Origin of the sequence: Aliidongia dinghuensis, assembly GCF_014643535.1 — a bacterium.
GTDB classification, from domain to species: Bacteria; Pseudomonadota; Alphaproteobacteria; order ATCC43930; family CGMCC-115725; genus Aliidongia; species Aliidongia dinghuensis.
Genome location: NZ_BMJQ01000017.1, coordinates 55,159 through 162,786 on the forward strand (window position 1 = coordinate 55,159; position 107,628 = coordinate 162,786).

Annotated in this window: 97 protein-coding genes and 5 tRNA genes (1 of these 102 only partly in view); 50 read left to right on the plus strand and 52 right to left on the minus strand. The window is 66.1% G+C overall.

Features of this window, described 5'->3' with window-relative positions; translation table 11 throughout:
- The 17 genes from nuoE to IEY58_RS27050 all read right to left on the minus strand — a co-directional run.
- Window positions 1–18 carry the 5' end (the start) of an NADH-quinone oxidoreductase subunit NuoE gene (gene nuoE, locus IEY58_RS26970; RefSeq protein WP_189051270.1) on the minus strand. It extends 615 nt beyond the left edge of the window, so the window shows 18 of its 633 coding nt (coding positions 1–18); its start codon is at window positions 16–18; its stop codon lies off the left edge, out of view.
- Window positions 15–1,184, minus strand: a complete 1,170-nt coding sequence (locus IEY58_RS26975; protein WP_189051362.1) for an NADH-quinone oxidoreductase subunit D — start codon at window positions 1,182–1,184, stop codon at window positions 15–17. The genes nuoE and IEY58_RS26975 overlap by 4 nt, the downstream gene beginning before the upstream one ends.
- Before the next feature lie 83 nt (window positions 1,185–1,267).
- Window positions 1,268–1,900, minus strand: a complete 633-nt coding sequence (locus IEY58_RS26980; RefSeq protein ID WP_189051271.1) for an NADH-quinone oxidoreductase subunit C — start codon at window positions 1,898–1,900, stop codon at window positions 1,268–1,270.
- A 34-nt stretch (window positions 1,901–1,934) separates the two neighbouring features.
- The gene (locus IEY58_RS26985; RefSeq protein ID WP_456057533.1) at window positions 1,935–2,498 is read right to left on the minus strand and encodes a NuoB/complex I 20 kDa subunit family protein; all 564 of its coding nucleotides are present in this window, start codon (window positions 2,496–2,498) and stop codon (window positions 1,935–1,937) included.
- Window positions 2,498–2,869: an NADH-quinone oxidoreductase subunit A gene (locus tag IEY58_RS26990; protein ID WP_189051273.1), complete on the minus strand. Its 372-nt coding sequence runs from the start codon at window positions 2,867–2,869 to the stop codon at window positions 2,498–2,500. The genes IEY58_RS26985 and IEY58_RS26990 overlap by 1 nt, the downstream gene beginning before the upstream one ends.
- Before the next feature lie 228 nt (window positions 2,870–3,097).
- Window positions 3,098–3,174: transfer RNA gene (locus tag IEY58_RS26995), tRNA-Asp, on the minus strand.
- 333 nt (window positions 3,175–3,507) lie between these two features.
- Window positions 3,508–3,798, minus strand: a complete 291-nt coding sequence (locus tag IEY58_RS27000) for a hypothetical protein (RefSeq protein WP_189051274.1) — start codon at window positions 3,796–3,798, stop codon at window positions 3,508–3,510.
- 150 nt (window positions 3,799–3,948) lie between these two features.
- Window positions 3,949–4,023, minus strand: a tRNA-Val gene (locus tag IEY58_RS27005).
- A gap of 131 nt (window positions 4,024–4,154) precedes the next feature.
- The gene (locus IEY58_RS27010) at window positions 4,155–4,460 is read right to left on the minus strand and encodes an HU family DNA-binding protein (RefSeq protein WP_268237599.1); all 306 of its coding nucleotides are present in this window, start codon (window positions 4,458–4,460) and stop codon (window positions 4,155–4,157) included.
- 165 nt (window positions 4,461–4,625) lie between these two features.
- Window positions 4,626–7,040 carry an endopeptidase La gene (lon, locus tag IEY58_RS27015; protein ID WP_189051276.1) on the minus strand — a complete coding sequence of 805 codons (2,415 nt, stop codon included), beginning with the start codon at window positions 7,038–7,040 and terminating at the stop codon, window positions 4,626–4,628.
- Between the two features lie 173 nt (window positions 7,041–7,213).
- Complete coding sequence (gene clpX / locus IEY58_RS27020) at window positions 7,214–8,491, minus strand: ATP-dependent Clp protease ATP-binding subunit ClpX (protein ID WP_189051277.1); 1,278 nt, start codon at window positions 8,489–8,491, stop codon at window positions 7,214–7,216.
- Between the two features lie 214 nt (window positions 8,492–8,705).
- The gene (gene clpP, locus IEY58_RS27025) at window positions 8,706–9,350 is read right to left on the minus strand and encodes an ATP-dependent Clp endopeptidase proteolytic subunit ClpP (protein ID WP_189051278.1); all 645 of its coding nucleotides are present in this window, start codon (window positions 9,348–9,350) and stop codon (window positions 8,706–8,708) included.
- 150 nt (window positions 9,351–9,500) lie between these two features.
- The gene (gene tig, locus IEY58_RS27030; RefSeq protein ID WP_189051279.1) at window positions 9,501–10,859 is read right to left on the minus strand and encodes a trigger factor; all 1,359 of its coding nucleotides are present in this window, start codon (window positions 10,857–10,859) and stop codon (window positions 9,501–9,503) included.
- Between the two features lie 84 nt (window positions 10,860–10,943).
- Window positions 10,944–11,028: transfer RNA gene (locus IEY58_RS27035), tRNA-Leu, on the minus strand.
- Between the two features lie 110 nt (window positions 11,029–11,138).
- A complete protein-coding gene (locus IEY58_RS27040) occupies window positions 11,139–13,499 on the minus strand; it encodes a 1-deoxy-D-xylulose-5-phosphate synthase N-terminal domain-containing protein (RefSeq protein ID WP_189051280.1) in 2,361 nt (786 codons plus the stop codon).
- Between the two features lie 95 nt (window positions 13,500–13,594).
- Window positions 13,595–15,061, minus strand: a complete 1,467-nt coding sequence (locus tag IEY58_RS27045) for an NAD(P)H-hydrate dehydratase (protein ID WP_189051281.1) — start codon at window positions 15,059–15,061, stop codon at window positions 13,595–13,597.
- Window positions 15,062–15,080: 19 nt separating this feature from the next.
- The gene (locus IEY58_RS27050; RefSeq protein WP_189051282.1) at window positions 15,081–15,848 is read right to left on the minus strand and encodes an HpcH/HpaI aldolase family protein; all 768 of its coding nucleotides are present in this window, start codon (window positions 15,846–15,848) and stop codon (window positions 15,081–15,083) included.
- Between the two features lie 234 nt (window positions 15,849–16,082).
- Here IEY58_RS27050 and IEY58_RS27055 point away from each other — a divergent pair, with 234 nt between their 5' ends.
- A complete protein-coding gene (locus tag IEY58_RS27055; RefSeq protein WP_189051283.1) occupies window positions 16,083–17,195 on the plus strand; it encodes an acyltransferase family protein in 1,113 nt (370 codons plus the stop codon).
- A gap of 90 nt (window positions 17,196–17,285) precedes the next feature.
- Here IEY58_RS27055 and IEY58_RS27060 read toward each other — a convergent pair.
- Window positions 17,286–17,362, minus strand: a tRNA-His gene (locus IEY58_RS27060).
- 173 nt (window positions 17,363–17,535) lie between these two features.
- Between IEY58_RS27060 and IEY58_RS27065 the strand changes: the two genes are divergently transcribed.
- The 5 genes from IEY58_RS27065 (at window position 17,536) to IEY58_RS27085 (ending at window position 24,631) form a co-directional block, all read left to right on the plus strand.
- A complete protein-coding gene (locus tag IEY58_RS27065; RefSeq protein WP_189051284.1) occupies window positions 17,536–18,726 on the plus strand; it encodes a pyridoxal phosphate-dependent aminotransferase in 1,191 nt (396 codons plus the stop codon).
- 77 nt (window positions 18,727–18,803) lie between these two features.
- Window positions 18,804–19,142: a P-II family nitrogen regulator gene (locus IEY58_RS27070; RefSeq protein ID WP_189051285.1), complete on the plus strand. Its 339-nt coding sequence runs from the start codon at window positions 18,804–18,806 to the stop codon at window positions 19,140–19,142.
- 148 nt (window positions 19,143–19,290) lie between these two features.
- Window positions 19,291–20,700, plus strand: coding sequence for a type I glutamate--ammonia ligase (glnA, locus tag IEY58_RS27075; protein ID WP_189051286.1), 1,410 nt, complete (start codon window positions 19,291–19,293; stop codon window positions 20,698–20,700).
- Between the two features lie 306 nt (window positions 20,701–21,006).
- Entirely contained in the window at window positions 21,007–21,399 is a 393-nt protein-coding gene (locus IEY58_RS27080; protein WP_189051287.1) for a nuclear transport factor 2 family protein, read from the plus strand.
- A 187-nt stretch (window positions 21,400–21,586) separates the two neighbouring features.
- On the plus strand, window positions 21,587–24,631 hold the full coding sequence (locus tag IEY58_RS27085) for an adenylate/guanylate cyclase domain-containing protein (protein WP_189051288.1): 3,045 nt from the start codon (window positions 21,587–21,589) through the stop codon (window positions 24,629–24,631).
- Window positions 24,632–24,980: 349 nt separating this feature from the next.
- On the opposite strand, the gene IEY58_RS27090 is transcribed toward IEY58_RS27085, so the two are convergent.
- The gene (locus tag IEY58_RS27090) at window positions 24,981–25,160 is read right to left on the minus strand and encodes a hypothetical protein (protein WP_189051289.1); all 180 of its coding nucleotides are present in this window, start codon (window positions 25,158–25,160) and stop codon (window positions 24,981–24,983) included.
- A 366-nt stretch (window positions 25,161–25,526) separates the two neighbouring features.
- Here IEY58_RS27090 and IEY58_RS27095 point away from each other — a divergent pair, with 366 nt between their 5' ends.
- The gene (locus IEY58_RS27095) at window positions 25,527–25,985 is read left to right on the plus strand and encodes a septal ring lytic transglycosylase RlpA family protein (protein ID WP_229743975.1); all 459 of its coding nucleotides are present in this window, start codon (window positions 25,527–25,529) and stop codon (window positions 25,983–25,985) included.
- Window positions 25,986–25,995: 10 nt separating this feature from the next.
- On the opposite strand, the gene IEY58_RS27100 is transcribed toward IEY58_RS27095, so the two are convergent.
- Window positions 25,996–26,430: an acyl-CoA thioesterase gene (locus IEY58_RS27100; RefSeq protein WP_189051290.1), complete on the minus strand. Its 435-nt coding sequence runs from the start codon at window positions 26,428–26,430 to the stop codon at window positions 25,996–25,998.
- A gap of 74 nt (window positions 26,431–26,504) precedes the next feature.
- On the opposite strand from IEY58_RS27100, the gene parE reads away from it, so the two are divergent.
- Window positions 26,505–28,454, plus strand: coding sequence for a DNA topoisomerase IV subunit B (parE, locus tag IEY58_RS27105; RefSeq protein WP_189051291.1), 1,950 nt, complete (start codon window positions 26,505–26,507; stop codon window positions 28,452–28,454).
- Between the two features lie 11 nt (window positions 28,455–28,465).
- The gene (locus IEY58_RS27110; RefSeq protein WP_189051292.1) at window positions 28,466–29,080 is read left to right on the plus strand and encodes an HAD-IA family hydrolase; all 615 of its coding nucleotides are present in this window, start codon (window positions 28,466–28,468) and stop codon (window positions 29,078–29,080) included.
- Window positions 29,081–29,101: 21 nt separating this feature from the next.
- Here the strand turns inward: IEY58_RS27110 and IEY58_RS27115 are convergent, their stop codons facing one another.
- Window positions 29,102–29,584 (minus strand): hypothetical protein, encoded by a 483-nt coding sequence (locus tag IEY58_RS27115; RefSeq protein ID WP_189051293.1) that lies wholly within the window; start codon window positions 29,582–29,584, stop codon window positions 29,102–29,104.
- A 169-nt stretch (window positions 29,585–29,753) separates the two neighbouring features.
- On the opposite strand from IEY58_RS27115, the gene IEY58_RS27120 reads away from it, so the two are divergent.
- Window positions 29,754–31,418 carry a Na/Pi cotransporter family protein gene (locus IEY58_RS27120; protein ID WP_189051294.1) on the plus strand — a complete coding sequence of 555 codons (1,665 nt, stop codon included), beginning with the start codon at window positions 29,754–29,756 and terminating at the stop codon, window positions 31,416–31,418.
- Here the strand turns inward: IEY58_RS27120 and IEY58_RS27125 are convergent.
- Complete coding sequence (locus IEY58_RS27125) at window positions 31,415–32,680, minus strand: multidrug effflux MFS transporter (RefSeq protein ID WP_229743976.1); 1,266 nt, start codon at window positions 32,678–32,680, stop codon at window positions 31,415–31,417. The two genes, IEY58_RS27120 and IEY58_RS27125, sit on opposite strands and share 4 nt — an antisense overlap.
- Window positions 32,680–33,378: an alpha/beta fold hydrolase gene (locus IEY58_RS27130; RefSeq protein ID WP_189051295.1), complete on the minus strand. Its 699-nt coding sequence runs from the start codon at window positions 33,376–33,378 to the stop codon at window positions 32,680–32,682. Before IEY58_RS27130 ends, IEY58_RS27125 begins: the two co-directional genes overlap by 1 nt.
- 229 nt (window positions 33,379–33,607) lie before the next feature.
- Here IEY58_RS27130 and IEY58_RS27135 point away from each other — a divergent pair, with 229 nt between their 5' ends.
- The 13 genes from IEY58_RS27135 (at window position 33,608) to IEY58_RS27195 (ending at window position 47,461) form a co-directional block, all read left to right on the plus strand.
- Window positions 33,608–35,161, plus strand: a complete 1,554-nt coding sequence (locus IEY58_RS27135; RefSeq protein WP_308422454.1) for a DEAD/DEAH box helicase — start codon at window positions 33,608–33,610, stop codon at window positions 35,159–35,161.
- Window positions 35,162–35,205: 44 nt separating this feature from the next.
- Complete coding sequence (locus tag IEY58_RS27140; protein WP_189051297.1) at window positions 35,206–35,463, plus strand: Lrp/AsnC ligand binding domain-containing protein; 258 nt, start codon at window positions 35,206–35,208, stop codon at window positions 35,461–35,463.
- Between the two features lie 139 nt (window positions 35,464–35,602).
- A complete protein-coding gene (gene aroA / locus IEY58_RS27145; RefSeq protein ID WP_229743977.1) occupies window positions 35,603–36,868 on the plus strand; it encodes a 3-phosphoshikimate 1-carboxyvinyltransferase in 1,266 nt (421 codons plus the stop codon).
- Window positions 36,869–37,054: 186 nt separating this feature from the next.
- Window positions 37,055–38,317: an ABC transporter substrate-binding protein gene (locus tag IEY58_RS27150; protein WP_189051298.1), complete on the plus strand. Its 1,263-nt coding sequence runs from the start codon at window positions 37,055–37,057 to the stop codon at window positions 38,315–38,317.
- Window positions 38,318–38,468: 151 nt separating this feature from the next.
- On the plus strand, window positions 38,469–39,836 hold the full coding sequence (locus IEY58_RS27155) for a pyridoxal-phosphate dependent enzyme (protein ID WP_189051299.1): 1,368 nt from the start codon (window positions 38,469–38,471) through the stop codon (window positions 39,834–39,836).
- A 133-nt stretch (window positions 39,837–39,969) separates the two neighbouring features.
- The gene (locus tag IEY58_RS27160) at window positions 39,970–41,139 is read left to right on the plus strand and encodes a trans-sulfuration enzyme family protein (RefSeq protein WP_189051300.1); all 1,170 of its coding nucleotides are present in this window, start codon (window positions 39,970–39,972) and stop codon (window positions 41,137–41,139) included.
- 128 nt (window positions 41,140–41,267) lie between these two features.
- Window positions 41,268–42,494 (plus strand): flagellar motor protein MotB, encoded by a 1,227-nt coding sequence (locus tag IEY58_RS27165; protein WP_189051301.1) that lies wholly within the window; start codon window positions 41,268–41,270, stop codon window positions 42,492–42,494.
- 8 nt (window positions 42,495–42,502) lie between these two features.
- Window positions 42,503–42,925, plus strand: a complete 423-nt coding sequence (locus tag IEY58_RS27170) for an RDD family protein (protein ID WP_189051302.1) — start codon at window positions 42,503–42,505, stop codon at window positions 42,923–42,925.
- A gap of 149 nt (window positions 42,926–43,074) precedes the next feature.
- Window positions 43,075–44,511 (plus strand): circularly permuted type 2 ATP-grasp protein, encoded by a 1,437-nt coding sequence (locus tag IEY58_RS27175; protein ID WP_189051303.1) that lies wholly within the window; start codon window positions 43,075–43,077, stop codon window positions 44,509–44,511.
- Window positions 44,504–45,493: an alpha-E domain-containing protein gene (locus tag IEY58_RS27180; protein WP_189051304.1), complete on the plus strand. Its 990-nt coding sequence runs from the start codon at window positions 44,504–44,506 to the stop codon at window positions 45,491–45,493. Before IEY58_RS27175 ends, IEY58_RS27180 begins: the two co-directional genes overlap by 8 nt.
- A 9-nt stretch (window positions 45,494–45,502) precedes the next feature.
- Window positions 45,503–46,228, plus strand: coding sequence for an arginyltransferase (locus tag IEY58_RS27185; RefSeq protein WP_189051305.1), 726 nt, complete (start codon window positions 45,503–45,505; stop codon window positions 46,226–46,228).
- Between the two features lie 76 nt (window positions 46,229–46,304).
- Window positions 46,305–47,069 carry a glucose 1-dehydrogenase gene (locus IEY58_RS27190; RefSeq protein ID WP_189051306.1) on the plus strand — a complete coding sequence of 255 codons (765 nt, stop codon included), beginning with the start codon at window positions 46,305–46,307 and terminating at the stop codon, window positions 47,067–47,069.
- Complete coding sequence (locus IEY58_RS27195; protein WP_189051307.1) at window positions 47,069–47,461, plus strand: VOC family protein; 393 nt, start codon at window positions 47,069–47,071, stop codon at window positions 47,459–47,461. The genes IEY58_RS27190 and IEY58_RS27195 overlap by 1 nt, the downstream gene beginning before the upstream one ends.
- 38 nt (window positions 47,462–47,499) lie before the next feature.
- Here the strand turns inward: IEY58_RS27195 and IEY58_RS27200 are convergent, their stop codons facing one another.
- The gene (locus IEY58_RS27200) at window positions 47,500–48,600 is read right to left on the minus strand and encodes a branched-chain amino acid ABC transporter substrate-binding protein (RefSeq protein WP_189051308.1); all 1,101 of its coding nucleotides are present in this window, start codon (window positions 48,598–48,600) and stop codon (window positions 47,500–47,502) included.
- A gap of 81 nt (window positions 48,601–48,681) precedes the next feature.
- On the opposite strand from IEY58_RS27200, the gene IEY58_RS27205 reads away from it, so the two are divergent.
- Window positions 48,682–49,311: a CGNR zinc finger domain-containing protein gene (locus tag IEY58_RS27205; protein WP_189051309.1), complete on the plus strand. Its 630-nt coding sequence runs from the start codon at window positions 48,682–48,684 to the stop codon at window positions 49,309–49,311.
- Window positions 49,312–49,632: 321 nt separating this feature from the next.
- A complete protein-coding gene (locus tag IEY58_RS27210) occupies window positions 49,633–51,306 on the plus strand; it encodes a BBE domain-containing protein (protein ID WP_189051310.1) in 1,674 nt (557 codons plus the stop codon).
- Between the two features lie 55 nt (window positions 51,307–51,361).
- On the opposite strand, the gene IEY58_RS27215 is transcribed toward IEY58_RS27210, so the two are convergent.
- On the minus strand, window positions 51,362–52,600 hold the full coding sequence (locus IEY58_RS27215) for a lactonase family protein (RefSeq protein WP_229743978.1): 1,239 nt from the start codon (window positions 52,598–52,600) through the stop codon (window positions 51,362–51,364).
- A gap of 286 nt (window positions 52,601–52,886) precedes the next feature.
- On the opposite strand from IEY58_RS27215, the gene IEY58_RS27220 reads away from it, so the two are divergent.
- Both IEY58_RS27220 and IEY58_RS27225 read left to right on the plus strand, forming a co-directional pair.
- On the plus strand, window positions 52,887–53,549 hold the full coding sequence (locus tag IEY58_RS27220; RefSeq protein WP_189051311.1) for a 2OG-Fe(II) oxygenase family protein: 663 nt from the start codon (window positions 52,887–52,889) through the stop codon (window positions 53,547–53,549).
- Between the two features lie 13 nt (window positions 53,550–53,562).
- The gene (locus tag IEY58_RS27225) at window positions 53,563–54,003 is read left to right on the plus strand and encodes a bleomycin resistance protein (RefSeq protein WP_189051312.1); all 441 of its coding nucleotides are present in this window, start codon (window positions 53,563–53,565) and stop codon (window positions 54,001–54,003) included.
- 515 nt (window positions 54,004–54,518) lie between these two features.
- On the opposite strand, the gene parC is transcribed toward IEY58_RS27225, so the two are convergent.
- The 11 genes from parC to folK form a co-directional block, all read right to left on the minus strand.
- Window positions 54,519–56,744, minus strand: coding sequence for a DNA topoisomerase IV subunit A (parC, locus tag IEY58_RS27230; protein WP_189051313.1), 2,226 nt, complete (start codon window positions 56,742–56,744; stop codon window positions 54,519–54,521).
- A gap of 219 nt (window positions 56,745–56,963) precedes the next feature.
- Window positions 56,964–57,773 carry a DNA repair protein RecO gene (gene recO, locus IEY58_RS27235; RefSeq protein ID WP_189051314.1) on the minus strand — a complete coding sequence of 270 codons (810 nt, stop codon included), beginning with the start codon at window positions 57,771–57,773 and terminating at the stop codon, window positions 56,964–56,966.
- A gap of 7 nt (window positions 57,774–57,780) precedes the next feature.
- Window positions 57,781–58,683 (minus strand): GTPase Era, encoded by a 903-nt coding sequence (era, locus tag IEY58_RS27240; RefSeq protein WP_189051315.1) that lies wholly within the window; start codon window positions 58,681–58,683, stop codon window positions 57,781–57,783.
- Entirely contained in the window at window positions 58,680–59,423 is a 744-nt protein-coding gene (gene rnc / locus IEY58_RS27245; RefSeq protein ID WP_189051316.1) for a ribonuclease III, read from the minus strand. The genes era and rnc overlap by 4 nt, the downstream gene beginning before the upstream one ends.
- Window positions 59,420–60,130, minus strand: a complete 711-nt coding sequence (gene lepB / locus IEY58_RS27250) for a signal peptidase I (protein ID WP_229743979.1) — start codon at window positions 60,128–60,130, stop codon at window positions 59,420–59,422. Before lepB (IEY58_RS27250) ends, rnc begins: the two co-directional genes overlap by 4 nt.
- A 72-nt stretch (window positions 60,131–60,202) precedes the next feature.
- Entirely contained in the window at window positions 60,203–60,976 is a 774-nt protein-coding gene (gene lepB / locus IEY58_RS27255) for a signal peptidase I (RefSeq protein ID WP_189051318.1), read from the minus strand.
- Window positions 60,977–61,057: 81 nt separating this feature from the next.
- Window positions 61,058–61,462: a holo-ACP synthase gene (acpS, locus tag IEY58_RS27260; RefSeq protein ID WP_189051367.1), complete on the minus strand. Its 405-nt coding sequence runs from the start codon at window positions 61,460–61,462 to the stop codon at window positions 61,058–61,060.
- Window positions 61,462–62,217 carry a pyridoxine 5'-phosphate synthase gene (locus tag IEY58_RS27265; protein ID WP_189051319.1) on the minus strand — a complete coding sequence of 252 codons (756 nt, stop codon included), beginning with the start codon at window positions 62,215–62,217 and terminating at the stop codon, window positions 61,462–61,464. Before IEY58_RS27265 ends, acpS begins: the two co-directional genes overlap by 1 nt.
- A 40-nt stretch (window positions 62,218–62,257) precedes the next feature.
- Window positions 62,258–64,393 (minus strand): RelA/SpoT family protein, encoded by a 2,136-nt coding sequence (locus tag IEY58_RS27270; RefSeq protein ID WP_189051320.1) that lies wholly within the window; start codon window positions 64,391–64,393, stop codon window positions 62,258–62,260.
- Between the two features lie 163 nt (window positions 64,394–64,556).
- The gene (rpoZ, locus tag IEY58_RS34830; protein ID WP_189051321.1) at window positions 64,557–64,976 is read right to left on the minus strand and encodes a DNA-directed RNA polymerase subunit omega; all 420 of its coding nucleotides are present in this window, start codon (window positions 64,974–64,976) and stop codon (window positions 64,557–64,559) included.
- Window positions 64,977–65,138: 162 nt separating this feature from the next.
- Entirely contained in the window at window positions 65,139–65,717 is a 579-nt protein-coding gene (gene folK, locus IEY58_RS27280; RefSeq protein ID WP_308422455.1) for a 2-amino-4-hydroxy-6-hydroxymethyldihydropteridine diphosphokinase, read from the minus strand.
- 124 nt (window positions 65,718–65,841) lie between these two features.
- Between folK and IEY58_RS27285 the strand changes: the two genes are divergently transcribed.
- The 3 genes from IEY58_RS27285 (at window position 65,842) to IEY58_RS27295 (ending at window position 67,682) form a co-directional block, all read left to right on the plus strand.
- Window positions 65,842–66,429, plus strand: coding sequence for a LabA-like NYN domain-containing protein (locus IEY58_RS27285; protein ID WP_189051322.1), 588 nt, complete (start codon window positions 65,842–65,844; stop codon window positions 66,427–66,429).
- Between the two features lie 27 nt (window positions 66,430–66,456).
- Window positions 66,457–67,101: a uracil-DNA glycosylase gene (locus tag IEY58_RS27290; protein WP_189051323.1), complete on the plus strand. Its 645-nt coding sequence runs from the start codon at window positions 66,457–66,459 to the stop codon at window positions 67,099–67,101.
- An 86-nt stretch (window positions 67,102–67,187) separates the two neighbouring features.
- Window positions 67,188–67,682, plus strand: coding sequence for a hypothetical protein (locus IEY58_RS27295; protein ID WP_229743980.1), 495 nt, complete (start codon window positions 67,188–67,190; stop codon window positions 67,680–67,682).
- A 58-nt stretch (window positions 67,683–67,740) separates the two neighbouring features.
- On the opposite strand, the gene IEY58_RS27300 is transcribed toward IEY58_RS27295, so the two are convergent.
- Entirely contained in the window at window positions 67,741–68,382 is a 642-nt protein-coding gene (locus tag IEY58_RS27300; protein WP_189051324.1) for a glutathione S-transferase family protein, read from the minus strand.
- A 249-nt stretch (window positions 68,383–68,631) separates the two neighbouring features.
- Here IEY58_RS27300 and IEY58_RS27305 point away from each other — a divergent pair, with 249 nt between their 5' ends.
- Complete coding sequence (locus IEY58_RS27305) at window positions 68,632–68,913, plus strand: hypothetical protein (RefSeq protein WP_189051325.1); 282 nt, start codon at window positions 68,632–68,634, stop codon at window positions 68,911–68,913.
- Window positions 68,914–68,944: 31 nt separating this feature from the next.
- On the opposite strand, the gene urtE is transcribed toward IEY58_RS27305, so the two are convergent.
- The 7 genes from urtE to IEY58_RS27340 all read right to left on the minus strand — a co-directional run bounded on the left by urtE (window position 68,945) and on the right by IEY58_RS27340 (window position 79,081).
- The gene (urtE, locus tag IEY58_RS27310; protein ID WP_189051326.1) at window positions 68,945–69,637 is read right to left on the minus strand and encodes an urea ABC transporter ATP-binding subunit UrtE; all 693 of its coding nucleotides are present in this window, start codon (window positions 69,635–69,637) and stop codon (window positions 68,945–68,947) included.
- A 4-nt stretch (window positions 69,638–69,641) separates the two neighbouring features.
- Complete coding sequence (gene urtD / locus IEY58_RS27315; RefSeq protein ID WP_189051327.1) at window positions 69,642–70,394, minus strand: urea ABC transporter ATP-binding protein UrtD; 753 nt, start codon at window positions 70,392–70,394, stop codon at window positions 69,642–69,644.
- A complete protein-coding gene (gene urtC / locus IEY58_RS27320) occupies window positions 70,387–71,514 on the minus strand; it encodes an urea ABC transporter permease subunit UrtC (RefSeq protein ID WP_189051328.1) in 1,128 nt (375 codons plus the stop codon). Before urtC ends, urtD begins: the two co-directional genes overlap by 8 nt.
- A gap of 4 nt (window positions 71,515–71,518) precedes the next feature.
- Window positions 71,519–73,129: an urea ABC transporter permease subunit UrtB gene (gene urtB, locus IEY58_RS27325; protein ID WP_189051329.1), complete on the minus strand. Its 1,611-nt coding sequence runs from the start codon at window positions 73,127–73,129 to the stop codon at window positions 71,519–71,521.
- Window positions 73,130–73,222: 93 nt separating this feature from the next.
- Complete coding sequence (gene urtA / locus IEY58_RS27330) at window positions 73,223–74,518, minus strand: urea ABC transporter substrate-binding protein (RefSeq protein ID WP_189051330.1); 1,296 nt, start codon at window positions 74,516–74,518, stop codon at window positions 73,223–73,225.
- 275 nt (window positions 74,519–74,793) lie between these two features.
- On the minus strand, window positions 74,794–75,705 hold the full coding sequence (locus IEY58_RS27335) for a response regulator transcription factor (protein ID WP_189051331.1): 912 nt from the start codon (window positions 75,703–75,705) through the stop codon (window positions 74,794–74,796).
- On the minus strand, window positions 75,698–79,081 hold the full coding sequence (locus tag IEY58_RS27340) for a hybrid sensor histidine kinase/response regulator (RefSeq protein WP_189051332.1): 3,384 nt from the start codon (window positions 79,079–79,081) through the stop codon (window positions 75,698–75,700). Before IEY58_RS27340 ends, IEY58_RS27335 begins: the two co-directional genes overlap by 8 nt.
- 249 nt (window positions 79,082–79,330) lie before the next feature.
- Between IEY58_RS27340 and IEY58_RS27345 the strand changes: the two genes are divergently transcribed.
- The 5 genes from IEY58_RS27345 (at window position 79,331) to IEY58_RS27365 (ending at window position 82,504) form a co-directional block, all read left to right on the plus strand.
- Window positions 79,331–80,107 (plus strand): fumarylacetoacetate hydrolase family protein, encoded by a 777-nt coding sequence (locus tag IEY58_RS27345; protein ID WP_189051333.1) that lies wholly within the window; start codon window positions 79,331–79,333, stop codon window positions 80,105–80,107.
- On the plus strand, window positions 80,094–81,167 hold the full coding sequence (locus IEY58_RS27350; RefSeq protein WP_189051334.1) for an Ldh family oxidoreductase: 1,074 nt from the start codon (window positions 80,094–80,096) through the stop codon (window positions 81,165–81,167). Before IEY58_RS27345 ends, IEY58_RS27350 begins: the two co-directional genes overlap by 14 nt.
- Window positions 81,168–81,255: 88 nt before the next feature.
- Window positions 81,256–81,331: transfer RNA gene (locus tag IEY58_RS27355), tRNA-Lys, on the plus strand.
- A 284-nt stretch (window positions 81,332–81,615) separates the two neighbouring features.
- On the plus strand, window positions 81,616–81,963 hold the full coding sequence (locus tag IEY58_RS27360; protein ID WP_189051335.1) for a hypothetical protein: 348 nt from the start codon (window positions 81,616–81,618) through the stop codon (window positions 81,961–81,963).
- Window positions 81,964–82,225: 262 nt separating this feature from the next.
- Window positions 82,226–82,504, plus strand: a complete 279-nt coding sequence (locus tag IEY58_RS27365) for a hypothetical protein (protein WP_189051336.1) — start codon at window positions 82,226–82,228, stop codon at window positions 82,502–82,504.
- A 17-nt stretch (window positions 82,505–82,521) separates the two neighbouring features.
- Here the strand turns inward: IEY58_RS27365 and coaD are convergent, their stop codons facing one another.
- A complete protein-coding gene (coaD, locus tag IEY58_RS27370; RefSeq protein ID WP_189051337.1) occupies window positions 82,522–83,067 on the minus strand; it encodes a pantetheine-phosphate adenylyltransferase in 546 nt (181 codons plus the stop codon).
- Between the two features lie 44 nt (window positions 83,068–83,111).
- Window positions 83,112–85,907, minus strand: a complete 2,796-nt coding sequence (gyrA, locus tag IEY58_RS27375; protein ID WP_189051338.1) for a DNA gyrase subunit A — start codon at window positions 85,905–85,907, stop codon at window positions 83,112–83,114.
- A gap of 230 nt (window positions 85,908–86,137) precedes the next feature.
- On the opposite strand from gyrA, the gene IEY58_RS27380 reads away from it, so the two are divergent.
- Both IEY58_RS27380 and IEY58_RS27385 read left to right on the plus strand, forming a co-directional pair.
- Window positions 86,138–88,477 (plus strand): hybrid sensor histidine kinase/response regulator, encoded by a 2,340-nt coding sequence (locus IEY58_RS27380; protein WP_189051339.1) that lies wholly within the window; start codon window positions 86,138–86,140, stop codon window positions 88,475–88,477.
- 8 nt (window positions 88,478–88,485) lie between these two features.
- Window positions 88,486–88,851: a hypothetical protein gene (locus IEY58_RS27385; RefSeq protein WP_189051340.1), complete on the plus strand. Its 366-nt coding sequence runs from the start codon at window positions 88,486–88,488 to the stop codon at window positions 88,849–88,851.
- Here IEY58_RS27385 and IEY58_RS27390 read toward each other — a convergent pair.
- Entirely contained in the window at window positions 88,841–90,214 is a 1,374-nt protein-coding gene (locus IEY58_RS27390) for an MFS transporter (RefSeq protein ID WP_189051341.1), read from the minus strand. The two genes, IEY58_RS27385 and IEY58_RS27390, sit on opposite strands and share 11 nt — an antisense overlap.
- A 132-nt stretch (window positions 90,215–90,346) precedes the next feature.
- Here IEY58_RS27390 and IEY58_RS27395 point away from each other — a divergent pair, with 132 nt between their 5' ends.
- Window positions 90,347–91,081, plus strand: a complete 735-nt coding sequence (locus tag IEY58_RS27395) for an ArsR/SmtB family transcription factor (RefSeq protein ID WP_189051342.1) — start codon at window positions 90,347–90,349, stop codon at window positions 91,079–91,081.
- A 15-nt stretch (window positions 91,082–91,096) separates the two neighbouring features.
- Here the strand turns inward: IEY58_RS27395 and IEY58_RS27400 are convergent, their stop codons facing one another.
- On the minus strand, window positions 91,097–91,885 hold the full coding sequence (locus tag IEY58_RS27400) for a helix-turn-helix transcriptional regulator (RefSeq protein WP_189051343.1): 789 nt from the start codon (window positions 91,883–91,885) through the stop codon (window positions 91,097–91,099).
- A 143-nt stretch (window positions 91,886–92,028) separates the two neighbouring features.
- Here IEY58_RS27400 and IEY58_RS27405 point away from each other — a divergent pair, with 143 nt between their 5' ends.
- From IEY58_RS27405 to fahA, 6 genes are all read left to right on the plus strand, one after another.
- Window positions 92,029–93,642 (plus strand): FAD-dependent monooxygenase, encoded by a 1,614-nt coding sequence (locus IEY58_RS27405; protein ID WP_268237597.1) that lies wholly within the window; start codon window positions 92,029–92,031, stop codon window positions 93,640–93,642.
- A complete protein-coding gene (locus IEY58_RS27410; protein WP_189051345.1) occupies window positions 93,630–93,851 on the plus strand; it encodes a DUF2783 domain-containing protein in 222 nt (73 codons plus the stop codon). The genes IEY58_RS27405 and IEY58_RS27410 overlap by 13 nt, the downstream gene beginning before the upstream one ends.
- Before the next feature lie 4 nt (window positions 93,852–93,855).
- Window positions 93,856–94,806, plus strand: a complete 951-nt coding sequence (locus IEY58_RS27415) for an MBL fold metallo-hydrolase (RefSeq protein WP_189051346.1) — start codon at window positions 93,856–93,858, stop codon at window positions 94,804–94,806.
- Between the two features lie 29 nt (window positions 94,807–94,835).
- Window positions 94,836–96,035 carry an ABC transporter substrate-binding protein gene (locus IEY58_RS27420; RefSeq protein ID WP_189051347.1) on the plus strand — a complete coding sequence of 400 codons (1,200 nt, stop codon included), beginning with the start codon at window positions 94,836–94,838 and terminating at the stop codon, window positions 96,033–96,035.
- Between the two features lie 68 nt (window positions 96,036–96,103).
- Window positions 96,104–97,399, plus strand: coding sequence for a homogentisate 1,2-dioxygenase (gene hmgA / locus IEY58_RS27425; protein ID WP_189051348.1), 1,296 nt, complete (start codon window positions 96,104–96,106; stop codon window positions 97,397–97,399).
- A gap of 10 nt (window positions 97,400–97,409) precedes the next feature.
- Window positions 97,410–98,729 (plus strand): fumarylacetoacetase, encoded by a 1,320-nt coding sequence (gene fahA / locus IEY58_RS27430; protein WP_189051349.1) that lies wholly within the window; start codon window positions 97,410–97,412, stop codon window positions 98,727–98,729.
- A gap of 35 nt (window positions 98,730–98,764) precedes the next feature.
- Here the strand turns inward: fahA and IEY58_RS27435 are convergent, their stop codons facing one another.
- Complete coding sequence (locus IEY58_RS27435) at window positions 98,765–99,295, minus strand: sensor histidine kinase (RefSeq protein WP_189051350.1); 531 nt, start codon at window positions 99,293–99,295, stop codon at window positions 98,765–98,767.
- Here IEY58_RS27435 and IEY58_RS27440 point away from each other — a divergent pair.
- From IEY58_RS27440 to mmsB, 4 genes are all read left to right on the plus strand, one after another.
- Window positions 99,294–99,554, plus strand: coding sequence for a hypothetical protein (locus tag IEY58_RS27440; protein ID WP_189051351.1), 261 nt, complete (start codon window positions 99,294–99,296; stop codon window positions 99,552–99,554). The genes IEY58_RS27435 and IEY58_RS27440 overlap by 2 nt on opposite strands.
- A 506-nt stretch (window positions 99,555–100,060) precedes the next feature.
- Entirely contained in the window at window positions 100,061–101,125 is a 1,065-nt protein-coding gene (chvE, locus tag IEY58_RS27445; protein ID WP_189051352.1) for a multiple monosaccharide ABC transporter substrate-binding protein, read from the plus strand.
- Window positions 101,126–101,201: 76 nt separating this feature from the next.
- The gene (mmsA, locus tag IEY58_RS27450; protein ID WP_189051353.1) at window positions 101,202–102,764 is read left to right on the plus strand and encodes a multiple monosaccharide ABC transporter ATP-binding protein; all 1,563 of its coding nucleotides are present in this window, start codon (window positions 101,202–101,204) and stop codon (window positions 102,762–102,764) included.
- On the plus strand, window positions 102,761–103,969 hold the full coding sequence (mmsB, locus tag IEY58_RS27455) for a multiple monosaccharide ABC transporter permease (RefSeq protein WP_189051354.1): 1,209 nt from the start codon (window positions 102,761–102,763) through the stop codon (window positions 103,967–103,969). Before mmsA ends, mmsB begins: the two co-directional genes overlap by 4 nt.
- Before the next feature lie 387 nt (window positions 103,970–104,356).
- On the opposite strand, the gene IEY58_RS27460 is transcribed toward mmsB, so the two are convergent.
- A complete protein-coding gene (locus tag IEY58_RS27460; protein WP_189051355.1) occupies window positions 104,357–105,259 on the minus strand; it encodes a hypothetical protein in 903 nt (300 codons plus the stop codon).
- A gap of 532 nt (window positions 105,260–105,791) precedes the next feature.
- Between IEY58_RS27460 and IEY58_RS27465 the strand changes: the two genes are divergently transcribed.
- Window positions 105,792–106,322, plus strand: coding sequence for a hypothetical protein (locus tag IEY58_RS27465; protein ID WP_189051356.1), 531 nt, complete (start codon window positions 105,792–105,794; stop codon window positions 106,320–106,322).
- Window positions 106,323–106,344: 22 nt separating this feature from the next.
- Here IEY58_RS27465 and IEY58_RS27470 read toward each other — a convergent pair whose 3' ends face one another.
- Window positions 106,345–106,677: a hypothetical protein gene (locus IEY58_RS27470; protein WP_189051357.1), complete on the minus strand. Its 333-nt coding sequence runs from the start codon at window positions 106,675–106,677 to the stop codon at window positions 106,345–106,347.
- A gap of 491 nt (window positions 106,678–107,168) precedes the next feature.
- On the minus strand, window positions 107,169–107,628 hold a 460-nt coding region (locus IEY58_RS27475; protein WP_229743981.1), incomplete at its 5' end, for a helix-turn-helix transcriptional regulator.

Here is a 107,628-nt window from a genome sequence, read left to right on the forward strand (position 1 = left end):
GTCGTGCTCTCCGCTCATCGATCGATCTCGCCAAACACGATGTCCATGGAACCGATGATCGCGACCACGTCGGCCAGCATGTGGCCCTTGCCCATGAAGTCGGCCGCCTGGAGGAAGGCGAACCCGGGCGCGCGGATCTTGCAGCGATACGGCTTGTTGCTGCCGTCGGACACGACATAGACGCCGAACTCGCCCTTGGGCGCTTCGACGGCCGTGTAGGTCTCGCCGGCCGGCACATGATAGCCCTCGGTATAGAGCTTGAAGTGATGGATGAGGGCCTCCATCGACTTCTTCATCTCGGCGCGCGGCGGCGGCGCCACCTTGCGGTCGTTCACCATGTGCGGGCCCGACGGCATCTTCTCGATCGCCTGGCGCATGATCTTGACCGACTGGCGCATCTCCTCCATGCGGACGAGATAGCGCGACCAGCAGTCGCCGTTCTTGCCGACCGGGATGTCGAAATCCATCTCGGCATAGGCATCGTACGGCTGCGACTTGCGCAGGTCCCACGGGATGCCCGAACCGCGCAGCATCGGGCCGGACAGGCCCCAGTCGTAGGCATCCTCGGGCGAGATGATGCCGATGTCGACCGTGCGCTGCTTGAAGATGCGGTTCTCGGTCAGCAGGTTCTCAAGATCGTCGACGCGCTTCGGGAAGGCGTCGCAGAACCCCAGGATCTCGTCGGTGAGGCCGGGCGGCAGGTCCTGATGCACGCCGCCGGGGCGGAAATAATTGGCATGGAGCCGGGCGCCGCAGACGCGCTCGTAGAACTCCATCAGCCGCTCGCGGTCCTCGAAGCCCCAAAGCAGCGGCGTCACGGCACCAACGTCGATCGCGAAGGTCGTGACGTTCAAGAGGTGGTTGGCGATGCGCGAGATCTCGGCGAACAGCACGCGGATGTACTGCGCCCGCTCGGGCACGTCGATGCCCATCAGCTTCTCGGTCGCGAGCGCGAAGGCGTGCTCCTGCGACATCGGCGCCACGTAGTCAAGCCGGTCGAAATAGGGCAAGGCCTGCATGTAGGTCTTGTATTCGATCAGCTTTTCGGTGCCGCGATGCAGCAGGCCGATATGCGGGTCGCAGCGCTCGACCGTCTCGCCGTCCAGTTCCAGCACCAGGCGCAGCACACCGTGCGCCGCCGGATGCTGCGGGCCGAAGTTCAGGTTGTAGTTCTTGATGTCCATCGCCGCCGGCGCATTGGTCAAGGCGCCGGATGCGGTCGCAGCGTCGAAGGCTGTGCCCGCGGCTTTCAGGGTCGTTTCGCTCATCAGCTCTTGCTCCCCGCGTCGGCCTCGGGTGCCGGCCGGAACTTCTCATCGCCCGGCAGCAGGTGGTTCATGCCCTCCCACGGCGACAGGAAGTCGAAACTGCGGAATTCCTGTTTCAGTTTGACGGGCTCGTAGACGACACGCTTCTGATCTTCGTCGTAGCGCACCTCGACGAAGCCCGTGAGCGGGAAGTCCTTGCGGAGCGGGTGCCCTTCGAAACCGTAGTCAGTCAGGATGCGGCGCAGGTCCGGATTGTCGGCGAAGAAGATGCCGTACATGTCCCAGGCCTCCCGCTCGAACCAGCCGGCGGTGCTGTAGACGCCGACCACGCTCGGCACCGGCGTCGCCTCGTCGGCCGAGACCTTCACGCGGATGCGGCGGTTATGCTTCAGGCTCAAGAGGTTGTAGACGACCTCGAACCGCTCCGGCCGCTCCGGATAATCGACACCGCACAGGTCGACCAGCACCTTGAACAGGCAGCGCGGGTCGTCGCGCAGGAAAGTGAGCGCCGGCACGATCGCCGTGCGCGGCACCCACAGGATGAGCTCGTCCCGGATGACCTCGACCTTGAGGCAATTCTGGTCGAGAGCCGTGGCCACGGTGGAGCCGAACTCCGTGAGCGCTTGGGTCATAATCCCTCTTGGGTCGCCTGGCGTAACGCGGAAATCAGCGTGCGAAGACGCTCGTACGCTTGATCTTCTTCTGGAGCTGCAGGATGCCGTAGACCAGCGCCTCGGCAGTCGGCGGGCAGCCCGGCACGTAGATGTCGACCGGCACGATCCGATCGCAGCCGCGCACAACCGAATAGGAGTAGTGATAATAACCGCCGCCGTTCGCGCAAGAACCCATCGAAATGACCCAGCGGGGCTCGGCCATCTGGTCGTAGACCTTGCGGAGCGCCGGCGCCATCTTGTTGGTGAGCGTGCCGGCAACGATCATCACGTCGGACTGGCGCGGGCTCGGCCGCGGCACGACGCCGAACCGGTCGAGATCGTAACGGCTCGCGTAGCTGTGCATCATCTCGACGGCGCAGCAAGCAAGCCCGAAGGTCATCGGCCAGAGCGAGCCGGTCCGCGCCCAGTTGACCAGCGCGTCGAGCGAGGCCACGACGAAGCCCTTGTTCGTGATCTCGTCGGTCACCGAGCGCAGGAGCTGGTCCTGAGTGGCGCCGGGCGGGATCGGCACCAGGCCTGACGGGGACGCGGGTGCGACCGGTTGGGACGATCCGATCATTCCCATTCGAGAGCTCCCTTCTTCCACTCATAGATAAAGCCGATGGTCAGCACCGCCAGGAACAGCACCATCGACCAGAAGCCGAACATGCCGATATCCCCGAGCGTCACCGCCCAGGGGAACAGGAAGGCGACCTCGAGGTCGAAGATGATGAACAGGATCGCGACGAGATAGAAGCGCACGTCGAACTTGGAGCGCGCATCGTCGAAAGGCTCGAAGCCGCATTCATAGGGCGAGAGCTTCTCGCTGTCCGGATTCTGCTTGCCGATCACGAAGGACAGGCCGACGGCGGCAATGCCCATGAAGATCGCGACGCCGAGGAAAATCAGGATCGGCAGATATTCTCGCAGCAGGCTGAGCGATGACATGATCGGTCTCTCGGTCCTGTCGGGCTGGAGGCGGCGCACGACCTGAGCCGAAATTGCCAGGCGGCGAACGCACTCACCGGATTGCCTCGAAAATTCGAAGCCCGGCGCAACGGATGATCAAACTAGGTATAAGGAGTACAAACTGAAAAGAAAAGCGGCCATCCCGACCGGGAGCCGGCTATCCGCCGCGGGGCGCAACGATGAGCGCCTTCGATGCTCGGGACGGAATGGCGGGAGTGGCGGGGCTCGAACCCGTGACCTCCGGCGTGACAGGCCGGCGCTCTAACCAACTGAGCTACACCCCCGCGAACCGAGGGCCGCTTAGTACCCCCGCCCCGCCCCCGAGGTCAAGCGTGTTACAGCGGTCTTTTCGCGCCGCGGTGCGCATTGCTGGGCTGCAACATCGCCGGGCGATTTTGTCGGCCTGCTGGTATAGGCGCGGATGCGTCGCAAGACTGCGCGGCTTTTCTGGGGATGACGCGAATCGCCCGATGCAAATCAAAGACTTACCGGCCGGCTCTGACCCTGCCGGACATTCCGGCGCCCGCTTCGCACGCCCATGCGGTCAAAACACGAAAGGCCGCCTGCAGATCCCTCTACAGAGCGGCCTTACGTCGCTTTTTGATGAAGGCGCCGTTTCAGCGCAGCAGCGACAGGATCGCCTGGTTCTGCTTGGCGCTCACCGACAGGCTGGCCGTGCCGATGCTCTGGCGCAGCCCGACAGAGGTGCTGACGGCATCCTTGTCGTTCAGCGTCGCGCCGGAGAAGGCGGCCGACGTCACTTGTGCTGCGGGGCTGAGGCTGACCTGGTCCGTCGGCGTATCGGGCGTCGTGCTGGTGTTCGGCTGCGTCGTCGTGCGCGCCGCCGTGCCGGTCGTATCCGTGACCGTCGGCTGCCGTTGGGCAGAATTCAATGCGATGTCGCTCATCATGCCGTCCATTTTCGAAAGGCGCAGCTTTAACTGCCAGATGGCGTAGCTTTAAGCTCGGCAACGACAATACCACCCGGATCGCGAAGGTGCCACCGAGGATCCGTGAAGCGGGTATGCCGTTCCGGCAAGGAAAGATCTTTGCGGGATTGGTGGGCGATGACGGATTCGAACCGCCGACCCTCTCGGTGTAAGCGAGACGCTCTACCGCTGAGCTAATCGCCCGATATCGGGCCTTCCCGAGCGGCCGGCGCGGCGACCTTTCCAACCAGCTCGTCGACCGAGCCGCGTCGGGCGGTTTCGCCGCGTCAGACCGAAGAGGCCGCCGGCGACGGCGGCCTCGAACGCAAAACCAATTAGTTCAGCGCATCCTTGAGCGTCTTGCCGGCCTTGAACTTGGCCTGCTTGGACGCGGCGATCTTGATCTTCTCGCCGGTGCGCGGGTTGCGCCCCTCGGAAGCCTCACGCGCCGCAACACTGAACGTGCCGAAGCCGACCAGGCGAACCTCGTCCCCCTTCTTCAGCGCAGCTTCGATGCTGTCGAAGACCGCATCCACGGCCTTCGCCGCCTCGGACTTCTTAAGCTCGGTAGCGGTAGCAACCGCGTCGACGAGTTCGTTCTTGTTCACGCTACCCCCTCCAACGACACAAAGTAGAACCAGGAAAATTACCCGTTCGAATGAACCGGGAGCTTAGATCGCGGCTCATTTGACAGTCAATCGCCGAACGCCCGAAAAAGCGAGCTATTCTGCGAAAAATCGGCTGTTTTTGATGAAAGAGGGCCCGGATGTCGCCATCCGGGCCCCGATGCAGGTTCCGCGCCGTGCTTAGTGGGTCACAACGCCCGGGCGATCGTCCGATTCGGCGGCGGGCGCCACCGGTTCAACCGCAGGCGACTCGGCGTCGCTCCATTCGATCGGCACGAGCGGCTTGGTCAGCGCCTTGGCCAGGAGCTCGTCGACGTGCGCCACGGGGATGAGCTCCAACCCCTTCTTCACGTTGTCCGGGATCTCCGCCAGGTCCTTCTCGTTGTCCTTCGGGATGAACACGGTCCGGATACCGCCGCGCAGAGCCGCGAGCAGCTTCTCCTTGAGGCCGCCGATCGGGAACACCCGGCCGCGGAGCGTGATCTCGCCGGTCATGGCGACATCGCGGCGGACCGGAATGCCGGTCATGACCGAGACGATCGCCGTCACCATGGCTACGCCCGCGGACGGTCCATCCTTGGGCGTAGCACCTTCCGGCACATGCACGTGGATGTCCTTCTTGTCGAACACCGCCTGCTTGATGCCGTAGGCCTGACCGCGGGATTTCACATAGGATTCAGCGGCTTGCACTGATTCCTTCATGACGTCTCCGAGCTTGCCGGTCGCCGTGATCTTGCCCTTGCCGGGCAGCAGCACGGATTCGATCGACAGGAGCTCGCCGCCGACCTCGGTCCAGGCGAGACCGGTGACGACGCCGACCTGGTCCTCCGTCTCGGCCTCGCCGTAGCGGAACTTGCGCACGCCCGCGTATTTCTCGAGGTTGCGGCGGGTGACCGCCACCTTCGCCGTCTTGTTCATCAAGATTTCCTTGATGGCCTTGCGGCTCAGGTTGGCGAACTCGCGCTCGAGCGAACGCACGCCGGCCTCGCGGGTGTAGTAGCGGACCAGGTCGCGGATCGCGTCGTCCGAGATCGACCACTCGCCTTTCTTGAGGCCGTGCGCCTCGATCTGCTTCGGGATCAGGTGGCGCTTGGCGATCTCGACCTTCTCGTCCTCGGTATAGCCGGGGATGCGGATGATCTCCATGCGGTCGAGCAACGGCTGCGGCATGCGCATGCTGTTGGCGGTCGTCACGAACATCACGTCCGACAGGTCGTAGTCGACCTCGAGATAATGGTCGTTGAACGTCGCGTTCTGCTCCGGATCCAGGACCTCGAGCAGCGCCGAGGACGGGTCGCCGCGCCAGTCGGCGCCGAGCTTGTCGATCTCGTCCAGGAGGAACAGCGGGTTCGACGACTTCGCCTTCTTCATGCCCTGGATGACCTTGCCGGGCATGGAGCCGATGTAGGTCCGGCGATGGCCGCGCACCTCGGCCTCGTCACGCACGCCGCCCAGCGACATGCGGACGAAGTTGCGGCCCGTGGCCTTGGCGATCGACTTGCCGAGCGAGGTCTTGCCGACGCCCGGTGGCCCGACCAGACACAGGATCGGTCCCTTGACCTTCTTCATGCGCTGCTGGACGGCCAGGTACTCAAGGATGCGTTCCTTGACCTTCTCGAGCCCGTAGTGGTCCTGGTGCAGCACGGTCTCAGCCGCCTTGATGTCGCGCTTGACCTTGGTGCGCTGCTCCCAGGGAATGCTCAAGAGCCAGTCGAGGTAGTTGCGCACCACCGTCGCCTCGGCCGACATCGGGCTCATGCTGCGAAGCTTCTTCAGCTCCGCCTGCGCCTTGTCGCGGGCTTCCTTGGTGAGCTTGGTCTTGTTGACGCGCTCCTCGAGCTCGGCCAGCTCATCCTTGCCGTCCTCGCCCTCGCCCAGCTCCTTCTGAATGGCCTTCATCTGCTCATTCAGATAGTACTCGCGCTGGGTCTTCTCCATCTGGCGCTTGACGCGATTGCGGATGCGCTTTTCGACCTGCAGGACGCCGATCTCGCCTTCCATGAAGGCGAAGACCTTCTCGAGCCGCTCGCTGACCGTCTCGGCCTCGAGCAACTCCTGCTTCTCGGGGATCTTGAGCGCCAGGTGCGACGCAATCGTGTCCGCGAGCTTGGCCGGATCGTCGATCTGGTTGATCGAGACCAGCACCTCGGGCGGGATCTTCTTGTTGAGCTTGATGTACTGCTCGAACTGGGCGACGGCGGTACGCGCCAGCGCCTCGAGCTCACTGCCCTCGCCGCTCTTCTCCTCGATGAGCTCGGCATAGGCCTGGAAGAAGTCCGGGTTGTCGCTGAAGCGGACGATGCGCGCCCGCTGGCCGCCCTCGACCAGCACCTTGACGGTGCCGTCTGGCAGTTTCAGGAGCTGCAGGACCGTGCCGACCGTGCCGACCGTGAAGATGTCCGACGCAGACGGATCGTCCTGCGCGGCGTTCTTCTGCGTCACGAGCAGGATCTGCTTATCCTCCTTCATGACGTCTTCGAGGGCGCGTACCGACTTCTCCCGGCCCACGAACAGGGGGACGATCATGTGGGGGAAAACCACGATGTCGCGCAACGGAAGGACGGGATAAAGGGCACCGCGCGGAATTTCGAACATGATGCCTCGTCTTGGCTGGAGCCGTTCCCCGACACGCGGCGAAACGGCCGTTAAGGCGTAGCTGCCCGTGAACTAACGTGGCCTTTGTCGCGGCCCGTTCAAGGTCGGGGGAGGAAGCTCGCTTCCTCCCCCGCGCATGTCAGGGGCGGTGTGGGGCCCCTTGAAATGCCGTCTTAGGCAGGCGTTCCGGCCGCCGCGCCATCGGCGCGGCGCGTCTCGGAATGGATGTAGAGCGGCTGAGCCCGCCCGTCGACCACCTCGCGGTTGACGACGATCTCGTCGACCGATTCGAGGCCCGGCAAATCGTACATCGGGTCGAGCAGGATGCCTTCCATGATCGAGCGCAGGCCGCGCGCGCCGGTCTTGCGCAGGATCGCCTTCTTGGCGATGCCGCGGAGCGCGTCCTCACTGAAGGTGAGGCGCACGTCTTCCATCTCGAACAGGCGCTGGTACTGCTTGACCAGCGCGTTCTTGGGCTTGGTCAGGATGTCGATGAGCGCCTTCTCGTCCAGGTCCTCGAGGGTGGCTACGACCGGCAGGCGGCCGACGAACTCGGGGATGAGGCCGAACTTAAGCAGATCCTCGGGCTCGACGTCGCGCAGGATCTCGCCGGTCGTCCGCTCGTCCGGGCCCTTGACGTCGGCACCGAAGCCGATCGAGGTGCCCTGGCGGCGGTTGGCGATGATCTTTTCCAGGCCCGCAAACGCGCCGCCGCAGATGAACAGGATGTTCGTCGTGTCGACCTGCAGGAATTCCTGCTGCGGATGCTTGCGCCCGCCCTGGGGCGGCACGGAGGCGACGGTGCCCTCCATGATCTTCAGGAGCGCCTGCTGCACGCCCTCGCCCGACACGTCGCGCGTGATCGACGGGTTGTCAGACTTGCGGCTGATCTTGTCGACCTCGTCGATATAGACGATGCCGCGCTGCGCGCGCTCGACATTGTAGTCCGCCGCCTGCAGCAGCTTGAGGATGATGTTCTCGACATCCTCGCCGACATAGCCGGCCTCGGTCAGCGTCGTCGCGTCGGCCATGGTGAACGGCACGTCGATGATGCGCGCCAAGGTCTGCGCCAGGAGCGTCTTGCCGCAGCCCGTGGGGCCGACCAGCATGATGTTCGACTTGGCGAGCTCGACGTCGTTGTTCTTCGCGCCGTGGGCGAGCCGCTTGTAATGGTTATGGACCGCGACCGACAGCACGCGCTTCGCGTGATACTGGCCGATTACGTAATCGTCGAGCACGGCACAGATGTCTCTGGGCCCCGGCACGCCGTCGCGCGACTTCACCAGCGTGGTCTTGTGCTCCTCGCGGATGATGTCCATGCACAGCTCGACGCATTCATCGCAGATGAACACCGTCGGGCCGGCAATCAGCTTGCGGACCTCGTGCTGGCTCTTGCCGCAGAACGAGCAATAGAGCGTGTTCTTCGAATCGCCGCCGCTGGATTTGGTCATAGGCACTCCGTCAACCACCGGGAAATTCCACCCCGGTCTTCGGTCATGTTATCCATCAGCGCTTCGCCAGCACAAGCGCAAGCTGGCTCGCCCCTATTTGAGGGGCTTCTAGGCGCATGACGGGACGAACCGCCATCGGATCGTCCCGCCGATCCCATCAAACCGTAACATTGCGGACATCAACACCCCCTTAACAAGGGTGCGGGGTGCCTGCTCAACGGTTCTTGCTGTCCTCTTCCTTGGCCAACACCGGCCGCGCGGCCATGACGTCATCGATCAGACCGAAAACCTTCGACTCCTCCGGTGAGAGGAATTTGTCTCGCTCGACCGCCTCTTCAATGACGTCGAGCGACTGCCCGGTATGCTTCACGTAGATCTCGTTCAGGCGCCGGCGCAGCGACAGGATCTCGCGCGCCTGGATCTCGATGTCAGACGCCTGGCCCTGGGCGCCGCCCGACGGCTGGTGGATCATGATGCGGGAGTTCGGCAGCGCGAATCGCTTGCCCTTGGCGCCGGCGGCGAGCAGCAGCGATCCCATGGAGGCCGCCTGGCCGACGCAGATGGTGGCGATGTCCGGACGGACGTACTGCATCGTGTCGTAGATCGCGAGGCCGGCCGTGACGAGGCCGCCCGGCGAATTGATGTAGATCGAGATGTCCTTGGTCGGATTCTCGGCCTCGAGGAACAGGAGCTGCGCGCAGACGAGGCTGGCCACCGGGTCGCTGACCGGGCCTACCAGGAAAATGATCCGCTCCTTCAACAGGCGCGAATAGATGTCGTAGGCCCGCTCGCCGCGGTTGGTCTGTTCGACCACCATCGGCACCAGGCTGTTCATATACACTTCCAAAGCGTCGGCCATGATCACACAGGTTCCTTCAAACTACTCGACCCGTCCCAGGGTACGTCCCAGGGTGCCGAGCATGCCCCGGTGGGGTGCCGTCCGCAATCGCTGCGAACGGCACCCCAAGGGCGTTGGATCAGGCCTCGAACCTGCCGGACGAACGCCCGATCAGGCTTCAGCGGTTTCCTCTTCGTCATCGAGGCCGGCGAGCGCCACCAGTTCCTTCGGCGGCACCGCCTTGTCGGTGACCTGGGCAAGATCGACGATGAAATCGACGACCTTGTCCTCGTAGATCGGCGCGCGGAGCTGGCCCATCGCGTCGGGATTGTTGCGGTAGAAGTCCATCACGGCCTTCTCCTGCCCCGGGTAGTTGCGCGCCTGGGCCATCACGGCCCGGTTCACCTCGTCCTGGGTTACCTGGATGTTGTTCGTCCGACCCACTTCGGCAAGGACCAGGCCAAGCCGCACGCGCCGCTCGGCGATCTTGCGGTACTCGTCCTTGGTCTCCTCCTCGGGCTTGGCCTCTTCTTCCTTGTAAGTGCCGGCCGCCTTGGAGCGCTCGCGCTCGGCCTCGAACTGCTTCCAGATGCTGTCGAACTCGAGGTCGACCATGCCGGTCGGCACGGCGAAGTCGTGCTTGTCCGACAGGATGTCCAAGAGGTCGCGCTTCAGCTTCTGGCGGGCGACGCCGGCGTACTCGCGCTCCATCTGCTCGCGAACCGCCGTGCGCAGCGCTTCCAGGTTCTCGAGCCCGAGCGTGTCGGCGAGCTTCTCGTCGACCACGGCCGGCAGCTTGCGCTTCAGGCCCTTGACGTCGACCTCGAACACCGCGTCCTTGCCGGCGAGCGTCTCGACGCCGTAATCGGCCGGGAACGGCACCTTGACCGCGACATGGTCGCCAACCTTGGCGCCCACGAGCTGCTCTTCGAAGCCCGGGATGAAACGGCCGGAGCCCAGCTCCAGCGAGAAGTCGGTGCCGGCGCCGCCGTCGAACTTCTCACCGTCGATCGAGCCCACGAAGTCGATGACGGTCACGTCGCCGTTGGCGGCGGCGCTGCCGTCGGTCACATCCTCGGTCTCGCGATAGCGCTCGGCCAGGTTCGTCAGCGCCTCGTCCAGCTCCTCGTTCGGGATCTCGGGCTTCAGGCGCTCGAGCGCCACCGTCGAGAAATCCATGGTCTGGATCTCGGGCAGGATCTCGAGGCTCATGTCGTAGACGAGATCGGCACCCTTCTCGAACGAGGTGATCTCGATCTTCGGCTGCAGCGCCGGACGCAGGTTGCGTTCGGCCAGCGCCTGGCTCGAAGTCTCGTTCACCGTCTGCTCCAGCACCTCGCCCAGGAGGCTGTCGCCGTAGCGCTGCTTGACGACCGAGGTCGGCACCTTGCCCGGACGGAAGCCCGGCAGACGGACGGTCTTGGCGACCTCGGCGAGCCGCGCGTCAACGCGCTTTTCGATATCCTGGGAGGCGACGACGACCTTGAAGCCGCGCTTCAGGCCTTCGGTGCTGGTCTCGGTGATCTGCATGAAAAAGAAGCCTATGGGTCAGCAGGGCGGCACGTCCGATAACGGCGCGCCACCCCTGGCAAGGGTTGATCGTTCAATCGATGCTGGTGCGGGCGAAGGGACTTGAACCCCCACGACTTTCGTCGCTGGAACCTAAATCCAGTGCGTCTACCAATTCCGCCACGCCCGCGCCGGCCCGACGTCGGCCGGTTGACATAGCACAAGCTTTTTGGCCATCCCACGACAAATACGCAGGCGGCGACCGCTATTTCGCCGGATCAGGCGCCCGTCGGGCCCCGGTCAGGCAAGGCAGGCGCGCGCCACAGCGTCCAGAATCGCGTCCTCGTCAAGGCCATAGGCGCGATAGAGGTCCGGCAGATCGCCCGATTGGCCGAAATGATCGACACCCAGCGGCTCGACCCGCCGGCCGCCGGCGGCGCCGAGCCAGCTGAGCGCCGCCGGATGGGCGTCGATGACCGTGACGAGCCCCGCGTCGGGTGCTAGCGGCGCCAGCAGCCGTTCGATATGGCTCGGCCCCCGTCCTTCTTGACGATGCAGGAGCCAGTCCGCGTGCAGCCGGTCCGGCGACGTCACCGCCAGCAGGCCGGCGCCCGGGATATCCTCCAGGATCGCCTGATGCGCCCGGCGCGCCTCCTCCGCCACGGCGCCGCAATAGACGATAGCGAGCTCGGCGCCAGACGCCGGCTCGACCAGCCAATAGGCGCCGGCGACGATGCCGTCGCGCAAGGCCGGGGTCAGCGTCCGCGCCGGCTGCTCGATCTGCCGGGTCGAAAGCCGGAGATAGATCGACCCGCCCTCGCCCGCCGGCCGCTGCATATAGTCGAAGCCCCAGGCCATGAGCACGCCTAGCTCGTCGACATAGGCCGGCTCGAACGACGCGAGCCCGGCCTGGCCTATGCCGATGAGCGGCGTGTTGATCGACTGATGCGCGCCGCCCTCGGGCGCCAAGGTCAAGCCCGACGGCGTCGCCACGACCATGAAGCGCGAATCCTGGTAGCAGCCATAGTTGAGCGCGTCCAAGCCGCGATTGATGAACGGGTCGTAGAGCGTGCCGACCGGCAAGAGCCGCGCACCGAACAGTGGGGCCGTCAGCCCCAGCGCCGCCAGCATCAGGAACAGGTTGTGCTCGGCGATGCCCAGCTCCAGGTGCTGACCGCCGGGCGCCATGGCCCAGCGCTGGGCCGAGACGACCTTCTCGTCGCGGAACGTGTCGGCGATCTCGCGCCGGTGGAAGATGCCGCGCCGGTTGACCCAGCCGCCGAGATTGGTCGAGACCGTGACGTCGGGCGAGGTGGTGACGATCCGGTCGGCGAGCGGGCTCGTGGTGCCGGCAAGGTCGTTCAGGATCTTGCCGAAGCCTTCCTGGGTCGAGGCCTTGCTGCCGCCGACCGCCGGCACCGGCAGGTCGCCGATCGGCACGGCTGCCGCCCGGTACTGACGCTCGCCTGCAGCCGCGAACGGCACCTGGTCGAGGAACGCCTGGAGCTCGGCCTCGGGCAGCTTGGCGCCGGCGAACTTATCCCATTCGGCGCCGTCCGGGATGCCGAGCTTCGTCTTGAAGCCCGCCATCTGCTCCTTGTTCATGAGGCCGGCGTGGTTGTCCTTGTGGCCGGCGAACGGCAGGCCGTGGCCCTTGATCGTATAGGCGATGAAGCAGGTCGGCGTGTCGTCCTCGATGCCGTGGAACGCCTCCAGCACCGCTTCCATGTCATGGCCGGCAAGATTGGTCATGAGCGCATGGAGCTGGTCGTCGTCATGCTCGTCCAGGATGCGGCGGATGCCCGGATAGCGGTTCAAGTCGCGCTGAAGGTGCTCGCGCCAGCCGGCGCCGCCCTTGTAGACCAGCGCCGAATAGCGCGAGTTCGGACATTCGTCGATCCACTGGCGCAAATGCTCGCCGTCGGGCCGCGCGAAGGCGGCTTCGAGCCGCTTGCCGTATTTCAAGGTGACGACGCGCCAGCCCATCATCTCGAACAGGCTGTCGATGCGGTTGAACAGCCGGTCGTTGACGATCGAATCGAGGCTCTGGCGGTTGTAGTCGATAACCCACCAGAGGTTCCGGACATCGTGCTTCCAGCCCTCGAGCAGCGCCTCGAACACGTTGCCCTCGTCGAGTTCGGCATCGCCGACCAGCGCCACCATACGGCCCGGCGGCCGCTTGTCGGCCGAAAGCTCCTTGAGCTTGACGAAATCCTGGGCGATCGAGGCGAACAGCGTGATCGCAACGCCAAGGCCGACCGAGCCGGTCGAGAAATCGACGTCGTCCGTGTCCTTGGTGCGCGACGGATAGGATTGCGCCCCGCCGAACGCGCGGAAGCGCTCGAGCTTCTCGCGCGTCTGGTGGCCCAGGAGATATTGCAGCGCGTGGAACACCGGCGAGGCATGCGGCTTGACCGCGACCCGGTCTTCCGGCCGGAGCACGTCCAGGTAAAGCGCCGTCATCAGCGTGACGAGCGAGGCGGACGAGGCCTGGTGGCCGCCGACCTTGAGCCCGTCGCGGTTCGGCCGGACATGGTTCGCGTTGTGGATCGTCCAGGCCGAAAGCCACAGTACCCTCTCGGCCAGCGCTTCGAGGCGGCGGATCCGCTCGGGCGCAATGGTGGGCGGAGCGGGCGGCGGAACGATCGATAGCTTGGCCATGGACGGCGGTCTCTCCCGAGGGGCTTTGAGGGGCGGCAGGCATCCCTTTTTTGCTGTTCTCCCCCAACCGGCGCCGGAGAGCAAGCCGCGCGATGCTAGGCCCGTGACCGGCCGAGACGCCGCAGCGCGACGGGGATCCGGTCGGGCAGATCGGAGGCGATCAGCCCTGGACCGAACGTCGCGGCCGCGGCACCGTGGAGCCACACTCCGGCGGCGGCCGCCTCGAATGCGGGCATGCCCTGGGCGAGCAGCCCGACGATCAGGCCGGCAAGCACATCGCCGGTGCCGCCGGTCGCGAGCGTCGGCGGCGCGTTCGCATTGATCACCGCGCGCCCGTCGGGTGCGGCGACGACCGTGTCGCCGCCCTTCAGGACCAGGACGGCACCGCTCTCGGCTGCAGCGGCACGGGCCTGGGTCAGCTTGTCGCCCGACGTCTTGAACAGGCGCGCGAATTCGCCGGCATGCGGCGTCAACACGGTCGGCGCGCGGATCGCGGCGAAGAGCTCGGCCGGCGCGTCGGCAAAGGCGGTAAGCGCATCGGCGTCGAGCACGCACGGCCGCTCGGCCGCGAGCAGGCGCAGCGCCATGACCCGCGTGGTCCCCCCGGCGCCCGCCCCCGGGCCGAGCAGCAGGCCGGTGAAGCGGCGATCGGCGAGCAGCGCGTCCAGCGCATGCGCATCGGCGAGCGGCCGGACGATCTGGCTTTCGAACGCCGCCGCATAGGTCCCGTGCCCGGCTGGCGGCACTGCGACCGTGACCAGGCCGGCACCGGCCCGCGCGGCGGCCCGGGCGGCGAGTCGCCCTGCCCCACTCATCGGCCACCCGCCCAGGACCAGCGCGTGGCCGCGCATATATTTATGTGTGCCGCTCGCAAGACGCGGCAGGGCGACGCGCCAGGACGCCGGATCGTTCGCCCAGGTCTTGACCCCGAGCGCGTCGAGGGCCGCCGGGTCGAGGCCGATGTCGGCCAGCACGGTCTCGCCGCACAGGTCGCGGCCTGGCTGCAACAGATGACCGGGCTTGAGCCAGCCGAACGTCACGGTGAGATCGGCCGCGACCGCGCCCGATGCCAGGCCGGTGGCACCATCGAGGCCGCTCGGCACGTCGACCGCCACAACGGCCAAGCGCCGGCGGCCGACCTCGGCCAGGAGACCGGCCACCGGCGCATCAAGCGGCCGGCTGAGCCCCGCGCCGAAGAGCGCGTCGACGACCAGGCCGGCGCCGTCCAGCGCGGCCGGACCGAGCGGCTCGACTGGCTGGAGCCATAGGGCCGCATGATGGGCGGCGTCGCCACGGAGTGCTGCGCGCTCGCCCAGCAAGGCCAGCCGGACCGGCCAGCCCTCGGCCGCGAGCCGCCGTGCCACGACGAAGCCGTCGCCGCCGTTGTTGCCGGGGCCGCACAGCACCGCGACGGGCCGGCGCGTCCAGCGCCGCCCGATTTCGGCCGCGACCGCGGCGCCGGCCCGTTCCATGAGGAGCGCGCCGGCCGTGCCGCCGGCGATGGTGCGGCGATCGACCTCGCCCATCTCGGCCGGGGTCAGGAGGGCGGTCGCGAGCGCCATCGTGGGTCAGCCTTCGGGGTCAGCGCGGCAGGCTGCGCAGCTGCGCCAGCGCCGCGTCGCGCAGCAGCGCCACGTCGGCGCCCGAGCAGATGAAGCGATGGCCGCGCCGATGGAGCTCGACCGGGTCGGCGCCCGGATACGGCAGGCAGCCCAGGACCTTCCCGGCCGACTTCACGCCGGCCTCGATCGCGGCCACGGCCTTGACGTAGTCCGGATGGTCGAACTGGCCCAGCACGCCCAGATCGCCCGAGAGGTCGTTCGGGCCGATGAACACCACGTCGACGCCGTCGACCGCGGCGATCTCCGCCGCGCGCGACGCCCCGGCGAGCGTCTCGATCTGCACCGCGATCAAGAGCTCGTCGGCCGCCCGGGCGATATATTCCGCCGTCACCAGGCCGAAGTTCGCCGCGCGCAGGATCGGCGCCGCGAAGCCGCGTTTGCCGCCGTTCGGATAGCGGCAGGACTCGACCGCAGCCGCAGCTTCGAGCGCGCTCGTGACGTTCGGCACCATCACACCCTCGACGCCGATGTCGAGCGCGCGCTTGAACTGGGTCGGCTCGTTGACGGCGACGCGCAGCATGGCCATGGCCGGCGTCGCCTGCACCGCCTGGACCTGCGCCAGATGCGTCATCACGTCGCCCGGCCCGTGCTCGCCGTCGATCAAGACGAAATCATAGCCGACGAGCCCCAAAAGCTCGGCGACCAGCGGGCTCGCGAAGCCATGGAACAGGCCGTAGACCGCCTCGCCGGCCTTGAGCCGCGCCTTCACGCCGTTGGGTCGCCACATGCTCGTCTCCTCGGGATTCATTTCCGTTTAGCAAGGCAGCCACTCTAACGCCGCTTGGAACGATTGCCGAGCGATGACGGTTTGCGCTCATTATCGAAAATTTGCGGCAATAAGCCTCGACATCTGCAAGAAAATAAATAAACCTAGAGGTGTCCGAACGAGGACCGCGCTGCTCAGATCGATGCCTCGAAGAACCTTCTTCTTCGCCTCATCCCTGACCGGAATCGCTGTCCCGTGAACCGACCGCTCTCCCTGCTGCTCGACGTGATCCGCTTTGTCGCGGCGTTGCTCGTCTTCTTTCATCACGCCGCCTTCGGCAAGTTCGGCTCCGGCCTGCCCTATCGCTTGGTCCTGACCGAGCGGGAGCCGGTCATCGTGTTCTTCGTGCTGTCCGGCTTCGTCATCGCCTACAGCGCCGAGACGAAGGATCGGACCCCCGGCGCCTACGCGCTCAATCGCCTGGCGCGACTCTATTCCGTCGTGCTGCCGGCGCTCGTCGCGACGGTGCTGCTCGACGCGGCCGGCAGCTGGCTGGCGCCGGCCCTCTATGCCGACCATTGGACCGATCCTGCGACGCTTGCCAACATCGGCCGGCCGATCGGCCTGCAGCTCGCGGCGAGCGGGCTGTTCCTGAACGAGATCTGGTGGTGGGACGTCTGGCCCGGGGTCAACAGCCCGCTCTGGTCGCTGGGATACGAGGCGGTCTATTACCTGTTGTTCGCGCTCGTCGTGTGGGGCGGACGCTATCGCTGGCTCTGGGCCGGCCTCGCTGCACTCGCCGCCGGCCCCAAGATCCTGCTGCTGATGCCGCTCTGGGTGCTGGGCGTGGCAATATATTACCTGGTGCAAGCCGAACGGGTCGGCCGCTTCGTGGGCACCCTGCTGGTCGTGGGCTCGGTCGCGGCCTATGTCCTGTTCCTCAGCCTCGGCATCAAGACGGCGCTCGATCGGGCGGTCGTCGACCTCTTCGGCGACCAGACCGTGGCGCTCTTGAGCAATTCCCAGGGCTTCCTCGCCAATTACGTGACCGGCATCCTGTTTTCAGCGCTGCTCGTCGGCCTGGCTGCGATCGCCCAGGATCTGGCAGCCCCGCTCTACCGCCTGCAGAAGCCGATCCGCTATCTGGCCGGCCTCACCTTCGCGCTCTATCTCTTCCACTATCCGCTGGTCTATTTCCTGCGCGCGGTGGCACTGGCCGGCCATCTCGACCGGCTGAGCCCGCTCGTCGTGACCGGCGGCACGCTCGCGGCCGTGGCGCTCCTCGCCCCCGTGACCGAGGCGCAGAAGGGCAATTTCCGCCGCCTGATCGCGCGCATCGCGCTGCGCAAGCCCCGGCCAGCGCTCTGACCTGACAGGCCGGGCGAGCGGGACGGCCGGACGCGCACCGGCCGCGGGGGCGGTGACGGCGTCAGTCAGGTTCGTTCAAATGGAAGATTTTGGGGCGAGTGACCGGATTCGAACCGGCGACATCCAGAATCACAATCTGGCGCTCTAACCAACTGAGCTACACCCGCCGCACTTGGAGGCCGTTTTCTAGTCCAGCCCCGGCGCACCCGTCAAGCCGATGGCGCGAATGAATACGCATGGGTGGCGCGCGACGGAGGCACAGAGGGTCGGATCGCCCCGTTGCGAAGCCGCCCTCGGGCCTATAGCGTGACGGCCGGACAGAAACGGCGGGAGGGTGCCCATGGGCGAAACAGGTCTCAAGGTCGCAGCAGGCATGGGGCGGCTCGGCACCGAGACCGCCTTCGAGGTCTTGGCGCGGGCGAAGGCGCTCGAGGCCCAGGGCCGCTCGATCATCAATCTCGGCATCGGCCAGCCCGACTTCTCGACGCCGGGCCATATCGTCGAGGCGGCGGTCAAGGCGCTCGCCGACGGCCATCACGGCTATACGCCGGCCCAGGGCATTCCCGAGCTGCGCCGCGCCATCTCGATCGACCTCCACCGCCGCCACGGCGTCACCGTCGATCCGGTCCAGGTGCTGGTGGTACCGGGCGGCAAGGTCACGATGTTCTTCGCGATCTCGATGTTCGGCGAGCCGGGTGCGGAGATCATCTATCCCAATCCTGGCTTCCCGATCTACGAGAGCGTCATCCGCTACACCGGCGCCACCGCGGTGCCGCTGCCGCTCAGGGAGGCGACGGGCTTTGCGCTGACGGCCGAGGACGTGCTCGCGCGCATCACGCCGCGCACGCGTCTGCTGATCCTGAACAGCCCGGCCAACCCGACCGGCGGCGTCGTGCCCAGGGCCGAGATCGACAAGCTGGTCGCGGGCCTCGCCCACCATCCGCACGTCGCCGTCATGAGCGACGAGATCTATGGCGAGATGCTTTATGACGGCGCCGAGCATGTGAGCCTGCTCACATATCCGGAACTCGCCGACCGGCTGATCCTGCTCGACGGCTTCAGCAAGACCTATGCGATGACCGGCTGGCGCCTGGGCTACGGCGTCTGGCCGAAGGCACTGCTGCCCCTGGCCGAGCGCCTAGCCGTCAACAGCCATTCCTGCGTCAATGCGGCCGCGCAATGGGCCGGCATCGCGGCACTCGAGGGCCCGCGCGCGCCGGCCCGGCAGATGGTCGATGCCTTTGCCGAGCGGCGCGGCCGCATCGTGGCGGCGCTCAACCGGCTGCCCGGCGTCAGTTGCGTCACGCCGGGCGGCGCGTTCTACGTCTTTCCCAACATCACCGGCACCGGCATGGACAGCCGGACGCTGCAGGCCCGGCTCCTCGACGAGGCCGGGATCGCGACCATCGCCGGCACCAGCTTCGGCGCCGAGGGCGAAGGCTACCTGCGCTTGAGCTACGCGGCTTCGCTGGAGGCGATCGACGAGGCGATGGGACGATTTGGCGAATTTCTCGCGCGGAACACGCGCTAGCCGGCAAAACTGGCACGGGGCATGCTTCAGACGCCGGTGATGCAGCCCCCAACCTTCAAGGCGCACGAGGAGTAACGATGAAAAAGGTCGAAGCCGTCATCAAGCCGTTCAAGCTCGACGAAGTGAAGGAAGCGCTGCACGAGGTGGGGATCAAGGGGATCACGGTCACCGAGGCCAAGGGCTTCGGGCGCCAGAAAGGTCACACGGAGCTCTACCGCGGCGCGGAATATGTCGTCGATTTCCTGCCGAAGGTGAAGATCGAGGTCATCATGGAGGATGGGCTGGTCGAACGGGCCGTCGAGGCGATCCAGCAGGCCGCCCATACGGGGCGGATCGGCGATGGCAAGATCTTCGTGAGCCCGGTCGACGAGGTCATCCGCATCCGCACGGGCGAACGGGGTAACGACGCCATCTAACCAAAAAAGCGGCATTCCGCACAAAAATTAGGCAGAATGCCCACTCCAACTTACCCGCCGGCACCGGTCGCGCGGACAGGCCGAAGGTCTGCGCCCCGATGCCGCCGGGCTCGCATTCAAAGTCTGCTATCAAGGAAGGAACCTGCAGATGTCCGACGTCGAAAAAGTCCTCGAGCTGATCAAGGAGAACGAGGTCAAATACGTTGACTTTCGTTTCACCGATCCGCGCGGCAAGTGGCAGCATCTGGCCCATCACGTTCGCACGGTCGACGCCGATCTGCTGACCAATGGCGTGATGTTCGACGGCTCTTCGATCGAGGGCTGGAAGGCGATCAACGAGTCCGACATGCTGCTGATGCCGGATCTGTCGACTGCCGTCATGGACCCGTTCGCGGCGCAGACCCAGCTCATCATCGTCTGCGACGTGCTCGAGCCCGGCACCGGCCAGTCCTACAGCCGCGACCCGCGCTCGACCGCGAAGCGCGCCATCGCCTATCTCGGCTCGACCGGCATCGGTGACACCGCCTATTTCGGCCCCGAGGCCGAGTTCTTCGTGTTCGACGACGTGCGCTACAAGGTCGGCATGAACGGTGCCGGCTACGAGATCGACAGCGACGAAGGCCCGTACAACAGCTTCACCAAGTATCCGGACGGCAACACCGGCCATCGCCCGGGCATCAAGGGCGGCTACTTCCCGGTGAACCCGGTCGACAGTGCCGTCGACCTGCGCGCCGAGATGCTGACCGTCATGGAGGACATGGGCCTCAAGGTCGAAAAGCATCACCACGAGGTGGCGCCCAGCCAGCACGAGCTCGGCTGCGAGTTCGACACGCTGCTGAAGTGCGCCGACGGCATGCAGATCTACAAGTATGTCGTGCACAACGTCGCGCATCAGTATGGCAAGACGGCGACCTTCATGCCGAAGCCGATCAAGGGCGACAACGGCTCGGGCATGCACGTCCATCAGTCGATCTGGAAGGAAGGCAAGCCGACCTTCGCGGGCTCGGGCTATGCTGATCTCTCGGACACGGCGCTCTACTACATCGGCGGCATCATCCGCCATGCCAAGGCGCTGAACGCCTTCACCAACCCGCTGACGAACAGCTACAAGCGCCTCATCCCCGGCTTCGAAGCGCCGGTGCTGCTCGCCTATTCGTCGCGCAACCGCTCGGCCTCCTGCCGCATCCCCTACGTGTCGAGCCCGAAGGGCAAGCGCGTCGAGGTGCGTTTCCCGGATCCGGGTGCGAACCCCTACCTGGCCTATTCGGCCATGCTGATGGCTGGCCTCGACGGCATCCAGAACAAGATCCATCCGGGCGAGGCGATGGACAAGAACCTCTACGACCTGCCGCCGGAGGAGCTCAAGAACGTGCCGACCGTCTGCGGCTCGCTGCGCGAAGCGCTCGAGAACCTCAAGGCCGACCACGAGTTCCTGCTCAAGGGCGACGTGTTCACCAAGGACCAGATCGACGCCTACATCGAGCTCAAGTACCACGAGGTGCACGCGTTCGAGCACACGCCGCACCCGATCGAGTTCCAGATGTACTACTCGGTCTAATCGGAGCCCGCAGAGACACAGGCCTGGAAACCCCGGTTCGAAACCAAAGCGTAGCAGGTCTGTGTAGCAACCAAGAGGCCCCCATCGGGAAACCGGTGGGGGCTTACTTGTTTCTCAGATTTGACGCGCTCCTTGGCTTTCCCCGGCAATAGCCATTGGCGATGCGCATGGGCGAGATGCGGATCTGCTGATAGCATTGTCGCAACTCAGCCCTCGAAGGACTGGTGCAACGCGATCCTCCGCTCTTTGGGTCCGACGACAGAACACACCTGCGTCACCGACGCGAGCTTTGATGGAGGGACAGCCATGGACCGCGCGACAATCATCGAGCGTTATGATCGGGCGAGTGCTGCGGACGACTTCGAAGCGATGCGCAACTTTCGCCATCCAGAGTGGCAGATGACCTGGCCACAATCGGGTGAAACCGTGATCGGCCACGAAAACTACGTCGCGATGCGCACGAACCGTCCTGAGGGCGGCGGCCCGCGCGTTGAGCCGATCGGCCACGGCGGCTCCGGCGACGTATGGTGGTCCGAGGGGATCATCCACTACGGCGACGGCTCGCGCTGGCTCGGCGTCTGGATTTATGAGTTCGCCGACGACCTGATCCGCCGTGAGCGTGTCTATTTCGGCCAGCCCTTCGCACCACCCGCTTGGCGCGCCCGCTGGGTCGCGCGGGGCAATCCCGCCATCGCCTAACGCCTGCCGGCGGCGGAACTCGGGATTGCTCGCCGTTCCCACGCTCGGGCCTTGGTCGCGTTCTTCTGTGGTCCCCCGAGCCTGCGCACGCTAATCTTGCTCGTCGCGTCCGAGTCTTGGCATTGACCGACGCGAGAGGCTTGGCTTCGGGACCGATGTCAAAAGCGGCATCGGAGAGGAGCGGCCGATGGAACGCCGAGTCGTCACCGCGTTCTTCATCGATGTGGTGGGTTCCACCGCACTCACGGTGCAACTCGGCCCCGAGCGGTTCAAGCGCGCGCTCGATCAGGCTTTCCTCGAGTTGCGTACGATCATCGACGGCGAACAGGGCACCGTTGCGAATACCATCGGCGACGCCATCTTTGCGCTGTTCGGGACGCCCGCAGCCCACTCGGACGATCCGCAACGCGCCCTGCGCGCGGCACAGGCGTGTATTCGGTGGGCCGAGATGCGCGGCGGAGCGCCCGTCCCCCTTGCGGTTCGGATCGGCCTGGAGACGGGCGAGGTGATCGTGGATCTCACGGCCGAGCGCGAGGGCCAGCAGACGAGCATCGGCACCTGCGTGAACCTGGCGGCGCGTCTCCAGCAGCTTGCCGCGCCCGGGCAAGTTCTTGTCGGTCCCACTTGTCACCAGGTCGCCGCGGAGCTGGCGGCCTTCGCCCCCCTAGGCGAAGTCGAGCTCAAGGGGCTGGGGCGGCAGGCCGTCTGGCGTCTGGTCGCGATCGGCGAACCGGCGGGCCGCGCCCTTCCGCCATTGATCGGCCGAACTTCCGAGCTGGCCCGGCTCAAAGCCGCCTACCGGCGCGTCCGATCGGGGCGAAGCATCCTGGCCATCGTCTCCGGGCCACCGGGCCAGGGCAAGACACGGCTGGTCGAGGAATTCTTGGCGGCGATCGGCGCCAAGGCCAGAATTCTCCAGGCGCGGTGTCGCCCTGTCGCGGAGCGGGCTGCGCGCAATCCGTTGCGCGAGCTGCTGGCGTCGGACGGCGCCGGCGGATCGGCCGAGGCGCTCGCCGCTCGTCTGGCAGACTTGTTTTCGGATCCGCTCGAGCGCGATCGCGTGTCTGCCGCGCTCGCGCATAGCGCCGGCATGATCGTCAGCCACGAACTGGCGACGCTTCCCGCCGACCAGCGGCAAGACGAGGTCGAGAATGGATGGCGCCGATACCTCGCGGCCCTGACCCGGGACCGGCCACTTGTCGTGTGGGTCGACGACGCCCACTGGGGTGAGCCGGAAATCGTCCGCATGCTCGAGCGAATCACGCTCGGAGCGAGCCTGCCGCTCCTGGTCATCGCGACCGCGCGGCCCGCATTTGCGGCCCAAGCGCGGTTACGCGCGGGCGTCAATCGCCTGTTCGTCAGCCTGGATGCCCTCGAGGCGAGCGATGCCTGGGCCCTCGCCCGCCATGCGGGAAGTATCGACCCGGCGGGGATCGAGCGCGCCGAAGGCAACCCGCTCTTCATCATCGAGCTTTCGCGTGCGCGCAGCATGAGCGCGACGCCAGAGGTGCCGATCACCCTCAAGGGGATCATCGGGGCGCGCCTCGACGAGCTCTCTCGCCAGGATCGCGCGCTCCTGCAGTGCGTTGCCGTCGTCGGCGAGACGTTTACGGCGAGTGACGCCGCGCTGCTCTCCGGACGCGAGCCGGCCGACGTGGCGAGCGCCCTCGATCGGCTGGTCGCGATCGCTTACCTGCGCCCGGTCCAGGGTGGGCTGCGCTTTCACCATGCGCTCGTCCACGACGTGGCGTACGGTCGCCTCGCGACCGCCGAGAGGCTGCAGCTCCATGCGCACTACGCTCGGTACGGCGTGCCGGCGGACGATGCCGAAACGCTCGCGCATCACCTCTGGGAGGCCGTAGGGGGCGAGGATGCCGAGTGGGTGTGGGAGGGCAGCGAGGAACTGTCCCGAGTGCGAAGCCATGCGCGCGAGGCGCATCTTGCTGCGTCTCGCCGGTACGCCGACCGCTTTGCCTATGAGCGCGCGATCGAGGCCTGCCGCCGGGCAGCGCTGTTCGCGATCGATCCCGAAGATGTCGGACAGGTCGAGCAGACGATCGGCGACGTGTTTGCGGCCAAGGGTGACGCCGACCAGGCCTGGGCGCATTTCATGCGAGCCCGGCAGTGCTACCTCGAGGCGGGGCATCAGCCGCCGGCCGACCTCTATGCAAGCTTCCTGGAGCTGCCCGTCTATAACTCGGGCATGTTCCTTCGGCCACCGGATGAAGCTCTGGTCGAAGCGCTGCTTCGCGAAGGTGAAGGCGTGGCCCGCGGCGCCGGCGACGCCGCGTCGATGGCCCGGCTGCTCGCATTGCGCGCTTATCAGTCTTTCGATGTGGTGCAGCTGACGGAGGCGTTGCGCGTCTCCGAGACAGTCGTCGACCCGACCGCGCTCGGGTCCATTCTCGGGCATGCGGGAACTCTTCAGAACCGGGTCGGCGACTTCGCAGCCGCGCGGCAGAGCTACGAGCGGCTCGACGCGCTGGCCCCGTTAGGCGCCGCGACGGACCGGCAGCACGAGTTTCGCGCGATCCTCGCGCTCAATATCGGGCGCCTCGAAGAGGCCGAGGGCCTGGCCGCTCAATTCCTGGCAAGCAGCGCGTCGCGCGGCCCGCACCTGCGAACCCATGCCTATCGAGAGCAGTGCCACGTCCTGCTTGCGCAAGGCTACTGGCGCGGCCTGCGTGAACTCGCGGCCGATACAGAACGGCTCGTGTCGGAGCATCCGGAGACGGCCTTCTGCTACGCCGTAACCACCGCCCTCGCCTTCGCCGCGGTCGCCAGTGCTATCGAAGGCGAGGATATGGAGGCCCGGGCGCTTCTGTCGCGCGCGGAGGCGCCGCTCCAGGCGGAGCCGTTTGAGCGCGAGAGCGTGCTGCTGCTGGCCAATGGCGCGCTCGGGCTATCGGACAAGGTGGACGAGCTTCGCGGGATGACCCGCCAACGCAATGCGACGCCGCTCTGGTACTTCGACCGGATGGACGCGGTCGTCCTCACGATGCTCGAGCGCTGGGACGAGGTGGACGAGGTGTTGCCGCGCCTCGAGCGTGTCGCCGCGCAGGGCAATAGCCGCTATGTCGCGGCCCTGGTGGCCGGGGTCCGAGAGGAGATGACGGCGGCGCGGGGTGGTGCCGCCGCCACCCATCGCATGCTCCGGGAGCTCGGCTACAGGGGCTGGAGCCGGCTGCTCGCGTACCGACCGGCCGCGGGGGATGGCGGACGGGCCGCGTAAACGCCTTGTCGGGCGGCGGGCCGTTTCCGCCCCGAATTTGATGAAATGGACATGATGGAGCTTGTTGACCGGCGCCAAGGTCAGGCCATCGCGGATGCCTTGGGCGTCCAGCTCCACGGCAGCAATTCGTCGAGCCGGTGAGCGGGATGGGTGGCGATCCTGGCGCGCTCGATCGCCAGCGCCGATCGTCGTGGCGCCAAGCATGCAGACGACGACGGTCGAGCGTTCCACGACGGTGACGCCGCTCAAAAGAAAGACCCCCGCCGGCAATCCGGCGGGGGCTAGTTTGTCTTGGGGGATGCCGCGCTTCAGAGGGGACCCGCGCGCGACCAGCGGGTGTTCGAATAGGTCAGTGTGTCGTAGCCACAGGCTTGCGGGCGGCGGGGGCGCCGTGTACGAAACGGTCGCGCACCTCGTCGATCAGGCTGCGCAGATCCGCCTCCTTGACGGCGTCGCGCGCCATCAGTGCCCGAATCATCGGGTCGGCGATCAGGTCGTTGAGATTCAGCTCTTCGCACTGGCACCGCATGATGAACGCTCCCCTTATCCAGGCCCCGGCTCTGTCGTCCCATCGACCGCCCGGCGGGCTTTCAACGAGGATCAGAGTGCCGGTGCTCCGCGGCGAGTAGTTGGCGGATATGAGGCGTTTTGAAGGCACCTCGTATCATTGTGCGTGTCGACCGTTTCAATCACCACAACCACTATAGACCTGAAACAGAGCGACGTCTTGTGACGATCGCCACAGCCGCCGCATTTGCCCTGGAATCGCCACATCCGTGACAATTATGGGGTATTTCCGCCCCATGCCGGAACATTGCCACAATTTTGGTCGTTGATGCGCCTGTGAAATTCACGAACCCTGAGCAATCGGGCCCGGGGATCAAGGAATAAACAGGTGAAATCAGAACATATTCGATATCTCTTCGCGGCCGGCTTGATCGGCTTCTCGCCTGTATTCGCAGCGCATGCGGCCGAGACTTCAAAGACATCGACAACACCTCACGCAGTCATCGGCAAGGCGTCCTATTACGGGCATCACTTCGTCGGCAAGAAGACGGCAAGCGGCGAGCGGATGAACCCCGATCGCCTGACCGCGGCCTCGAAGACGCTGCCGCTCGGCACCCGCGTGCAGGTGACCAACCTCGAAAACGGCCGGACGGTCCATGTCACGATCAACGATCGCGGCCCCTACATCCGCGGCCGCGTGATCGATCTCACGCCGCGCGCCGCAGATGCGCTCGCCATGCGCCACCAGGGCTTGGCCAGGGTCGAGGTCCGGCCGGAGCCGACGCCGACCCCGATCCAGGAAGCCGACGCGGCCGCGCCGACGCCGATCCCGCCGAACGCGGACTAAACGCCCAAACTTAGGCGTCGACTGGAACTTGGGCGTCGATTGGAACTTGGGCGTCGACTGGCCGCGGACGGCGGTTGCCGTCGATCGCGACATAGGTGAACACGCCTTCGGTCACCTTCATCATGCCCGGCACGCCGAGCCGGGAAACCCAGGTTTCGATCCTGACGGTCAGTGAAGTCCGCCCGACACGCGTGACCTCGGCATAGCAGCGCACCCGGTCGCCGACCAGGACCGCGCGATGAAACTTTATCGCCTCGATCGCGATGGTGGCGACGCGCCCTTGGGCGCGCTCCGTCGCGGGGATGCTGCCCGCCAGGTCCATCTGCGAGAGCAGCCAGCCGCCGAAGATATCGCCCGCCGGATTCGCGTCACCCGGCATCGCGATGGTGCTGAGCGCCGCCTCGCCGACCGGCAGCGTCTCGGGGATGGAATCGTTATGATTCATGGAGATACTCCGGCTTCGGTCCGTGGCATCGGGGGCGGCTTGCCTTGAGGCCGAACGCCCCTATAGTGCGGAGCATGGTGGATCTCTTCGACACGAGCGCACGCAAGTCCGACGGCTACTCTGCCAAGGATATCGAGGTTCTGGAAGGCCTGGAGCCGGTCCGGCGGCGGCCGGGCATGTACATTGGCGGCACCGATGCGCGGGCGTTGCATCACCTGGCCGCCGAAGTGCTCGACAACGCCATGGACGAGGCCGTAGCCGGCTATGCAAGCCGCATCGAGATCGAGCTCGCGGCCGACCTGTCGCTGACCATCCGCGACAACGGCCGCGGCATTCCGGTCGACCCGCATCCGCGCTTTCCCGACAAGTCGGCGCTCGAAGTCATCCTCACCATGCTGCATTCGGGCGGCAAGTTCGGCGGCGACGCCTACAAGACCTCGGGCGGCCTGCACGGCGTCGGCGTCTCGGTCGTGAACGCGCTCTCCGATCGGCTGGTGGTCGAGATCGCGCGCGACAAGCAGCTCTATCGCCAGGAATATTCCCGCGGCCACGCACAGGCGCCGATCGCCAATATGGGCGCGGTCGCGAACCGGCGCGGCACCACGGTGACATTCCATCCGGACGCCGAGATCTTCGGCGCCGGCAATCATCTGAACCCGGCGACGCTCTATCGCATGTGCCGGTCCAAGGCGTATCTGTTCAAGGGCGTCGAGCTGCGCTGGAACTGCGCCGAGGGCATTCCGCGGCCCGAGGGCATTCCCGAGAAGGAAGTGCTGCATTTCCCGGGCGGGCTCGCCGACTATCTGGGCTCGACCCTGACCGAGCGCGCGACCGTGACGGCGCAGCCGTTCGTGGGCGAGGTCGAACTCGGCGACCATGCCCGGGTCGAATGGGCGATCGCCTGGCCCGAGGATGGCGACGGCTTCGCCTCCTATTATTGCAACACGATCCCGACGCCGGACGGCGGCACCCACGAGCTGGGCTTGCGCGCCGCCCTCACCCGCTCGCTCCGCGCCTATGGCGAGCTGGTCGGCAACCGGCGCGCCGGCATCGTCGCGGCCGAAGACGTGGTCGGCGGGGCTGCGATCATGCTGTCGCTCTTCATGCGCGACCCGCAGTTCCAGGGCCAAACCAAGGATCGCCTGGTCTCGCCCGAGGGGCAGAAGCTGGTCGAGCAGGCGGTCAAGGACCGGTTCGACCATTGGCTGTCCGACGATTCGGCCTCGGCCAAGCTGCTGCTCGAGGCGCTCGTCGACAAGGCCGAGGAGCGGCAGCGGCGCAAGCAGCAGAAGGAGATGGCGCGCAAGAGTGCCACGCGCAAGCTGCGCCTGCCCGGCAAGCTCGCCGACTGCACGCGCGACAGCTCGATCGGCACCGAGATCTTCCTGGTCGAGGGCGACAGCGCCGGTGGCTCGGCCAAGCAGGCGCGCCAGCGCGACACCCAGGCGATCCTGCCATTGCGCGGCAAGATCCTGAATGTGGCGAGCGCCACCGCCGACAAGCTCAAGGCGAACCAGGAACTTTCCGACCTGGTGCTGGCCTTGGGCTGCGGCACCGGCAAACACTACCTGGAAGACAAGCTGCGCTACGAGCGGGTCATCATCATGACCGACGCCGACGTGGACGGCGCCCATATCGCCTCGCTGTTGATGACCTTCTTCTATCGCGAGATGCCCGGCCTGATCGAGAACGGCCACCTCTACCTCGCCCAGCCGCCGCTCTATCGCCTGACCGCCGGCGACGTGCGCATCTACGCGCGCGACGACGCGCATAAGGACGAGCTGCTCGAGACGACGTTCAAGAACAAGAAGACCGAGATCAGCCGCTTCAAGGGCCTGGGCGAAATGCCGCCGGCCGATCTCAAGGTTACGACCATGGATGCGGCAAGCCGCACCCTGCTGCGTGTCAGCCAGCAGGATCTGCGCACTCCCGATCTGGTCGAAAGCCTGATGGGCCGCAAGCCGGAGTTGCGGTATAATTTCATCCAGCAGAATGCCCAATTCGCCCACGACCTGGATATTTGAGCGAACCGGCCATGGCTTCACGCACGCCGATCTTCATTCTTGACGTCGGCGGCGTGCTGTTGCGGCACGACAACGAAATCCTCTACGACCGGCTGGCCGCACGCTGCGCCGATCCGTTCGCGGCGCGGTCCCAGTTGGCCGCCTCCGTCCATGACCAGGTCATCGGCAGCGGCCACATGAGCGTCGCCGACCTCCACGGCACGCTTGTTGCCGAATATGGGCTCGCCGCGACCTACGATGCCTTCCTCGTGCTCTGGAGCAGCCATTTCAGCGCCATGCCCGAGATGGAGCCGGTCATGCGTGCGCTCACCGCGCGCCATCGGGTCGTGCTGTTCTCCAACACGAACGCGGCGCACTGGGCCCATGTGACGGCCTATTATCCCATCCTGTCCTATGCGCGCTGCGCCTATCTCTCGTTCGAGCTCGGTCTGGTCAAACCGGATCCGACGGCCTATCGGCGCGTGCTGACGCTCGAACAATGCGCGGCGGAAGACGTCGTCTTTGTCGACGACCGCGCCGAGAATGTCGCGGCCGCCACGGCGCTCGGCATGGACGGCATCGTCTTCACCGACGCCATGACCTTCGGTGCCGCCCTCGCCGACCGCGGGATCCGGCTGGATTCCTGATCGGCGAGAGCGGCGGCCTGATCAGGGCTTCTTCGGCTTTTCCTTCTCGTTGTTCTCGGCAGCCAGCACGAAGGCATGGGCGTCGGCCACGTCCTTGATCGCGCGCGCCCGCCAGCCGAGCGCCTTCTTGTCGTCCTCGTCGGCGTTGAGGTCGCGCGTGACCCCCTCGACCAGCGACTGGATCTCGTGCAGCCGGTCGCGGTGCGAGACGTTGGCGTCGATCGGCACGTGATCGTCCGGCGATTTGCCGTCGTCGATCGAGGCGTGCTTGATCTCGGCCATCGCCTGGTCGATGTCGTTGACCGCCGTCAGCTCGAACTTATGCGCCGGCGTGTCGTCCGGCACCATGAGCAGAGCCCGCGCCAGACGGAGGTCGACCAGCGCCTGGGAATAGTGCGGATGCGCACTCGCCGCGGCGGGCGGCGGCGTCTGCGCCAGACCGACCGTTGCAAATGTCAGGCCCGAGGCCGCAACGGCTGCCAAGATTGAAGTGTGACGCAGCATGGAACGAAGGCTCCTCGTAGGATGATGGTACCGGTGCAGCATGGAACGAACCGCACCTACTAAGGCGTGACTTCCGTGAGTCCAGATGACCGGTATCATGAAATTTGCGTTTCAATCGACCGCATCCGTCCTAGACTTATGCGTTTCAGACGAGTGAGGCCGCGCGTCGTTGGATACGACCCTGACATTCATCGACTTGGCCGGATCGATCGCCCTGCTCCTTTGGGGCGTGCACATGGTCCAGACCGGCATTCAACGGGCATTCGGGCCGGATCTGCGGCGGCTGCTGGCCGCCGCGCTCGGCAATAGGCTGAAGGCGTTCGCCGCCGGGCTTGGCGTCACCGCCGTCCTGCAGAGCAGCACGGCAACCGGCCTCATGATCTCGTCATTCGCGGCCGCCGGCTTCATCGATTTGGCGTCCGGTCTCGCCGTCATGCTGGGGGCTAACGTCGGCACAACCCTGATCGTTCAACTCCTGTCGTTCGATGTGACGCGCATCGCCCCGCCGCTCGTGCTGCTGGGCGTGCTCATGTTCCGGCGCGGCACATTGGCCCGCACGCGCGACCTCGGCCGCGTCGCCATCGGGCTCGGCCTGATGCTGATTGCCCTCGGCCAGGTGCTGCAGGTGCTGACGCCGTTCGAGGACGTGCCGAGCCTCAGGATCCTCCTGGGCATGATCGCGACGGCCCCGATCGTGGCATTGCTATTCTCGGCGGCGCTCACCTGGCTCGCGCATTCGAGCGTTGCCGTCATCCTGCTCGTCATGTCGTTCGCGAGCCGCGGCGTGGTACCGCCCCATGCGGCCTTCGCACTGGTACTGGGCGCCAATCTCGGCACGGCGATCAACCCGGTGCTGGAGAGCGCCGGCGGCAACGATCCGGCCGCCAAGCGGCTGCCGCTCGGCAACCTGATCAACCGGCTGGTCGGCTGCGGACTGGCGCTCGCAGCCCTCGACTGGATCGGGCCGGTGCTGGTGACGATCGAGCCTGACAGCGCCCGCGCCGTGGCAGATTTCCACACCGCCTTCAATCTGGTGCTGGCGCTGCTGTTCCTGCCGGCCCTCGAGCCGTTCTCACGCCTGCTGCAGCGCTGGATCCCCAACCGGGTCGACGCCCCCGATCCGTCGCAACCGCTCTACCTCGACCCTGCGGCCCGGGAAATCCCGTCGCTCGCGCTTGCCAGCGCCGCGCGCGAGGCATTGCGCATGGCGGACGCGCTCGAAGCCATGCTGCACGGCGTTGCGGATGCCTTCGACAAGGGCGATCGGACCAAGATCGCGGAAACCAAGCGGATCGACGACACGCTCGACCGGCTCAACACGGCGATCAAGGCCTATCTGACCGTGTTCGATCCCGATGCCATGGCGAATGCCGACAACCGGCGCCTGCTCGAAATCCTGACGTTCACCACCAACATCGAGCATGCCGGCGACGTGCTGGAGCGCGACATCCTCGGTATCGTCAATCGACAGCTGAAGCGCGGCCTGAAGCTGTCGACGGTCGGCAAGGCCGAGATCCTGGGCCTGATCGATCGGCTGTGCCGCAATCTGCGCTCATGCGTCGCCGTGTTCATGACCGAGGATGCCGGTATGGCCCGGCTGCTCGCCGACGAGAAGGAAGCGTTCCGCGACATCGAGGCGGCAGCGACCCAGGCGCATTTCATGCGGCTGCGCGCCGGTGCGGCACTCACGGCCGAGACGAGCTCGCTCCATCTCGACCTGATCCGCGACCTGAAGCGCGTCAACGCCCACCTGGTTGCTGCCGCCGCCTACCCGGTCTTGAAGGAGCAGGGCGAACTGCTGCCGAGCCGGGTCCGAAGCGGGAACCAGGACTAATGCGCCATGTCGGCAGCGCTGGCGATGCCGCTTGCCGTCGGCTGGAACAGCCGGCCGCGCTCGGCCCATAGCACGGCGATGAGCGCCAAGCTGCTGCAGCCGGTGAAGCCCAGCGTCAGCGGCGTAACCGTGCCGTTGAAGTGCTGGCCGACGTAGAAGCCGATCAAGGCGCCGACCACGGTGCTGACGAAGCCCTGCACCGAGGACGCGGTGCCGGCGACATGGCCGAGCGGCTCCATCGCCATCGCGCCGAAATTCGGCCCGACCAGGCCGAAGCAGAACATCATCGCCGACTGGCAGAGCGCGAAGGTCACGAGCGTCTCGTGGCCGGCGATCGCGAGCGTCGCATGGCCGCCGGCGACGACGATGTAGCCGATCAGCGCCGAGTGGGAGATGACGCGCGTGCCGTAGCGGCCGACGAAGCGCGCGTTCAGCACCGACGAGATCGCCATGAACACGGCGATGAGCGCGAAGATCGTCGTGAACAGGCGCCCGGCCTGGAACACGTCGACGAACACCTGCTGGGCGGAATTGATGAAGCCGACGAGGCCGCCGTACATCAGCGTCTGGCCGCACATGTAGCCGACCGCGACGCGGTTGCTGACCGTGAGGCGGAACGCGTGGACGACGCTCGCGATCGAGGTCGGCTGCCGGTCCTCCTCGTGCAGCGTCTCCGGCAGGCGCAGCGCCGCCCAGGCGAGCACGGCAATGCCGAACAGCGTCAGGCCGATGAAGATGCTGCGCCACGGAAAGGCCAGCATGATCAGCTGGCCGATCGACGGCGCCAGGATCGGCACGGCCAGGAACACGATGAAGGCGAGCGACATGACCCGCGCCATCTTCCGGCCGCCGTAGCAGTCGCGCACGATCGAGATCACCAGCACGCGCGAGGAGGCGGCCGCGATGCCCTGCAGCACGCGGGCGATCAGCATCATCTCGAACGAGACGGACAGCCCCGCCGCCAGGCTGAAGATCGTGTAGGCCGCAAGGCCGCCCAGCAGGATGGGCTTGCGGCCGAAATGATCGGCGAGCGGGCCATAGACGATCTGCGCCGCGCCGAAGCCCAGGAGATAGGCAGTGACGACCCATTGGCGGGCGTTCTCGGTCGGGATGGCGAGCGACTGGCCGATGTCGGGCAGCGCCGGCAGCATCGTGTCAACCGCGAGCGCGTTCACCGCCATGATCGCCGCGATCAATGCCACGAACTCCCTGAACCCCATGCCGGCGTGCGGCGTCGCGGCACTCGTGGAGGCGACGGTCATCAGGTGGTCAACCAGTCGAACATCGCGCGGTTCACGACATCCGGCTTCTCGAGCGTCGACAGGTGGCCGCAGCGCGCGATGACCTGGAACTCGGCCCCGCGGATGCCGTCCGCCAGCTCTTCGTTGACCGTGACCGGCGTCAGCTGATCGTCCGCGCCGACCATGACCAGGGTCGGCACCACGATATCCTTGAGGAACGGCCGGCTATCCCGCCGGTTCATGATCGCGATCTCCTGCCGGATGAACGCCGGCTGGCCGATGCGCTGCGCCATGTCGGTCACGATGGTGCTCAAGGGCGGAAACTGATGATCCTTGTGCAGCAGCTGCGGCAGCAACCTGGGGGTGACGCCCTTGAACTTGCCGCGGTTCGCAAGCTCGATGAGCGCCTTGCGCCGCTCGGTGAGCTCCGGCGTATCGGACCGGCCCGAGGTGTCGAGCAGCGCCAGATGGCTCACCCGCTCCGGCGCCTGGCGCATGATCTCGAGCGCCACATAGCCGCCCATCGACAGGCCGGCGACGGCAAAACGTGCGGGCGCCGCCGCAAGCGCATCGCGCGCCATGCCCTCGATCGAATCGGATCGGGTCAGGTCCGCGACCGTGACCTCGGCGACGTCGACCAGCGCCTCGCGCTGGAACTGCCAGAGCGCCGCGTCGCACAGCAATCCGGGTAACAGCAGCAACTGTTGCTTTTCTGCCAAGGAATCCTCCAGCCGGGCTCGATACACCCAGGACGGGAGCCATAGACGGAAGCCATGGCCGAGGCGCCATGAGACGAGCAGCCGTCCCCGAGTTCAACGGTGAATCGGCGCCCGCATGGCAGGGCTTCCCCGGAAGAGCAATGAACTGCTTTGACTTTTCGCGCAAACCGGACCAATTACAGCGCTATTCACGCTCGCACACTTGTATGAACCGGGGATCGAAACGCCCTTGACCGACTTTGCTGACCTTGGTCTCTCGCCGGACCTGCTGACGGCCGTCGCCGATGCCGGCTACACCACGCCGACGCCGATCCAGGAGCAGGCCATCCCCTATGTTCTCCAGGGGCGGGACGTGCTGGGCTGTGCTCAGACGGGCACGGGCAAGACGGCGGGCTTCACGCTGCCGATGATCGACATCCTGGCGTCCGGCCGGGCGCGCGCACGCATGCCGCGCACGCTCATCCTGGAGCCGACACGCGAGCTCGCGGCGCAGGTCGCGAACTCGTTCGAGACCTATGGCAAGCATCACAAGCTGACCATGGCGCTTCTGATCGGCGGCGAAAGCTTCGCGGATCAGGAACGGAAGCTCGATCGTGGCGTCGACGTGCTGATCGCGACCCCGGGCCGGCTCATGGACCTGTTCGACCGCGGCAAGATCCTGCTGTCGGACGTGCGCATCCTCGTGATCGACGAGGCCGACCGCATGCTCGACATGGGCTTCATCCCGGATATCGAGCGCATCGTCTCGCTGCTGCCGAAGATCCGGCAGACCCTGTTCTTCTCGGCGACCATGCCGCCGGAGATCCGGCGCCTGGCCGACGCGTTCCTGACCAATCCCAAGGAAATCACCGTCGCGAGGCCCGCGACGACCGCAGTCACGGTCACCCAGTCGGTGACGGTGGTGTGGTCCGAGGAGAAGCGCCGCCTGCTGCGCCGCTTCCTCGAGACCGAGGAAGTCAAGAACGCCATCATCTTCTGCAACCGCAAGCGCGACGTCGACATCCTGCACAAGTCGCTGTCGCGGCACGGTTTCGACTCGCTGCCGATCCACGGCGACCTGGCACAGTCGCTGCGCACCGCGACGCTCGACAAGTTCCGCAACGGCGAGGTCAGGCTGCTGGTCGCGAGCGACGTGGCCGCCCGCGGCCTCGACGTCCAGGGCCTGAGCCACGTGTTCAATTTCGACGTGCCGATCCATCCCGAGGATTATGTCCATCGCATCGGCCGCACGGGCCGCGCCGGCAACCAGGGCCGCGCGTTCACCATCGCGACGCCCGAAGAGGGCAAGGCGTTGAAGGCGATCGAACGGATCACGACGAAGGAGATCCCGGTGCTGACCGTCGAAGGCTTCGAGCACCCCGAATTCGACGCCGAGGATGCGCCCAGGCGGCGCGGTCGCGGCGGGCGCGGCGAGCGGCCGCGCCGCGGCAGCCCGCGTCATGAGGCCGAGAGCGCCGTCGACGCGGCACCACCGGCCGAGGCCGCCGAGCATGAAGTGTCGGCCGAGCGGCCGGCGAAGCGCGAACGCCATCGGGAGCGCGACCGCAAGCCCGCGAAGCACGAGCCGCGCCAGACCGAAGCACAGCAGAACGAGCCGCGCCAGAACCCGGCGCCGATCCGGATGGGCGGGCCGAGCCCCAGCGCCACGGTCACGCCGATTTCGAGCGCCCGCGGCCATCAGCGCCGGCGCGACGACGAGGACGACGAGCGTATCGTGGGCTTCGGCGACCACCTGCCCGCCTTCCTCGCCCGCCCGGTGAAGCTCAGCGCCCGCGGCGCCTGATCCCTGCCACCCAGAGCGAGTTCGAAGAGCGAGTTCGACAGGCCATGAAGACCATCTTCGTCAATGTGAAATGCGAGCTCGGCAAGGCCTATGTCGTGGCCGACGAGGCGGTGCAGGCGATCGAGCAGGTCTCCGAGGTCTACTCGACCTCTGGCCAGTGGGACCTCATGATGAAGTGCTATCTCGACGAGGAGACCGACATCGGCCGCTTCGTGACCGAGAAGCTGCAGACGCTGCCCGGCGTCAAGGACACGTTCACAGTCATCGCCTACAAGGCGTTCTCGGAAGACCACTCGCACTAGTCCCCTCGTCCGTCATCCCCGCGCAAGCGGGGATCCAGTCCCTTACGCGCGGCAGCGCGGACAAGACATGTCGCCGCAGACGCGGCTCTCGCTGGGTTCCCGCCTACGCGGGAACGACGCCTTCTCAATTGGGCAAGACATGACATACCTGGGACTGGACCGCTCAGCGCTCACCATCATCCCGCCGACCGCCCCCTTGCGCGGGCGCGTTGCCCCGCCGGGCTCCAAGTCCATCACGAACCGGGTACTGCTGCTGGCGGCGCTTGCGACGGGTACCAGCCGCCTCACCGGCGCACTCAAGAGCGATGACACCGCCCGGATGGCGGAAGCGCTCCGCGACATGGGCGTGCGCGTCGACGAGCCGGACGAGACCAGCTTCGTCGTCACCGGCCAAGGCCGGCTCGCGTCCCCGCACCGCCCGCTGTTCCTCGGCAATGCCGGCACGGCGACCCGTTTCCTCACCGCCGTCGCCGCGACGGTCGACGGCACCGTCGTGGTCGATGGCGACCCGCACATGCGCAAGCGGCCGATCGGCCCGCTGGTGACGGCGCTCCGCTCGCTCGGCGTCGAGATCGAGGCGCCGACGGGCTGCCCGCCGGTGACGATCCGCGGCCGCGGCCCGCTCGACGCCGGCCGGGTCGAGATCGACGCCGGCCTGTCGAGCCAATATGTCTCGGCGCTCCTGATGGCGGCCGCCTGCGGCAAGGGGCCGATCGAAGTGGCGCTCTCCGGCACCGAGATCGGTGCCCGCGGCTATGTCGACCTGACGCTCGCCGCCATGGCAAGCTTCGGTGCCGCGGTCGAGCGGGTCGACGCCGCGACCTGGCGCGTGGCGCCGACCGGCTATCGGGCGAGCGATTTCGCGATCGAGCCGGACGCCTCGGCCGCAACCTATCTCTGGGCGGCGGAAGCGCTCACCGGCGGCGCCATCGACATCGGCACGAAAGCGGCGGCCTTCACCCAGCCGGACGCGCACGCCCATGCGCTGATCGCCAGCTTCCCGCACATGCCGGCGGTCATCGACGGCGCGCAGATGCAGGATGCGGTGCCGACGCTCGCCGTGCTCGCCATGTTCAACGCGACGCCCGTGCGCTTCACCGGCATCGCCAATCTGCGCGTCAAGGAGTGTGACCGGATCAGGGCGCTCGCGACCGAGCTCGCCCGCATCCGCCCCGGGCTCGGCCGGGAGGAAGGCGACGACCTGATCGTTGCCGCCGACCCGGCACTGGTCGGCCAGACGCTGCCGACGCAGATCGAGACCTATGCCGACCACCGCATCGCCATGAGCTTCGCGCTCGCCGGCCTCAAGCTCCACGGCATCACGATCCTCGACCCCGGCTGCGTCGCCAAGACCTATCCCGGCTATTGGCAGGCGCTCGCGACGCTCGGCGTCCGCTTCGACTGAGACGCTCCTCCCCCAAAACCGCGCTGCGTCGGATCGTCGTACCATTGCCCGGCGAAAACGTGTGATGATTGTACCGATCCTGCCCTTCGCCGGCGCCGCCTCGTAACCGGAGGCGGCGCCGGCGACACAATCAAGACAGGCGCAGGGAATCGCCCAAGTAGAGGGCGGAATTTCTGGGAGGAGAACATGCGTAAGAGATCAGGAAGGGTGACCTGTCTGCAGGCCGGCCTGCTGGCGACCACGGCTGTCGTGGGCGGCCTTGCGGCACCGGCCTCAGCGCAGACGCAGGACCCGATCAAGATTGGCATCATCGCCGAGGAATCGGCGATTGCCGGTGCCGGGATCAACAAGGGCGCCCAGCTTGCCGCCGACGAGATCAATGCGGCGGGCGGCATCGACGGGCGCAAGATCGAACTCGCGATCTACGACAATCATTCCTCGTCCTCCGACGCGGTGCGCGCGTTCCAGCGCGCGGTCAGCGAGGACAAGGTCGTGGCCGTGATCGGCAGCTACATCAGCGAGGTGGCGTTGGCGCTCGAGCCGTGGTCGGCTCGCCTCCACGTGCCCTTCATCACGACTGGGGCGGCCTCGAACGACATCAGCAAGCATGTCCACGAGGACTACGATCACAACAAGTACACGTTCCACGAGTGGATGACCTCGGCCTTCATCGCCGATTCGGTCTGCGATTCGATGAAGCAGCTCCTGCAGCCGAAATATAAGACGGCGTCGGCGGTCATCTTCAGCGAGGACGCGGCCTGGACGACGCCGCTCGACAACGAATACCTCGCGTGCTTGCCCAAGATCGGCGTCAAGGTGCTCGACCATATCCGCTTCTCGCCGGACACGACCGACTTCACGCCGATCTTCAACAAGATCGAGGGCGAGAAGCCCGACGTGATCGTGACCGGCATCAGCCATGTCGGCGTGCAGCCGACCGTGCAGGCGGCGCAGCAGCAGGTGCCGATCCTGATGGTCGGCCAGTCCTCGCAAGCGACCTCGGGCACGTTCTGGAAGGACACGAACGGGGCCGCATCCGGCGTCATCACCCAGTCGGCGGCGGCACCAGGCGCCGCCCTCACGCCCAAGACCCAGCCGTTCATGGAGGCCTACGCCAAGCGCTTCGGCGAGCCGCCGCCCTACACGGGCTTCACGACCAGCGACGCGGTCCATGTCGTGGCGGAGGCGATCAAGCGCGCCGGCTCGACGGACCCGGACAAGCTGGTCGACGCGCTCGAGAAGACCGACTACGTCGGCACCATCGGCCGGGTGCAGTTCTACGGCAAGGACAGCCCGTTCACCCACGCCATGATCTATGGCCCCGACAACGTGACCGGCGTCACCCTGCAGTGGCAGGACGGCAAGCAGATCACGCTCTGGCCCAAAGCCGCCGCCGGCGCGGAAATGAAGTTCCCGTCCTATATCCACCTCGACCCGGCGAAGAGCTGAACCGCCGTCTCCTCGGGCCGCCGGCACCATGCCGGCGGCCTTTTTCTCCTGCACCCGGGCGATGCCCAAAGCAGGTAAAAGCTGGTATCAGGCATGGCAAAAGGGGACACACGCCAAGGGTGCCCCGGCAAAACCGCTTTGGAGAACCGCCATGGCCATCAACCGCAACATTCTGGAATCGATCGGCGATACGCCCATCGTCGAGATCAAGCAGATCGATACCGGGCTGTGCCGGCTGTTCGTGAAGCTCGAGAACCAGAATCCCGGCGGCTCGATCAAGGATCGTATCGGCCTCACCATGATCGAGGCGGCCGAGCGCGAGGGCAAGATCAAGCCCGGCGGTACGCTGATCGAGGCGACGGCCGGCAACACCGGCCTGGCGCTGGCGCTCGTTGCGGCGCAGAAGGGCTACAAGCTGATCCTGGTCGTGCCCGACAAGATGAGCCAGGACAAGGTGTTCCACCTGAAGGCGCTCGGCGCCGAGGTGCGCCTCACGCGTTCGGACGTCAACAAGGGCCATCCGGCCTATTACCAGGACATCGCCGAGCGGCTGGCGCGCGAGATCCCGAATTCGTTCTACGTCAACCAGTTCCAGAACCCGGCCAATCCGCTGGCGCACGAGACCTGGACCGGGCCTGAGATCTGGGCCCAGATGGGCCACGACCTCGACGCGGTCGTCGTCGGCGTTGGCTCCGGCGGCACGCTCACCGGCCTCGGCCGCTTCTTCAAGCGGGTCAACCCCAAGATCGAGATGGTGCTGGCCGACCCGGTCGGCTCCGTCCTGACCGAGCTCGTCAAGACCGGCCAGATGACCGAGGCCGGCAGCTGGCTCGTCGAGGGCATCGGCGAGGATTTCGTGCCGGACAATTGCGATCTGTCGCTGGTGCGCGCCGCCTATCCGATCTCGGACAAGGAGAGCTTCTTCGCGGCACGCGACCTGCTCCGCACCGAAGGCATCCTCGGCGGCTCGTCGACCGGCACGCTCTTCGCCGCGGCACTCAAATATTGCCGCGAGCAGACCACGCCGAAGCGGGTCCTGACCTTCATCCCCGATACGGGCAACAAGTACCTGTCGAAGATGTACAACGACTACTGGATGATCGATCAGGGTCTGCTCGAGCGGCCGCGCGAGGGCAACCTCAAGGACCTGATCAGCCGGCGCTACGAGGACGGCGGTGCCGTCACCGTGGCGCCCGACGATCGCCTGCTCGTGGTCTATCGCCGCATGAAGCTCTACGAAGTCTCGCAGCTGCCGGTGCTCGAAGACGGCAAGCTCATCGGCATCGTCGACGAGTCCGACCTGCTGCTCGCCGTCACCCGCGACGCGAAGGGTTTCGACCAGCCGGTGAGCGCCGCCATGGTCGCCCGCGTCGAGACGATCGCGCCCAACGCCGACATCACGACGCTTCTGCCGATCTTCGCCAAGGACCATGTCGCCGTGGTCGAGGAGGAAGGCCGCTTCTACGGCATCATCACCCGCATCGACCTGCTCAACCATCTGCGCACGAAAGTCGCCTGAGCGGCCGGTTCCCCCGGGAGAATTTCCCAATCACGGGCCCGAATCGCCCGAAGATTGGGAATTGTCCCGGGCTTGTCCGGCATAAGCTTTCGCGGTCTCCGCGCCAAAACTCATCACCAGGAGTCTCCGGCCCATGTCCGACACCACGAGCAAGAATCGCCTCGGCCTCGCCACGCGCGCGATCCACGCAGGCCAGGAGCCGGACCCAACGACCGGCGCCATCATGCCGCCGATCTACCAGACCTCGACCTACGTCCAGGAGAGCCCGGGCAAGCACAAGGGCTTTGAATACTCACGCTCGCACAACCCGACGCGCTTTGCCTACGAGCGCTGCATCGCCGACCTCGAGAGCGGCCAGCGCGGCTTCGCCTTCGCCTCGGGCCTGGCCGGCATCGCGACCGTCCTCGACCTGCTCGACAGCGGCGACCATGTCATCGCGTCCGACGATCTCTACGGCGGTACCTACCGCCTGCTGCATCGCGTGCGCCAGCGTTCGGCCGGCCTGAAGTTCACGCTCGTCGACATGAGCGACATCAGGAACATCGAAGCCGCAATCCGGCCGGAGACCAAGCTCATCTGGATCGAGACGCCGTCGAACCCGATGCTGAAGCTGATCGACATCGAGGCGGTGGCGGCTTTGGGCAAGCAGCGCGGCATCCTGACCGCGGCCGACAACACCTTCGCCTCGCCGATCGTGCAGCGGCCGATCGAATTCGGCTTCGACCTGGTCATGCATTCGGCGACCAAGTACCTGAACGGCCATTCGGACATGGTGGGCGGCGTGGTCGTGGTCGGCGACAACCAGGAGATCGCCGACCGGCTGGGCTTCCTGCAGAATGCCGTCGGCGCCATCGCCGGCCCGTTCGACAGCTTCCTCGCCCTCCGCGGCCTGAAGACCCTGCCCTTGCGCATGCGCCAGCATTGCGCGTCGGCGAACGAGCTCGCCCATTGGCTCGAGGCGCATCCGAGGGTCGAGCGCGTGATCTATCCTGGCCTCGAGAGCCATCCGCACCACGCGCTCGCCAAGCGCCAGATGCACGGCTTCGGCGGCATGATCACGCTCACGCTCAAGGGCGACATCGATGACGCCCGCCGCTTCCTCGAGCGCACGCATCTCTTCTCGCTGGCCGAGAGCCTGGGCGGCGTCGAGAGCCTGATCGAGCATCCGGCGATCATGACGCACGCCTCGATCCCGGCGCCCCAGCGCGCCGCCCTCGGCATCTCCGACACGCTCTGCCGGCTCTCGGTCGGCATCGAGGATCTGGACGATCTCAAGGCCGATCTCAAGCATGCGCTCGGTTGAGTCGGCCGCCATGCTAAACGTAATATTAACGCCGCGCTGACATAGGAAAGGGGTGGACGGCGCCCAGCCGTCCACCCTGCCCGGCCGCCTTGAAGGCGGGCCGGTCGGCATCGGTTTCGGACGCGAGCATGGCTAAGTCGAACTCGGTCATCATCAAGAAGGTCAAGAAGGTCGCGGGCGGCCATCATGGCGGCGCCTGGAAAGTGGCCTATGCCGACTTCGTCACGGCGATGATGGCGTTCTTCCTGCTGCTCTGGCTGCTGAACGCGACGACCGACGCGCAGAAACGCGGCATCGCCGACTATTTCGCCCCTTCGCTCGCGACGAAATCGCTGACCTCGGGCGCCGGCGGCGTGCTGGGCGGCCGCACCATGACCGAGCCGGGTTCGCAGGTCTCGACCTCGGCACCGCCGGGCGTTACGACCGCGCTCAACCAGCCGCAGGACTTCGACGACGAGGACAATGACGACGAGCCCGGCAAGGCGCCGAACGACAAGGACGCCAATGCCAATTCGTCGGGCTACCAGAATTCCGACGTCGCCAAGGACAACCCGAACGACCGCGCGAACGCGCTGAAGCCGAACGACGCCAAGGCCGGCCAGGCGCTGCTCGACCCGAGCAAGGTCGATCTCGCCAAGGTCGACGTTTCCAAGCTCGATCTCTCGAAGCTCGACCTTTCCAAAGTCGACCCGAGCAAGATGACGCAGGAGCAGTTCGAGAAGCTCAAGACGGCGCGCGAGGAAGCGCAGTTCAAGCAGGCCGAACACGAGCTGAGGCAGGCAATCCAGCAGGTGCCGGACCTGAAGCAGCTGCAGCAGAACCTGGTGGTCGAGCGCACCGAGGAGGGCTTGCGCATCCAACTGGTCGACCAGGACAAGAACTCGATGTTCGCGCTCGGCTCGACCGACATGAGCGACAAGGCGAAAGAGCTGATGAGCGCGGTCGCCCAGGCGATCGAGAAGCTGCCGAACAAGATCGCGATCACCGGGCACACGGATTCGACGCCGTTCGTCCGGCCCGGCAACTATTCGAACTGGGAACTGTCGACCGACCGGGCGAACGCCAGCCGGCGCGCGCTCGTCGCCGCCGGCCTGCCGCCCGACCGGATCGAGACGGTGGTCGGCAAGGCGGACACCGAGCCGATGATCAAGGACAACCCGAACTCGCCGCAGAACCGCCGGATCAGCATCGTCGTGCTGCGCGACAACAAGCCGCCGGCTCAGGCCGCCGCCGCCGGCCCCGCCCAGGCGGCGCCAGCAACGCCCACATCGGCGACCCCGGCACCCCCGACCCCGGCACCCCCGACATCGGCATCCGCCACACCGGCGTCCGCCACCTCGGCCGCGCCGAAATAGCCCGCGCCATGAGCGACCCGTTCAGTGACGTGCTGCTGCGCCGGGTGCTGGCCTACCTGCTCGACCTGCTGTTCGTGGCGCTGATCAGCGCCGTGCTGGGCCTCGTCTTCACGCTCCTCACCATCTTCAGCCTCGGCCTCCTGGGCGTGCTGTTCTACGTCCTGCCGGCGGTCGGCGTGCTCTATGGCGCGCTCACGATCGGTGGTCCGCGGTCCGCGACCTGGGGCATGCGGATCCTTGCAATCCAGGTTTTGCGCACCGACCGCGGGCGCCCGGATTTCGCGCAGGCGCTGGTCTTTTCGCTCTTGTTTTACGCAACCGTCGCATTGACCAGCTGGCTCATTTTGCTGGTCGCCCTGGTCATGCCGCGGAAACGCGCGCTTCACGACCTGTTATCGGGCGTTGTCGTCGTTCGCGCCGACCTGCCGTAACGCCGAAGATGGCGCCCAATTCCTGGGCAATCTTCATGCTGGCTTATTCACGATTCAGCAGGCAATAATCTTGGGACGGACTGTCGATCGGAGGGAATTATTCCGGTCGATCAGGTGATTACGGTATACGGGCAGACGGGACGCGTAGCATGACGAATGAACGCGGCGATTCAGTCCTCAGCGGGTACGACCCGCACGAATTCTACTGCGAGATGCTGCGCGGCGAAGCCAACCAACCGATCCGGGACAGGCTCGCCAATCTCACGATCGAGGCGCTGCAGCGCCGTTCGGCCGATGCCGAGGCCGAGCTCTATAATCTCGGCATTACCTTCACCGTCTATTCCGCCAAGGACGCGATCGACCGCATCCTGCCGTTCGACGTGATCCCCCGCGTGCTCTCGCCCAAGGAATGGGACCATATCGAGCGCGGTGTGATCCAGCGTGTCTCCGCGATCAACCTGCTGCTCGACGACATCTACCACGACCAGAAGATCCTGAAGGACGGCATCGTGCCGGCGGAGCTCATCCTCGGCAACGCCAACTACCGGCCGATCATGCAGGGCGTCGACCTGCCCTATAAGTCCTACGTCAACATCTGCGGCACCGACATCGTGCGCGGCGCCGACGGCCAGTTCCTGGTGCTCGAGGACAATGCGCGCACGCCGTCGGGCGTCAGCTACGTCATCGAGAACCGCCACATGATGGCGCGCGCCTTCCCGGACCTCATGAACGGCATCGGGATCCGCCCGGTCGACAATTACGGGCTGATGCTGCAGCAGGCGATGCAGGAGATCGCGCCCAAGGGCATCATCGAGCCGCAGGTAGCACTGCTGTCGCCCGGCACCTACAACTCGGCCTATTTCGAGCACGTGTTCCTGGCGCGCGAGATGGGCGTGCCGCTGGTCGAGGGCCGCGACCTCGTGATCGAGAACGACAAGGTCTACATGCGCACGACCGGCGGCCTCGCCCAGGTCCATGTGATCTACCGGCGCTTGAACGACGATTTCCTCGACCCCGAGGCGTTCCTGCCCGAGAGCATGCTGGGCGTGCCCGGCCTGATGCGGGCCTACCGCGCGGGCAACGTCTCGCTCGCGAACGCCGTCGGCACCGGCGTCGCCGACGACAAGGCGGTCTATGCCTACATGCCGCGCATCATCAAATACTACCTCGGCGAGGAGGCGATCCTGCCCAATGTCGAGACCCACATCTGCCGCGAGCCGGATGCGCTCAAATACACGCTCGACAACATGGAAAATCTGGTCGTGAAGCCGGTCGGCGAAGCCGGCGGCTACGGCATCACCATCGGTCCCAAGGCGACCAAGGAGGAGCTGGCCGAGGCGCGGGAGAAGCTGATCGAGGACCCCGCGAACTACATCAGCCAGCCGGTCATCAGCCTGTCGGTCTCACCGACGCTCGTCGAGGGCGGCGTCGAGGGCCGGCATGTCGACCTCCGGCCGTTCGCAATCACCGGCGAGAAGACCTGGGTGCTGCCGGGCGGCCTCACCCGCGTGGCGCTCCGGCGCGGCTCGCTCGTCGTCAATTCCTCGCAGGGAGGCGGGTCGAAAGACACGTGGGTCCTTGAGTAGCCTTCTTTCCCGCTATGCCGATTGCATCTTCTGGCTCGCCCGCTTCGTCGAGCGCGCGGAGAACCTGGCCCGCATCCTCGATGTCAACGAGACGTTCAGCCGCGACGCGCGCGGCAGCCAGAACTGGCTTTCGATCGTCCAGCTGAACGCCGACGAGAAGCGCTTCTTCGAGAAGCACCCGATCGCAACCGCCGACGCGGTGATCCGCTTCTACGTGACTGACATCGAGAACCCGACGTCGATCATCTCGGCGATCCGCGCAGCCCGCGAGAATGCGCGCACGCTCCGCCCGCTCATCTCGACCGAGATGTGGGTGCATCTGAACGTCTTCTACAATCGGCTGAAACAGATCGACAAAGCCGAGCTGGCACCCGGCGCCATGACGCGGTTGCTCACCTGGATCAAGGAAGCCTGCCAGACCCACACAGGCATCACCGAGGGCACGTTCTTCCGCGACCAGGGCTGGTACTTCTACCAGCTGGGCCGCTACATCGAGCGCGCCGACCAGACGACGCGGCTCCTCGACATCAAGTATCACCTGCTGCTGCCGAAATCGGCCGACGTCGGCTCGCCGGTCGATGCCAGCCAGTGGAGCGCGCTCCTGCGCTCGGCCGCGGGGTACCATGCGTTCCGCCGGCTGCATTCGAACGGCATCACGCCGAGCCGTGTCGCGGGCTTCCTGCTGCTCAACCACCGTTTCCCGCGTTCGGTCTATCTCTGCCTGCGCGAGGTCGACCAGAACCTGAACGAGCTGCGTTCGCGCCATTCGCTGCGCGGCGGCAGCGACGCCTGCAACGCGGTGGACGAGCTGCACGCGATCCTGTCGACCAAGACGATCGACGAAATCTTGGATGCGGGGCTGCACGAGTTCATTGATCTGATACAATGCCAGTTGGCCGACATTACGAACCGGCTGGCAGTCGCCTTCTTCGGCGCCATGCCGACCATGCCGGACGCCGAGGCCGCACCCGCGCCGCAATAGCCGCAGACGATGAACAAGCCGTTCCTGTCACCGCTGCACCATTTCTACCGAACGAGTTCGCAGCCGTGCCCCTATCTGGACGGCTTCGTCGAGCGCAAGGTCATCACCGAGGTGAGCGGCCCGGCACCGCAGCCGCTCTACAACGACCTGTCGCGCGCCGGCTTCCGCCGCTCGCACCAGCTCGCCTATCGGCCGGCCTGCCCCGCCTGCACGGCCTGCGTCCCGGTCCGGGTCGCCGTCAATGGCTTCGTTCCCGGCCGCTCGATCCGGCGGCTCGAAGCACTCAACGCCGATCTCCGCGTCGAGACGGTCGAGGCCTCGGGCACGGTCGAGCAATACCGGCTGTTCACCCGCTACCAGCTCGCGCGCCACGCCGAAAGCGACATGGCGAGCATGGGCTTCGGCGACTATCGCGCCATGATCGAGGACAGCCCGGTTGCAACGGTGCTCGTGACGCTCCGCGACCGCACCGGGCGCCTGGTCGGCGTGTGCCTGACCGACGATCTCGATGACGGCGCCTCGGCGGTCTATAGCTTCTATGATCCCGACCAACCGAAGCGCAGCCTCGGCACCTGGCTGGTCGTGGCGCTCATCGAGCGCGCCCGGCGGCTCGGCCGCCCTTATGTCTATCTGGGCTACTGGATCGCCGGCAGCCGCAAGATGGCCTACAAGACCCGCTTCCGCCCGCTCGAAGCGCTGAGCGCCGGCGGCTGGCAACCGTTCCATCCCGACTGATCATTGCTTCAACAAACGTCCGCTGCCGGCCATACTCATACGAAATGGCAGGGCAAAATGGCAGGGAGTGGACGTCATGCGGTTGAAGGACAAGGTCGCGATCGTCACCGGCGGCGGGTCCGGGTTCGGCGAAGGCATCGCCAAGCGGTTTGCCGACGAAGGGGCGAAGCTCGTCATCGCCGACATCGCCAAGGAAGGCGGCATGCGGGTCTGCGCCGAAATCGACGCCAAGCATCGCCCGGCGACCGCGTGCTTCAAGGAGACCGACGTCGCCTCCGACGCCTCCGTGGCAGCGCTCGTCGCGGCGGCACTCGACTACCACGGCCGCATCGACATCCTCATCAACAATGCCGGCATCACCCACCGCAACCGGCCGATGCTCGAGGTCGACGAGGCCGAGTTCGACCGGATCTTTGCGGTCAACGTCAAGGCGATCTATCTGGCCGCCCGGCATGTCCTGCCGGTGTTCCGGCGCCAGGGCTCGGGCGGCGTCATCATCAACACCGCATCGACTGCCGGCATCCGGCCGCGTCCCGGCCTCGCCTGGTACAACGGTTCCAAGGGGGCGGCGATCTCGCTCACCAAGGCGATGGCGATCGAGCTGGCGCCGGAGAACATCCGGGTGAATGCGCTCTGCCCGGTCGCCGGCGAAACGCCGCTCCTGGGCCAGTTCATGGGCAGCGACACGCCGGAGCTGCGCGAGAAGTTCCGCCAGAGCGTGCCGCTCGGCCGGCTCGCGACGCCGCAGGACATCGCCAATGCGGCACTCTACCTGGCGTCCGATGAGGGCGCGTTCCTGACCGGCGTCGCGCTCGAGGTCGACGGCGGCCGCTGCATCTGATGCGCCAGCACATCGGCGCGATCGCGCTCGTCGTCACCGACTACGACGAGGCGATCGCGTTCTACCGCGACAAGCTGGGATTCACGCTCGTCGAAGACACGGCTCTCGGGCCGGACAAGCGCTGGGTGCAGCTGGCACCGCCGGGCAGCCGGGAGACGCGCCTGCTGCTCGCCAAGGCCGCGACACCGGCACAAGCGGCGCACGTCGGCGACCAGACCGGCGGGCGCGTCTTCCTGTTCCTGCACACGGATGATTTCGACCGCGATCACGCGCGGATGCTGGCAGCGGGCGTCAGGTTCCTCGAGGCGCCGCGCCGCGAGCCCTACGGCACCGTCGCCGTGTTCGAGGATCTCTACGGCAACCGCTGGGACCTGCTGCAGTTGACCGCCTGAAGGATCGGGAGAGCCCCTGAGGACCCTCCCGTTTCTCCTCAGTCGACCGCGTAGTCGTAGGTCCCTTCGTGCCAGCGGTAGACGACATAGCCGGGCGCCGTCACGTCGCCCTTGGCGTCGAAGCCGATCTGGCCCAGCACCGTGTCGGCCTTGTTCGACCGAAGAGCGGCCGCGACCTTCTTGCCGTCGGTCGAGCCGGCCTTGGTGACCGCCTGGGCCCAGGCCTGCATCGCGCCGTAGATGTAGAGCACGTAGCCCTCGGGATCGATGTTCTTCGCCTTGAATTCGGCCACCACCTTGGCCGCCGCCGGCGATTTGCGCGGATCCGGGCTGAAGGTCATCATCATGCCCTCGCCCGCCGGCCCGGCGATCGACCAGAATTCCTGGGTCACCATGGCGTCACCCGACATCATCTTGGCCTGCAGCCCTTGCTCGCGCGCTTGGCGCAGGATCAGGCCCGCCTCGGTGTGATAGCCGCCGAGGTAGATCAGGTCGATGCCGGCCTGCTTCATCTTGGTCACGAGCGCCGTATAGTCCCGGTCGCCGGCCGTGTAGGACTCGACCATCGCCGGCTCGATGCCCAGGGCCTTGAGCCGCTTCTGCGTCTCCTGTGCCAGGCCCAGGCCGTAGGAGCTCTTGTCGTTCAGGATCGCGATGTGCTTGCCCTTGAAATGCGCCGCGATGTAGTCGCCGGCGACGATGCCTTGCTGGTCATCGCGCCCACAGGTGCGGAACGTGTTGAACTTGCCGTCGTCGGTGTATTTCGGGTTGGTCGATGCCGGCGAGATCTCGACGACACCCGCTTCCTCATAGACCGCCGATGCCGGGATCGACGAGCCGGAGCAATAATGCCCGAACACGGCGACGACGCCCTGAGACACGAGCTGGTTGGCGACCGCGACGGCCTGCTTCGGATCGCAGGCGTCGTCGCCCTGCGCCAGCACCAGCTTCTGCCCCAGGACCCCGCCCGCCTTGTTGAGCGCATCGACCGCCGCCAGCGCGCCGGTCTTCATCTGGTCGCCGAACGCGGCATATTGCCCGGTCAGCGGCCCTGCGACCGCGATCTTGATATCCGCCCGCGCCGGCCCTGCGGCGAGCGCCGCGACCGCCGCCGCCACAAAGAGTATGCTCCGTTTCATGCTTGCCTCCCTCTCGAACCGGTTTCGTTCCCGGCCAATATCCTTTAACCACCAAAAGGCGTTTTGGTGGAGTCATTCTCGATGACCGACGGCGAACTCGGTCCGCGCGCCGGCCGGCTGCCGCTGATCGGCGGGGCGCTGGCGCTGGATTTCTGCAACACGACGAGCGGGCTCGGCATGGCGCACTGCCTCGAGCACCTGAACGGGTTCGAGCATCTGGCGCTGTGGTCGGCTCATGCCGGCGCCGTGACGCCCGCCGAGGCCCACCGGCTGCGCCATCTGGCATTGAACGATCCGGCGGCGGCGCGAGCGGCGCTCGAGCAGGCGCTCAGCCTGCGCCGCACACTGCACGACCTGTTCGAGGCGCTCGCCCATCGCCTTTCGCCGCCCGGCGAGTTGCTCGCAGCCCTCAATGCGGCGCTGGTGCCGAACCTCATGGCGCAGCGGCTGGTCGCGACCCCGTCCGGCTTTGCCTGGCACTACCCGGCGCCAGACGACGCGCTCGACGGGCCGCTGTTGCCGATCGCCCGCTCGGCCGCCGACATCCTGCTCAACGAGCCGCGCGACCGCTTGAAGCAGTGCCCCGGCCATGATTGCGGCTGGCTGTTCCTGGACCGCAGCAAGAACAACATCCGCGTCTGGTGCGAGATGGAAGTCTGCGGCGCCCGCGCCAAGGCCCGGGCCCGAGCAGAGCGACGGCACAATCACTGAACGCCCGCTCAAGGGGCTGACACGCATCAAAGCTGTTGCAACCCTTGAGCGATCGGACTACCTTCCGTCTTATCCGCTATACGAGAATTTAGTCTGATATTTCGGACAAACGACCTTCGTTGACCCGCGCTCCTGGGGAGTGCGGCGCGGCATCGCCTGACAAATTTGCAGAAGCAACGATCGACCGGCCCGCATGAAGCCGGCGCGCCCTCATGGCCTGTATCGCTCGGATAAGTTGCACATTCCCACTAGACCTTTCGACCGGCCGCGCCCCCCCTGCGAGGCGGCGGAGAGAGAACACGTCAACAGGAGGAAACCAGGATGGAACGACGCAACTTCCTCAAAGCCGGGGCTGCGACCGCCGGCACCATGGCCGGTCTACTGGCCTTGAGCGGCAAGAGCGAGGCCGCCGCCAGGACCGAGTTCGTCGCGGCGGCCGGCGGCTCGGCCGGCACGGATCTCTTGATCTTCGACCCGTCGAGCCCCCAGTTCCGCGGATTGACCCAAGGTTTCAACCGGCGCTGGACCGCGCCCAATGCTGCCGTTGTGTTCGTGCCCCTGACCGAGACCGGCGCCGCCGAGGCGCTGAGCAATGTCGTCTCCGGCGGCTGGGCGCAGAATTTCCGGGTTCGTGGCGGCGGCCACTGCTACGAGGATTTCGTCTTCAACGCCGACACGCGCGCGATCATCGACGTGAGCCTCTTGAACCGGGTCGGCTATGATGCGGCGCGCGGCTGCTACTTCGCCCAGGCCGGCGGTACCAACTGGGACCTTTATCGCCATCTCTACTGGCAGTTCGGCAAGACGCTGCCAGCCGGCTCCTGCTATTCGGTCGGGCTCGGCGGCCACATCTGCGGCGGCGGCTATGGGCTGATGTCGCGCGCCTTCGGCCTGACGGTCGACTGGCTGACCGGCGTCGACGTGGTGACGATCGACCAGAACGACAGCGCTCAGCTGCGCCACGTGACGAACCAGAGCAGCAATGCCAACGACCAGTTGCTCTATTGGGCCCATACCGGCGGCGGCGGCGGCAATTTCGGGCTTATCACCCGCTATGAGTTCGCGGAGTTGCCGACGGCGCCGCAGAATGCCGAGCTGATCGTGCTCGCCTGGAACTGGTCCGACATCATCGCCGGCGGCGGTGCCTCGTACCTCGGCGGCATCCTCGATTACTTCCAGGATCTGACGCTCAACGGCGGCAACAGCATCTTCGGGCTGCTGAAGCTCAACCATTCGAGCGCCGGCCAGGTGAAGATCATCATCCAGGCGAACTACGACGGCCCGATCGGCTCAACCAGCGCCCTACCGCTGGTGAACAGCCTCCTGGCCAAGCACGGCGTCGCCAACGTCGTGGAGCCGCGGGGTGCCATCATCGGCCATCCGGTCTCGGCACCCGCATCCTCCGCCTATGTCGACTATCGCTGGTGGCAGGTCGTGCAGGATCTGAACGGCTCCGGCGACAATCAGAAGGGCAAATATAAATCCGCTTACATGCGCGCGGGCTTCCCGGCCAACCAGGTGCAGACGATCTACAAGTACCTGACGCAGAGCCGGACCGACAGCTCAGGCAACCCGGTCGACCTGTCCTCCTCGCTGCTCCAGGTCGATACGTACGCCGGCCAGATCAACACGGTGGCCCCGACGGCGACGGCGGTCTGGCAGCGCAGCTCGATCTTCAAGCTGCAATACCAGACCTATTGGCAGGACCAGACCGAAGGGCCGAGCGCCAACGGCGATAACCACATCGCCTGGATCCGCGACTTCTATACCGAGATGTACGCGGCCTACGGTGGCATCCCGGACCCGGCCCAGGACCAGACCAACAATGTCGACGGCTGCTACATCAACTATCCGGACGTCGACCTGGACGCGCACGGCCCCGCGACGGCGCTCCGGCTCTACTACGGCGGCAACCTGCCCCGCCTGATCCAGGCCAAGCGGACTTGGGACCCGAACAACCGGTTCCACCATGCCCAGTCGATCCCGCTGGCATGACGACACTGGAGTAAAGCATGGGGCGGGCGACCCGGTCGCCCGCCCCCTCTCGAGGCTAGACCAGGAAGGCGAGGCGCGCCGGGCTGCCGATCGGCACGTACTGATCGGTGAACACCGGCTTGCCGGTCGCGTGATCGATCTTGAAGATCGCGATCGCATCGCTGCGCTGGTTGGTGGTGTAGAAGAACTTGCCGGTCGGGTCGATCGAGAAGCTGCGCGGATAGTCGCCCATGGTCTGGGTATGGCCGACCAGCGACGGCAGACCGCTCGCGTCGAGCGCGAAGGTCGCGATGCTGTCGTGCAGGCGGTTGGCGGCATAGAGGAACCGGCCGTCCGCCGACACCGCCACTTCCGAGCCGTAGCTCGTGCCGACGAACTGCGCCGGCAGGGCCGAGACAGTGTCGAGCAGAGTGAGCGCGCCGGTGCTGCCATTGTAGGCATAGGTCAGGAGGACCGAGCTTTCCTCGGTCAGCGCATAGACGACCCGGCCGCTCGGATGGAAGGCCAGATGGCGCGGGCCCGAGCCCGGAGGCGCCGCCGTGAACGGCACCGCGGCCGGTGTAAGCTGCCCCGTGCTCGAATCGAAGCGCCAGGAATAGATCCGGTCCTGCCCGAGATCGACATGCAGGACGAAGCGCCCGGACGGATCGCTGTGGATGTAATGGGCGTGCGGCGCGTCATGGCCGCTGTTGGCGAAGCTGCCCGGCGGCGCGCCGGCGGGCGTCGTCGGCCCGACATTGCCCGTGTCGGTCTTGACGTCGGTCGCGTTGCCGAGGGTGCCGTCGGCATGGATCGGCAGCACCGCGATCGAACCGCCATTGTAATTGGCGACAAACAGGAACTTGCCCGAGGGATGCGGGTTGAGATAAACGGGCGCGCCGCCCTGCGAGCTCACCACATTGAGCGCCGACAGGCTGCCGGTCGCGCGATCGATGCGGAAGGCGCTGACCGACCCGCTGGTCGTGCCGTTGAAATTGTCGATCTCGTTCGTCGCATAGAGCGTGCGGCCGTCGAGCCCGGATGTGATCCAGGACGGGTTCACGACGTCCGCAAACAGGTTCGCCTGCGTCAGCGCGCCGGTGGCGAGATCGATCCGGAACTGATAGATGCCGCCGCCGTTCGGCGTGTAGCACCCGGCATAGGCGAGTATGCCGCGCCCCGCAGCGGCCGGTTCCGCCGTCGCCGCAAGAGCTTTCGGCATGAGTCCTGTCATCGCCAGCGCCGTCGCCCCCGCAAGCATTTCGCGCCGCGAGACCCCGGCGCCGGATACGTCGATTTCTTCGTTGGATGGCATGGGTTTTCCTCCTCTGTCGACCGATTCTCTGTGGTTCTGTGCAGGGAAGATGCTGAGGAAGCCGATGCGCAACGCCGGCCCTGCCTCTTGGCGGGTCGCTTACCGCGAAAGGAAGTATCTATGTCCGATATACCAGACTTAAGTCCGGTATGTAGGATATGGTATCTAGCGGCATGCTTGCCGTCAATCCACGTGCACTCGCCGCTGCCGCACTCGGCATGGTTAGCGCGTCGTTAAGGAGGCTGGTCCTACCCTCTCGGCTCCTACCGCCGGATCGGACCCTTCCATGCCGTTCGTCACTCAGAATCTCGAGATCAATTCCCTGTTTCCGACGCCTTTCGTCGTGCTGCAGCTCGGCGGCGACGATGGTGCCAACGAGCGGCTCAAGGCGCGCATCCTGGCGCGCGTCGAAAGCCATCCCTCGGTGTTGAAGAGCAACCGCGGCGGCTGGCAGTCGGACACGGATTTCCAGGACTGGGCCGGGCCCGAGGGTGAAGCGCTGTTGGCGGTTGCGAGCGAGATCGGCACCAAGATCAGCGCGCGCCAGACGGCCGACGGTTTCGTGCCGGCCGACTTCCCGTGGAAGGTCAACGCCTGGGCCAACGTCAACCGGGCCGGCAACACCAACGACATGCACACGCATGCTGGCGCCTATTGGTCGGGCGTCTATTACGTCGACGATGGCGGTGTCGAGGCTGGCGGGGTCGAGGCTGGCGGTGTCGAGGCTGGCGGGGCGCTCGAGCTGATGGATCCGCGCGGGGTCATGCCGATGATGTATGCGCCGTTGGTCCGCATCGGCATCAAAGGCTGCTTGACCGCCGGCGGCTCGGAAACCTTCCAGCCCCGCACGGGCAATATGGTGCTGTTCCCGGCCTGGCTATTCCACGCGGTGCAGCCCTACCGAGGCGACGGCGTCCGGATCTCCGTGGCATTCAATCTGGGGGTCTGAGCGAGGCGGCGTCATGGCTACTCCGTCGCCGAACCTCCCGCGCCCGGCACCGGCCCGCCTGGTCCCCGAACTGCTGGTGGCCGATGTCAGGAAAAGTCTCAGCTTCTGGCGCGACCTGTGCGGCTTCCGCGTCGCCTATGACAGATTGGACGAAGGCTTCGCCTATCTCGACCGTGACGGTGCACAGGTGATGCTGGAAGAGCGTGGGCGCGGCCGAAACTGGGTGACGGGGCCGATGGAACCGCCGCTCGGCCGCGGCGTCAATTTCCAGATTGCCGTGCAATCGCTGAAGCCGATCCTGGCAGCACTTGAAGGCGCCGGCTGGCCCTTATTCATGGCGCCTGAACGAAAACTGTACCGCACAGGCAGCGTCGAGACCGAGGTCCACCAGTTCCTGGTGCAAGACCCGGATGGCTATCTGATCCGCTTCTCCGCGTCCATGGGCGAACGCTAGCGGGCGAGCTGCGGGCCGGCGACAGCGAGCCGGTGCCGGAGGAAGCGACGCATCGGCCGTTCGTACCCGCGATGCAACGGCAGGGCGATCGCCAACAAGACCGCGCGCATCGCCTGGAAGCTGATGGCCACCGGGGAAAGCTACCGACCCGGCGACACCCGAGCGATGCCGGGCGCGGTCTGACCGGACCGACGGAATAGGCGGGCTGCCCACCCGCCCATCCGTCGACAGCCGGCCTTGCAAGCAGACGAGCAGAGGGTGGGCTCGGGCGAGCCGGGGCGGAAAGGTAAACCGAGGGATCCAGTGGCGTTGGAAGCAGCGTCTCAACCCTGTATGGACCTTCCGTCGCGCAAACCCTCTTGGCCAGTGGCAACGCGCCACGGGAAACAGGCCGGACATATGGACGCAAGCGTATCGATCCGAAATCTGCCCGACCAACTTGCAAGCAAGGGGCCGTCCACATATGGATCTCCGCCTCTCACGGGCATGACGATAGCGGACGACGGCTCGGTAAATTAGCTCTCGAACCGCGTCGGCCGCGGGAAGCCGGTCGGCACCATGCGGCCGGACGAGCCGCGGCCGGTCTTCCAGGCGGTCAGGTCTGGCTCGGAACGGACGCGCGAGCCGGCGGGCCAGCTCAAGCCCTCGGCCAGGACGATGACCTTGGCGTCGGCAAGTCCGCCGTCCTTGTATTTCTGCAGGATGACGCCCCTGCCCTTCGACATCTCCGGGATCTCGGCCAGCGGCAGGACCAGGAGCTTGCGGTTGTCGCCGACCAGGGCCAGCGCGTCGCCGGTGAACGGCAGGCAGAAGCGCGCGGTCGCCCCCTCGGCCGGGTTCATGACCTGCTTGCCGGCGCGGGTCTGCGCCTGCGCCTCGTCCTGGTTGACGACGAAGCCGCGGCCGTCGGTCGAGACCAGCATGAGCTTCTCGCCCGGCCGATAGGGCCTCAGCGCCACGATCTCCGCCTCGTTCGGCAGGTCGATCATCAGCTTCAAGGGCTCGCCATGGCCGCGACCGCCCGGCAGCTTGTCGATGCCGACCGTGAAGAAGCGGCCGTTGGACGCGAACACCAGCAGACGGTCCGTCGTCTGCGTCTCGACGGCGAAGCGCGGCCCGTCGCCCTCCTTGTAGCGCTGGTCGGCCAAGGGCACGTTGTGGCCCTTGACCGCGCGGATCCAGCCCTTCTCGGAGCAGAGCACGGTTACCGGCTCGCGCTCGACCAGCGCATGGACCGGGACCACGACGGCGGACGGCGCACCGCCAAGCTCGGTCCGGCGCCGGCCGAGCTCGGTGTGCGGGCCGAACTCCTCCTTCATCTCGAGCACTTCCTCGTCGATCGCGGCCCAGCGCAGGCTCTCGTCGGCGAGCAGCGCCTCGAGCCCGGTCGCCTCGACGGCGAGATCGTCGATTTCCTTCTGGATCGCCAGCTGCTCGAGCTTGTGGAGCGCGCGCAAACGCAGGTTCAGGATGGCGTCGGCCTGGAGTTCGGTCAGCTCGAACCGCTCCATCAACGCCGTCTTCGGATGGTCGGCCTCGCGGATGATGCGGATCACCTCGTCGAGATTGAGATAGACCACCATCTGGCCGCGCAGGATCTCCATGCGGCGGCCGATCGCTTCCAGCCGATTGCGCGAGCGGCGCTCGAGCACGACCAGGCGATGGTCGAGGAACTCTCTGAGCGCCTCCTTGACGCTCATGACCCGCGGCACGCCCTCAGCGTCGAGGACGTTGAGGTTCAAGGGAATGCGCACTTCGAGGTCGGTCGAGCGGAAGAGCGACTCCATGAGCACGTCGGGATCGACGTTGCGGGTCTTGGGCTCGAAGACGAGGCGGATCTGCTCTGCCGATTCCTCCCGGATGTCGGCCAGAAGCGGCAGCTTCTTCTCTTCCAAGAGCTCGGCGATCTTCTCGATCAGCCGGGCCTTCGGCACCATGTAGGGGATCTCGGTCACGACGATCTGGTAGGCGCCGAGCGGTAGCGGCTCCTTCTCCCAGCGCGCGCGCAGCCGGAAGCTGCCGCGCCCCGTCGCATAGGCCTGGCGGATATTCTCCTCGGTCTCGACCAGCACGCCACCGGTCGGGAAATCCGGGCCGCGCACGACCTCCGTCAGCGCCTCGAGCGAGCAGTCGGGATGGGCGATCATCAGGCGCAGGCCGTCGCACAGCTCACCGACATTGTGCGGCGGGATGCTCGTCGCCATGCCGACGGCGATGCCGGTGGCGCCGTTCGCCAGCAGGTTCGGGAAGCGCGACGGGAGGACGACCGGCTCCTCGCCCTCGCCGTCATAGGTGCTGCGGAAATCGACCGTGTCGTTGTCGATCCCGTCCATGAGCGCGCGGGCGACGATGGTGAGCCGGCTTTCCGTGTAACGCATGGCCGCAGCGTTATCGCCGTCGACATTGCCGAAATTGCCCTGGCCGTCGACCAGCGGATAGCGCTGGGCGAAATCCTGCGCGAGCCGCACCAGCGCCTCGTAGATCGAGGCGTCGCCGTGCGGGTGATACTTACCGATGACGTCGCCCACGACGCGGGCGCATTTCTTGTAGCCGGCGTCGGGGTCGAGTCTCAGCTGGCGCATCGCCCACAGGATCCGGCGATGCACCGGCTTCAGGCCGTCGCGCACATCCGGCAGCGAGCGCGCCATGATGGTCGAAAGCGCATAGGACAGGTAGCGCTCCGACAGGGCGTCGTGCAGTTCGGTGTCGCGGATTTCGCCGGCGGCGGAGGTCGAGGCCATGGATACTCTTCGTGCTCGTCAAATGTCGGACGCCGATCCCTATCCGTCATCCGCGCGAAGGCGGGCATCCAGTCCGTTCCGCGCGACCGCGCAGAAAAGACTCATGTCGCCGCAGACGCGGCTCGCGCTGGATTCCCGCCTCCGCGGGAATGACGAGAGGAAAGGCGCCCCCTAACTCATCCCACGAGATATGGCCACGAGCCGGCCGAGTCGGTCAACCTATCGTGTGGGATCAGGCCGACGCTGGGGCACGGGCTCCAGGTCTGGTTCGCTGCCGCCAAGTCTCGCGAGGCGCGCTTGCGCGGAAAGCCTCCACAATCGATCAACATATCGCGTGCGCGCAGGCGGCAGGCCGCGGCCGTACGGCGCCAGGGCCTGGCGTTCGAGGAAGCTTGCGGTGAGCGCCAGCCCGTCCAGCAGGTCCTCGGCATCGGAGCCGCCGCTGCCGAGGCCGCCGAGCAGGCGCGGCAGGACCAGGAGCCTGTCCTTGTAGGCAACACCGGCGTCCTGGCTGACCGCCCGGCCGGTGCGCGGCGACACCCAGGCGAGATCGTCGCGCGAGCCGGTGACGGCGCAGGCCGTGAGATCGAGCCCATATCCCAGCTCGCGCAACAGATCGACCTCCCAGGCGAGATGGGCGGCGGCATAGCCCTCGTCGCGGTCGAGCGCGCCCAGGAGCCGTATGAGCCCGTCGAACGCCGCCGGGTGTGCTTCCCGTTCGGGCAAAGCCACCTCGGTCAGCGCCACCGCCGCCTCGAGGCAGCCGAGCCTGAGCGGATCATCGAGCAGGCCCGCGACATAGCTGGTGCCGGGCTCGATCTGCAGATGGCCGAGATGCTCCTCGAGCCGGGCGCGCCAGGTCGCGGTCACGTGCGTGCCGGGTTCGTAGGCGCCGCGCTGCCGGCTCTTGGCGCCGCCACGGACGAGACCGCGCTGCCGGCCGTGCGCGCGGGTCAAGAGCGAGACGATCAGGCTCCCCTCGCCTTGCCGGCGAGCACCAAGCACGATCGCCTCGTCGGTCCAGTCCACCGGCGGCTCAGGGGTCGTATTCGAGCCCGATCGCGGCGTAGCGCTCGCGGTCCTCGGCCCAGTCCTCGCGCACCTTGACGAACAGGAACAGGTGGACCCGGCGCTCCAGCATCTTCTCGAATTCGGCGCGCGCACGCTCGCCCAGGCGCTTGATCTGCCGGCCGCCCTTGCCCAGCACGATCGCCTTCTGGCTCGCGCGCTGGACATAGATCACCTGGGAGATCTTGACGCTGCCGTCCTTGAGATCCTCCCAGGCTTCGGTCTCGACCGTTGTCTCGTACGGCAGCTCATCATGGAGCTGCAGGAACAGCTGCTCGCGCGTCACCTCGGCCGCGAGCAGGCGCTGCGGCACGTCCGACAGCTGGTCCTCCGGATAAAGCCAGGGGCCCTCCGGCAGGCGCTCGAGCAGGTATTTCTCGATGTCGGCGACGCCGTCGCCGCTCAGGCCCGAGATCATGAAGACCCGGTCGAAGACGCCTTCGAGATCGAGCGCGCCTGCGAGCTGCAGCAGCTTCTCATGGCGCGCCGCATCGGTCTTGTTGAGCGCGAGTACGGCGCGCCGCCCCGCCTCCTTCAGGCTCGCGACGATCGCTTTCACCTCGTCGGTCAAGCCGTCGGCCGCATCGACCAGCAGCAGGATCACGTCCGCATCGGCCGCCCCGCTCCAAGCGGCCGCAACCATGGCACGGTCGAGCCGGCGCTTCGGCCGGAAGATGCCCGGCGTATCGATATAGATCACCTGGGCCGCATCCAACACCTGGATGCCCAGCACGCGCGTTCGCGTCGTCTGGACCTTGGGCGAGACGATCGACAGCTTGGCGCCGACCAGCCGGTTCAACAACGTCGACTTGCCGGCATTCGGCGCGCCCAGGATCGCGACATAGCCGCATTTGGTGGCGTTCGCGGTCATGGGGTTCCTCCTTTGGCGCTGCCGCTGATGCGGGCCAGCAAGATGGCGGCCGCGGCCGCTTCGGCCAGGCGCTTCGAGGCGCCGCTCGCCACCTCCTCGGCCTCGCCCTCGACTGATGCTGACACGGTGAACACGGGCTGATGCGGCGGCCCGTCGGTCTTGACGAGACGGTAGACCGGCAACGGCCGCCCCCGCCCCTGCGCCCATTCCTGAAGCGCCGTTTTCGGATCCTTGGGCGGCGTCAGCGACGCGTTCATGCGCGGGGTCCAGCGCTCGACAACGAAGCGGCGGGCGGCCTCCAGCCCGCCATCGACATAGAGTGCGGCAATGACCGCCTCGCACACGTCGGCGAGCAGGCTCGGATTGTGCCGGGCGGCGCCATCGTCGAGCGCCGGCAGGCGGACATGATCGGCGAGATCGATGTCGGTCGCGACGGCGGCGAGCGTCTCCTTCCGCACGAGGTCGGCATGGCGGCGAGCGAGCGCTCCTTCCGCTTCGCGCGGGAACGCCGCCATCAGCATCTCGGCCACCAGCAGGCCCAGCACCCGGTCGCCGAGGAACTCGAGCCGCTCGTATCCCAGCGAGCGGCGCGCGCCGCGGCGGTCGCGCCGGCCGGCGGCGACATAGGCGGCGCTGCGATGGGTCAAGGCCTCCTCGAGCAGCCCGGCATCGACGAAGCGGTGACCGAGCTCGCCTTCGAGCGCGCTGCGCTGCCCCGGAGCCGTGACCGCATCGCTCATTGCACCACCCGCATCAGTCGATCCCAGCGGATCCGACCCGGCCATTCCCAAATCCTCCACCACGCCTCGTGCGGGACGATCGAAAAGAAGCGCAGATCGGCGCGCCCGACCAGGTTCTCGAGCGGGATATAGCCTACCTTGGTCAACATGCGGCTGTCCTGGGAATGCTCGCGATTGTCGCCCATGACGAAGAGATGGCCGTCCGGCACGACATAGATGCTGGTGTCGTCGAGCGGCCCGTCATCCTTCTCCTGCATGATCTCGTGCGCGACGCCGTTCGGCAGCGTCTCGATGAAACGGGGGAACGAGAGCTTCGTCGCCCCGTCGTCAACCACCAGCGGCGCCGTCGGCTCGCGCCGGACCGGCTCATCATTGATGGTGAGCACGCCATGGATCATCTGGATCCGGTCGCCCGGCAGCCCTACGACGCGCTTGATATAATCCTGGTCCGGATCGGCCGGTAGCCGGAAGACGACAACGTCGCCCCGCGCCGGCAGCCGGCCGAACAGCCGTCCCGCGACCGGCGGATACCAGAGCGGCAGCGAATAGCGGCTGAAGCCGTAGGCGAACTTGGAGACGAACACATAGTCGCCGACGAGCAGCGTCGGCACCATTGACCCGGACGGGATCGAAAACGGCTCATAGACGAAGCTGCGCACGGCGAGCGCCAGCAGGACGGCCCAAAGGAGCGTGCGAACGATCTCCACCGGCCCGTCCCGTTCTTTTCTGCGTCTTCTCATGGGCGTCGCGTGCGGCGCTTCAAGGCCGCGGCATTCGGATCAGTGCACGCCGGTGAACATGCGCGAAAAGCGGATCGCCCACGGCCATTCCCAGACCTGCCACCAGGGGGCGACATTGTCGTCGTAGGAAAAGAAGCGGAACTCGGCCCGGCCGACCAGGTTCTCGAGCGGCACGAAGCCCACGCCGTTGTTGCGCGGCGGCACGCGGCTGTCGAGCGAGTTGTCCCGGTTGTCGCCCATGGCGAAGATGCTGTCGGCCGGCACTTCAAAGACCGGCGTGTTGTCATAGGTGCCGGTGCCCGGCTTCTGCAGCTTCAGGATCGGATGCTGGCGCCCCTCGGGCAGCGTCTCGATGAACTGCGGCGTCTCGATGTTGCGCTGATATTCCGTGTCGTAGAAATCCTCGGTCCGCGACAGCTCGACCGGCTTGCCGTTCACGTTCAGCACGCCGTCGACCATCTGGATCTTGTCGCCGGGCAGCCCGATCACCCGCTTGATGTAGTCGACCGACGGATCGCGCGGCAGCTTGAACACGACGACGTCACCGCGCGCCGGCAGGCGGCCGAAGATCCGGCCGGAGAACGGCGGATGGATCAGCGGAAACGAATAGCGGCTGAAGCCGTAGGAATATTTCGAGACGAAGACGTAGTCGCCGATCAGCAGCGTCGGGATCATCGAGCCCGAGGGGATGTTGAACGGCTCGAACGCGAAAGTCCTGAGGATCAGGACGACGAGCCCCACGGTCACGACAGTTTTGACGATCTCGAAGAAGCTGTCGCCGCTCTTCGTCTTGCTCTTGGTCACAGCGGCCATCGGGGCTCACGGGTTGGGGTTATCGGTTTCGGGCGATAGGCGGGACGCTGGCCGCCATGAAGCGCGGCGCGCGAGCCGGCGTCAAGCATTCGCGGGCACCGCGACAATCATGACCATCGCTTCGGCGAGCGGCGGCTCGTCGGTGAGCGTCAGATGGATCTGCGCCACCATGCCGGGCGGGGTCATCGCGTCGAGGCGCGCCCGGGCGCCGCCGGTCAGCTGCAGCGTCGGCTGCCCGCTGGCCAAGTTGACGACGCCGATGTCGCGCCAGAACACGCCGGCGCGGAAGCCGGTGCCGAGCGCCTTGGAGCAGGCTTCCTTGGCCGCATAGCGCTTGGCGTAGGTCGCCGCCCGCTGCGCCCGCCGGTCGGCCTTGGCCCGCTCGACCGGCGTGAAGCAGCGCTCGGTGAACTTGTCGCCGTAGCGCTCCAGCGTCTTCTCGATGCGGCGGATGTCGATGAGATCGGTGCCGAGGCCCAGGATCATCATGCTTCCGCCCCGGCGCGCGCCGCGTCCATGGCCTGCCGCATTCCGTGGATCGACGCTTCCAGCCCGACGAAGATCGCCTCGCCGATCAGGAAATGGCCGATGTTGAGCTCCGCGATCTCAGGCAGCGCCGCGACGTCGCGGACCGTATCGTAATCGAGCCCGTGCCCGGCATGGACCTCGAGCCCCAGCGCATGACCGTGGGCCGCGGCCTCGGCCAGGCGCTCAAGCTCGCGCTGCCGCTCCGGGCCCGGGGCGGCGTGGCAATAGGGCCCAGTGTGGAGCTCGACGACCGGCGCGCCCAGGCGCCGCGCCATGTCGAGCTGCGCCTTGTCGGGTGCGATGAACAGCGAAACGCGGATGCCCGCGTCCCGGAGCTGCGCGATCTTGGGCGCCAGCTCGTTATGGCCGGCGACCGCATCGAGCCCGCCCTCGGTCGTGCGCTCCTCGCGCCGCTCCGGCACGAGGCAGGCGGCGTGCGGCCGGTGCCGGAGCGCGATCGCGACCATCTCGTCGGTCGCCGCCATCTCGAGATTGAGCGGCAGGTTGATCGTCGTCATCAGGCGGTCGATGTCCTCGTCGCTGATGTGGCGCCGATCCTCGCGCAGATGTGCCGTGATGCCGTCGGCGCCGGCCTGGGCCGCGAGCAGGGCCGCGCGCAGGGGCTCGGGGTGGCTGCCGCCGCGGGCGTTCCGCACAGTTGCGACATGGTCGATGTTGACGCCGAGCCGAAGATGCTGATGGACGTACGCCATGGGTTCTCGCTCGTTTCTGAGGATCAGGTGGGCAACGGCGTCAGCTGCGCGCGCGTTCCACCGAATTGATCGACGGCATCGCTCTCAGGGCCGCGATCAGGTTGGTCAGATGCTTGACGTCCTTGACCTCGATGTCCACCAGGATCTCGAAGAAGTCGTTCGCCCGGTTGGTGATCTTGAGGTTGGTGATGTTGCCGGCATTCTTGCCGATCACCGTCGTCAAGTTGCCGAGCGCGCCCGGCTCGTTGCCGATCATGACCGAGATGCGGCCGATATGGCTGTGCCCCTCGTCGGTCTGGTCCCAGGCCACGTCGAGCCAGCGCTCCGGCGTATCGGCGAAGCTCTCGAGCGTCTCGCAGTCGATCGTGTGGATCGTGACCCCTTTGCCGGTGGTCACGATGCCGACGATGCGGTCGCCCGGCAACGGATGGCAGCAGCCGGCGTAGTGCAGCGCCATGCCCGGGATGAGCCCGCGGATCGGCACCGCATTGTCGGAGCTTTTCGAGCGAGCACGCGGCAGCGGCACGACCTTGGCCGTCTTGGTCTCGACCCGGTTCGGGAAGACGGCGTTCAGCACCTCGCCCTTGGTGACGAGCCCCTCGCCGACTGCGGCATAAAGGTCTTCCACGGTCGTGACCGCGAAATTCTTCGTGACCGCTTCGAGCGCCTTTTCCGACAGTTCCTGATGCTCGTGCCGGAACGCCTTGGTCAGGATCTCCTTGCCGAGGTTCAGGTACTGCGCGCGCTGCTGGGCGCGGATGAAGCGGCGGATGCGCGCCCGCGCCTTGCCGGTGACGACGAAGCGTTCCCAGGTCGGCGACGGCGTCTGCGCCTTGGACGTGATGATGTCGACCTGGTCGCCATTCGCGAGCTGCGAGCGCAGCGGCACGATCCGTCCGTTGATCTTGGCGCCGACGCAGGTATCGCCGACCTGGCTGTGGACGGCATAGGCGAAGTCGACCGGCGTCGCCCCGCGCGGCAGCGCGATCAGGTCGCCCTTGGGCGTGAAGCAGAACACCTGGTCCTGGAACATCTCGAGCTTGGTGTTCTCGAGGAATTCCTCCGGCCCCGACGCGTGCTCCAGAATGTCGAGCAGCTCGCGCAGCCAGCGGTACTGCTTGCCCTCGGTCCGGCCGGCGTTCTGCTTGTAGCTCCAGTGCGCTGCGACACCGAGTTCCGCCACCTCGTGCATCTCACGCGTGCGGATCTGCACCTCGATACGCTGGCGCTCGGGCCCGAAGATGCCGGTATGGAGCGAGCGGTAGCCGTTCGGCTTCGGTGTCGAGATATAGTCCTTGAAGCGCCCATGCACGACCGGGTAATGGCTGTGGATGACGCCCAGCGCCTGGTAGCATTCGCCCACGGTCTCGACCGTGACGCGGAAGGCCATGATGTCGGACAGCTGCTCGAAGCCCACGTTCTTGCGCTGCATCTTGCGCCAGATCGAATAGGGCGTCTTCTCGCGGCCGGTCACGGTCGCCTCGTCGAGGCCGCCTTCCTTGAGCGTCTCCGTCAGCTGATTGATGACCTTCTCGACGAGACTGCCGCCTTGCTCCTTCAGGAACGCGAAGCGCGTCTTGATCGATTCGCGCCCCTCGGGATGCAGCTCGGCGAACGCCAGATCCTCGAGCTTGTCCTTCATCTGGTGCATGCCGATACGCTCGGCGAGCGGCGCGTAGATCTCCATGGTCTCGCGCGCAATCCGGCGGCGTTTCTCGTCGCTCTTGATGTAGTGCAGCGTCTCCATGTTGTGCAGGCGATCGGCGAGCTTCACCAGCAGCACCCGGATGTCCTCGGACATCGCGAGCACGAGCTTGCGGAAATTCTCGGCCTGCTTCGTCTGGTCTGACTGCAGCTCGAGGCGCGACAGCTTGGTGACGCCGTCGACGAGCCGGGCGATGTCCCGGCCGAACAGCCGCTCGATATCGTCGAGCGTCGCGACCGTGTCCTCGACCGTGTCGTGGAGCAGGCCGGTGACGATCGACGCGGAGTCGAGCTTCATCTGGGCCAGGATGCCCGCGACCTCGACCGGATGGGAGAAATAGGGGTCGCCCGATGCTCGCTTCTGCGAGCCGTGAGCTTGCATGGAGAAGACGTAGGCGCGATTGAGCGCATCTTCGTCGGCGTTCGGGTCGTAGGCCTTGACGCGCTCGACCAGGTCGTACTGGCGGATCACGGTTGTCGCGCCCCAAGAAACGAACGGCCAAGAAACGAATGGCCAAGGGACGAACGGCCCGACGCATCACGTCGGGCCGTCATCACAAACATGCTGCGAGTGCGGCGACTCATCGGGGAAGTTGGCTGTTGTGCCACGCGACCAGACGCTCGCCCACGCGGGGTCAGATCTCGTCGGAGAAGTCGGCGTCGCCGAGTTTCTCTTCCACCTCGGACTCGAGGTCGACCTCGCCTTCCTCGACATCGACGAACTGCATGTCGTCCTTGAGCTCCTCGTCGATCGCCTGCGCACCGGCACCATCGGGCCAGGTCTGCTCGTCGATCGACAGCTCGGTATCTTCCTCCGGCTCGTCGATCTCCGGCTGCTTCTGCAGGCCGGTCACGAGGGCGTTCTGCAGCGCATCGACCTCGATCGTGTATTCCGCGATCTCGCGCAGCGCCACGACCGGATTCTTGTCATTGTCGCGGTCGACCGTGATCAATGCGCCAGATGCGATATCCCGCGCCCGCTGTGCCGCCACGAGAACCAGCTCGAAGCGGTTCGGCACTCTCGTCACGCAATCTTCAACCGTTACACGCGCCATTCTGGTCAAGCCCGCCGAATTAATGGGTAGCAACGAGATATACGACGCGGGCAATCATGGTGCAATGCCGAGATCTTCATAACGGCCCCGCTTCTCTTGCCGCGCAGCCTTGCCGCAGCCTCATGAATGGCGCGCCCGCACCCCGGCGCGCGAGTCACGGGTTCACGGCAGGCGCCGCGTCGTCTGCTCCGGGCCGATGCCTGCGAGCATTTCTCGGATATCACGGCCGTCGACCGGATGGCGCCACTCCGGCGCCACGTCGGCGAGCGGCTGCAGCACGAAGGCCCGCTCGTGCAGCCGCGGGTGCGGCAGCACCGGCCAATCGCCCGAGGGCCAGCCGTCCGAAACGATATCGCCGTGGGCCAAGAGATCGAGATCTAGCACGCGCGGCCCGTTGACGATGTCGCGCACCCGTCCGAACGCCTCTTCGATGCGATGCAGCCTCTCGAGCACCGGCGCCGGGCCAAGCGCCGTCTCGACCGCCACCACGCCGTTCACAAACCAGGGCTGGTCCGAGATCGGCACCGGTGCCGTCTCGTACCAGGCCGAGCGCGCAACGACCTTGAGGCCGGACCGGTTGAGCGCCTTCAGGGCCGCCTCCAGCGTCGCCCGCGGGCTGCCATGGACCGGGCTCGGCATGTTGGCCCCCAGCGCCACCAGAATCATGAGCCCAGCCCTCCCTTGCTCGTCCTCGGCGCCCTGGCGCCCGACGCGCGCTCGAGACGCAAGCTTATTGATCATACAAATTGCCCCAAAAAACCGGACTTGCCACCCCTCCATCTCCTATTCCATAATTCCGTCACTATTTAATGCTTAGCCCCACATGCATTAATCCGGCAAATTCGCCCAAAAGGATTTTAATAAGATGGTATTCTACCCACAGGAGCGGCTAGGGCTTTTCATCGACGGCGCAAATCTCTACGCCGCTGCCCGCGCGCTCGGCTTCGATATTGATTACAAAAAGCTGCTAGACGTATTTCGCAAGAATGGCCAATTGATTCGCGCCTTCTATTACACAGCCTTGATTGAAGATCAGGAATATTCGCCGATCCGGCCGCTGGTCGACTGGCTCGATTACAACGGCTATACCATGGTCACGAAGCCGACCAAGGAATTCACCGATGCGACGGGCCGGCGCAAGCTCAAAGGCAATATGGATATTGAGCTCGCGATCGACGTGATGGAGATGGCCGAGCATCTCGACCACGTCGTGCTGTTCTCGGGCGACGGCGATTTCCGGCGGCTGGTGGAGGCCGTCCAGCGCAGGGGCGTGCGCGTCACCGTCGTCTCCACGGTGCGCTCCAACCCGCCGATGGTGGCCGACGAGCTTCGACGCCAGGCCGACACCTTCATGGAGCTGCAGGATCTGGCGCCCAGCATCATGCGCGCCCATGTGCATCGCGAGGCGCTGCCGCCCGATGAAGACGACGAGGACGAGGACGACGAGGCATAGTCGCGCCCGCCTCTGCTGCATCTGCTCATGTTGAACTCCGATTCTTGCGGACCGGCGCCGGACTGCCGGCTGTGCCCTCGCCTCGCCGCGTTCCGCGACGACCACCGCGCGCGATATCCGGACTGGCACAATGCGCCGGTCCCGTCGTTCGGCGGCGCCGATGCGCGCCTGCTGATCGTGGGATTGGCGCCGGGCCTCAGGGGAGCCAATCGCACGGGTCGCCCCTTCACCGGTGATTATGCCGGCGACCTGCTCTACGCGACGCTCGTCAAGTTCGGCCTCGCAGAGGGGCAATACGGGCAGGCGCGCGACGATGGCCTTGAGCTCAAGGGCGCGCGCATCACCAACGCGGTGCGCTGCGTGCCGCCGGAGAACAAGCCGGACCCGTCGGAGATCAAGAACTGCCGGCCGTTCCTCGTCGCGGAGCTGGCCGCCCTCGGCCGGCTCAAGGCGATCCTGGCGCTGGGCCAGCTGGCCCATACCCAGGTGCTGGCGACGCTCGGGCTCCGGCAAGCCGCCTACAAGTTCGCCCACGGCGCGCAGCATCAGCTGCCGAACGGCCTGATGCTGGCCGACAGCTATCATTGCTCGCGCTACAACACGAACACCGGCAGACTCACGACCGAGATGTTCGAGGCGGTCTTCGCCGGGCTGATGCCAACGCTCGGCTGATCTTTTTTAGCGCGCCCGTCAAATCATGACATTCGATGTCGTGTTTAGGGCGGTATAGCGGTCTCGCACGTTCGAGCGAGGCCCCCATGACCACAGAAGCCCCGGCCCATGACGGGCTGCATGATTTCGATTTCCTCATCGGCCGCTGGCAGGCTCATCTGAAGAAGCTGCTCAATCCGCTGACCGGCTCGACCGAATGGATCGAATACGAAGGCACGTCCGTCACGCGGAAGCTCTGGGGTGACCGCGCCAATACCGAGGAATTCGCGGTCTCCGGCATCGGGCACGACCGACGCATCGAGGCGCAGACCCTGCGGCTTTATAATCCTGAGGCGCGCCAGTGGAGCATCTACCTGGTCGACGCCGCCAAGGGCAATCTGGCGCTGCCACCGGTCATCGGCCAATTCACCGACGGGCGCGGCGAATTCTACGACCACGAGATCTTCGACGGCCGGGCAATCTTCGTCCGCTACGTCTGGTTCGATGTCTCGCCGCAGGCGGCGCGCATGGAGCAGTCCTTCTCGGCGGACGGCGGCCGGACGTGGGAGGTGAACTGGATCTGCTCGCTGACGCGCGACTAGCGCTCGTCGTGGATTCTTCCCTCGCGGTTCCAGCCAGGCCGCTCCGATAAAGCGAGCCCTACAATCCCGGTGATCTCGCCGCCCAAGCCTTGGTGGCCTGGCAGCTTTCCATCGCTCGGGCGTAGGCAGGGCGTGCCGTCGTGCGGGCGAGATAGTCCCGCTCGGTAGAACCGGGGACGTAGTTGCCAGTTCGCAGGCCGAGCAGGAGGGCGTAGCTCACCGAGATATCGGCAGCAGTGAATCGGTCGCCGGCGAGATAGGGGCAATCCCCGAGGCGGCGGATAACCAACCCCAGCCGGCTCTCGAAGGTCTCGCGTGCCCAGCAGGTAACCCGGGCATCTCGCTCGGCTTCGGGCGCCAGTTCGCGACCGACAAAGACGGCGTTCATCGGCCCGGCGAGCCCGGCCTCGCCTAAGTGGAGAAACTGCAGATAGGAAGCGAAGGCGGGATCGTCCGGAGCGACGGCAAGCGAACCTGAGCCGTGGCGGGCGAGCAGGTACTCAAGAATCGCGATCGATTCGACCATGATCGTCTCGCCGTCCTGCAGTGCGGGAATGAAGCCGGCGGGGTTGATCGCGAGGAAATCGCGATCATTCTCGACAGCCAGCAGATCGACCGGGCGCAGCCGATAAGCCAATCCTAATTCCTCAAGCAGCCAGACAACACGGAAGCCACGACCTTCGCCATAGACGGTGAGCATGGTTAAGCGTTCCTGGATTGGGCTAGATATACTAACTCGCAGAGGCAAGCCGGTCGCGCAATGGACTATCGATGGCGCATAACGCGCTCAAGGCTTGGCGCATGTTCGTCACCCTACAGCGCGGGCCCTGCCCACTTTATGGGTTCACGACCTAGCCAAAGAATAGCCGAAACCGTTGACAATCAAAGGTTGTATTGGTAAAATATATCTGCCGCTCAAATCCTGTTAGGCCAACACTGGGGGACGGTGATGGGAAAACTGGCCACGCAGTCATTTGAAAGAGATCATGCACAGTCCGCCACCCAAAAGGCGTTGAATTTTTACAACGCCAACATCGATGATTTCCACCGAGCAATACAAGCGGTAACAAAAATTGAATTAAATAAAAATATCGGCGCTGTATCTGTGAGGTTTTTGCCTGGAGATGAAAACAAGTTCTGCAGGGTGATCATAAATACAAGCACAAAGACCGTCGATATCACCTACGATGGCAGCGATATTTATATATCGGAACCAGCCCACACTCAGTAAATTTGCGCTGTAGACTCATTATGGGAATGCCCTAGACCGCCAGGTAGCGCTGCACCGCTTCGTCGTCGAGTTCGCCGCGATTGCCCGAGACGACGATCTCGCCGCGCTCCATGACGGCAAAGCGGTCGGCGAGTTCGCGGGCGAAGTCGAGATATTGCTCGACCAGCAGGATCGCCATGTCGCCGCGCTCGGCCAGCAGCCGGATCACCCGGCCGATGTCCTTGATGATCGAGGGCTGGATGCCCTCGGTCGGCTCGTCCAGCACCAGGCACTTCGGCCGGGTGACGAGCGCGCGTGCGATCGCCAGCTGCTGCTGCTGGCCGCCCGAGAGATCACCGCCGCGCCGGTGCAGCATCTTGTCCAGCACCGGGAACAGCTCGAAGATCTCGTCCGGGATGGTCGTCTCGCCCTTGGCCGCGGCGAGGCCGGTCTTCAGGTTCTCCAGTACCGTCAGGCGCGGGAAGATCTCGCGGCCCTGGGGCACCAGCGCCAGGCCGGCGGCGGCGCGCTTGTGCGGCGGCAGCTTGTCGATCGGCTGGTCGTTCCACAGGATGCGGCCGGCCGCGATCGGCTGCAGCCCGAAGATGCCGCGCAGCAGGCTGGTCTTGCCGACACCGTTGCGGCCCAAGACGCAGGTCACTTCGCCGAGGCGCGCGGTCAGGCTGACCCGGCGCAGGATCCGGCTCGCCCCATAGGAAAGATCGATCGCGTCGACGGTCAGCATCGGCTCAACGTCCCAAATAGACTTCGATCACGCGCGGATGGTTCTGCACGGCGTCGATCGATCCCTCGGCCAGCACCGAGCCTTCGTGCAGCACCGTGACCTTGGCGCCCAGGCTGCGCACGAACGCCATGTCGTGCTCGACGACGACGATGGTGTGATATTGGGCGAGCCGGGTGATGAGGTCGGCGGTCGCCGCCGTCTCGGCGTCGGTCATGCCGGCGACCGGCTCGTCGAGCAGGATGAGCCGCGGGTCGTGCACCAGCAGCATGCCGATCTCGAGCCACTGCTTCTGGCCGTGGCTCAGAAGTCCGGCCAGATCGTGGCGCCGATGCATGAGGCCGATCTCACCCAGCACGCGCTCGAGCCGCCCGGCCTGCTCGTCGTCGAGCCGGCGGAACAACGTGTGGCGGATGCGCCGGTCGTCCTTGAGCGCCAGCTCGAGGTTCTCCTCGACCGTCAGGTTCTCGAACACGGTCGGCTTCTGGAACTTGCGGCCGATCCCGAGGTTGGCGATGGCCGGCTCGTCGAGCCGCGTCAGGTCATGCCGCCCTTCGAAGAGCGCGGTGCCGCTGTCGGGTCGCGTCTTGCCGGTAATCACGTCCATCATGGTGGTCTTGCCGGCGCCGTTCGGGCCGATGATGGTCCTGAGCTCGCCCGGCTCGATGACGAGCGACAGCGCGTTCAACGCCTTGAACCCGTCGAAGCTGACGGTAATGCCGTCGAGATAGAGCTGGGCGGTCGAAAGCGCCTCAGTCATGGGCCGTCTCCCCCACGGCAGCGGCGGGCGTGGCACCACGCCAGCGCCGCAGCTGGGTGGCCAGCCCCAGGATGCCGTGCGGCATGGCGAGCGTGACGGCGATGAAGAGCGCGCCCAGCGCGAACAGCCACAGCTCCGGCGCCGCCCCGGTGAGCCAGGTCTTGATGAAATTGACGACCAGCGCGCCAAGGATCGCGCCGACGAGCGTGCCGCGCCCGCCGACCGCGACCCAGATCGCGACCTCGATCGAGTTGCCCGGCGAGAATTCGCTGGGATTGATGATGCCGATCTGCGGCACGTAGAGCGCGCCCGCAAGGCCGCACAGCAGTGCCGAGAGCGTGAAGACGAAGAGCTTCGCTCCCGTCGTGGAATATCCCAGGAACCGGACGCGGCTCTCCGCGTCGCGCAGCGCCAGCAGCACCCGGCCGAACCGGCTCGTCACGACGAAGCGGCAGATGAGGAACGACAGGCCGAGCGCCACGGCGGTCGCGATATAGAGCCCGAGCCGCGTCGACGGCGCCTGGATCTCGTATCCCAGGATCTCCTTGAAGTCGGTCAGGCCGTTGTTGCCGCCGAAGCCCATGTCGTTGCGGAAGAAGGCCAAAAGCAGCGCGTAGGTCATGGCCTGGGTGATGATCGAGAGATAGACGCCGGTGACGCGGCTCCTGAACGCAAACCAGCCGAGTGCCGCCGCCAGCACGCCCGGCACCAGGAGCGCCATCAGGGCGGCATAGGCGAAATGGTCGAAGCCCCACCAGGCAATCGGCAGCTTCTGCCAGTTCAGGAACACCATGAAGTCCGGCAGGATCGGGTTGCCGTAGACGCCGCGCGTGCCGATCTGGCGCATCAGGTACATGCCCATGGCGTAGCCGCCGAGCGCGAAGAAGGCGCCGTGGCCAAGGCTCAGGATGCCGGCGTAGCCCCAGATCAGGTCGAGCGCCATGGCCAGGATGGCGTAGCAGAGATACTTGCCGAACAGCGGCACCAGATAGGCCGGCAGGCGGAGCGCCGAGCCCTCGGCCGGCACAGTCGCCAGTACCGGGATGACGATGACGGCGACGAGCGCTGCCGCCAGGAACACAAGCCAGCCGGTCGGGCCAAGCAGCGGAACCCTGCGCATCGCGTCAGGCCTCCGCCGACCGGCCCTTGAGCGCGAAAAGCCCGCGCGGCCGGAACTGGATGAAGATGATGATGGCAACCAGCACGAAGATCTTGCCGAGCACGGCGCCGGCGAACGGCTCCAGGAACTTGTTGACGACGCCCAGGCCCATGGCGCCGGCGAGCGTGCCGACCAGGCTACCGACACCGCCGAACACCACGACCATGAAGCTGTCGATGATGTAGATCGTGCCCAGGTTCGGGCTGACGTTGCCGATCTGGCTCAAGGCGACGCCCGCCATGCCGGCGATGCCGGATCCGAGCCCGAACGTCAGCGCGTCGACCCGGTCGGTCGGGATGCCCATCACCGCCGCCATCTTGCGGTTCTGCGTCACCGCGCGCATGTGCAGGCCGAGATTGGTCCTTCTCAGCACCAGGACGAGGGCGCCCAGCACGGCAAAGCCGAAGCCGATGATGACGAGCCGGTTCCAGGTGATGGTGAAGCCACCCAGGATCTCGAAGCCGCCGGTCATCCAGGAGGGATTGGCGACCTCCTTGTTCGGCGCGCCGAAGATCGAGCGCACCAGCTGCTGCAGGATCAGGCTGATGCCCCAGGTCGCGAGCAGGGTCTCGAGGGGCCGGCCGTAGAGGAAGCGGATGATGCCGCGCTCGAGGGCCACACCGACGGCGCCCGCCACAAGGAACGCGGCCGGCACCGAGACGACCAGGTAGAAATCGAACAGGCTGGCCGGCAGGAACGCCCGGAACGCCTCCTGCACGACGAAGGTCGTATAGGCGCCGAGCATGATCATCTCGCCGTGCGCCATGTTGATGACGCCCATGACGCCGAAGGTGACCGCAAGGCCGATCGCCGCCAGCAGCAGCACCGAGCCCAGGCTCAGGCCCTGGAACAGGTTGACGCCGAGCTCGACCAAGGCCAGGCGTCGGTCGATGCCGGCGAGCGCCGATTTGGCGGCGGCGACGGCCTTGGGATCGGCGCCCCGGTCGCCGGCCACTTCGCCCAAGAGCGCGCGGACTTGCGGATCGCTCGACGCCGTGAGTTCCTTGATCGCGGCCAGGCTCTTGTCAGCGTCCGGGCTGCGCACGAGGGCGGCGGCACGCGCGAGCTTCAAGGCCGCGGCAACGGTATTGTCCCTCTCGGCGGCCAGCGCCTGGTCGAGCGCCGGCACGCCGTCGAGCGACGGACGATGGAGTGCCTCCGTCGCGGCCTTGAGGCGATCCTGCGGATCGGGGCTGAACAGGGTGAGGCGTGACAGCGCACCCTCGATATGACCGCGCAGCCGGTTGTTGACGCGGATGCGGTCCGGATCAGCGGCGGGCGTCACCGCGGCACCGGTCACGGCGTCGGCGAACTGGCCGGTGCTGCTTTCGATCAGCACCTGGTTGTTCTCGGTCTGGGCGAGCTTGCCATCGCCGAGCGCCTTCAGGATCGCGACCGCGCGCGGATCACCGCTCGCGCCCAGCCCGTCGATCGCCGCGATCTTGTCATCGAAGCCGTCGCCGGCCAGGCCTGCGACCAGCTTCGCCAGATCGGCATCCGGCAGGCCGGCCGCCCGCACCGCCAGCGGCAGCACCAGCAGCAGGACTGCCAGAATGAGCGCACGGAAGACTTTCACGACAGGAACCCCGTCCCATGAATTCACTCGAGCCGCGCCGGACCGGACGGCGCTGCCGCCCGGCCCTTGCGGTTCCTCGTTTCCGTCAGCCGCTTACTCGAACGCCGCGTATTTTGGCGCCGTGCAATTGCCGCACGCCCAGGGGAAGGTCCAGTCGGCGACCTTGCCCTTGTCTTCGGCCAGATACGGGCTCCAGGCGTCGGCCTTGATCGGCGCCTTGGTCTGCCACACCACGTCGAACTGCCCGTTCGCCTGGATCTCGCCGATCATGACCGGCTTCGAGAGGTGATGGTTCGTGTTCATGACCGCGGTGAAGCCCGACGGCGCCTGGACCTTCTGGCCGTACATGGCCTGGCGCACCGCGTAGACGTCGGTCGTCCCCGCCTGCAGCACCGCCTGCGTCCACATCTTGAAGCCGATGTAGGTCGCCTCCATCGGGTCGTTGGTGACGCGCTTGTCGTTCTTGATGAAGGCGTGCCACTTCTTGATGAAGGCGTCGTTGGTCGAGTTCTTGACCGATTCGAAGTAGTTCCAGGCGGCGAGATGGCCGACCAGGTTCTTGGTGTCGATGCCGGCCAGTTCCTCCTCGCCGACCGAGAAGGCCACGACCGGCGTATCGGTCGCCTTGATGCCCTGATTGGCGAGTTCCTTGTAGAACGGCACGTTGGCATCGCCATTGACGGTCGAGACCACGGCGGTCTTCTTGCCGGCGGACGCGAACTTCTTGATGTCTGCGACCTCGGTCTGCCAGTCGCTGAAGCCGAACGGCGTGTAGTTGACCTTGATGTCCTCGGCCGGCACGCCCTTCGACTTCAGGAACGCCTCGAGGATCTTGTTGGTCGTGCGCGGATAGACATAGTCGGTGCCCTCGAGCACCCAGCGCTTCACCTCGCCGCCTTCCTTGCTCATCAGGTACTCGACGGCCGGGATCGCCTGCTGGTTCGGCGCGGCGCCGGTGTAGAACACGTTGTTCGAGCTCTCCTCACCCTCGTATTGCACGGGATAGAACAGCAGCCCGTTCAGCTCCTCGAACACCGGCAGCACCGACTTGCGGCTGACCGAGGTCCAGCAGCCGAACACGACGGCGACATGGTCCTTGGAGATGAGCTCGCGCGCCTTCTCGGCGAACAGCGGCCAGTTCGACGCCGGGTCGACCACGACGGCCTCGACCTTCTTGCCGAGCAGCCCGCCCTTCTTGTTGAGATCGTCGACCATCATCAGGACCGTGTCCTTGAGCGTGGTCTCGCTGATCGCCATCGTGCCCGAGAGCGAGTGCAGCACGCCGATCTTGATCGTGTCGTCCGCCGCGCGCGCATAGTTGGTCAGGCTGAGCGCCGTCACCAGGGCCGTGGCACCCGCCAGCGCCGCCCGCCTCGTCAAGATTTTCATCCCATCCCCCTAATCCTCTGCGCCGCCTTGAGACGGCTCGTGAAGCCCTGGCCGGTGGGATGAGACTTGGGCGCCCTCGCCGCCGACCGGACAAAAGCGTGCGGCAAGTTGCTGCACCGCGGTATGGGGCGTTTGACGTATATCGCGGGTGCGGCGGGGACTAACCTGTTCCGTCATTCCCGCGCAGGCGGGAATCCAGGGGTGCCGCAAAGGCTGGCAGACATCTCGCGCCTGGCTCTGGGTCCCCGCCTCCGCGGGGACGACGGGAAAAAGCCCTACCCCTGCCGCTGATCGAGCGCGCGCACGGCGAGTGCGGTTGCGGAGGCGCGGTTCTCGACGCCGAGCTTGGCGAAGATCTGCTCCAGATGCTTGTTCACGGTCCGGGGGCTGATGCCCAGGATCTCGCTGATGTCGCGGTTGGGCTTGCCGCGCGCGAGCCAGGCCAGCACCTCGGCCTCGCGCTGGGTCAGCGCCAGTTCCTGCTTCAGGATCGCCGCCTCGCCGCCCTCTGCCGCCTCGGTCAGGCGCAAGAGGATCTCGTCCGGCCCGGTGCGGCTGAGATACGTCAGCTCCAGCGGGCGCTTGCCGCCGGTGAGCGCCAGGCGCTCGCCTTGCGCCAGATGGGTCCGCTCGGCCAGATCCGGCGCCAGCGCAAAATCCTCGGCATCGAAACCGTCGAACGCCGCGGCAAGCAGCGATGCCGCCTGCGGCGTCGCCCAGCGCAAGCGCCCCATGCGGTCCATGGCGAGCAGGAACCGCCCGGTCGCGTCCAGTGCTGCGCGTGCGCTCAAGGTTAGACGCGCGTTGGCCAGATGCACCCGCATGCGCGCCAAGAGCTCCTCGGCCACGATCGGCTTCGTCACATAGTCGACGCCGCCGGCTTCGAGACCCTTCACGACATGCTCGGTCTCGCTCAGGCCCGTCATGAAGATGACCGGCACCGGCGCCAGATGCTTGAAGCGCTTCAGGCGCCGGCAGCAGTCGAACCCGTCCATGCCCGGCATGATGGCATCCATCAGCACGAGGTCGGGCGTGATCTGGTGCAAGAGTGTGAGCGCGCTCGCCCCGTCGACCGCGACCAGCACCGTCAGGCCGGCCTGGTCGAGCGCATCGGTCAGGAAGCTCAAGGTCTCGGGCGAATCGTCCACGACCAGGACGGTGTCGCGCCGCGTGTCGACATCACTCATCGGCGCGCAACTCCTCGAGGATGCTCATGTAGCGCTTCAAGTCGAAGCGCTTCACGATCTCGCCCAGCCGGTGGGTGAAGGGCATAAGGTTCTCGTCCTCCGTTGCGATCTCGCCGAGCTTCGCTTCGATGCCGCGGATGTAGCCGATCCGGCCCAGCTGGTGCAGCTCGTCCAGGTGGCGGCGCGACGGCACGGCCTCGGCCGGTCGCGCCTCGATCGTGTGGGGGGCCGCCGGTTCCGGCTCGTCCTGGCCGTGCTCGATCCAGTCGAGGCCGAGAAGCACCTGGATCCGGTCGATCAGCCGCTGCACGTCGATCGGCTTCACCAGATGGTCGTCATGGGCCGGCTCGGCCTCGCGCCGGGTGCGGAACTCGTCGACATTGGCCGAGATCATGACGATGCGCGCCTTGGCATGGCCGGCCTCGCGCAGGCGGCGTGCCACGCTCCAGCCGTCGAGCCCGGGCATGGAGATGTCGAGCAGCACCAGGTCCGGCCGGCATTCCTCGGCCAAGGACAGGCAGGTGAGCCCGTCGGACGCGCTGAACGTGAGGAACCCGAGCGGCGTCAGCAGCTCCTGCACCAGTTCCAGATGCGCCGTATCGTCGTCGGCGATCAGCACCTTCCGGCGCGGGCCGCGATAGCCGGCGATGCGCGCCTGGGGCGCCGGCAAGGTCTCGGGCGCCGTCGCCTCGGACAGGAACAGCTTGATGCGGAACAGGCTGCCGCGGCCGAGCACGCTCTCGACCGAGATGGCGCCACCCATCATTTCGGTCAGCAGCTTGGTGATGGTGAGGCCGAGGCCGGTGCCCGGCACCGCCCGTGCGTTCGGCATCTGCCCACGCTCGAACGGCTCGAAGATGCGCTCGATATCGGCCGCCGGGATACCGATGCCGCTGTCCTCGATCTCGAACTCCGCCACCTGGCCGCGATAGTGCACGCGCAACGCCGCATGGCCGCGGTCGGTGTACTTAACAGCGTTCGACAGCAGATTGATCAAGATCTGCCTGAGCCGTTTTTCGTCTGTATACACGTATACAGGCAGGCTTTCGGCGCCGTCATAGTGGAAGGCGATGCCCTGCGCCTGGGCCTGCAGGCGGAACATGTCGACAATCTGGTCGAGAAAGTCGCGGATGCGCACCCGGTCGCGGTAGAGCATGAAGCGGCCGGCCTCGATCTTGGAGATGTCCAAGAGCCCGTCGATCAGGTTCGAAAGATGCTCGGCGCTGCGCCGGATGACACGAACCGCGTTCTGGCGCACCGGCACGGCAGCGCCGTCGCGTTCCATCAGCTGGGCATAGCCGAAGATCGCGTTCAGCGGCGCGCGGATCTCGTGGCTCATTCCGATAACGTAACGACTCTTGGCGAAATTGGCCGCCTCGGCGACCTCCTTCGCCTTCTGCAGCTCGGCATCGGTCCGCTCGTGCGCCTCGATCTCGCGCATCAGCATATGGGTCTGCCGGTCGGATTCCTCCTCGGCCGCCCGCCGGCTCTCGTGTGCCAGCACCAGGAGCCAGGCCGCGACGCCGGAGACGATGAGCAGGCTCACGAACACGAGCCACAGCGTGTTCGCGATGATCATCCGGTCGGACGGCGGGCCGACCGCGTCGAGGTAATAGATGAAGGTCAGGACGCCGCCGATGACGAGCGCGAACAGGAACAGCACGCCGATGAAGTGCCCGACGCGCGAATTGAGGCCGAGCGCGAGACGGGCGGGCAGCAGGCGCCGGAGCAGCGCCATGATCTGCTCGACGAAGCGCGCCTCCGCCTTGCAGCTGTCGTGGCAGCGGGCGTCGAGCGTGCAGCAGAGCGAGCAGATGGCGCCGCCATAGGCCGGGCAGAACGCCATGTCCTCGCGCTCGAACACGTTCTCGCAGATCGAGCAGCGCAGCTCGGCGCCGGGCTCGAGTGCGGCCTGCGGTGTGCGGGCGATGTAGTAGCGCCCTTCCGTCGCCCAGGCGATGAGCGGTGCCGCACCGAAGGCGACCGTCAGGCTGATGAACGGCGCGAAGGCCTGGGCGGTGGCGCCGAACATGCCGAAGAACGCGAGCGTGGACGCGGTCACCGCCAGCAGCATGGCTCCGACGCCGACCGGATTGATGTCGTAGAGATGGGCGCGCTTGAACTCGATGCCGGGCGGGCTCCAGCCCAACGGCTTGTTGATGACGAGATCGGCCACGATGGCGCCGAGCCAGGCGACGGCGAAATTGGAATAGAGCCCGAGGATCCGCTCGATCACGCCGAAGATGCCGAGGTTCATGAGCATCAGCGACAGGGCGATGTTGAACAGCACCCAGACGACCCGGCCGGGGTGGCTGTGGGTCAACCGCGAGAAGAAGTTCGACCAGGCGATCGAGCCGGCATAGGCGTTCGTGACGTTGATCTTCAGCTGGCAGGTGACGACGAAAATGCCGGTCAGGATCAGCGCCGCCTGCGGCGAGAGCGTCAGGTATTGCAGCGCCACGCGATAGAGCTCGGCCGGCTCCGTCGCGTGCGCATAGGGCACGCCGTGCTGCAGCGCCAGCACGGCCAGGAACGAGCCGGCGAAGAGCTTGGCCGCCCCCATGAGGATCCAGCCGGGCCCCGCCAGCAGCAGCGCCGCCCACCAGCCGAAGCGTCCCTTACGCCGCCGGCTCGGCAGGAAACGCAGATAGTCGACCTGCTCGCCGATCTGCGGGATGAGCGACAGAAGAATCGACGCGGCGATGCCGAACAGCAGCAGATCGAATTGGCCGCTGCCGTTGCCCACAAGGCCGCGATAGTCGCTCCAGTTCTGGACCTCGTCCGGATGGCCGAGCGCGATTGCGACCAGGGGCGCCACCTGGAAGAACAGCCAGATCGGCTGGGTCCAGACCTGCAGCCGGCTGATCATGCGGATGCCGTAGGCCACGATCGGCACGACGACGAGCGAGACGAGCACATAGGCGATCGGGCGCGGGATGCCGAAGCAGGTCTCGAGCGCCGCCGCCATGATGACGCCCTCGACCGCGAACAGGATGAAGGTGAAGGAGGCGTAGATCAGCGACGTGATGGTCGAACCGATGTAGCCGAAGCCGGCACCGCGGGTCAGCAGGTCGACGTCGACCCCGTGCCGGATCGCGTGGTAGCAGATCGGCAGGCCGGTCGCGAAGATGAGCAGCCCGACCGCCAGGATCGCGGCCGCCGTGTTGGTGAAGCCGTAGTTGAGCGTCAGGCTGCCGCCGATCGCCTCGCAGGCGAGGAATGAGATGGCGCCGATGGCGGTATTGGCGACGCGGAACGACGACCAGCGCCGCGCCCGCTTCGCGGTGAAGCGCAGCGCGTAATCCTCGAGCGTCTGGTTGGCGACCCACTGGTTATATTGCCGCCGCTCGCGAACGATCCGCTGCCGCCCGCTCATATGTCGGAGCCCTACCTGTTTCGTTCATCGATGCTTGGCAAGAACGGTGCCGCGCCCAGGCTCCAGGCGTTCCGCCGTCGCTGGACATCGGTCCGCCGCCGAAGCCCAAAAAATAGGCAGCCCAGATCTCACCGTGCTGTTTCGTCGCAGCCGAAAATTCAGGCCCATCGGCTTCCAGCCCCGCCCGCTCCCGGCTTATGGTCGCGGGGCGCGCCTCCGGCCCGGAGGACAGGAAGAAGGATCCGAGCGATGAGTTTTCCCGCCGCCGACGCCGCGGCCGCCTGGCTCGCCGACCGGCATCGGAGCGGCCGTCAGGAGACGGCGCTGCCGCCCGAGCTTCGGCCCACGACGATCGACGAGGGCTACGACATCCAGGACCAGCTGGTGGCGCTGCTGGACGATCGCGTCGCGGGTTGGAAGTTGGGCGTCGGCAGTCCGAAGCAACGCGCCGAGACCGGCGCCGGCGGGTCGATCGCCGGGCGCGTGCTCGCCCAGCGCTGCTATCAGCCGAGCGGCACGATCCGCCTGCCCGACCCGGCGCCGGTCACGGTCGAGTTCGAGATCGCCTATGTGCTGGGCCGCGATATCCGGCCGGACGACGAGCCCGGCGAGGCGATGGGCGCTATCGTCGAGACGCGGGTCACGTTCGAACTGGTGCGCTCACGCTTCGTCGACCGGCGCGCGGTCGGCTGGCCGAGCTTCGCCGCCGACAATGCCGCGTTCGAGGCACTCGTCGTCGGCGAGCCGGTCGACGGCACGGATTTGGCCGAGCTCGCGGCCTCGGCCGTCGTGCTGGTCGATGGCGTTGAGCAGGCCCGCCGCCTCACCGGCGACGACGCGACCGATCCGGTGCAGGCCTATGCCGATTTCGTGGCGCTCGCCCGCCGCCGCAGCATGGTTCTGCCCGAAGGATCGATCATCTCGACCGGCACCGTAACGCGGCCGTTCAACATCACCGGCGCCGTCCGGATCGAGGCCCAGTATCTGGGCCGCAGCCTCGCCGTGCGCACCGATGTCGCCCGCTGACGTGTTTACCGGCCCGCGCGTCGCCGCGGATCGTCTCTCGGCTTTCGCGACCGCCGCCTATGTGGCTGTCGGCATGCCGCCGGAAGACGCCGGGCTTGCCGCCGATACGCTGGTCCAGGCCGACCTCTGGGGGCACCAGTCCCACGGTGTGATGCGCCTGCCCTGGTATGTCGCCAGGCTCAAGGCCGGCACGGCACGGCCGGTCGCGGCACCGGAGCAGATCGTCGACATGGGCGCCGTCGGCGTCGTCGACGGGTGCGACGGGATGGGCCAAGTGGTGACCGCCCGGGCCGCGCGCGATGCGATCCGCCGCGCCAAGGCGCATGGCATCGGTGCCGTCGCCGTGCGCAACTCCAACCACTTCGGCACGGCGATGTACTACACGCTGATGGCACCGCCCGAAGGCTGCATCCTGTTCCTCGCGACCAACGCCAGCCCGGCCATGGCGCCCTGGGGCGGCCGCGCCAAGCGCGTCGGCAACAATCCCTGGTCCTGGGCGGCGCCGGCCGGCCGTCACGCGCCACTGGTGCTCGACATCGCGAATACGGCGGTCGCGCGCGGCAAGATCTATCTCGCCCGTCAGCGCGGCACCCGGATTCCCGAAGGTTGGGCCGTCGACGCCCGGGGCACGCCCACGACCGATCCGGAAGCCGCCCTTGCCGGCATCATCCAGCCGATGGCCGGGCACAAGGGCTACGGCATCTCGGTCGTGATGGACATGCTGGCGGGCGTGCTCACGGGCAGCGCCTACGGCCCCGGCGTCAACGGCCCGTACCAGGCCGAAAAGCGCAGCGGCGCCGGCCATCTGCTGCTGGCACTCAATATCGAGGTGTTCCAGCCGCGCGCCGATTTCGAGGCGCGGATGGAGGCGATGATCGACGGCCTCAAGGGCGCCCCGCGCGCCGATGGCGTCGACGAGATCTTCTATCCGGGCGAGATCGAGGCCAGGGCCGACATCGCCAACCGGCGCGATGGTCTGTTGCTTCCGGCCGACACGGTGGCGGATCTGCGGAAGCTCGCACGCGAGCTCGGCATCGAGCCTGACGGGCTACCGGCCTGATCCGCCGCGACATCGCCCATACGGGGCGCCGCCATGTGTGGACAGGGGTTGACCCGATCGCGTTGTGACTCTACGACACCTCTCGACCGAGCCCGTAGCTCAGCCGGTAGAGCATTCGACTTTTAATCGAAGTGTCATGGGTTCGAATCCCATCGGGCTCACCAGATCCCCTAAGTCGTTTTAAAACAACGGCTTAGGGATCTTCTTGATTGCCGCCTCGTACGTATCGGCCTCAAGGGTAATAGGTCCCAAGCCAGGGGAATCGACCCGGGCGTCTCTTCAAGCGGCGCTGCCTGGTGTGAAAGACGTCACACCGCAAGCATACGCCGCCACCGCGGCAACTGATTTCATCAACCATCGGATGTAGTCTTGAGGCGGAGCCGCCGCGGAAGCGGCGGGCTTGTCCAGGGGCACGCACACCTTTGCCGTGTCACCGCTTGAGGAGTGCATGATGGCGAAGCTCCACAGGAACTCTCACTGGCTGGTGAAGAACCTGAACGGGACCACGGACAACAAGTGCGAATGCGCGAGTTGGATCGCCCATTGGCGAAATTGCACCGGCTCGGACCGGGTCCTGTGCTGCGTGGTTCCGTGTGGCCGCCTGGCTCAGGTGGGCGCCCATGTCATTGTCATCGACCGGCGCAGCGATCGGAGCTGGTGGATCGTCCCGATGTGCAAGAAGCACAACAACACCCACAACCAAGAACCGATGTACATCAAGCGGGACATAGAGATGGTGTCCGCCAACGTCTATCGCACCTGCCACCAGGGCGACTGGTCATGGACGGTGCCGTGACCCGGCCGCCGGCATCCCCGCGGCAGGGGAGCTGCATCGCATCATGACGCGTGCCGCACAATGAATTGTAATTAAACAGATTTTTCTCCGATAGCCTGCATCTTCAGGCTCTCCCACGACAGGCCTCCGGACGCTTTCCACCGCCGGAGGCCTTTTTCTCGGCTGCGCGTACCGTATGAACGTGGTCACAAGCGCCGGGTCCGCGATTGCCCGATAATTCCGCTTGCCCATGAGGCGGGAACATTGGGGCGGGGAGCGGACGATGATGGGTTCGAACCGTTGGGGCACGGCCGTCGCCTTCTGGACGCTGCTGGCCGGCGTCGCGGTCACGGTCCTGTCGATCGTGATCGGCAATCTGCTGCCGGCGCTCTTGCCGCCGGCATCACGCGACGATCTCGGGCTTGTCGGCCTGGGCCTGTTCCTGGCCGCCCATCTCCTGTCGATCCATATCCGCCTCGGCCGCGCGGACAAGCCGGCCGACGGCCGCCCAGCCGACGATTGTCCGGCCGAGCCGCTTCGCCTGGCTGGGCACGGCGCATGAAGCGGCGCACCCCGGCTTCAACCCGGCGTCGCGACCACCTGCGCCGCTGCGTGGTCCTGTTCGGCGAAGCGGGCCTTCAGCCGATCGACGACCCGCGGGGAGACGAAGTGGCCGACGTCCCCACCGAGCCAGCCGATTTCCTTGACGAAGCGCGACGAGATGAACTGATGGCGGTCTGACGACATCAGGAACACCGTCTCGACGTCCGGGTTCAGGTGCGAGTTCATCCCGGCCATCTGGAATTCATATTCGAAATCCGAGACGGCGCGCAGCCCGCGGATGATCAGCCGGGCGCCGACCGAGACCGCGAAATTCATCAGGAGCACGTCGAACGACCGGACCTCGATGCGTGCCGCCAGCGCGCGGTCCGGCAGGTGGGCGATCTCGTCCGCGACCATGGCGACCCGTTCGTCGGTCTTGAACAGCGGACCTTTGCCGTCGTTCTTGGCGACGCCCACGATCAGGCGATCGACCAGGGCAGCCGCCCGGACGATGACGTCCAGGTGGCCGTTGGTGACCGGATCGAACGTGCCGGGATAGACGCCGATACGCGGCTGGCTCATCCGGGATTCCCTTCCTGCTGCTGGTCCGCGTATTCCGGGTCCGCTCAGGCGGTCGGCGCGTCGCCCTCGGGCGCTTCCGGCGCCGCGGCCTCTTCGCCTTCCGCCCCTTCCTCCGTCTCGCTGTCCTCGCCGGTGTCCTTCATGCAGGCGACCGACACGGCGCGCTCGTTCTCGCCCAAGCGGAAGATCACGACACCCTGCGTGCCGCGCGCCGCGATCCGGATGTCGTGAACCGGGCAGCGGATGACCTGCCCTTCGTTCGACACGAGCACGATCTCGTCGTTCTGCTCGACCGGGAACACGGCCAGCACCTCGTCGCCACGCCGCGCTACGTCCATGTTGTCGATGCCCTGGCCGCCGCGGTTGGTGATGCGGAAGCGATAGGCAGAAGTGCGGACGCCGAAGCCCTTGGACGAGACAGTGAGCAGGAACTGCTCCTTGGCCGCGAGCTCGGCGAAGCGCGCCTCGGAAATCTCCGCGGCTTCGGCCACGTCGCCCTCTTCGCCCTCGCCCTCCGGCGCGTCCGCCTCGGCCTCGCCCGCCGCGGCACGGCGCCGCTTGTTGGCGAGGCTCAGGTACGCATCGCGTTCGGCGGTCTCGACCTCGACATGGCCGATGATCGACATCGAGATGACCGCGTCGTCGCCCAGGAGCTTGATGCCGCGCACGCCGACGGAATTGCGGCCGGCGAACACTCGGACGTCATCGGCCTGGAAACGGATGCACTTGCCGCGCCGGGTCGCCAGCAGCACATCGTCATCATGGGTGCAGACGGCAACGCCGATCAGCTTGTCGTCGGCGTCCTCGCCCTCGAACTTCATGGCGATCTTGCCGTTCGACATGACGTTCGCAAAGTCGGCGAGCGAATTGCGCCGGACATTGCCCTTGGCCGTCGCGAACATGACGGTCAGGTCACCCCAGGTCGATTCGTCTTCGGGCAGCGGCAGAATGGCCGAGATCGTCTCGCCCTGCTGGATGTTCGGCAGCAGGTTGACGATCGCCCGGCCGCGCGACTGCGGCGTGCCGACCGGCAGGCGCCAGACCTTGAGCTTGTAGAACATGCCGGACGAGGTGAAGAACAGCACCGGCGTGTGGGTCGAGGCGACGAACAGCTGGCTGACCGAATCCTCGTCGCGGATCGCCATGCCGGCGCGGCCGCGGCCGCCGCGGCGCTGGGCGCGATAGGTCGTGGCCGGCACGCGCTTGATGGCGCCGTTCATGCTGACCGTGACGACCATGTCCTCGCGCTCGATCAGGTCTTCGACGTCGGTCTCGTGCTCGACATCCTCGATCGTCGAACGGCGCGGCGTCGTGAACTGGTCGCGCACCTCCTTGAGCTCGGTGCGCATGATCTCGTACTTGCGCTCCTTGGAGCGCAGGATGCCCAGAAGCTCGGTGATCTTGCCGGCGATCTCGCTCAATTCAGCCGCGATCTTGTCGCGCTCGAGCCCGGTCAGCCGCTGCAGGCGCAGGTCCAGGATCGCCTTGGCCTGCGGCTCCGACAGCATGTAGGTCATGTCGGCGCCGACCGCGCGGCCCGGCTCGTTGATGAGCTCGATGAGCGGCGCCACGTCGGCGGCAGGCCAGGCGCGCGAGGTCAGCTGCTCCAGCGCCTCGGCCGGGTCGCGCGCATAGCGGATGAGCCGGATGACCTCGTCGATGTTGGCGACGGCCACGGCCAAGCCCACCAAGACATGGGCCCGCTCGCGCGCCTTACCGAGCTCGAAGATCGTGCGGCGGGTGATGACCTCTTCGCGGAACTCGACGAACAGCCGGATGACGTCCTTCAAGGTCATCAGTTCCGGCCGGCCGCGGTTCAGCGCCAGCGCGTTGACGCCGAAGCTCGTCTGCAGCGGCGTATGCCGGAACAGCTGGTTCATCACCACATCGGGCGAGGCGTCGCGCTTGATCTCGATCACCATGCGCACGCCGTCGCGGTCCGATTCGTCGCGCAGATCCGCGATGCCCTCGACCAGCTTCTCGCGCACGACCTCGCCGATCCGCTCCATCAGGCGCGACTTGTTCACCTGATAGGGGATCTCAGTGACGATGATCGCCTCGCGATCCTTGCGGATCTCCTCGACATGGTGCCGGCAGCGCATCACGACCGAGCCGCGCCCGGTCTGCGCGGCGGCGCGCACGCCGCTGCGGCCCATGATGAGCCCGCCGGTCGGGAAATCCGGCCCCGGCACGATCTGCAGCAGCTCGTCGATCGTGACGTCGGGGTTTTCGATATAGGCGAAACAGGCGTCGATCACCTCGCCCAGGTTATGGGGCGGGATGTTCGTCGCCATGCCGACGGCGATGCCGCCCGCACCATTGACCAGGATGTTCGGGAAGCGCGCCGGCAGCACCATAGGCTCGACGGTGCGGTCGTCGTAGTTCGGCTGGAAATCGACCGTGTTCTTGTCGATGTCGGTCAGCAGATATTCCGAGACGCGGGCGAGCCGCGACTCGGTGTACCGCATGGCTGCCGGCCGGTCGCCGTCCATGGAGCCGAAGTTGCCCTGGCCCTGGATCAGCGGCAGGCGCATGGAGAAATCCTGCGCCATACGGGCCAAGGCCTCGTAGATCGCCGAATCGCCGTGCGGGTGATATTTACCCATGACGTCGCCGACGGCGCGCGCGCACTTGCGGAACGCCCGGTTCCACTCGTTGCCGGTCTCCTTCATCGCGTAAAGGATGCGGCGATGGACCGGCTTCAGCCCGTCACGGACGTCGGGCAGCGCGCGCGACACGATCACGCTCATGGCGTAATCGAGATACGAGCGCTTCATCTCGTCTTCGATGGTGACGGGGGTGATGTCGAAGGGCGTGGGTGTGGGCGGTGTCGTGACCAAGGTCGGGGCAATCGTACTCGAGATGGGGCGCTTGCAGCCGGCCGACGACGCCCTTCGTCAGGAGGGCGGTCGGCAGCGGCGGACGGCAAAGCCGGGGGCGGACCCTAGCAAAGTTTCCCCGCCGCAACAATCCGGGGGTATAGAGAGGTTCCGTTCTCGTTGCACCGCACCTTTCAACGCCCCCTGATGGCCGCATCGAACGGCTTTGCGCTGAAGGAAAATCCGACACGATGAGCGCGCTCGCCAATTTTTTCGACAACTCGGCATTGCTGGCTCGCAGTACCTGCTTGTTCGGGCGCCCGGATCTTCTGTGGCTGAATGCGATCTCCGACACGGCGATCGGGCTTGCCTATTATTCGATCCCGATCGCGCTCATCGTTTTCCTCGCGCGGCGGCGCAGCGTCGAATTCACCGGCCTGATCGCGCTATTCGCCACTTTCATCATCGCCGGCGGCACGACCCATTTCTTCAGCGTCTGGACGCTCTGGAACGCCGACTATGCGGCCGAGGGTCTCGCCAAGGCCGCGACCGCGATCGTCTCTGTGCTGATGGCCATCCTCATCTGGCCGACCATGCGGCGCGCGCTGGCGCTGCCCTCGCCGCGCGCGCTCGAGCGGGTCAACGACGACCTGTCGCGGCAGATCCGCGAGCGCAACGCCGCGGTCGAGAGCCTGCGCGAATCCGAGGATCGCTACCGTACGCTCTACAACCGCTCGCCGGCGCCGATGCACTCGCTCGATGTCAGCGGCCGCGTCGTCGGCGTCAGCGACTATTGGCTGGCGATGCTGGGCTACCGGCGCAACGAGGTCATCGGCCGGCACTTGAGCGAATTCATGGCGCCCGAATCGGCGGCGCGGTTCCGGCAAGGCCGTTGGGATGCGTTCCTCGCGGCCGGCGAAGTGCGCGACGAGCCCTATGAATTCGTGCGCCGGGACGGCCGGACCGTCGACGTGCTGCTCTCATCGCGGCTCGAGCGCGATGCGACCGGCGCCTTCGGCCAATCCTTCTCGCTCATGGTCGACGTGACCGACCGCAACCGGACCGAAGCCGCCCTGAAGCGTGAGCGAGAATTTTCCGAGCTCCTGGTGCGCAGCTCGCCGCAAGGCGTGTTTGCATTCGACCGGGAACTGAAACTGACGCTGTGGAATTCGGCGCTCGAGCGGATGACCGGGGTCACGGCCGACGAGACCCTGGGGCACCAGCCGGAAATGTTCGGTACCGGCTACGGCGGCAGCGGCGTGGTCGGCGCTATGGAATCGGCGATCAACGGCGAGGCCGTCACCCTCTCGGACGAGCCGTTCGTCTTCGCCAAGGCCGGCCGGCGCGGCTTTTTCGAGGCGACGATCGCGCCGGTCTACGGCGAGGCGGGCACGATCCTGGGCGGCGTCGGCTTCCTGCACGAGACGACGGAGCAGCGCGGGCTCGAGGAGGCCCTGCGCCAGGCCCAGAAGATGGAGGCCGTGGGCCAGCTGACCGGCGGCATCGCCCACGACTTCAACAATGTGCTGACCATCGTGGCCGGCAATCTCGAGCTTCTGGAAATGCGGCTCAACGACCGGCCGGACGTCAAGCGGCTGGCCTCGGCCGCCTCGATGGCGACCAGCCGGGCCGAGCGGTTGACGCAGCAACTGCTCGCCTTCTCGCGCAAGCAGCAGCTGCAGCCCGAGCCGCTCGACCTCAATGCCGTCGTGATCGGCATCCGCGACCTGCTGCGCAAAACGGTCGGCGAGCGGATCGAGATCGACTTCCGGCCCGGGACCGCCCTCTGGCAATGCCTGGTCGACCGCAACCAGGTCGAAAGCATGCTGCTCAACCTGATCCTGAACGCGCGCGACGCCATGCCGGACGGCGGCCGGATCGTGATCGAGACCGCGAACGCCCAGCCGAAGCCGAGCCAGGTGCTGGGCCTGCCGGCCGACCTCGACTCCTGCGTGCTGCTGACCGTCACCGACAGCGGCACCGGCATGCCGCAGGAGGTGCTGGACCGCGTGTTCGAACCGTTCTTCACGACCAAGCCGCAGGGCCGCGGCACGGGCCTCGGCCTCAGCATGATCTATGGCTTCGTGCGCCAGTCGGGCGGCCATATTCTGATCGAGAGCACGGAGGGCGCCGGCACGCGCGTGCTCATCTATCTGCCGCGCGCCATGGTCAAGATCATCCCCGGCGCTGCCGCCGCTCATCGCCAGGTGAGCCCCGGCCGCGGCGAGACCGTGCTGGTGGTCGAGGACGACGAGGCGGTGCGGCAATATGCCTGCGGCGTGCTCGACGATCTGGGATACCGGGTGATCGAGGCCGAGACCGGCGACGCCGGGCTCGTCGCGGCCGAGGCCAATCCGGAGATCGACATCGTGCTGACCGACATCGTCATGCCTGGCCTGCTCGACGGCGTCTCGATGGCGCGCGAGATCCAGAAGCGCCGCCCGCGGCTCAAGATCCTGTTCACCTCCGGCTATTCCGAGACCCAGCCGCAGGAAGGCGGCCTCGTCAGCTCGGCGAATTTCCTGAAGAAGCCATATCGGCCGGCCGATCTCGCCGAGAAGCTGCGCTCGCTGCTGCTGCTCACGACCTGACGGGTGCCATGGCGGACAAGTTCGACCGCGATCGGCTGGTGAAGCTACTCGGCATGCTGGGCTCCGCGCACGATGGCGAGGTCCTGAACGCGGCACGCCGCATCGACGCCATGGTGCGCGCGGGCGGGCGCGGTTGGAACGAATTGCTCGGACCGGCCGAGACCATGCCGGGCCCGAAGCGCGTGCCAGACCGGGCGGACTTGCGCAAGCTCGACGAGCTTCTGGCCGCGAGCCGGGTCTCCGACATCCTGAAGCTCAGGCTCGCCGCCATGCGCGAAGCGCTCAAGGCCGGCCGGCTCACCGATCAGGACCGCCACCTGCTCCGCATGCTGCATCGCAAGGCGGTGATCGAGGGCGCCGTCGTTACGACCTAAGCGCTCGCCACCAGACGAGCCCAGCGATGAACGAAGCGGCTGCCGCCGTCGCCAGCGCGGCATGGAGGCCGGTCTCGAACGACGGAAAGGCCGCAACCAGCGAGCCGAAGATCGCGACGCCGATGGCCGCCCCCGCCTGTCGTCCGGCATTGAGCACGGCACCGGCGACGCCGGTCCGGCGGTGTTCGACCGCACCCAGGGCCGGCGCCGTGGCGGCCGGCGAGATCACGCCCGCCGCCAGCCCGATCAGCAGCAGCGGAGGGATCGCCCATAGGTAAGGCGAAGCCGGCCCGAACGACCAGAACGCGAGCGCGCCGATACCATAAGCGCCGAAGGCGGCACAGACGGCCCAGCGTACGCCGAGGCGCATGACCAGCCGGTTCGAAAGCAGGCTGCCGACAGCGACCATCGCCGTGAGTGGCACGAGCGCACCGCCGGCCTGGAACGGCGAATAGCCGCGCACCTCCTGGAAATAGAGGCTGGTGACGAAGAGCAGGCCGTAGAACACGAAGGCCGAGGCCGTCGAGGCGACGGTCGATCCGGTGAAGATGCCGTTGCGGAACAGCGACAGGGGCAGCATCGGCCGCAGGGCGCGTGCTTCGACCGCGAGGAAGCAGATCCAGGCCGCGGCGGTCGCCGCCATGCCGCAGGAGATTGCCGGCGAGGTCCAGCCGAGCGGCCGGCCCTCGATCAAGACCGCGATGAGACCGCCCAGCGCCGCGGCGGCACTGACCTGGCCGGGAAGATCGAGGCGGGCGCCGCCTATCGACGCCGCATCGGGCGGGACGCGGCTCAGCAATGCCAAGCCCAGGAGTCCGATCGGCAGGTTCACGAAGAAGATGCTGCGCCAGCCGAACGCATGGATCAGCGCGCCGCCGACGAGCGGGCCGGCCGCCATCGCGACGCCGCCGCAACCGATCCAGATGCCGATGGCGCGGGCTCGGACCGCGGGCTCAGGGCAGGCCTGGTTGATGAGCTTCAGCGAGCTCGGCACCAGAAGTGCGGCGCCGGCACCCTGCAGCGCTCGGGCGACGACGAGGCCCGGCAAGGTCGCGGCCAGGCCGCAAAGCGTCGAGGCGCCGGCGAAGAGTGCGAGACCCGCGCCGTAGACCCGGCGCGGCCCCCATTGGTCGCCGAGCGTGCCGCCGGTCAGCAGCAAGCTGGCAAACGCCAGCGTATAGGCGCTGACCAGCCATTGCAGGCCGGCGATCGCGATGCCGAGCTCGCCCGCAATCCGCTCGAGCGCCACATTGACGATCGAGGTATCGAGCATGACGATGAGATAGCTGACGCTGGTTGCGGCCAGCACCCGGTGGCGCGCGGCCACGCTCTCGTCTGCCGCACGGAATAGCAACGCGCTCATATCGGCTCCCCATGATGCCTTTGGTCGCGGCAACCGTAGCGGGACGGCAACCGCCGGTGCTTCGAGCCGTGTCGAAGCATCGGCCCGGCATCGGCGCTATCATGGGCAGCGTCAGACCAAGAGGAGTCCCGGATGGGTGCGCAAGAGAATGTCGCGACCGTCGCGTTCTTGATCGCCGACCGCGGGCGTGCCGCGATGCTCATGGCGCTTGCCGACGGCCGGGCGCGGCCGGCGAGTACGTTGGCCGAAATCGCCGGCATCACTGCGCAGACCGCGAGCTCCCATCTCGCCAAGCTGCTGGACGGCGGCCTGGTCGCGGTCGAGACCGCAGGACGCCACCGCTTCTACCGCCTGGCCGGCCCCCATGTCGCCCACGCGCTCGAAGCGCTGGCTACAGTCGGTGGGGCGACGGCCGGTGGCGCGTCGGGCGGCGGCGCGGCGCCGGCGCGCAAGCGCGTCGTCACGCTGCAGCAGCGGCAGCTGTGCTTCGCCCGCTGCTGCTACGACCATCTGGCCGGACGCGTCGCCGTCGCGATCACGCGCGGCATGCTCGACCGGGGCTTCATCGCGCCTGCTGACGAGCAGCGGTTTGCCGTGACCGGCATCGGCGCCGAGTGGTTCGGCCGGCTCGGCATCGACGTCACGGCGCTCAAGGCCCGTCGCTGGGGTCTCGCCCGGCAATGTCTCGACTGGAGCGAGCAGGCGCCGCATCTTGCGGGTCCGCTCGGTGTCGAACTCATGCGTCGGCTCTCGTCCGACGGCTGGCTGCGCCGGCGTGAGACGTCCCGTGCGATCGAGGTTACGCCCAAGGGCTGGATCGGCTTGCGCCGGGAGCTCGGCCTGTCAGAGCTGGCGGTCGAGCGCTGAGCCCGACGCACGTGCTTACTGCAGCAGCAGCCCGCAGAGCTGAAAGGCGCTCGTGATGTTGAGCCGCTGATAGGCGCGGCGGCGATATGTGAGCACGCTGGTCGTGGCGATGCCGAGGTCGAGGCCGATCGCCTCCGCGGTCATGCCGGCGACCGTACGGGCCGAGACGGCGCGCTCGCGCCCGGTCAGGTCGGCGCACAGGACGGCGAGCCGGTCCTCCAGCGCTTCGACCGAAAGCTTCTGGCCGCTCCATTGGGCCGTGAGCACATCGTGGCGCGCGAGCAGCGGCAGCATCAGCCGGCCGAACCCGACCAGGCGGCGCAGCTCGCCGGCCTCGAACCGGCCTGTGCCCTGGCACCGGAACAGGCTCATGACCAGCCAGCCGGACGGACGGCGGCCGGCAATCGAGAGCTTCTCGACGAATTCCGGCTCATTGTAGCAAGCCCGGCGATAAGTCGGATCGTCGATGTCGCCGGCCTCGACGCGCAGCACCATCAGGCCGGCCGCCGCGTCGGCGCGGCCGAAGGCGCCGTTCAGCGGATCCAGGCGATGGAAGCGGTCGCGATAGGCCAGCGCGCGATGCGCGGCAGCGGCACCGGTGCCGGCCGACAGCACCGTCCGCGGCGGTCCGCCCTGCAGCGGCCGCTCGAACGCGAAAAGCTCGTCGATCGGCGCGATCTCGCTGATCGCGCGGAACGAGACCTCGTCCATGTCGCGGCTGCCCAGCACGCCCACCACCGCCTCGAAGGCAGCGAGCCCGACCGGCGAGACGAGCCTGCTGGCCGCTACCGGCACCTCCAGCATCTTCCGCGTTCCTCCGCCCCACCCTCCGGGAGCTTGTTTGGGGGGCTTGTCATCAGTTCTGAGGACTGACCGTCGGATCTGAGTAGATCACAGTCGCCGGCCATAAGACAGGCTCCGCAACGGACGAGCCTTGGGGAGGGAAAATGGCTGGGCACACGACAGCAGAAGCTCCCGATCGATGCCGGGTCATGGTTGTCGGCGCCGGCCCGGTCGGGCTGGCGCTCACGATCGACCTCGTCCTGCGCGGCATCCGCGACGTCGTGCTGCTCGACCAAGGCGACGGGCCGTCTATCGGCAGCCGGGCGATCTGCTGGTCGCGCCGTAGCCTGGAAATCCTGAGCCGGCTTGGCGTCGGGCAGACCGTGCTCGAACGCGGCGTCACCTGGCAGGTCGGCCGCGTCTTCCGCGGTGCCGAGGAGCTGTTCCGGTTCGATCTGCAGCCCGATGCCGGCTACGGCCATCCGGCCTTCGTCAACCTGTCCCAGCATGAGCTCGAGGCGATCCTGATCGCGCGGCTCGCCGAACTCGGCCATCCGGGCGTCATGTGGCGGCATCAGGTGACCGGGCTCCGCCAGGAGCGGACCGCCGTCACGCTCGAGGCGGCGACGACCGGCGGCCCGGTGGAGCTTACGGCCGACTGGGTCGTGGCCGCCGATGGCGCGCGCAGCACGCTCCGCCGCCTCATGGGCCTCGAGTGCGTCGGGCGGGTCTTCGAGGACCGGTTCCTGATCGCCGACGTGCGCATGTCAGCGAACTTCCCGAGCGAGCGCCGGTTCTGGTTCCATCCGCCGTTCCATGATGGCGAATCTGCCCTGCTGCATCGCCAGCCGGACGACGTGTTCCGCATTGATTTCCAGCTCGGCCGCGCGGCCGATCCGCAGGTCGAGCGCGAGCCGGCGCGGGTCATCGCCCGCCTGGAGCGGCTGCTCGGCGACCGGTCGGGCTTCGATCTGGTCTGGGCCAGCGTCTATGTCTTCCAGTGCCGGCGGCTCGAGCGCTTCGTCCATGGTCGCGTGCTGTTCGCCGGCGACAGCGCCCACCAGGTCTCGCCGTTCGGCGCCCGCGGCGGCAACGGCGGCCTGCAGGACGCCGACAATCTCGCCTGGAAGCTGGCGCTCGTGGTCGACGGCAAGGCACCGCCTGCCCTGCTCGGCAGCTATGATCATGAGCGGATCGCGGCGTCGGACGAGAATATCGCCCATTCGACCCGCGCCACCGATTTCATGTCGCCCAAGCCCGGCATGGCGACGCGGCTGCGCGATGCCGTGCTGGACCTCGCCCGGACGCAGCCGTTCGCCCGGGCGCTGGTCAACAGCGGCCGGCTATCCCTGCCGGCCTGTCTCGACGGCTCGCCGCTCAATGGCCCTGATGTGGCAGAACTGCCTACTGCCAGCCGGCCAGGCGCGCCATGTCTCGACGCCCCGCTGGGAGAAACTGGCTGGCTGCTCGATCGGCTCGGCCAATGTTTCACCGGCCTCTATCGAACACCGACGGGCGGCATTCCGACCGAGGTCGCCGCCGTGGCCGAGCGCTGGCGGCACCTGCCGGTGCCGATCGACCTGCTCGCGATCGACGACCAGGCCGATCCGACCGGCCTGCTGGCAGAGCGCTACGGTGCCGCTCCCGGCAGCCTCACCCTCGTCCGCCCGGACCAGCATGTCGCGGCTCGGTTCGAACGGTTCGACGCCGCCGCGACCGAGGCGGCGCTTGCCCGCGCGCTCGGCAATTTTAAGGAGACCGACCCATGGGTCGCTTGACCGACACGCTGCAGCTCTCCGACGCGGACGGCTTCTACAGCGAACTCGTCCATCTCTACGACGGGCTCGACGGCCCCGCCGCCGAGGCGCTGTCGGCGCGCCTCATCCTCATCCTCTGCAACCAGGTCGGCGACCGGCAGATCCTCGCCCAAGCTTTCGCGCTCGCGCGAGCGGCCGGCGCGCCGTCTTCCCCGACCCTTCAGGAGTAACGCCATGGCCAAGACCTTCGCCTCGCAAGCCGATCTCGCGGAAAAGCAGGAGACGTTCCAGGAGCTGGCGCCCGGCGCCTATTGCCTGACCGCCGAGGGCGATCCCAACACCGGCGTCGTGATCGGCGACGACGGCGTCATGGTGATCGACGCCCGCGCGACGCCGCTCCTCGCCCGCGACCTGATCGAGCGCATCCGCCAGATCACCGACAAGCCGATCAGATACGTGCTGCTGACCCACTATCATGCCGTCCGCGTGATGGGTGCCTCTGCCTATGGCGCCGAGCAGATCATCGCGTCCGACCTCACGCTCGATCTCATCCGCGAGCGCGGCCGGCAGGATTTCGAGAGCGAGGTCCAACGCTTTCCACGCCTGTTCAAGGCGGTCGAGACCGTGCCGGGCCTCACTTGGCCGAGCCTCGTCTTCAAGGACGAGCTGACCCTGTTCATGGGCCAGCGCGAGGTGCAGATCCGCCATATCGGCGCCGGCCATACCAAGGGCGACACAATCGTCTACCTGCCCGACTGCGACGTGCTCTATTCAGGCGATCTGGTCGAGGAAGGAGCGACGCCCTATTGCGGCGACGCCTATTTCACGCGCTGGCCCGCGACGCTCGACCGGCTCGCCGCGTTCGAGGCCAAGGCGCTGGTGCCCGGCCGCGGCGCAGCACTCATCGGCACAGCGGCCGTCAAGGCCGGCATCGCTGCGACGCGCGGTTTCCTCGCCGACCTGACCGACGTCGTCCGGGCCGGCGTCGGCGCCGGCAAGGGGCTGCGTGCGGTCTATGAGGACGCGATGGCGGCACTCCGGCCGCGCTACGGCCATTGGGTCATCTTCGAGCATTGCATGCCGTTCAACGTCTCGCGCTGCTTCGACGAAATGAGCGGCATCACCGATCCGCGCGTCTGGACCGCCGAGCGCGACGCCGAGATGTGGCGGGCGCTCGAAGGCTGAAAATACAAAACGATACGAGGGAGGAAACGATGGGTGGGTTCAGGACCTTGGTGGCGGCCGGCGCGGCCCTCTGGGTGGTGCCGGCGCTCGCCGCCGGATTTTCCGGCGACCAGATCAAGATCGGCGTGCTGACCGACGAATCGGGACAGTTCAGCACGATCGGCGGCAAGGGCTCGGTTCTCGCAGCCCAGATGGCGGTCAAGGATTTCGGCGGCACGATCGACGGCAAGCCGATCGTCGTCGTCGACGCCGACCATCAGAACAAGCCGGACGTCGGCTCCGCCATCCTGCGCCGCTGGTTCGACCAGGAGGGCGTCGACGCGGTCACCGACCTGCCGGTCTCCTCGGTCGCCTTGGCAGCCCAGGAGATCGCGCGGGAGAAGCACAAGACCCTGCTGATCTCCGGCGCCGCCAGCTCGGCCCTTACCGGCAAGGCCTGCTCGCCCTATTCGACCCAATGGGCCGACGACAGCTATGCGCTCGCCCGTGGCACGGCCAAGGCAGTGGTCGCCGCCGGTGGCAAGAGCTGGTTCTTCCTGACCGCCGACTATGCCTTTGGCGCCGACATGGAAAAGGATGCGACCGCCGCGATCACGGCCGCCGGCGGCACGGTGGCGGGCGCCGTGCGCCATCCGCTCGGCACGTCCGATTTCTCATCCTTCCTGCTGCAGGCCCAATCCTCCAAGGCCAAGGTCGTGGGATTGGCCAATGCCGGCGGCGACACGGTGAGCGCCATCAAGCAGGCGGTCGAGTTCGGCCTGCCGCAAGGCGGACAGAGCCTCGCCGGCTTCCTGATCTTCATTACCGACGTCCATGCGTTGACGCCGCAGGTCGCGCAGAACCTCTACGTCACCGAAGGCTTCTACTGGGACCAGAACGACGCGGCGCGCGCCTTCGCCAAGCGCTTCTTCGACGAGATGGGCCGCATGCCGACGAAGCAGCAGGCCGCGACCTACGCTTCCGTCACCCATTACCTGAAGGCAGCCCGTGCCGCCGGCACCGTGGAGGCCGCGGCCGTGAACAAGGAAATGCGCCAGCTGCCGGTCGACTTCTTCGGTCGCGCGGGCTCGATCCGGCCGGACGGGCGCGTGCTCTACGACCTGACGCTCTATCGCGTGAAGGCGCCCGAGGCAGTCAAGCGGCCGTGGGACTATTATCAAGCCATTTCGACCATCCCGGCGGCCGACGCGTTCCGGCCCGCCGCCGAAGGCGGCTGCCCGCTCCAGTGACCGGTAGACGGAGCGTTTTGAACGGCCTATATAGTTTCAGATGAAACCATAATCGAAGGGTGGAAGCGATGACCTCGTCCGATGGCGCCGGCGCCTATCTCTCCGGCTTCGGCAACAGCTTCGCGACGGAAGCGGTCGCAGGCACCCTGCCCGCCGCGCAGAATTCGCCGCAGAAGGTGCCGCTCGGCCTCTATGCCGAGCAGCTGAGCGGCACCGCCTTCACGGCGCCGCGCGACGAGAACCGGCGCTCCTGGCTCTATCGCATCCGCCCGACCGCGAGCCACAAGCCGTATCGCCGCCGCGACAACGGCCTGATCGCGAGTGGTTTCGCCGCCGAGGCCTCGCCGAACCGGCTGCGCTGGGACCCGCTGGCATTGCCCCAGGACCCGACCGATTTCGTCGACGGGCTCGCGACGGTCGCCGGCAACGGCGACGCCGCGACCGGCAGCGGCGTCTCGATCCATGTCTATCGCGCCAACCGCTCGATGGCGGACCGGGTGTTCTACGACGCCGACGGCGAGCTTCTGCTGGTGCCGCAGCAGGGTCGGCTGGCGCTCGCGACCGAGCTCGGCCGGCTCGACGTGGCGCCGGGCGAGATCGCGGTCATCCCGCGCGGCGTGCGCTTTCGCGCCGAGCTGCCAGACGGCACCGCGCGCGGCTATGTCTGCGAGAACCATGGCGCACTCTTCCGCCTGCCGGAGCTCGGACCGATCGGCGCCAACGGGCTCGCCAACGCCCGCGACTTCCTGACCCCCGCGGCCTGGTTCGAGGGGGTCGACCGGCCGGTCGAGGTCGTGCAGAAGTTCCAGGGCAACCTGTGGGCCACCACGCTCGACCATTCGCCGCTCGACGTCGTCGCCTGGCACGGCAACTACGCACCCTACAAGTACGACCTCGCCCACTTCAACACGATCAACACGGTCAGCTTCGACCATCCCGACCCATCGATCTTTACAGTATTAACATCGCCGAGCGAGCAGCCGGGCACGGCCAACGCGGATTTCGTCATCTTCCCGCCGCGCTGGATGGTGGCCGAGCACACGTTCCGCCCGCCCTGGTTCCACCGCAACGTGATGAACGAGTTCATGGGCCTGGTCCACGGCGCCTACGACGCCAAGGCCGGCGGCTTCGCGCCGGGCGGCATGAGCCTGCATAATTGCATGTCGGGCCACGGGCCGGATCTCGCGAGCTATGCGAAAGCGGTCGAAGCGGCATTGCAGCCGCACAAGATCGACAATACGCTCGCTTTCATGTTCGAGACCCGCTGGGTCATCCGGCCGACCGACTGGGCCTTGGCCGCACCCGAGCTGCAGCCGGACTACGACGCCTGCTGGGACGGTCTCGGCAACAATTTCCGGAAGTGACGATCCCGCCATGAGCGCCCTCGACCAGACCCACGACCGGACCCTCACGAGCTGGGTCACCAGCGCCAACGGCCATGCCGACTTCCCGATCCAGAATCTGCCGTTCGGCATCTTCCAGCCGCACGGCGGCAGCCCACGCGGCGGTGTCGCGATCGGCGACGAGATCCTGGATCTTCGGGAGGCGGTCAGCCTCGGCCTGTTCGAGGGGCCGGCGCGCGAGGCGGCCGAGGCTGCGTCCGGCGCCACGCTCAACCCGCTGATGGCGGTCGGTGCCGCGGCACGCCGGGCGCTCCGCTTGCGCCTGTCCGAGCTCTTGGCCGAGCACGGCGCCGAGCGGGCCAAGGTCGAGGGCTACGCGACCATCCTGCTGCACCAGGCGGCGGACTGCACGCTGCATCTGCCGGCGCGGATCGGCGACTACACGGATTTCTATGCCGGCATCAACCATGCGACCAACGTCGGCCGCCTGTTCCGGCCCGACAACCCGCTGATGCCGAACTACAAATACGTGCCGATCGGCTATCACGGCCGCGCCTCGTCGGTCCGCGTATCGGGCGGCGACGTCGTCCGGCCGAATGGCCAACGCAAGCCTGCGAGCGAGGAATTCCCCAGCTTCGGCCCATCGCGAAACCTCGACTATGAATTGGAGCTCGGCATCTGGATCGGCCCGGGCAATGCGCTCAGCCAGCCCATCCCGATCGCGCAAGCGGCCGAGCATATCGTCGGCTATTGCCTGTTGAACGACTGGTCGGCGCGCGACATCCAGGGCTGGGAATACCAGCCGCTCGGGCCCTTCCTCGCCAAGAACTTCCACACGAGCATCTCGCCCTGGCTGGTGACGGCCGAGGCGCTGGCACCGTTCCGCAGCGCCCAGCCGGCCCGGCCCGAAGGTGATCCGCGACCGATGGACTATCTCTGGAGCGAGGCGGACCAGCAGGCGGGCGCGCTCGACATCAGGCTCGACGTGCTGCTTGAGACCGCGACCGACCGGGTCGCCGGCCGGCGGCCGGTCCGCATCGGCGGCAGCAACACGCGCGAGCTTTATTGGACGCCGGCGCAGATGGTCGCCCATCACGCGTCCGGCGGCTGCAACCTGGCGCCCGGCGACCTGTTCGGCTCGGGCACGATCTCCGGCACCACGACCGACAGCTTCGGCAGCCTGCTCGAGATCACCGAAGGCGGCCGCAAGCCGCTCGCCCTGCCCGCGGGCGAAACCCGGCGCTTTCTCGAGGACGGCGACGAGGTGATCTTCCGCGCCCACGGCGTGCGCGACGGCTTCGTGTCGATCGGCTTCGGCGAATGCCGCGGCCGCATCGCGCCGGCGATCTGACCCGGCGATCTGACCGGCCGATCCGACCTGCCGAATCAGGCTCCCGTCGGCTCGACGACCAGCACCGGCAACCGGACGCGCACCGTCGTCCCCCGACCCAGCACGCTGTCGACGGCGAGCGTGCCGCCGTGCAACTCGACAAGGCTTTTGGCAATCGGCAGGCCCAGCCCGGCGCCTTCGCGGCGGCGGGTCAGCCCGCCGTCGATCTGACGGAACGGGCTCAGCGCGATCTCGACCTGCTCAGGCGTCATGCCGATGCCGCCGTCGGCGACGGTCAACATCACCCACGGCGTGGCGCTGGCCTCTGCGGCCACGCGCACGGCGACCCGGCCGCCCTCAGCGCTGAACTCGACCGCATTCAGCAGCAGGTTCAAGAGCACGCGCATGACCATGGCCTTGTCGGCCAGGACCGGCAGCGCGTCCGGAACCTCGACGACGATCTCGACGCCGCGCTTTGTCGCCTGGGTCGAGACCAGCCCGCGGCAGCTGCGGGCAAGCTCGGCAAGGTCGAGCGCTTCGCGGCGTGGTGCCATCTGGCCGGCCTGGATCTGGGAAAGGTCCAGCATGTCGTTGACCAGCGCCAGCAGACGACGGCCGCTCGAGCACTTCCGCCTGCTGCCGCAGTGTCTCGTGCGTGTGGCGTATCGCCAGCCAGAGGAGGCCGAAGCTGGTGAAGACGAGCGCGGTCACAATATCGTCGAGATGCCATTCCGGCCGCGCCGCATCGAAGGCGGCGACCCGCTCGAACGGCTCAAAATAAATCGAGGCGACGAAGCCCGCGACCGTCGTCAGCAAAATGACGACGATATCGCGGCCGACAGTTGAGCGAGGGACGAGAAACGGCGACGACGCCACGGCGATCTGGCTCCCGGATCGAACCGTCGCATCCTGCCGCAGCAACGTGAATCGATCATCAGGATTTGACCAGATTGCACCCCAATCGCTGCACGACGGCTGCAATCGGCATGCGATGCAGACGGTTGGTTGGCGTAAGCTATTTTTGTCAACCTATTAACATTAATTGCGCCCGCCTTGCCGTCGCCCCGCCGTAAGGATTGAGGCCGCGGCCCAGTCGTGACAATATGTATGAGTTGTTTGCGGAAGCCGTTCATTTACAAATATTTACATCAAGGGGGCGGCACAGGCGCGCGTTTCGCGACATAAGGCGTTTGGCGATCACGCTGCGAGCTGCCGCGGTCGAAAAGCTCAGCGCGTACGTTTTTCAGAATCGACTCCGTCGATTTTTGCATATATGCCGATCATAAATAGACCGCGACCAACGCGAACCGCTGGCGGGCATCGACCGCCGCAACCGGAAGACGGGAGGAAAGATGATGAAGGCCAAATACCTGCTCGCCGCCGCGGCGCTCGGCGCTCTGGCGCTTTCGGCCGGCGCCCAGGCCCAGGAGAAAGTGACGATCGGCATCGCCATGCCGACAAAGTCGTCGGCCCGCTGGATCGACGACGGCAACAACATGGTCAAGCAGTTCGAGGCCAAGGGCTACAAGACCGACCTGCAATATGCCGAGGATGACATCCCGAACCAGCTGTCGCAGATCGAGAACATGATCACCAAGGGCGACAAGGTCCTGGTCATCGCCGCGATCGACGGCACGACGCTGTCCGACGCGCTGCAGCAGGCCCATGACAAGGGCATCAAAATCATCGCCTATGACCGCTTGATCCGCAAATCGCCGAACGTCGACTATTACGCGACCTTCGACAATTTCCAGGTCGGCGTGCTGCAGGCGCAGTCGATCGAGGCGGCGCTCGGGCTGAAAAACGGCAAGGGCCCGTTCAACATCGAGCTGTTCGGCGGCTCGCCGGACGACAACAACGCGTATTTCTTCTACAACGGCGCCATGTCGGTGCTCGACCCCTACATCAAGTCCGGCAAGCTCGTGGTCCAGAGCGGCCAGATGGGCATGGACAAGGTCTCGACGCTGCGCTGGGACGGCGCCGTGGCGCAGTCGCGCATGGACAATTTGCTCAGCGCCTATTACGGCAACAAGCGGGTCGACGCCGTGCTCTCGCCCTATGACGGGCTCAGCATCGGCATCCTCTCGTCGCTTAAGGGTGTCGGCTACGGCAGCGCGAGCCAACCGATGCCGTTCGTCTCTGGCCAGGATGCCGAGGTCCCGTCGGTCAAGTCGATCCTGGCCGGCGAGCAATATTCGACCATCTACAAGGACACGCGCCAGCTGGCCAAGGTGACGGTCGACATGGTCGAGGCGATGGAAAAGAATCAGTCCGTACCGGTCAACGACACCAAGACCTATGAGAACGGTGTCAAGGTCGTGCCGGCCTATCTCCTGAAGCCGGTCGTGGTCGACAAGACCAACTGGAAGCAGGTGCTGGTCGACGGCGGCTACTACAAGGAAAGCCAGATCCACTGAGATCGGCTGGTCACTGAGTTCGACTGACGGGAACCCGAGGGCGGCCAAGCGCCGCCCTCGGCACCGGGGAGGAAGCATGGACGCGATCCTCGAAATGCGCGGCATCACCAAGACGTTTCCGGGCGTGAACGCGCTCGATAACGTCAACCTGACGGTGCGGCGCGGCGAGATCCACGCCATCGTCGGCGAGAACGGCGCCGGCAAATCGACGCTCATGAAGGTGCTGAGCGGCGTCTATCCGCACGGCAGCTTCGAGGGGCAGATCGTCTTTCAGGGCGAGGAGCGGCAGTTCCGCACCATCGCCGACAGCGAGCGCGCCGGCATCATCATCATCCACCAGGAGCTGGCGCTGGTGCCGCAGCTCTCGATCGCCGAGAACGTGTTCCTCGGCAATGAGCAGGCGCGCCGCGGCGTCATCGACTGGATGACGGTCATGCGCAAGACCCGGGCACTGCTCGATACCGTGGGCTTGCACGAACCGCCCGAGACGCTCGTCACGCACTTAGGCGTCGGCAAGCAGCAGCTGGTCGAGATCGCGAAGGCGCTCTCGAAGGAGGTGAAGCTGCTGATCCTCGACGAGCCGACGGCGAGCCTCAACGAGACCGACAGCAACCTGCTCCTGGACCTTCTGGTCTCGTTCAAGGCCGAGGGCATTACCTCGATCCTGATCTCACACAAGCTCAACGAGATCGCCAAGGTCGCGGACGCCATCACCGTGCTGCGCGACGGCGCCACGGTCGCGAGCTTCGACTGCCGCGCCGAGCCCTTGAGCGAGGACCAGATCATCCGCCACATGGTCGGGCGCGCGCTCGACGACCGCTATCCGAAGCGCGAACCCGCGATCGGCGACGTGCTGTTCGAGGTCAAGGACTGGAGCGTCTATCACCATCGCCATGCCGGGCGGCAGGTGATCAAGCACATCGACCTCAATGTCCGGCGCGGCGAGGTCGTGGGCCTGGCCGGCCTCATGGGCGCCGGCCGGACGGAATTCGCCATGAGCGTGTTCGGCCGGTCCTACGGCCGGCACATCACGGGCAAGGCCTTCCTCGACGGCCGCGAGGTCGATCTCTCGACCATTCCGAAGGCGATCGCGGCCGGCATCGCCTATGCGACCGAGGACCGCAAGCACTACGGCCTCGTGCTCGACAACAGCATCATGCACAACATCTCGCTCGCCAATCTCGCGGGCGTGGCGCGCCATCTCGTGATCGACGACGGGCGCGAGGCGGCTATCGCCAACGACTATCGGCGCCAGCTCAAAATCCGCAGTTCGGACATCCTGCAGGCGACGGTCAATCTCTCGGGCGGCAACCAGCAGAAGGTCGTGCTCAGCAAGTGGCTCTATGCCGACCCGCAGCTCCTCATCCTGGACGAGCCGACCCGCGGCATCGACGTCGGCGCCAAGTACGAGATCTACACGATCATCAATCGCCTCGCCGACGAGGGCAAAGGCGTCCTGATGATCTCGTCGGAGATGCCGGAGCTCCTGGGCGTGTGCGACCGGATCTATGTCATGAACGAGGGCCGGCTGGTCGCCGAAATGCCAGCCGCCGAGGCGTCGCAGGAACGGATCATGAGAGCGATCGTCAAGGGAGCTGACGTGAAGGGAGCCGATCGGGTCGAGGAGATGGCGTCATGAGTTTGAAGATTACCGCACCCGCCGCCAAGGAAGCCCGCCCGCCACGTCCGCCGGTACGGGGCTCGGTGCGCGGTCATCTGCGCGAGTACGGCATGCTGCTGTCGCTCGCCATCATCGTGATCTTCTTCGAGAAGATGACGAACGGCGCGCTCCTGATGCCGCTCAACCTCACCAACCTGGTGCTGCAGAACAGCTACATCGTCATCATGGCGCTGGGCATGCTGCTCGTCATCGTGTCCGGGCACATCGACCTGTCGGTCGGCTCGGTCTCGGGCTTCATCGGCGCGCTCGCCGCGATGATGATGGTGCAGTTCCATCTGGATTTCGTCTCGACGACGATCCTGAGCCTGCTCGTGGGCGCGCTCATCGGCGCGGCACAAGGCTATTGGATCGCCTATTTCAAGATACCGTCCTTCATCGTGACGCTCGCCGGCATGCTGGTGTTCCGCGGCCTGTGCCTGGTCGTGCTGGGCGGCCAGTCGATCGGGCCGTTTCCGGTCGATTTCCAGCGGCTGAGCTCCGGCTTCCTGCCGGACCTCATGGCCGGCAGTGCGCTCAACGTCACATGCCTGGCGCTCACCCTGCTGCTGGTCGCGGCCATGGTGGGATTCGGCCTGCGCAACCGGGCGCGCCGCCAGGAGAACGGCCTCACCCAGGATTCGCCGCTGTTCTTCGGCCTCAAGACCGCGATCGCAGCCCTCGTCGTCCTGGGCCTCGGATACCTGCTCGCCTCCTACAAGGGCCTGCCGAACGTGCTGGCGATCATGATCGTGCTCATCGCCGGCTATAGCTTCATGACGCTCAAGACGACGATCGGCCGGCGCATCTATGCGCTGGGCGGCAACGAGAAGGCGGCGAAACTGTCGGGCATCGATACCGAGCGCCTGACGTTCCTGACATTCGTCAACATGGGCGTGCTGTCGGCCTTGGCCGGCCTCATCTTCGCCGCCCGGCTCAACACGGCGACGCCCAAGGCGGGCCTGTCGTTCGAGCTCGACGTCATCGCCGCCTGCTTCATCGGCGGCGCGTCGGCCTCGGGCGGCGTCGGCCGGGTGAGCGGTGCCGTCATCGGCGCCTTCGTCATGGGCATCATGAACAACGGCATGTCGATCGTCGGCGTCGGCATCGACTGGCAGCAGGTGATCAAGGGCCTGGTGCTCTTGGCCGCCGTCTGCTTCGACGTCTACAACCGGAACCGGTCGTAACACGGCTCGCGGCTCATCGCCGAGCCGCGACAGGGGGGGCACAAACGAAAACGGCCAGGATCCAGGATCCTGGCCGTCGCGCCGAAAATCGGGGAAATGCCCCCTAGAACGGTTCTGTGCACCTAGGTATGTAAAGAACGAAAAGAATTGTTTGATCTCATTATGTTAGAGAACCGTACATTAAAAATATGTCAACAAAAAGGCGTTTTCAAGCGTTTTGGCGCGTTCGCGCCGAAATGATTGTAAACGCAACCCCGGGGTTCTGGGGGGCGGCACGAGCCCCCCGATACTCGATTCCAGCTAACTGGAAAGAACCCGATTTTCAGAAAATATTTTCGCCAGAAACCTGTCCTCTTCGAAACGCAATTCAAGCGAGCGCCGCTTGGGTTATGGCGAAGGAGGTTTGGGTTGCTTCTCATCGGCAGGGCAAATGGCACTTACAGGATGGGCCGCAGTAGCTAGAGCGCGACACGCGCAATTTAAAGCCGCTTCCATTAGGTATTCGCGATCTTTTTGGAAAGTATTATTGGCATCCGTATTAGATTTGACGATCGCATCGTAACGCTTGTTCCATTCGTCGCGAGCGGCAGTCCAATCGTTATATTCCTGCTGAGACATCTTGGAGTTGCCGTTCTCAACCTTTTCCCCTGGCATCTTCGGCGCATCAGGATAAGTTTGCTTCTGGGGCGGGGTCCGTCTGTAGGTGCGGATCCACTGGCAGGTGCTTTGTGCATTCGCTCGAAATTCTGGCAAGTATGACGCGAGTTCCGGATCCATGTCACTTGGCGGCATAGTTGTGAGCGTCTTATAGACACCTTCTCCATCGATACCGGTATTATTCACTTCGGAGGTTATGCTGTCGAATACGATTCTCCGCGACAAAATACTATAAAACCTCTGGCGCCGAAAACTGTCGATAAGGCTAATTTGTTCTCGCGATTGCGCGGCGAGAGAGGTTAGACGCTCCTCCGAAGAGGCGATTTTCTCCTTTGCATTAAGAATTTCATATTCAAGCTGCGCAAGTTCCTTTTGGGTCGAAAGGAGTTTGCTTTGTGTGGAGAGATTAGCGACCGTTATCTGCTCTGTAATATTTTGCAAATCTGCAAGTCGTTTCTCTCTGTCATCAGCTAATGATTTAAGGCGACGGGATTGCTCTGCAATATCGCTGAGTTCATTGTTGCGCCGAACAATTTCCGATCGGAAATAATCTTCGAGGCCGGATATCTGCGTTGTCGCCCACAAAGAAACTACGCCGATTAATAGAGTACCGATGGCGGTCGCTGCATTCATCCATTCTCGAATCGACGTCCAGTCTCGCGATGAGCGCAGCAAAGGCTTGGTCCTTAGTTCAGGTTCAGGTTCGACAACCCGCCGCTGTGATCGCGATCTGAGGGCTTTCACCTATGTCGAGCGGCGGACGGACAGATGTGCCCTGGCCTCATTTGAAGCCAGGGCACTAGGTAGGCTTACTTCCCCTTGGGCTTATGCTTCGCCTGAGCAAGGTCAGAAGCAGCGACTTCCTTTTCTTTGGCAGTCGATTTCGGATTGCTGAGGATCTTCCCAGCGTCCGAAGCAGGCTTTTTCCCAGTGGTCATAGTGCCCTCGTAAGTTGCCACCAGTGCACTCGCACTGGCGTGTATCATCTACAATTTTCCCTTAAATGTCGAGTCTGTTCACTGTATATGGTGTCAACGGCTTTGAGCGCCACCATATATGTGGTCAGAATGAGCATGTCGGCGTGCATGACGGGATACGTGACGGTTGCGGCGCGAGGTTTCAGCGGGACTGGCCTTCAACACCAGCGCTAGATCGATCACTGCGAATGCGCTACGACGCCCACATGGAAATTGACGACACGCTGGAGCCCGATAGGCTCCGCTTCATACGATTCCACGGCAACCTTGGGGTCGGCGGCATCCTCGTACACGGCAAGCCGTGCTGGTTTGCCTGGGGGCCCCGTGGCCTTATCCATCGAGCTTTCCGTTCCTACAAGGACGCAGCAAGAGCTGTTGAGCAGGCCGAACGCGCTGTGCGAAACGAAGCTCAATGGAAGAAGTGGCTCGCAACTCTAGATATTGTATTCAATACTCGTGGGGAGGTTAAAGAGCACGTTCCTGATGGAGATTCCACGGTCCATGTGATCCAGCTTCTGCCTGATGAATTGTCATGGTGTGCGAGGCTCGGCACGAAGAGCGGCTGGAGCAGTTGGGTTCCCAACGAGGAAGATCGAAAAGAGGTTTTTCCGACGCTGGCTGAAGCTCTGGCCCGACAGGCAGTTCTGACGTCCTATAACGACCCCACGACTGAGGACGAGGATTACAGCGAAGAAGACATCCCAGGAATGGGACCTTGAATTTAAGTGCAAAGCGATAACACTACAGCAGCGGCTTATTAGATCGCGCTCGCCATCGCTGGATCATGCCGACAAATGGATGAGATCGATCTAATTTCGACCGCACCCCGTGGATGCGTTCGTACTCTTGTGCTTCGTCGTACCATACCCTCGCTCGCTCAATAGCTTCTTGAGCAGATTTGTTTTCAACAATTCGATCAGAACGTACACAATCTGCCGCCAGATGGCGAGCAAGAACCCAAACAGCTCCGACCTCCATGGCGAATTCGATTTGTTCTAGACGAAATTCGAGGGAATTTTCGATCTGCCACTTGAGATATCTTGCGCATTCGTCTACGGCTCCCTTCTCAGTCATGGGTATTCTCTCAACGTTTTTCGAGAAAATACCATGAATTTATTAAGCCATATTTATAGAACACTTCATACGCGGCGGTTCGCACCGTGTTATATATTCCCCCTTCAGATCCAAGTATCGATTCGTCGCCACTAACTTTGGCGCTTGTCTCGAATGGGTACACCCGAGCGGGTCATTCTCGCGAGACGGCTTTAATGTCTGTTTAGGGTGGGAAAGAGCGATATAAGACAAAGTGTTAGGACCATCTAGATCCTAGCAAGATGCTCAGGAGCACATTCGGTGGCGAAGATCGGCTATCGGGGGCTGAATCGCGCGCCTGATCTATGGATCGTCCCTCCAGCCGCTTGCGCTCATTCGGGTGAGCATAGTCTGAACGAGCTTCCCGCCATTTGGGGACAGGAACCGCGCGCCAGGCATCACCGCCCGCCTCTCGCTCAAGCTACGAAGAGTCCTCGTGATCAGAGGGTGGCGTTGCCGGCCCCCAAGAGCGGCTATCCATCGCCGTCGAGCAGCCGATCGACCATCGCACGGACGAGCTTCCGATCCTTGGAAGACAGGAGATGGACGCGTGGAATCACCGCGTCTTCCGCAGCAGCGGCGCCTGCCGCCGCCCGTATTTCCGGACTGAAAACCTGATCGATGCCGCATCCGACCGCGTTGGCTATTGCCTCCACGGTCGAGATGGACGGGAGGACCAAGCCTCTCTCGATCTGCGAAATCGAACTCGTACCTTTGCCGAGCCGACTAGCCAGCTCCGTTTGCGTCAAACCGGCCGATTCGCGCAGCACTTTGATTCGCCGGCCGAGGCGGTACGAAATTTCCGTTGTTATTCGGCGTGGAAAATTGACCCCTGCTGAGGGGTGATCGGTGTCCAAAATTGACCCCCTTGAGGCTGCTGTTGGCAAGCTGCCCGCTCCTGGATGCGAGCGGGTGGTCGGGGGATGTTGGTTG

Bases quoted from the DNA above. Each gene is read 5' to 3' on its own strand.
- IEY58_RS27080 (WP_189051287.1), top strand. From the start codon at position 21,007: ATGGACCGCGCGACAATCATCGAGCGTTATGATCGGGCGAGTGCTGCG.
- IEY58_RS27265 (WP_189051319.1), bottom strand. From the start codon at position 62,217: ATGGCGTACGTCCATCAGCATCTTCGGCTCGGCGTCAACATCGACCAT.
- parC (WP_189051313.1), bottom strand. From the start codon at position 56,744: ATGGCCTCGACCTCCGCCGCCGGCGAAATCCGCGACACCGAACTGCAC.
- IEY58_RS27160 (WP_189051300.1), top strand. From the start codon at position 39,970: ATGTCCGACACCACGAGCAAGAATCGCCTCGGCCTCGCCACGCGCGCG.
- IEY58_RS27305 (WP_189051325.1), top strand. From the start codon at position 68,632: ATGGGAAAACTGGCCACGCAGTCATTTGAAAGAGATCATGCACAGTCC.
- rpoZ (WP_189051321.1), bottom strand. From the start codon at position 64,976: ATGGCGCGTGTAACGGTTGAAGATTGCGTGACGAGAGTGCCGAACCGC.
- IEY58_RS27040 (WP_189051280.1), bottom strand. From the start codon at position 13,499: ATGGCCAAGCTATCGATCGTTCCGCCGCCCGCTCCGCCCACCATTGCG.
- acpS (WP_189051367.1), bottom strand. From the start codon at position 61,462: ATGATCCTGGGCCTCGGCACCGATCTCATCGACATCCGCCGCATCGAG.
- tig (WP_189051279.1), bottom strand. From the start codon at position 10,859: ATGCAGATCACCGAGACCAGCACCGAAGGCCTGAAGCGCGGCTTCAAG.
- IEY58_RS27400 (WP_189051343.1), bottom strand. From the start codon at position 91,885: ATGCTGGAGGTGCCGGTAGCGGCCAGCAGGCTCGTCTCGCCGGTCGGG.
- IEY58_RS27185 (WP_189051305.1), top strand. From the start codon at position 45,503: ATGAACAAGCCGTTCCTGTCACCGCTGCACCATTTCTACCGAACGAGT.
- IEY58_RS27435 (WP_189051350.1), bottom strand. From the start codon at position 99,295: ATGCTGGACCTTTCCCAGATCCAGGCCGGCCAGATGGCACCACGCCGC.
- IEY58_RS27465 (WP_189051356.1), top strand. From the start codon at position 105,792: ATGCGCTACGACGCCCACATGGAAATTGACGACACGCTGGAGCCCGAT.
- IEY58_RS27190 (WP_189051306.1), top strand. From the start codon at position 46,305: ATGCGGTTGAAGGACAAGGTCGCGATCGTCACCGGCGGCGGGTCCGGG.
- IEY58_RS27085 (WP_189051288.1), top strand. From the start codon at position 21,587: ATGGAACGCCGAGTCGTCACCGCGTTCTTCATCGATGTGGTGGGTTCC.
- IEY58_RS26980 (WP_189051271.1), bottom strand. From the start codon at position 1,900: ATGACCCAAGCGCTCACGGAGTTCGGCTCCACCGTGGCCACGGCTCTC.
- clpP (WP_189051278.1), bottom strand. From the start codon at position 9,350: ATGGCCGACGCTTTGGAAGTGTATATGAACAGCCTGGTGCCGATGGTG.
- lepB (WP_189051318.1), bottom strand. From the start codon at position 60,976: ATGGCCGCTGTGACCAAGAGCAAGACGAAGAGCGGCGACAGCTTCTTC.
- fahA (WP_189051349.1), top strand. From the start codon at position 97,410: ATGAGCGCCCTCGACCAGACCCACGACCGGACCCTCACGAGCTGGGTC.
- IEY58_RS27290 (WP_189051323.1), top strand. From the start codon at position 66,457: ATGTTGAACTCCGATTCTTGCGGACCGGCGCCGGACTGCCGGCTGTGC.
- IEY58_RS27115 (WP_189051293.1), bottom strand. From the start codon at position 29,584: ATGCTGCGTCACACTTCAATCTTGGCAGCCGTTGCGGCCTCGGGCCTG.
- IEY58_RS27420 (WP_189051347.1), top strand. From the start codon at position 94,836: ATGGGTGGGTTCAGGACCTTGGTGGCGGCCGGCGCGGCCCTCTGGGTG.
- IEY58_RS27440 (WP_189051351.1), top strand. From the start codon at position 99,294: ATGTCGTTGACCAGCGCCAGCAGACGACGGCCGCTCGAGCACTTCCGC.
- rnc (WP_189051316.1), bottom strand. From the start codon at position 59,423: ATGAGCGATGCGGTCACGGCTCCGGGGCAGCGCAGCGCGCTCGAAGGC.
- IEY58_RS27090 (WP_189051289.1), bottom strand. From the start codon at position 25,160: ATGCGGTGCCAGTGCGAAGAGCTGAATCTCAACGACCTGATCGCCGAC.
- IEY58_RS27415 (WP_189051346.1), top strand. From the start codon at position 93,856: ATGGCCAAGACCTTCGCCTCGCAAGCCGATCTCGCGGAAAAGCAGGAG.
- IEY58_RS27390 (WP_189051341.1), bottom strand. From the start codon at position 90,214: ATGAGCGCGTTGCTATTCCGTGCGGCAGACGAGAGCGTGGCCGCGCGC.
- mmsA (WP_189051353.1), top strand. From the start codon at position 101,202: ATGGACGCGATCCTCGAAATGCGCGGCATCACCAAGACGTTTCCGGGC.
- IEY58_RS27385 (WP_189051340.1), top strand. From the start codon at position 88,486: ATGGCGGACAAGTTCGACCGCGATCGGCTGGTGAAGCTACTCGGCATG.
- IEY58_RS27170 (WP_189051302.1), top strand. From the start codon at position 42,503: ATGAGCGACCCGTTCAGTGACGTGCTGCTGCGCCGGGTGCTGGCCTAC.
- IEY58_RS27065 (WP_189051284.1), top strand. From the start codon at position 17,536: ATGGGCGAAACAGGTCTCAAGGTCGCAGCAGGCATGGGGCGGCTCGGC.
- hmgA (WP_189051348.1), top strand. From the start codon at position 96,104: ATGACCTCGTCCGATGGCGCCGGCGCCTATCTCTCCGGCTTCGGCAAC.
- parE (WP_189051291.1), top strand. From the start codon at position 26,505: ATGGTGGATCTCTTCGACACGAGCGCACGCAAGTCCGACGGCTACTCT.
- IEY58_RS27100 (WP_189051290.1), bottom strand. From the start codon at position 26,430: ATGAATCATAACGATTCCATCCCCGAGACGCTGCCGGTCGGCGAGGCG.
- era (WP_189051315.1), bottom strand. From the start codon at position 58,683: ATGACCGCGAACGCCACCAAATGCGGCTATGTCGCGATCCTGGGCGCG.
- IEY58_RS27110 (WP_189051292.1), top strand. From the start codon at position 28,466: ATGGCTTCACGCACGCCGATCTTCATTCTTGACGTCGGCGGCGTGCTG.
- IEY58_RS27070 (WP_189051285.1), top strand. From the start codon at position 18,804: ATGAAAAAGGTCGAAGCCGTCATCAAGCCGTTCAAGCTCGACGAAGTG.
- IEY58_RS27410 (WP_189051345.1), top strand. From the start codon at position 93,630: ATGGGTCGCTTGACCGACACGCTGCAGCTCTCCGACGCGGACGGCTTC.
- urtD (WP_189051327.1), bottom strand. From the start codon at position 70,394: ATGACTGAGGCGCTTTCGACCGCCCAGCTCTATCTCGACGGCATTACC.
- lon (WP_189051276.1), bottom strand. From the start codon at position 7,040: ATGTTCGAAATTCCGCGCGGTGCCCTTTATCCCGTCCTTCCGTTGCGC.
- IEY58_RS27345 (WP_189051333.1), top strand. From the start codon at position 79,331: ATGAGTTTTCCCGCCGCCGACGCCGCGGCCGCCTGGCTCGCCGACCGG.
- coaD (WP_189051337.1), bottom strand. From the start codon at position 83,067: ATGAGCCAGCCGCGTATCGGCGTCTATCCCGGCACGTTCGATCCGGTC.
- clpX (WP_189051277.1), bottom strand. From the start codon at position 8,491: ATGACCAAATCCAGCGGCGGCGATTCGAAGAACACGCTCTATTGCTCG.
- IEY58_RS27405 (WP_268237597.1), top strand. From the start codon at position 92,029: ATGGCTGGGCACACGACAGCAGAAGCTCCCGATCGATGCCGGGTCATG.
- mmsB (WP_189051354.1), top strand. From the start codon at position 102,761: ATGAGTTTGAAGATTACCGCACCCGCCGCCAAGGAAGCCCGCCCGCCA.
- IEY58_RS27460 (WP_189051355.1), bottom strand. From the start codon at position 105,259: ATGAATGCAGCGACCGCCATCGGTACTCTATTAATCGGCGTAGTTTCT.
- glnA (WP_189051286.1), top strand. From the start codon at position 19,291: ATGTCCGACGTCGAAAAAGTCCTCGAGCTGATCAAGGAGAACGAGGTC.
- IEY58_RS27155 (WP_189051299.1), top strand. From the start codon at position 38,469: ATGGCCATCAACCGCAACATTCTGGAATCGATCGGCGATACGCCCATC.
- IEY58_RS27300 (WP_189051324.1), bottom strand. From the start codon at position 68,382: ATGCTCACCGTCTATGGCGAAGGTCGTGGCTTCCGTGTTGTCTGGCTG.
- IEY58_RS27470 (WP_189051357.1), bottom strand. From the start codon at position 106,677: ATGACTGAGAAGGGAGCCGTAGACGAATGCGCAAGATATCTCAAGTGG.
- IEY58_RS27175 (WP_189051303.1), top strand. From the start codon at position 43,075: ATGACGAATGAACGCGGCGATTCAGTCCTCAGCGGGTACGACCCGCAC.
- urtC (WP_189051328.1), bottom strand. From the start codon at position 71,514: ATGCGCAGGGTTCCGCTGCTTGGCCCGACCGGCTGGCTTGTGTTCCTG.
- IEY58_RS27210 (WP_189051310.1), top strand. From the start codon at position 49,633: ATGGAACGACGCAACTTCCTCAAAGCCGGGGCTGCGACCGCCGGCACC.
- IEY58_RS26975 (WP_189051362.1), bottom strand. From the start codon at position 1,184: ATGGACATCAAGAACTACAACCTGAACTTCGGCCCGCAGCATCCGGCG.
- IEY58_RS27050 (WP_189051282.1), bottom strand. From the start codon at position 15,848: ATGTGGCGACCCAACGGCGTGAAGGCGCGGCTCAAGGCCGGCGAGGCG.
- IEY58_RS27220 (WP_189051311.1), top strand. From the start codon at position 52,887: ATGCCGTTCGTCACTCAGAATCTCGAGATCAATTCCCTGTTTCCGACG.
- IEY58_RS27140 (WP_189051297.1), top strand. From the start codon at position 35,206: ATGAAGACCATCTTCGTCAATGTGAAATGCGAGCTCGGCAAGGCCTAT.
- IEY58_RS27225 (WP_189051312.1), top strand. From the start codon at position 53,563: ATGGCTACTCCGTCGCCGAACCTCCCGCGCCCGGCACCGGCCCGCCTG.
- IEY58_RS27200 (WP_189051308.1), bottom strand. From the start codon at position 48,600: ATGAAACGGAGCATACTCTTTGTGGCGGCGGCGGTCGCGGCGCTCGCC.
- urtE (WP_189051326.1), bottom strand. From the start codon at position 69,637: ATGCTGACCGTCGACGCGATCGATCTTTCCTATGGGGCGAGCCGGATC.
- IEY58_RS27215 (WP_229743978.1), bottom strand. From the start codon at position 52,600: ATGCCATCCAACGAAGAAATCGACGTATCCGGCGCCGGGGTCTCGCGG.
- IEY58_RS27195 (WP_189051307.1), top strand. From the start codon at position 47,069: ATGCGCCAGCACATCGGCGCGATCGCGCTCGTCGTCACCGACTACGAC.
- IEY58_RS26990 (WP_189051273.1), bottom strand. From the start codon at position 2,869: ATGTCATCGCTCAGCCTGCTGCGAGAATATCTGCCGATCCTGATTTTC.
- IEY58_RS27205 (WP_189051309.1), top strand. From the start codon at position 48,682: ATGACCGACGGCGAACTCGGTCCGCGCGCCGGCCGGCTGCCGCTGATC.
- IEY58_RS27000 (WP_189051274.1), bottom strand. From the start codon at position 3,798: ATGAGCGACATCGCATTGAATTCTGCCCAACGGCAGCCGACGGTCACG.
- folK (WP_308422455.1), bottom strand. From the start codon at position 65,717: ATGATCAATAAGCTTGCGTCTCGAGCGCGCGTCGGGCGCCAGGGCGCC.
- IEY58_RS27360 (WP_189051335.1), top strand. From the start codon at position 81,616: ATGATGGCGAAGCTCCACAGGAACTCTCACTGGCTGGTGAAGAACCTG.
- IEY58_RS27395 (WP_189051342.1), top strand. From the start codon at position 90,347: ATGGGTGCGCAAGAGAATGTCGCGACCGTCGCGTTCTTGATCGCCGAC.
- IEY58_RS27365 (WP_189051336.1), top strand. From the start codon at position 82,226: ATGATGGGTTCGAACCGTTGGGGCACGGCCGTCGCCTTCTGGACGCTG.
- aroA (WP_229743977.1), top strand. From the start codon at position 35,603: ATGACATACCTGGGACTGGACCGCTCAGCGCTCACCATCATCCCGCCG.
- IEY58_RS27125 (WP_229743976.1), bottom strand. From the start codon at position 32,680: ATGACCGTCGCCTCCACGAGTGCCGCGACGCCGCACGCCGGCATGGGG.
- IEY58_RS27285 (WP_189051322.1), top strand. From the start codon at position 65,842: ATGGTATTCTACCCACAGGAGCGGCTAGGGCTTTTCATCGACGGCGCA.
- IEY58_RS27335 (WP_189051331.1), bottom strand. From the start codon at position 75,705: ATGAGTGATGTCGACACGCGGCGCGACACCGTCCTGGTCGTGGACGAT.
- IEY58_RS27295 (WP_229743980.1), top strand. From the start codon at position 67,188: ATGACCACAGAAGCCCCGGCCCATGACGGGCTGCATGATTTCGATTTC.
- IEY58_RS27165 (WP_189051301.1), top strand. From the start codon at position 41,268: ATGGCTAAGTCGAACTCGGTCATCATCAAGAAGGTCAAGAAGGTCGCG.
- IEY58_RS27045 (WP_189051281.1), bottom strand. From the start codon at position 15,061: ATGGCGCTCGCGACCGCCCTCCTGACCCCGGCCGAGATGGGCGAGGTC.
- chvE (WP_189051352.1), top strand. From the start codon at position 100,061: ATGATGAAGGCCAAATACCTGCTCGCCGCCGCGGCGCTCGGCGCTCTG.
- IEY58_RS27340 (WP_189051332.1), bottom strand. From the start codon at position 79,081: ATGAGCGGGCGGCAGCGGATCGTTCGCGAGCGGCGGCAATATAACCAG.
- IEY58_RS27150 (WP_189051298.1), top strand. From the start codon at position 37,055: ATGCGTAAGAGATCAGGAAGGGTGACCTGTCTGCAGGCCGGCCTGCTG.
- IEY58_RS27380 (WP_189051339.1), top strand. From the start codon at position 86,138: ATGAGCGCGCTCGCCAATTTTTTCGACAACTCGGCATTGCTGGCTCGC.
- urtA (WP_189051330.1), bottom strand. From the start codon at position 74,518: ATGAAAATCTTGACGAGGCGGGCGGCGCTGGCGGGTGCCACGGCCCTG.
- IEY58_RS27350 (WP_189051334.1), top strand. From the start codon at position 80,094: ATGTCGCCCGCTGACGTGTTTACCGGCCCGCGCGTCGCCGCGGATCGT.